Source organism: Luteibacter rhizovicinus DSM 16549 (assembly GCF_001887595.1).
In the GTDB taxonomy this organism is placed as follows: domain Bacteria; phylum Pseudomonadota; class Gammaproteobacteria; order Xanthomonadales; family Rhodanobacteraceae; genus Luteibacter; species Luteibacter rhizovicinus.
In genome coordinates this window covers 114,433-225,095 of the sequence record NZ_CP017480.1, presented here as the reverse complement: position 1 = coordinate 225,095, position 110,663 = coordinate 114,433, and the positions used below count along the sequence as shown (strand labels likewise).

At 65.0% G+C, this 110,663-nt stretch carries 108 protein-coding genes and 1 pseudogene (1 of these 109 running past the window's edge); 57 read left to right on the top strand and 52 right to left on the bottom strand.

The features are described from left to right. Positions 1 to 374 precede the first annotated feature (374 nt). On the top strand, positions 375 to 509 hold the full coding sequence (locus BJI69_RS22985; protein ID WP_280136181.1) for a hypothetical protein: 135 nt from the start codon (positions 375 to 377) through the stop codon (positions 507 to 509). 16 nt (positions 510 to 525) lie between these two features. Here BJI69_RS22985 and BJI69_RS01120 read toward each other — a convergent pair whose 3' ends face one another. The 6 genes from BJI69_RS01120 to BJI69_RS01095 all read right to left on the bottom strand — a co-directional run bounded on the left by BJI69_RS01120 (position 526) and on the right by BJI69_RS01095 (position 5,656). Next, a complete protein-coding gene (locus BJI69_RS01120; RefSeq protein WP_078022954.1) occupies positions 526 to 1,851 on the bottom strand; it encodes a delta-60 repeat domain-containing protein in 1,326 nt (441 codons plus the stop codon). 14 nt (positions 1,852 to 1,865) lie between these two features. Continuing rightward, positions 1,866 to 2,093, bottom strand: a complete 228-nt coding sequence (locus BJI69_RS01115; protein WP_125902954.1) for a S1 domain-containing protein — start codon at positions 2,091 to 2,093, stop codon at positions 1,866 to 1,868. A gap of 85 nt (positions 2,094 to 2,178) precedes the next feature. Next, entirely contained in the window at positions 2,179 to 2,391 is a 213-nt protein-coding gene (locus BJI69_RS01110) for a cold-shock protein (protein ID WP_046966273.1), read from the bottom strand. Between the two features lie 230 nt (positions 2,392 to 2,621). After that, positions 2,622 to 3,878, bottom strand: coding sequence for a hypothetical protein (locus BJI69_RS01105; protein ID WP_162200966.1), 1,257 nt, complete (start codon positions 3,876 to 3,878; stop codon positions 2,622 to 2,624). Between the two features lie 136 nt (positions 3,879 to 4,014). Further along, entirely contained in the window at positions 4,015 to 5,118 is a 1,104-nt protein-coding gene (locus tag BJI69_RS01100) for a Glu/Leu/Phe/Val dehydrogenase dimerization domain-containing protein (RefSeq protein WP_046966271.1), read from the bottom strand. Between the two features lie 193 nt (positions 5,119 to 5,311). Then, on the bottom strand, positions 5,312 to 5,656 hold the full coding sequence (locus BJI69_RS01095; protein WP_071924834.1) for a YXWGXW repeat-containing protein: 345 nt from the start codon (positions 5,654 to 5,656) through the stop codon (positions 5,312 to 5,314). 144 nt (positions 5,657 to 5,800) lie between these two features. On the opposite strand from BJI69_RS01095, the gene BJI69_RS01090 reads away from it, so the two are divergent. Next, positions 5,801 to 6,679 (top strand): alpha/beta hydrolase, encoded by an 879-nt coding sequence (locus BJI69_RS01090; RefSeq protein ID WP_046968913.1) that lies wholly within the window; start codon positions 5,801 to 5,803, stop codon positions 6,677 to 6,679. A 34-nt stretch (positions 6,680 to 6,713) separates the two neighbouring features. Beyond that, positions 6,714 to 7,205 (top strand): DUF2199 domain-containing protein, encoded by a 492-nt coding sequence (locus BJI69_RS01085; RefSeq protein WP_046968914.1) that lies wholly within the window; start codon positions 6,714 to 6,716, stop codon positions 7,203 to 7,205. On the opposite strand, the gene BJI69_RS01080 is transcribed toward BJI69_RS01085, so the two are convergent. Together BJI69_RS01080 and BJI69_RS01075 are read right to left on the bottom strand one after the other, a co-directional pair. Then, the gene (locus BJI69_RS01080; RefSeq protein ID WP_046968915.1) at positions 7,184 to 9,904 is read right to left on the bottom strand and encodes a DUF6493 family protein; all 2,721 of its coding nucleotides are present in this window, start codon (positions 9,902 to 9,904) and stop codon (positions 7,184 to 7,186) included. The genes BJI69_RS01085 and BJI69_RS01080 overlap by 22 nt on opposite strands. Then, positions 9,901 to 11,259 (bottom strand): SWIM zinc finger family protein, encoded by a 1,359-nt coding sequence (locus tag BJI69_RS01075; protein WP_052767309.1) that lies wholly within the window; start codon positions 11,257 to 11,259, stop codon positions 9,901 to 9,903. Before BJI69_RS01075 ends, BJI69_RS01080 begins: the two co-directional genes overlap by 4 nt. Before the next feature lie 153 nt (positions 11,260 to 11,412). Here BJI69_RS01075 and BJI69_RS01070 point away from each other — a divergent pair, with 153 nt between their 5' ends. The 3 genes from BJI69_RS01070 (at position 11,413) to BJI69_RS01060 (ending at position 17,012) form a co-directional block, all read left to right on the top strand. Next, positions 11,413 to 14,865, top strand: coding sequence for a methylmalonyl-CoA mutase family protein (locus BJI69_RS01070; protein ID WP_046968916.1), 3,453 nt, complete (start codon positions 11,413 to 11,415; stop codon positions 14,863 to 14,865). Positions 14,866 to 14,904: 39 nt separating this feature from the next. Continuing rightward, a complete protein-coding gene (locus BJI69_RS01065; RefSeq protein WP_244890707.1) occupies positions 14,905 to 15,813 on the top strand; it encodes an alpha/beta hydrolase in 909 nt (302 codons plus the stop codon). Between the two features lie 86 nt (positions 15,814 to 15,899). Further along, entirely contained in the window at positions 15,900 to 17,012 is a 1,113-nt protein-coding gene (locus tag BJI69_RS01060) for a site-2 protease family protein (RefSeq protein ID WP_125902953.1), read from the top strand. Here BJI69_RS01060 and BJI69_RS01055 read toward each other — a convergent pair. Further along, a complete protein-coding gene (locus tag BJI69_RS01055) occupies positions 17,009 to 17,413 on the bottom strand; it encodes an ExbD/TolR family protein (RefSeq protein WP_071924831.1) in 405 nt (134 codons plus the stop codon). The genes BJI69_RS01060 and BJI69_RS01055 overlap by 4 nt on opposite strands. A 201-nt stretch (positions 17,414 to 17,614) precedes the next feature. Here BJI69_RS01055 and BJI69_RS01050 point away from each other — a divergent pair, with 201 nt between their 5' ends. Then, a complete protein-coding gene (locus BJI69_RS01050) occupies positions 17,615 to 18,442 on the top strand; it encodes a DUF3014 domain-containing protein (protein WP_071924830.1) in 828 nt (275 codons plus the stop codon). Positions 18,443 to 18,561: 119 nt separating this feature from the next. Here BJI69_RS01050 and BJI69_RS01045 read toward each other — a convergent pair whose 3' ends face one another. Further along, positions 18,562 to 19,491 (bottom strand): peptidylprolyl isomerase, encoded by a 930-nt coding sequence (locus BJI69_RS01045; RefSeq protein WP_046978498.1) that lies wholly within the window; start codon positions 19,489 to 19,491, stop codon positions 18,562 to 18,564. Positions 19,492 to 19,594: 103 nt separating this feature from the next. Between BJI69_RS01045 and BJI69_RS01040 the strand changes: the two genes are divergently transcribed. Then, on the top strand, positions 19,595 to 20,293 hold the full coding sequence (locus BJI69_RS01040; RefSeq protein WP_046978497.1) for a GNAT family N-acetyltransferase: 699 nt from the start codon (positions 19,595 to 19,597) through the stop codon (positions 20,291 to 20,293). Positions 20,294 to 20,324: 31 nt separating this feature from the next. Here the strand turns inward: BJI69_RS01040 and BJI69_RS01035 are convergent, their stop codons facing one another. Further along, complete coding sequence (locus BJI69_RS01035; protein WP_046978496.1) at positions 20,325 to 21,749, bottom strand: aldehyde dehydrogenase family protein; 1,425 nt, start codon at positions 21,747 to 21,749, stop codon at positions 20,325 to 20,327. A gap of 90 nt (positions 21,750 to 21,839) precedes the next feature. Here BJI69_RS01035 and BJI69_RS01030 point away from each other — a divergent pair, with 90 nt between their 5' ends. The 3 genes from BJI69_RS01030 (at position 21,840) to BJI69_RS01020 (ending at position 26,942) form a co-directional block, all read left to right on the top strand. Next, entirely contained in the window at positions 21,840 to 22,745 is a 906-nt protein-coding gene (locus BJI69_RS01030; protein ID WP_244890706.1) for a LysR family transcriptional regulator, read from the top strand. Between the two features lie 80 nt (positions 22,746 to 22,825). Next, positions 22,826 to 25,069 carry a DUF5916 domain-containing protein gene (locus BJI69_RS01025; protein ID WP_046978494.1) on the top strand — a complete coding sequence of 748 codons (2,244 nt, stop codon included), beginning with the start codon at positions 22,826 to 22,828 and terminating at the stop codon, positions 25,067 to 25,069. A gap of 55 nt (positions 25,070 to 25,124) precedes the next feature. Continuing rightward, entirely contained in the window at positions 25,125 to 26,942 is a 1,818-nt protein-coding gene (locus BJI69_RS01020) for a glycoside hydrolase family 15 protein (RefSeq protein ID WP_219811409.1), read from the top strand. Between the two features lie 3 nt (positions 26,943 to 26,945). On the opposite strand, the gene BJI69_RS01015 is transcribed toward BJI69_RS01020, so the two are convergent. The 3 genes from BJI69_RS01015 to BJI69_RS01005 form a co-directional block, all read right to left on the bottom strand. Continuing rightward, entirely contained in the window at positions 26,946 to 28,136 is a 1,191-nt protein-coding gene (locus BJI69_RS01015; protein WP_046978492.1) for a DUF1501 domain-containing protein, read from the bottom strand. Between the two features lie 8 nt (positions 28,137 to 28,144). Next, a complete protein-coding gene (locus BJI69_RS01010; protein ID WP_046978491.1) occupies positions 28,145 to 29,653 on the bottom strand; it encodes a DUF1800 domain-containing protein in 1,509 nt (502 codons plus the stop codon). Positions 29,654 to 29,839: 186 nt separating this feature from the next. Further along, entirely contained in the window at positions 29,840 to 30,139 is a 300-nt protein-coding gene (locus BJI69_RS01005) for a hypothetical protein (protein ID WP_046978490.1), read from the bottom strand. A gap of 98 nt (positions 30,140 to 30,237) precedes the next feature. On the opposite strand from BJI69_RS01005, the gene BJI69_RS01000 reads away from it, so the two are divergent. After that, positions 30,238 to 30,834, top strand: a complete 597-nt coding sequence (locus BJI69_RS01000; protein WP_046978489.1) for a class I SAM-dependent DNA methyltransferase — start codon at positions 30,238 to 30,240, stop codon at positions 30,832 to 30,834. A gap of 14 nt (positions 30,835 to 30,848) precedes the next feature. Here BJI69_RS01000 and BJI69_RS00995 read toward each other — a convergent pair whose 3' ends face one another. Continuing rightward, entirely contained in the window at positions 30,849 to 31,631 is a 783-nt protein-coding gene (locus BJI69_RS00995) for a CPBP family intramembrane glutamic endopeptidase (RefSeq protein ID WP_046978488.1), read from the bottom strand. Positions 31,632 to 31,751: 120 nt separating this feature from the next. Between BJI69_RS00995 and BJI69_RS00990 the strand changes: the two genes are divergently transcribed. Beyond that, the gene (locus tag BJI69_RS00990) at positions 31,752 to 33,326 is read left to right on the top strand and encodes a TerC family protein (RefSeq protein WP_046978487.1); all 1,575 of its coding nucleotides are present in this window, start codon (positions 31,752 to 31,754) and stop codon (positions 33,324 to 33,326) included. A gap of 95 nt (positions 33,327 to 33,421) precedes the next feature. Here the strand turns inward: BJI69_RS00990 and BJI69_RS00985 are convergent, their stop codons facing one another. Next, positions 33,422 to 33,844: an MAPEG family protein gene (locus BJI69_RS00985; RefSeq protein WP_046978486.1), complete on the bottom strand. Its 423-nt coding sequence runs from the start codon at positions 33,842 to 33,844 to the stop codon at positions 33,422 to 33,424. A 108-nt stretch (positions 33,845 to 33,952) separates the two neighbouring features. Between BJI69_RS00985 and ypfJ the strand changes: the two genes are divergently transcribed. The 3 genes from ypfJ (at position 33,953) to BJI69_RS22180 (ending at position 35,720) form a co-directional block, all read left to right on the top strand. Then, entirely contained in the window at positions 33,953 to 34,825 is an 873-nt protein-coding gene (ypfJ, locus tag BJI69_RS00980; RefSeq protein ID WP_046978485.1) for a KPN_02809 family neutral zinc metallopeptidase, read from the top strand. Positions 34,826 to 34,900: 75 nt separating this feature from the next. After that, on the top strand, positions 34,901 to 35,188 hold the full coding sequence (locus BJI69_RS00975; protein ID WP_244890705.1) for a YkgJ family cysteine cluster protein: 288 nt from the start codon (positions 34,901 to 34,903) through the stop codon (positions 35,186 to 35,188). Positions 35,189 to 35,324: 136 nt separating this feature from the next. Further along, complete coding sequence (locus tag BJI69_RS22180) at positions 35,325 to 35,720, top strand: hypothetical protein (RefSeq protein WP_125902952.1); 396 nt, start codon at positions 35,325 to 35,327, stop codon at positions 35,718 to 35,720. A gap of 86 nt (positions 35,721 to 35,806) precedes the next feature. Here BJI69_RS22180 and BJI69_RS00970 read toward each other — a convergent pair whose 3' ends face one another. Next, positions 35,807 to 37,687, bottom strand: a complete 1,881-nt coding sequence (locus tag BJI69_RS00970; RefSeq protein ID WP_046978499.1) for a DEAD/DEAH box helicase — start codon at positions 37,685 to 37,687, stop codon at positions 35,807 to 35,809. Between the two features lie 146 nt (positions 37,688 to 37,833). Between BJI69_RS00970 and fghA the strand changes: the two genes are divergently transcribed. Continuing rightward, positions 37,834 to 38,682: an S-formylglutathione hydrolase gene (gene fghA, locus BJI69_RS00965; protein ID WP_046978483.1), complete on the top strand. Its 849-nt coding sequence runs from the start codon at positions 37,834 to 37,836 to the stop codon at positions 38,680 to 38,682. Next, complete coding sequence (gene rimJ / locus BJI69_RS00960; RefSeq protein WP_046978482.1) at positions 38,679 to 39,233, top strand: ribosomal protein S5-alanine N-acetyltransferase; 555 nt, start codon at positions 38,679 to 38,681, stop codon at positions 39,231 to 39,233. Before fghA ends, rimJ begins: the two co-directional genes overlap by 4 nt. A gap of 8 nt (positions 39,234 to 39,241) precedes the next feature. On the opposite strand, the gene BJI69_RS00955 is transcribed toward rimJ, so the two are convergent. The 3 genes from BJI69_RS00955 to BJI69_RS00945 form a co-directional block, all read right to left on the bottom strand. Next, entirely contained in the window at positions 39,242 to 40,690 is a 1,449-nt protein-coding gene (locus BJI69_RS00955) for a DEAD/DEAH box helicase (protein ID WP_071924828.1), read from the bottom strand. Between the two features lie 334 nt (positions 40,691 to 41,024). Next, positions 41,025 to 41,684 carry a class I SAM-dependent methyltransferase gene (locus BJI69_RS00950; RefSeq protein WP_046978478.1) on the bottom strand — a complete coding sequence of 220 codons (660 nt, stop codon included), beginning with the start codon at positions 41,682 to 41,684 and terminating at the stop codon, positions 41,025 to 41,027. Between the two features lie 58 nt (positions 41,685 to 41,742). Further along, a complete protein-coding gene (locus BJI69_RS00945) occupies positions 41,743 to 42,024 on the bottom strand; it encodes a hypothetical protein (protein ID WP_046978477.1) in 282 nt (93 codons plus the stop codon). Between the two features lie 151 nt (positions 42,025 to 42,175). Here BJI69_RS00945 and BJI69_RS00940 point away from each other — a divergent pair, with 151 nt between their 5' ends. From BJI69_RS00940 to BJI69_RS00930, 3 genes are all read left to right on the top strand, one after another. After that, positions 42,176 to 43,411 (top strand): MFS transporter, encoded by a 1,236-nt coding sequence (locus BJI69_RS00940; RefSeq protein WP_046978476.1) that lies wholly within the window; start codon positions 42,176 to 42,178, stop codon positions 43,409 to 43,411. A gap of 53 nt (positions 43,412 to 43,464) precedes the next feature. After that, positions 43,465 to 43,953 carry an FKBP-type peptidyl-prolyl cis-trans isomerase gene (locus tag BJI69_RS00935; protein ID WP_046978475.1) on the top strand — a complete coding sequence of 163 codons (489 nt, stop codon included), beginning with the start codon at positions 43,465 to 43,467 and terminating at the stop codon, positions 43,951 to 43,953. A gap of 190 nt (positions 43,954 to 44,143) precedes the next feature. Then, positions 44,144 to 44,350, top strand: coding sequence for a hypothetical protein (locus BJI69_RS00930; protein ID WP_046978474.1), 207 nt, complete (start codon positions 44,144 to 44,146; stop codon positions 44,348 to 44,350). Between the two features lie 57 nt (positions 44,351 to 44,407). Here BJI69_RS00930 and BJI69_RS00925 read toward each other — a convergent pair whose 3' ends face one another. From BJI69_RS00925 to BJI69_RS00910, 4 genes are all read right to left on the bottom strand, one after another. Continuing rightward, on the bottom strand, positions 44,408 to 45,334 hold the full coding sequence (locus BJI69_RS00925; RefSeq protein ID WP_078022951.1) for an MASE1 domain-containing protein: 927 nt from the start codon (positions 45,332 to 45,334) through the stop codon (positions 44,408 to 44,410). A gap of 142 nt (positions 45,335 to 45,476) precedes the next feature. Then, the gene (locus BJI69_RS00920) at positions 45,477 to 46,184 is read right to left on the bottom strand and encodes a DUF4386 domain-containing protein (RefSeq protein WP_046978480.1); all 708 of its coding nucleotides are present in this window, start codon (positions 46,182 to 46,184) and stop codon (positions 45,477 to 45,479) included. A 141-nt stretch (positions 46,185 to 46,325) separates the two neighbouring features. Further along, positions 46,326 to 46,778 carry an organic hydroperoxide resistance protein gene (locus BJI69_RS00915; protein WP_046978472.1) on the bottom strand — a complete coding sequence of 151 codons (453 nt, stop codon included), beginning with the start codon at positions 46,776 to 46,778 and terminating at the stop codon, positions 46,326 to 46,328. Between the two features lie 129 nt (positions 46,779 to 46,907). Further along, the gene (locus BJI69_RS00910; protein WP_046978471.1) at positions 46,908 to 47,486 is read right to left on the bottom strand and encodes a C40 family peptidase; all 579 of its coding nucleotides are present in this window, start codon (positions 47,484 to 47,486) and stop codon (positions 46,908 to 46,910) included. A gap of 132 nt (positions 47,487 to 47,618) precedes the next feature. Here BJI69_RS00910 and BJI69_RS00905 point away from each other — a divergent pair, with 132 nt between their 5' ends. The 3 genes from BJI69_RS00905 to hutG all read left to right on the top strand — a co-directional run bounded on the left by BJI69_RS00905 (position 47,619) and on the right by hutG (position 51,198). Further along, on the top strand, positions 47,619 to 48,878 hold the full coding sequence (locus BJI69_RS00905) for an NAD(P)/FAD-dependent oxidoreductase (RefSeq protein WP_046978470.1): 1,260 nt from the start codon (positions 47,619 to 47,621) through the stop codon (positions 48,876 to 48,878). Between the two features lie 141 nt (positions 48,879 to 49,019). Beyond that, on the top strand, positions 49,020 to 50,384 hold the full coding sequence (gene gorA / locus BJI69_RS00900; RefSeq protein WP_125902951.1) for a glutathione-disulfide reductase: 1,365 nt from the start codon (positions 49,020 to 49,022) through the stop codon (positions 50,382 to 50,384). Between the two features lie 16 nt (positions 50,385 to 50,400). Beyond that, positions 50,401 to 51,198, top strand: a complete 798-nt coding sequence (gene hutG / locus BJI69_RS00895) for an N-formylglutamate deformylase (protein ID WP_071924826.1) — start codon at positions 50,401 to 50,403, stop codon at positions 51,196 to 51,198. Between the two features lie 97 nt (positions 51,199 to 51,295). Here hutG and BJI69_RS00890 read toward each other — a convergent pair whose 3' ends face one another. The 6 genes from BJI69_RS00890 to asnS are packed head-to-tail and all read right to left on the bottom strand — an operon-like array spanning position 51,296 to position 56,569. Next, positions 51,296 to 51,718: a RidA family protein gene (locus tag BJI69_RS00890; RefSeq protein WP_046981369.1), complete on the bottom strand. Its 423-nt coding sequence runs from the start codon at positions 51,716 to 51,718 to the stop codon at positions 51,296 to 51,298. Continuing rightward, complete coding sequence (locus tag BJI69_RS00885; protein ID WP_046981368.1) at positions 51,708 to 53,159, bottom strand: aldehyde dehydrogenase; 1,452 nt, start codon at positions 53,157 to 53,159, stop codon at positions 51,708 to 51,710. Before BJI69_RS00885 ends, BJI69_RS00890 begins: the two co-directional genes overlap by 11 nt. Before the next feature lie 8 nt (positions 53,160 to 53,167). Then, entirely contained in the window at positions 53,168 to 53,956 is a 789-nt protein-coding gene (locus tag BJI69_RS00880) for an SDR family oxidoreductase (RefSeq protein WP_046981367.1), read from the bottom strand. A gap of 28 nt (positions 53,957 to 53,984) precedes the next feature. After that, positions 53,985 to 54,317: a hypothetical protein gene (locus BJI69_RS00875; protein WP_071924825.1), complete on the bottom strand. Its 333-nt coding sequence runs from the start codon at positions 54,315 to 54,317 to the stop codon at positions 53,985 to 53,987. 6 nt (positions 54,318 to 54,323) lie between these two features. Then, positions 54,324 to 55,151: a MalM family protein gene (locus tag BJI69_RS00870; RefSeq protein WP_046981366.1), complete on the bottom strand. Its 828-nt coding sequence runs from the start codon at positions 55,149 to 55,151 to the stop codon at positions 54,324 to 54,326. A 14-nt stretch (positions 55,152 to 55,165) separates the two neighbouring features. Continuing rightward, positions 55,166 to 56,569, bottom strand: a complete 1,404-nt coding sequence (gene asnS / locus BJI69_RS00865; RefSeq protein WP_071924824.1) for an asparagine--tRNA ligase — start codon at positions 56,567 to 56,569, stop codon at positions 55,166 to 55,168. A gap of 126 nt (positions 56,570 to 56,695) precedes the next feature. Here asnS and BJI69_RS00860 point away from each other — a divergent pair, with 126 nt between their 5' ends. The 6 genes from BJI69_RS00860 to BJI69_RS00835 all read left to right on the top strand — a co-directional run bounded on the left by BJI69_RS00860 (position 56,696) and on the right by BJI69_RS00835 (position 61,626). Beyond that, the gene (locus BJI69_RS00860; protein WP_071924823.1) at positions 56,696 to 57,022 is read left to right on the top strand and encodes a HesB/IscA family protein; all 327 of its coding nucleotides are present in this window, start codon (positions 56,696 to 56,698) and stop codon (positions 57,020 to 57,022) included. 274 nt (positions 57,023 to 57,296) lie between these two features. After that, complete coding sequence (rpsF, locus tag BJI69_RS00855) at positions 57,297 to 57,719, top strand: 30S ribosomal protein S6 (protein ID WP_046981370.1); 423 nt, start codon at positions 57,297 to 57,299, stop codon at positions 57,717 to 57,719. Between the two features lie 15 nt (positions 57,720 to 57,734). Then, positions 57,735 to 57,965 (top strand): 30S ribosomal protein S18, encoded by a 231-nt coding sequence (gene rpsR, locus BJI69_RS00850; RefSeq protein ID WP_029214018.1) that lies wholly within the window; start codon positions 57,735 to 57,737, stop codon positions 57,963 to 57,965. Between the two features lie 110 nt (positions 57,966 to 58,075). Then, positions 58,076 to 58,522: a 50S ribosomal protein L9 gene (rplI, locus tag BJI69_RS00845; RefSeq protein ID WP_046981371.1), complete on the top strand. Its 447-nt coding sequence runs from the start codon at positions 58,076 to 58,078 to the stop codon at positions 58,520 to 58,522. Between the two features lie 194 nt (positions 58,523 to 58,716). Next, positions 58,717 to 60,132 carry a replicative DNA helicase gene (locus tag BJI69_RS00840; protein WP_075019284.1) on the top strand — a complete coding sequence of 472 codons (1,416 nt, stop codon included), beginning with the start codon at positions 58,717 to 58,719 and terminating at the stop codon, positions 60,130 to 60,132. A 45-nt stretch (positions 60,133 to 60,177) separates the two neighbouring features. Then, entirely contained in the window at positions 60,178 to 61,626 is a 1,449-nt protein-coding gene (locus BJI69_RS00835) for a flavin-containing monooxygenase (protein WP_046981372.1), read from the top strand. Positions 61,627 to 61,750: 124 nt separating this feature from the next. Here the strand turns inward: BJI69_RS00835 and BJI69_RS22175 are convergent, their stop codons facing one another. Then, complete coding sequence (locus BJI69_RS22175) at positions 61,751 to 62,134, bottom strand: hypothetical protein (protein WP_125902950.1); 384 nt, start codon at positions 62,132 to 62,134, stop codon at positions 61,751 to 61,753. On the opposite strand from BJI69_RS22175, the gene BJI69_RS00825 reads away from it, so the two are divergent. From BJI69_RS00825 to radA, 5 genes are all read left to right on the top strand, one after another. Continuing rightward, positions 62,133 to 62,906: an SGNH/GDSL hydrolase family protein gene (locus BJI69_RS00825; protein ID WP_046981374.1), complete on the top strand. Its 774-nt coding sequence runs from the start codon at positions 62,133 to 62,135 to the stop codon at positions 62,904 to 62,906. The two genes, BJI69_RS22175 and BJI69_RS00825, sit on opposite strands and share 2 nt — an antisense overlap. Positions 62,907 to 63,065: 159 nt before the next feature. Beyond that, entirely contained in the window at positions 63,066 to 64,034 is a 969-nt protein-coding gene (locus BJI69_RS00820) for a CsgG/HfaB family protein (RefSeq protein WP_071924821.1), read from the top strand. A gap of 401 nt (positions 64,035 to 64,435) precedes the next feature. Beyond that, positions 64,436 to 65,353, top strand: coding sequence for a CsgG/HfaB family protein (locus BJI69_RS00815; protein WP_244890726.1), 918 nt, complete (start codon positions 64,436 to 64,438; stop codon positions 65,351 to 65,353). A gap of 122 nt (positions 65,354 to 65,475) precedes the next feature. Then, positions 65,476 to 66,564, top strand: coding sequence for an alanine racemase (gene alr / locus BJI69_RS00810; RefSeq protein WP_046981439.1), 1,089 nt, complete (start codon positions 65,476 to 65,478; stop codon positions 66,562 to 66,564). 83 nt (positions 66,565 to 66,647) lie between these two features. Next, complete coding sequence (gene radA, locus BJI69_RS00805; protein ID WP_046981440.1) at positions 66,648 to 68,039, top strand: DNA repair protein RadA; 1,392 nt, start codon at positions 66,648 to 66,650, stop codon at positions 68,037 to 68,039. Between the two features lie 92 nt (positions 68,040 to 68,131). Here radA and BJI69_RS00800 read toward each other — a convergent pair whose 3' ends face one another. Next, positions 68,132 to 68,929, bottom strand: coding sequence for a cytochrome C assembly family protein (locus BJI69_RS00800; protein ID WP_046981441.1), 798 nt, complete (start codon positions 68,927 to 68,929; stop codon positions 68,132 to 68,134). 120 nt (positions 68,930 to 69,049) lie between these two features. Here BJI69_RS00800 and ffh point away from each other — a divergent pair, with 120 nt between their 5' ends. The 5 genes from ffh (at position 69,050) to rplS (ending at position 72,519) form a co-directional block, all read left to right on the top strand. Further along, positions 69,050 to 70,441, top strand: coding sequence for a signal recognition particle protein (gene ffh, locus BJI69_RS00795; RefSeq protein ID WP_071924819.1), 1,392 nt, complete (start codon positions 69,050 to 69,052; stop codon positions 70,439 to 70,441). 99 nt (positions 70,442 to 70,540) lie between these two features. Continuing rightward, positions 70,541 to 70,792, top strand: a complete 252-nt coding sequence (gene rpsP / locus BJI69_RS00790; protein WP_046981443.1) for a 30S ribosomal protein S16 — start codon at positions 70,541 to 70,543, stop codon at positions 70,790 to 70,792. Further along, entirely contained in the window at positions 70,792 to 71,307 is a 516-nt protein-coding gene (rimM, locus tag BJI69_RS00785; protein WP_046981444.1) for a ribosome maturation factor RimM, read from the top strand. Before rpsP ends, rimM begins: the two co-directional genes overlap by 1 nt. A gap of 17 nt (positions 71,308 to 71,324) precedes the next feature. Further along, positions 71,325 to 72,107 (top strand): tRNA (guanosine(37)-N1)-methyltransferase TrmD, encoded by a 783-nt coding sequence (gene trmD / locus BJI69_RS00780; protein ID WP_046981445.1) that lies wholly within the window; start codon positions 71,325 to 71,327, stop codon positions 72,105 to 72,107. Positions 72,108 to 72,120: 13 nt separating this feature from the next. Continuing rightward, on the top strand, positions 72,121 to 72,519 hold the full coding sequence (gene rplS, locus BJI69_RS00775) for a 50S ribosomal protein L19 (RefSeq protein WP_046981446.1): 399 nt from the start codon (positions 72,121 to 72,123) through the stop codon (positions 72,517 to 72,519). Positions 72,520 to 72,729: 210 nt separating this feature from the next. Here rplS and BJI69_RS00770 read toward each other — a convergent pair whose 3' ends face one another. Together BJI69_RS00770 and epmB are read right to left on the bottom strand one after the other, a co-directional pair. Then, complete coding sequence (locus BJI69_RS00770; protein ID WP_046981447.1) at positions 72,730 to 74,793, bottom strand: EAL domain-containing response regulator; 2,064 nt, start codon at positions 74,791 to 74,793, stop codon at positions 72,730 to 72,732. Positions 74,794 to 74,891: 98 nt separating this feature from the next. Then, complete coding sequence (epmB, locus tag BJI69_RS00765; protein ID WP_071924818.1) at positions 74,892 to 75,917, bottom strand: EF-P beta-lysylation protein EpmB; 1,026 nt, start codon at positions 75,915 to 75,917, stop codon at positions 74,892 to 74,894. A gap of 87 nt (positions 75,918 to 76,004) precedes the next feature. Here epmB and efp point away from each other — a divergent pair, with 87 nt between their 5' ends. The 6 genes from efp to folE2 all read left to right on the top strand — a co-directional run bounded on the left by efp (position 76,005) and on the right by folE2 (position 81,246). Then, on the top strand, positions 76,005 to 76,583 hold the full coding sequence (efp, locus tag BJI69_RS00760) for an elongation factor P (protein ID WP_046981449.1): 579 nt from the start codon (positions 76,005 to 76,007) through the stop codon (positions 76,581 to 76,583). Between the two features lie 81 nt (positions 76,584 to 76,664). Then, a complete protein-coding gene (locus tag BJI69_RS00755) occupies positions 76,665 to 78,002 on the top strand; it encodes a TRZ/ATZ family hydrolase (RefSeq protein ID WP_071924817.1) in 1,338 nt (445 codons plus the stop codon). Positions 78,003 to 78,004: 2 nt separating this feature from the next. Then, positions 78,005 to 78,712 carry a bifunctional 2-polyprenyl-6-hydroxyphenol methylase/3-demethylubiquinol 3-O-methyltransferase UbiG gene (gene ubiG, locus BJI69_RS00750; protein ID WP_046978937.1) on the top strand — a complete coding sequence of 236 codons (708 nt, stop codon included), beginning with the start codon at positions 78,005 to 78,007 and terminating at the stop codon, positions 78,710 to 78,712. After that, positions 78,709 to 79,389 carry an HAD family hydrolase gene (locus BJI69_RS00745; protein ID WP_046978936.1) on the top strand — a complete coding sequence of 227 codons (681 nt, stop codon included), beginning with the start codon at positions 78,709 to 78,711 and terminating at the stop codon, positions 79,387 to 79,389. Before ubiG ends, BJI69_RS00745 begins: the two co-directional genes overlap by 4 nt. Beyond that, positions 79,386 to 80,222, top strand: a complete 837-nt coding sequence (locus BJI69_RS00740; RefSeq protein ID WP_071924816.1) for a squalene/phytoene synthase family protein — start codon at positions 79,386 to 79,388, stop codon at positions 80,220 to 80,222. Before BJI69_RS00745 ends, BJI69_RS00740 begins: the two co-directional genes overlap by 4 nt. Positions 80,223 to 80,319: 97 nt before the next feature. Then, entirely contained in the window at positions 80,320 to 81,246 is a 927-nt protein-coding gene (gene folE2 / locus BJI69_RS00735) for a GTP cyclohydrolase FolE2 (RefSeq protein ID WP_046978934.1), read from the top strand. Positions 81,247 to 81,376: 130 nt separating this feature from the next. On the opposite strand, the gene BJI69_RS00730 is transcribed toward folE2, so the two are convergent. From BJI69_RS00730 to yidD, 3 genes are read right to left on the bottom strand one after another with little or no spacing between them, the layout of a single operon-like run. Beyond that, positions 81,377 to 82,168 (bottom strand): M23 family metallopeptidase, encoded by a 792-nt coding sequence (locus BJI69_RS00730; RefSeq protein WP_046978933.1) that lies wholly within the window; start codon positions 82,166 to 82,168, stop codon positions 81,377 to 81,379. Further along, on the bottom strand, positions 82,165 to 83,502 hold the full coding sequence (locus BJI69_RS00725; protein WP_046978932.1) for a dihydroorotase: 1,338 nt from the start codon (positions 83,500 to 83,502) through the stop codon (positions 82,165 to 82,167). The genes BJI69_RS00730 and BJI69_RS00725 overlap by 4 nt, the downstream gene beginning before the upstream one ends. Beyond that, positions 83,495 to 83,755 carry a membrane protein insertion efficiency factor YidD gene (gene yidD, locus BJI69_RS00720; RefSeq protein ID WP_071924815.1) on the bottom strand — a complete coding sequence of 87 codons (261 nt, stop codon included), beginning with the start codon at positions 83,753 to 83,755 and terminating at the stop codon, positions 83,495 to 83,497. Before yidD ends, BJI69_RS00725 begins: the two co-directional genes overlap by 8 nt. A gap of 116 nt (positions 83,756 to 83,871) precedes the next feature. Here yidD and dksA point away from each other — a divergent pair, with 116 nt between their 5' ends. Continuing rightward, the gene (gene dksA, locus BJI69_RS23115) at positions 83,872 to 85,011 is read left to right on the top strand and encodes an RNA polymerase-binding protein DksA (RefSeq protein WP_075019283.1); all 1,140 of its coding nucleotides are present in this window, start codon (positions 83,872 to 83,874) and stop codon (positions 85,009 to 85,011) included. A gap of 73 nt (positions 85,012 to 85,084) precedes the next feature. On the opposite strand, the gene BJI69_RS00710 is transcribed toward dksA, so the two are convergent. Both BJI69_RS00710 and cysS read right to left on the bottom strand, forming a co-directional pair. After that, positions 85,085 to 85,519: a SufE family protein gene (locus BJI69_RS00710; RefSeq protein WP_046978930.1), complete on the bottom strand. Its 435-nt coding sequence runs from the start codon at positions 85,517 to 85,519 to the stop codon at positions 85,085 to 85,087. Beyond that, the gene (gene cysS, locus BJI69_RS00705) at positions 85,516 to 86,895 is read right to left on the bottom strand and encodes a cysteine--tRNA ligase (RefSeq protein WP_046978929.1); all 1,380 of its coding nucleotides are present in this window, start codon (positions 86,893 to 86,895) and stop codon (positions 85,516 to 85,518) included. Before cysS ends, BJI69_RS00710 begins: the two co-directional genes overlap by 4 nt. A gap of 201 nt (positions 86,896 to 87,096) precedes the next feature. Between cysS and BJI69_RS00700 the strand changes: the two genes are divergently transcribed. The 10 genes from BJI69_RS00700 to BJI69_RS00655 all read left to right on the top strand — a co-directional run bounded on the left by BJI69_RS00700 (position 87,097) and on the right by BJI69_RS00655 (position 98,135). Beyond that, on the top strand, positions 87,097 to 87,663 hold the full coding sequence (locus tag BJI69_RS00700; protein WP_046978928.1) for a glycine zipper 2TM domain-containing protein: 567 nt from the start codon (positions 87,097 to 87,099) through the stop codon (positions 87,661 to 87,663). A gap of 367 nt (positions 87,664 to 88,030) precedes the next feature. After that, the gene (locus BJI69_RS00695; RefSeq protein WP_046978927.1) at positions 88,031 to 89,065 is read left to right on the top strand and encodes an N-acetylornithine carbamoyltransferase; all 1,035 of its coding nucleotides are present in this window, start codon (positions 88,031 to 88,033) and stop codon (positions 89,063 to 89,065) included. A gap of 49 nt (positions 89,066 to 89,114) precedes the next feature. Continuing rightward, the gene (locus BJI69_RS00690) at positions 89,115 to 90,320 is read left to right on the top strand and encodes an argininosuccinate synthase (protein WP_046978926.1); all 1,206 of its coding nucleotides are present in this window, start codon (positions 89,115 to 89,117) and stop codon (positions 90,318 to 90,320) included. A gap of 8 nt (positions 90,321 to 90,328) precedes the next feature. Next, on the top strand, positions 90,329 to 91,426 hold the full coding sequence (locus tag BJI69_RS00685) for an acetylornithine deacetylase (RefSeq protein WP_046978925.1): 1,098 nt from the start codon (positions 90,329 to 90,331) through the stop codon (positions 91,424 to 91,426). Positions 91,427 to 91,466: 40 nt separating this feature from the next. Continuing rightward, entirely contained in the window at positions 91,467 to 92,732 is a 1,266-nt protein-coding gene (locus BJI69_RS00680) for an acetylglutamate kinase (RefSeq protein ID WP_425477402.1), read from the top strand. A gap of 6 nt (positions 92,733 to 92,738) precedes the next feature. Beyond that, on the top strand, positions 92,739 to 93,686 hold the full coding sequence (argC, locus tag BJI69_RS00675) for an N-acetyl-gamma-glutamyl-phosphate reductase (RefSeq protein WP_046978923.1): 948 nt from the start codon (positions 92,739 to 92,741) through the stop codon (positions 93,684 to 93,686). Positions 93,687 to 93,702: 16 nt separating this feature from the next. Further along, positions 93,703 to 94,998: an argininosuccinate lyase gene (locus tag BJI69_RS00670; RefSeq protein WP_046978922.1), complete on the top strand. Its 1,296-nt coding sequence runs from the start codon at positions 93,703 to 93,705 to the stop codon at positions 94,996 to 94,998. A gap of 138 nt (positions 94,999 to 95,136) precedes the next feature. Next, complete coding sequence (gene proB / locus BJI69_RS00665; RefSeq protein WP_046978921.1) at positions 95,137 to 96,258, top strand: glutamate 5-kinase; 1,122 nt, start codon at positions 95,137 to 95,139, stop codon at positions 96,256 to 96,258. A gap of 11 nt (positions 96,259 to 96,269) precedes the next feature. Continuing rightward, positions 96,270 to 97,532 carry a glutamate-5-semialdehyde dehydrogenase gene (locus tag BJI69_RS00660; protein ID WP_425476868.1) on the top strand — a complete coding sequence of 421 codons (1,263 nt, stop codon included), beginning with the start codon at positions 96,270 to 96,272 and terminating at the stop codon, positions 97,530 to 97,532. Positions 97,533 to 97,568: 36 nt separating this feature from the next. Next, positions 97,569 to 98,135 carry a HEAT repeat domain-containing protein gene (locus BJI69_RS00655; protein ID WP_046967400.1) on the top strand — a complete coding sequence of 189 codons (567 nt, stop codon included), beginning with the start codon at positions 97,569 to 97,571 and terminating at the stop codon, positions 98,133 to 98,135. A gap of 333 nt (positions 98,136 to 98,468) precedes the next feature. Here BJI69_RS00655 and BJI69_RS00650 read toward each other — a convergent pair whose 3' ends face one another. From BJI69_RS00650 to BJI69_RS00590, 13 genes and pseudogenes are all read right to left on the bottom strand, one after another. Then, positions 98,469 to 99,782, bottom strand: a complete 1,314-nt coding sequence (locus BJI69_RS00650; RefSeq protein ID WP_162200979.1) for a TolC family outer membrane protein — start codon at positions 99,780 to 99,782, stop codon at positions 98,469 to 98,471. A gap of 326 nt (positions 99,783 to 100,108) precedes the next feature. Next, complete coding sequence (locus BJI69_RS00645) at positions 100,109 to 100,780, bottom strand: hypothetical protein (RefSeq protein WP_125902949.1); 672 nt, start codon at positions 100,778 to 100,780, stop codon at positions 100,109 to 100,111. A 62-nt stretch (positions 100,781 to 100,842) separates the two neighbouring features. Beyond that, positions 100,843 to 102,123, bottom strand: coding sequence for a kynureninase (gene kynU / locus BJI69_RS00640; RefSeq protein WP_046967397.1), 1,281 nt, complete (start codon positions 102,121 to 102,123; stop codon positions 100,843 to 100,845). A gap of 19 nt (positions 102,124 to 102,142) precedes the next feature. After that, positions 102,143 to 102,643 carry a hypothetical protein gene (locus tag BJI69_RS00635; RefSeq protein ID WP_046967396.1) on the bottom strand — a complete coding sequence of 167 codons (501 nt, stop codon included), beginning with the start codon at positions 102,641 to 102,643 and terminating at the stop codon, positions 102,143 to 102,145. A 97-nt stretch (positions 102,644 to 102,740) separates the two neighbouring features. Next, a complete protein-coding gene (locus BJI69_RS00630) occupies positions 102,741 to 103,766 on the bottom strand; it encodes an amidohydrolase family protein (protein WP_046967395.1) in 1,026 nt (341 codons plus the stop codon). A gap of 93 nt (positions 103,767 to 103,859) precedes the next feature. Continuing rightward, positions 103,860 to 105,929 (bottom strand): FUSC family protein, encoded by a 2,070-nt coding sequence (locus tag BJI69_RS00625; protein ID WP_046967394.1) that lies wholly within the window; start codon positions 105,927 to 105,929, stop codon positions 103,860 to 103,862. A gap of 58 nt (positions 105,930 to 105,987) precedes the next feature. After that, positions 105,988 to 106,554 carry an elongation factor P-like protein EfpL gene (gene efpL, locus BJI69_RS00620; protein WP_046967393.1) on the bottom strand — a complete coding sequence of 189 codons (567 nt, stop codon included), beginning with the start codon at positions 106,552 to 106,554 and terminating at the stop codon, positions 105,988 to 105,990. Between the two features lie 44 nt (positions 106,555 to 106,598). Next, positions 106,599 to 107,366 (bottom strand): SDR family NAD(P)-dependent oxidoreductase, encoded by a 768-nt coding sequence (locus BJI69_RS00615; protein WP_046967392.1) that lies wholly within the window; start codon positions 107,364 to 107,366, stop codon positions 106,599 to 106,601. 203 nt (positions 107,367 to 107,569) lie between these two features. Further along, complete coding sequence (locus BJI69_RS00610; protein WP_046967391.1) at positions 107,570 to 108,139, bottom strand: GNAT family N-acetyltransferase; 570 nt, start codon at positions 108,137 to 108,139, stop codon at positions 107,570 to 107,572. After that, positions 108,136 to 108,438 (bottom strand): GNAT family N-acetyltransferase, encoded by a 303-nt coding sequence (locus BJI69_RS22790; RefSeq protein ID WP_244465253.1) that lies wholly within the window; start codon positions 108,436 to 108,438, stop codon positions 108,136 to 108,138. The genes BJI69_RS00610 and BJI69_RS22790 overlap by 4 nt, the downstream gene beginning before the upstream one ends. Positions 108,439 to 108,621: 183 nt before the next feature. Next, positions 108,622 to 109,107: pseudogene (locus BJI69_RS22785) on the bottom strand (GNAT family N-acetyltransferase); the annotation flags it as partial. A gap of 58 nt (positions 109,108 to 109,165) precedes the next feature. Further along, entirely contained in the window at positions 109,166 to 110,065 is a 900-nt protein-coding gene (locus BJI69_RS00595) for a hydroxymethylglutaryl-CoA lyase (RefSeq protein WP_046967390.1), read from the bottom strand. Between the two features lie 11 nt (positions 110,066 to 110,076). Then, positions 110,077 to 110,663 carry the end of an acetyl/propionyl/methylcrotonyl-CoA carboxylase subunit alpha gene (locus BJI69_RS00590; RefSeq protein ID WP_046967389.1) on the bottom strand. Its footprint extends 1,408 nt past the window's final position, so the window shows 587 of its 1,995 coding nt (coding positions 1,409-1,995); its start codon lies beyond the right edge, outside the window; its stop codon occupies positions 110,077 to 110,079.

The following is a 110,663-nucleotide window of genomic DNA, read 5'->3' as shown; positions in this document are numbered from 1 at the left end:
TCACCCCGGGCAAAAGGGCGGCCACGCCGTCATCGAGGCGACGAAAGTCGGGATCGGAAAGTCTGGTTTGTTGCCGCCGCGAACGGCGTCCCCCTTGACCCAAAAGCTCCGTGTAGGCAAAGCCTTACAAGACAGCCCGGGGTGCCCGAAGTGTAGCAGATTGCCGCAGAGGGGAGGTTTCTTGCGACAGGGGCCTGGCCGGCGGGCGGACAGCGTCCGGACGCCTGGGCCAACGTCCGCGGACACCGGCGCCCGCCATGGCGGTTCGCCGAAAACCCCACAGGAATGCGCCCTGCAGGGGATTTCGTCGGTTGGCACGCCCGATGCAACCGATATCACGACCCCGCTTCATTCATCGTCCAAGGAGAACGACCATGACATTCGAAACCGCCCTGCTGAAGACCTTCTTCGTCGCCGGTGCCCTGACCTGCCTGCTGATGCTCGGTGCCTTCGTCGTTTCGCCGGCGAATCATGTGGCTTCGCCGGCGCTGGTGGCTTCTGCCCGCTGAACGGATTCAGCCTGGATCATTCCGCCGGGTTCTGGTCCCCGACCGTATGCGGGACGCGCATGACAATCGCGTGATTGAGTTCGTCCGCGCCGACGACCTGTCCCGAAAGCAGGATGCCGCGATTGCCCTGTACGGTGAATCCTCGCGAAAGCTCGTTGGCGTCACCGAAGCCCACGTACACAAAGCCGCGATCCCCGAACGATTCGTCCAGTACGCCCGACGCCGTGTACCTTCCGACGAAGAAACCGTGCGCAAAAAAATCGCCACCGATGCCGGATACGACGATCTTTCCTGAAAGATCGAACATGACGTCCAGCAACAAGCAGGTACCGATATGGGTTGGCGTCTGCGCCAACTGTCCTCCGGCGAAGCCTGCATCGGAGTGTCCATCAGCATCGATACCGACGAGGAAGCCGCGCCTGTGCGGGCGTCCGTCGTTTCCCATGGCGACGAACTTTCCCTCCTTCGTCGCCAGGAGCCTGACAAACGACATGACCGAAACGTTGATGTCGTCCACCGGAACGGCGTATTCGCCGTTTTTGCCGAACGCCGCGTCGAGCTTGCCATCCGAAAGATAACGGCGAAGAAGAGCTTCCGACTCTGTGTTCCCGGCGAGCACGAACCTGTCTCCCTGAGGAAGGCCGGATCGCGCGTTTCCATCCGGTCCACCTCGAAAGGGCACGGACAGCAGGCCGGTGCCATGGAACGAAGGATCGAACGCCCCATTCGCGAGCAAGCGAATGACGATCCCGTCGGTGGATCCGAGCTTCTTGTGGACGGCACCTCCCAGAACCAGGATTCGTCCGTCGTCCAGGGGAACGACGTTCACGTCGAGTAGGCTGTACTCGTCGAGGTCGAGTGTCCTGATACCTTCGCCAGCAAATGCCGTGTCGACGGAACCATCGGCGTTGAACCGTGCAATCACCGGTACGTTAGCCAGGTCACCACGAACGAGAATGCTCCCGTTGGGGAGGAGGTAGGGCTCGATGCCGCGAAAGCCCTCGTCCCGCGGGTGGATCGCGAAACCTTCGGATCCAAAGTCGCGGTCGATGTCACCGTCCGGATGGAGTCTGACGATACCCAACTGAGAAGTCGGATCCACCGTACCCAGGGTTTGTCGGCAACTCAGCGCAACGAGGATCGAATCGTCAGGAGCTGTCACGAGGTCGAAGCAAAAATTCTGGCGTATCCAGTGGCTTGGAGAGTGAGAATGCCATTGTCGCCAAAGGTGGGATCGAGCTTGGCACGTTCGGCGAGAGGCAGGCCTTCCAGGGGGCGTTTCATGGTCGTCGTCCTTGTGGTGTAGCCACCAGAACACTCTGGCGGCTGTCGGGTTGGCCATGGCGCGCTACGGACTCAGCCTCGATCGATCAGGCGCACGTTGGTGGCATAGAGCGGTCCGTCGACGCCCTCACCGAGATCGAACGTGACCCGGTCGCCGACCTTGAGCGTCGACCGTGGGAAGGGGAGGTGATGCTGCTCCAGGCGTTCCGCCAGGGCCTCGGCCCTGAAGCGGGCGCGTGGCCAGACACGTACGCTGCTCGCCTCTGCGAGAGTCATTCTGCGGTCCTTGTGGTCTTTCATGATCTGCATCCTCCAACGATCCTGTGATGGATGAGACAGGAGCACGCCAGCCGCCATGCTCCTTATGGGCTCCGCGTCTGCGCGATCAGGCCTTTTGAACCTCCTCGGCCTGCGGTCCCTTCGGGCCTTGGCTGACGACGAACGTGACCTTGTCGCCTTCACTGAGGGACTTGAAACCGTTGGTCTGGATGGACTTGAAGTGAACGAAGACGTCATTCGAGCCGTCTTCTGGCGCGATGAAGCCGAATCCCTTGGCATCGTTGAACCATTTGACCGTTCCGGCAATGCGATCGGACATGACACATTCCTTTTGTGATCCTCGCGACGATCGCGCATCCATGGCGTGCGAGCAGCCGGACGTATCGTCGACACCATCGTACGACGCCCATTCATCGGGTGACCGCTCCGCGGTCGAACAAACGCTGCAGGCTGGAGACAAAAAAAGCCGCCGGATCACGCCAGCGGCTTTTTCGTTGCCCATTACGCGTAGCGATTACTGCCCGCGATACAGTCGTGCGCGGCCCCCGTTCACGCGTGCGGTACACGCATGATGATCGCCCTATTCATCATTGGAGGGGCGGTGTTGACGATCTGCCCCGAAACCAGGATGCCCCGTGTGCCCTGGATGGCGAATCCGAGGGAAAGCTCGCGGGCTTCACCGAAACCGATGTACAGATAACCTCTATCTCCAAATGTTTCGTCCAGGGCGCCGGATGCGGAGTAGCGTCCAAGAACGAATCCCTCGCTGCTGAGGTCAACGTACACGACGACCCTTCCCGAGGTATCCAGTGCAAGTTTTGACATCGTCGATGTGCCAAGACGGGGAGGTGTAAAAAGGACCTTCCCTTCGGCGAAATCGGGATCGGCGTGGCCGTTGGCGTCGAGACCTACGAGGAAACCGGAGTACCGATCGAGATACTGGTCCCCGACACCGATGAGCTTGCCCTCCGGCGTCACGAGAAGGTCATTGAACGCTGCCCAGCTGGTGTTGATATCGCTCGACGGAAGGGCATATTCGCCGGCCACCCCGAAACTCGTGTCGATCTGACCATCCAGATGATATCGGCGTATCAGTGCTTCTGTTTCGGTGCCGCCTGCAAGCAGGTATTTGTCGTCGACCAGTAGGCCTAGGCTTGCATTGGTCGTCGCATCGCCGCGGAATGATAGGGACAGCATGCCGGTCTGATGAAATGAAAGATCGAGCTGCCCATTTTCCAGCAGGCGTATGACGATGCCGTCGGTGGATCCGATGACCTTATGCGTCGCGCGTCCGAACACCAGGATTCGCCCGTCGTCCATGGGAACGACGTCCGCGGCGATCAGTCGATAATCTTTCAGATCGAAGGTTTGCACTCCTCCGTCGGCGAAGGACTCATCCACTGACCCGTCGGCAAGGATTCGCATGAGCATTGGTTTGTAAGCGTCTCCCCCGAGGCAGCGAATCAGCATGTCTCCATTCGGTAGGATCAGGGGAGCGAACGGAGTCATTCGGGCGGCTTTTTCCGGATAGATGGCGTATCCCTGTGTCCCAAAGTCGGGGTCCACTTCGCCATCGGGGCCGATTTTTGCGATGCCGACGCCATCAGGGGCGTGCTGGCCAAATCTGCACGCCAAGGAAATGAAGATGGATCCGTCCGCTGTGGTGGAAAGACCCTTGGCGAAGGTCTGTGTAGCGTCGGGTGCGTGGAGCCAGAGAATGCCGTTGTCGCCAAATGCGGGGTCGAGTTTCGCGCGCTCGAAGCTTGAGATGTCGTCCTGTGTGCTTTTCATGATCTTCCTTTTCATGCAGCCGTCCAAATGGGCGGCAAAAGGCATACTGTCGGGAATCGCCTCACACCTCGATTAGACAAACGTTGTAGTCCCCACGAAAAAGCCGCCGGACTACGCCGGCGGCTTTTTCGTTGCCCATTACGCGTAGCGATTACTGCCCGCGCATACGACCCTGGAAACGCGGCGCGCCGTTGCCCATGTGGGGCAGGCGGATCTTGCCGATCGCGCTGATGCGTTCTTCCGCCATGCGGTCCGCGGCCTTGTAGGTCGGGATGTTGTCGCGGGCGGAGATTTCGAAGATGCGACCGACGTTGTAGTAGATCGTGCGCATCATGCGCATGGCGCGCTCGCGGTTGTAGCCGTCGATTTCCAGCGAGACGTTCATCACGCCGCCGGCGTTGACCGCATAGTCCGGTGCGTAGACCACGCCGCGGCGGGCGAGCTCGTCGCCGATCGCGTCGGTGGCCAGCTGGTTGTTGGCCGCACCGCAGATGATCTTCGCCTTGATGCGATCGATCGTCTGCTCGTTGATCGTGCCACCCAGGGCGCAGGGGCTGTAGACGTCGGCGTCGACGTCATAGATTTCGTCGAGGCCGACGGCTTCGCAGCCGAGTTCGTCGACGCAGCGCTGCACGGCATCCTTGTTGATGTCGGTGACGAACACCTTGGCGCCCTGCTCGCGGAGCAACTTGATGAACTCGCTGCCGACGTGGCCGCAGCCCTGCACGGCATAGCTGTACTTGCCGACGTCTTCGTTACCATGCTTGGCCTGCAGTGCGGCCATCAGGCCCTGCAGTGTGCCGAACGCGGTGAACGGCGAGGGATCGCCCGAACCGCCGTGTACCTGGTGCACGCCGGTGACGTACTCGGTTTCACGGTAGACGTATTCCATGTCGTTGACGTCGATACCGACGTCTTCGGCCGTGATGTAGCGGCCGTTGAGCGAGTTGACGAAGCGGCCGAAGGCACGGAACAGCGCTTCGGACTTGTCCTTGGAGGGATCGCCGATGATGACGGCCTTGCCGCCGCCCAGGTTCAGGCCGGCCACGGCGTTCTTGTACGTCATGCCGCGCGACAGGCGGAGCACGTCGTTGACCGCGTCCTGCTCGGTCTTGTACGGCCACATGCGCAGGCCGCCCAGCGACGGGCCGAGGACCGTGTTGTGGATAGCGATGATGGCCTTCAGGCCGGCGTCTTTGTTATGGCAGAAGACGACTTCTTCGTGGCCCGTGTTGGCGATGGTTTCGAAAATCATCGAACGCAAACTCCAGTTACAAGCGGCAGCAGCACCGCGCTTCGAGGTGAAGGCCCGTGATGGGGATCACGGGTCGGTAATGACCATCCAAAAAAATCGCCCCGGCCGGGTGGCGGGGGCGAGATGTCGTGTCAGCTGCCTAGTTTAAACCGTTGTGGGCGTCCGTGTAGGTGCGGCGCAGCAACGAAGAGTCTTATCGGTGCCAGCGCGGGTCGCGGACCCAGGTCTCACGCTCGATGCGATAGCCGCGGCCGTAGGGGCGCCAGACCGGCGGGCGGTAGACATAGCCCGGACGATAGTTGTTCCAGCGGCCCCCGACCCAGACATAGCGGCCGCCGTACCAGTTCCAATAGCCGGGTGCCCAGACGTAGCCGGAGCGGGGCGGCGGAACGCGCTCGAAGCGGGGCGGCGGGGGGCGGGTGCCGACGGTGACCACTTCGACAACTTCCCGCGCGGCAGCGGGCGGGGTGTAGGTTGCGGCGCCCGCGACCAGGCCGAGGGCGGCCAGGGCAACGAGTTTGTGGGTCAGGGTCGTCATATGAGCTCTCTCCTCGGGACGTCCGCGAATGCGGATTCGTGCGCCAGAACGCGGGTTCCTTACGAGGGGTTGACCGGTCCTCCGGGGTAGTATTCAGCTTCGCGAAAGCTTGCCCATCCCCCTTAGCTCACCGGTCCCCTCCCCATGAAGCCACCCCGCCGTTTTGGCGTGCGTACCGTCGCGACCCTGTTGGGCATCCGCTTCGCTTACCGGTTCGGCAGCCGTCTGGCGCCGACCCGCACGGTGGCCCACGCCGCCCGGGTCTTCCAGACCCCGCTGCCGAGCAGCCGCCAGCGGGCCGCGCACGCGCAGACCACCATGTCGGCGCGCAAGGACCAGGTGAACGTCGCTGGCGAATCCATCGTCACCTATGTCTGGGGCGATCCCTCCACGCAACCCTACGTGTTGCTGGCCCACGGTTGGTCCAGCATGGGCCTGCGCTGGGAAAGCTGGGCGCCGCAGCTCCTTGCGCAGGGCTGGGCCGCGGTTTCCTTCGATCAGCCTGGACACGGGCAGAGTGGAGGCACGCTGTGCACGTTGCCGGACTTCGCCCGCACCGTGGCGGCCGTCGGCCGTCACTACGGCGATGCGGAAGGGGTGATCGCGCACTCGCTGGGCGGCGCCGCCGTCACGCTGGCACTCGGGGACGGCTGGAACGCGAAGCGCGTGGTGCTGATCGCGCCGGCGGCCGACCCGATGGCGGCAACGCGGCGTTTTGCCCGCTTCGTCCGGCTCGCCGACCACCTGCGCGAGCCCCTGCATCGGGTGCTGGCCGCCCGCACCGGGGTGACGATCGAAGCCCTGCACGTGGAGCGGCATGCGCCGCAACGCACCCAGCCCGCCCTGATCATCCATGACGTGTCCGATCGCGACGTGCCGGTCGAGGAGGGTGAGCTGTATGCGCGGCTCTGGCCGGGCGCCGTGCTGTGGAAGACGCGCCGGCTTGGTCATCGCCGCATCGTCGACGATGAAGGTGTCATGACGACGGCGATCGCCTTTCTCGGTGGGGCCGACGTCAGCTGAGCTACCATCGGCCTCTACCTCACGGAGCGGTCCCATGACAGCTACCTGCGCGATCTGTGGAGCGACGCACGAGGAAGACGAGCTGGAACTCAGCTACGGCCGGCCCGATGCCATTTTCGAGATGGGCAACGACGAGCGTTCGCTCGACGTCTACGAAAGCGACGATGCCTGTGTGATCGACGACGAACGCTTTTTCCTGCGCGCCACCCTGCCGCTGCCTGTGCAAGGTCGCAAGGACGATTACCACATCGGCGTCTGGGTCGAGGTCAGCGAAGAACAATTTCATCGCGTCGGCGACCTCTGGGACGATCCCGAGCAGGCTGCCGAGCCCCCCATGTCCGCCACGCTGGCCAATGAAATACGCAGCCACGAAGGCAGTCTCGGCGAGCGGGTGCTCATGCAACTCACCGGGCCGACCACGCGGCCGCAGGTGTTCATCGTGGATTCGCAACTGCCGCTGGGGCACGAGCAGCGCGCGGGCATCACGACGCACCGCGCGAGTACCTACTCTGCGGGGTTGGGGTGAATCAGCGCCTTGCGGATCGACGCCGCCCGGCCCGACAACGTCAATGTGGGCAATAACGCGCGGGTGTCGTCGCCCATCCGTGCACCTGATGCCAGCAGCGTTTCGCGCAGCAGAGCCAGTAACTGGGCGACGTCCCGCGGCGGCTGGCCGGGGCTGGCACCTATCGCTACTTCCAGCAGGCGAATGACCACCGTCGATACACCGGGCGCGGCGCGCGTGGCCAACGCGAGGCTCTTCGCATAACGCGAGGCCCGTACGTGTCCGGTGGCAAGGAGCTCGCGCATGTCCAGGGCCAGTCGCTCTACATCGAGACGCCGGTCCAGAGCCATCTGCACGAGCGCGTCGACGGCCAGAGCCGTCTGCCCGGGTTCCTTGCCGGCCAGTGCGAGGGCGAGTAGCAGGCTGCCCATGGGTCCGGCGTGCACCGTCGGGTCGAGCAGCGGCGCGAGGTAGGCCCGGTTCTGCCAACGGGCCTCGGACCAGTCCAGGTTGTTGCCCAGCTCACGTACGCCTTCGACGAAGAAGGTGTCGAGGCAGGATGGCATCTGCATGGCGGAGTAACGGATCAGCCCTTCGTCGATGCCGCTATAGGCCCAGCGTTGCGACGCGTAGCGGGGCTCGAACGAGAGCGGCCTGTGGCGGAACGCGGCAATCAACAGGGGGTCCGTCTCCGCCGGTCGTCGATCGGCGTCAACGTTGAGGTCGTGGAAGGTATAGGTCCTTCCGTCGTACTCGTGCTGTCGGGTCGACACCTGCCACGACACCCGCGGTGCTCGTGTGGTGTCGGGGCCCAGATCGCCCAGCCTGTCGAGCAGCAGCGGATCGTCCGTACCCGGGTGACGGATACGCGCAGCCGCAGCCAGCAGGGCCACGTCGTGATCGCCCTCGTCCAGATTACCGCCCAGCGCGTAACGAAAGGCCCGACGAAGCGATGAATCTGGCAGTGCGGCGGCTTCCATCCGTACCTCGGACGTCGGGATCGGCACCAGGCGCAGCAACGCGCGCACCGCCTGTCGGCGATCGCAAGGGACGTTGGCCGCGGCGTGCGCCACCATGCGTTGAACGAGCCTGGCCGGGTCGATGACGCCGCCTCGATGCGTCGCCGCGTCGAGTGGCTCCAGTGCGGCACCGTGCTTCGCGGTCGCGACGGTGTCGACCATGCGATCGAGGATGTGGATGTCGACGCTGGCATGCTCGCCGTAGTGATCGACCTGGCGGCGGTACGCCATCACGGGAAGATCCAGCAGGGAAGCGACTAACTGCCCAAGCGCCTCTGCCACGGGTTTGCGCAAGCGTGGAAGGCGTTTTGCGATCGGTGCCAGCCGTGCGCGTGCGATCGCGTCCAGCGGAGCCATCCTTGTCAGCGCGGCAACCACTTCCTCGAAGGCGTCGATGTCCGTGTCGTTTTCAAAGACGTAGGCGATTCGTTCGACGAGGGTGTCCGGGTCGTCGATGCGTGCCAGCTTGCGCGAGGCGTCCAAGGGGCCGGCGACATGCCGTACCTCCTGTGGAGAGGGACTTTCGGGCGTCTCGTCCCGATCCGCGGAGTCACCCGTGAGCATGGCCAGGTTCGCACGATTCGACGCAGCGACGAGGGGCACGAACGCCGAGAGCATCGTGCGGACGTCGGCGTTCACGCCCACCCTGGCCAGCCGTTTGATCGCCTTGGCCTGCACACCGGCATCGGCATGCGCGAGTGCATCGACCAGGAGACGCGCCACGGACGCGGCCATCGTGGGATCGCCGCCCAGCCGTGTATCCATCAGTTTCATCGCCGTCTCGACGTGGCCCTTGGCGGCGGCGTGCATGACCGGACCGAGCGCGTCGAGCAGATCCTGCGTGTCGATCGGCGAAATCGCGTCGATTTTCTCCAGTGCCTTCAGTGCCACGCCAACCGTGGGCGAAATGCGGCTGCGGCAAAGCGCCAGGTAACGCGGCAGGCGAGGCATGAGTTCGTCGGCGTTTGGCGCCAGCCTCTCGTGGAACCGCGAGAACCAGCCTGACCGAAAGAGTGGCCAATCGCGTTCGAGGGCGTCCAGCGCCTTGTCGAGCAATACGTCGCGACCGAAGTGAGTCTGCGCCCACGATGAGGCGAAAAAGATCGACCACGCGTCCCGGCGATACTTGTCGACGGCGGCAAGGCTGGCGTCAGACGTCCCTTCGATTTCCATCACTCGAAGGATCACCTGGTGAAGCGTGGGGTCGCTGCGGACGTACGCTTCCATCGACTGCTTCTTTTGCCAGCCCGCATAGGTGGGTAGATCCATCATCATCAGCGTGTGCGCATCGCTGTCGGGCCTGGTCATCAGCCCTGCCTCGATGTAGGGATTTACATGAGCGATGCCGATCCTCGGCTGGCTCAAGATCGCTTCGCCCAGCCCCTGAAGTGACGGCGGATCGAACGCGCGTGCCAATGCGACGGCATCCTCGGCTCGCAGAAACGCGCCTGCGGCGTCGATGGCGGTGCCGCAGACAAACAGGCCTGCTCCCACCGCGAACCGGCGGTCGAGGTGGGGTTTGTTTTCTTGCCACGAGAGCTGCGGATTGTACTGTTCCTTGAGTTCCCCGGCCCGTTCGCGGAGCTTGGGCACCAGGGCCGCACGGTCCTCACGAGGTATCCCATGCAAGGCGCTGACGACTCCTGCCATATCGCCGCGCTCGAGCGCTTCGTCCAGCGCACGGTCCATCGTGGCGCTCATGCGTGTGCTTCCTGCAGCGCGACCGCCGCCAGCACGTGCTTGCATGGGCCACGATCGCCACCGTGTTTTGCGAACCACGGGCAGGTGCAACGCACTCGCCCGTCGACATCGCGCACGCGGTGCTCCACGCCATCGCTTTTCACGGCGGCGACGAGCGGTGCGCCGCTTTCGATGCGCACCGCCTGGTGGGCGAGAAGATCTTTCGCCGCCGCCAGTCGGGGGTGCCTGTCGTCGATCGCGGAAAGGTCGAATGGCAGGACACGGTGGAAGTGACCTTGCTCGGCGACGTCATAGCCCACGAGTCCCGTGGCGCCGAGTACGCGCAAGGCGTCGACGATGCGATCGCTGGCCAAGCCGGTGGTCGCCGATAACTCGTCGGCACGTAGCAAACGTTGCCAGTTCAGCTGCGCACGTACCTGGTTCAGTACGGCTCCGTTGCCGTCGTTGGTCAGCCGCATCAGGGCATGCAGCGACTGGCCTTCGCCAGAAAAGCCACGCCAGGTTTCAGCACTGAGTGCCAGGGTGACTCGCAGGCCGCGAAAATCCAGAACCCAGGCGCTGGCCTGGTTGGCGGGATCCGCGTACACGGTCAGGCCCTCGGAAAAAGGTATCAGGGCTTCAAGAGCGCGCAGGCGCGTGCTGTCCGTCAGGCGCACGCCATCGTCGAGTTCACGTGTCGTGGTGAACAGGCCTGACGGTCCACGTGCCACCCACATGGGTGTGCGGCTGGTCGACGCTCTCGGCAACGATCGCAGGAAGCGCAGGGCTTCGACTGCCGGCGCACGCAAGCGAGGCACCATGGCCGACTGAAAGGCCTGCACCTCCAGCATGCCCCGGATCCAGCGCTCGGGCAGGGCGACCTTGCGCTCGGTGATCGCTGCGCCCCGGGTCGTGACGCTGAATTCGTCGGCGCCCACCGAAAGCCCCAATCCATGATCGTCGCGCACCCCGGCCAGGGCCGCACGCATGGGCGCGTTGAAATCGACGTTCGTGCTGCCTTTGCCGATCACCTCGCCCTCGTAGCCTTCCGGGCCCAGGTCGACCCGGATATAGGTGCTGCAGCAGGCGGAGAAGCCTTCGAACCGGAGCATGCCGCCGCCGGAGGTGACCACCGGGTCGGACTGCGCGATGCGCATGGCCACCGTGTTGGCTGGGGTGAAGAACCGTGCGCCGACGATCAGGTGCACGGCGGTAAGGGCGTCGGCCACCCGTCGCGGTTGGCGTACCCGCCCTTCGAAGAAGTAAGGCGGCGGGGCGTCGGCCGGGCTGCCCGTCACCAGGGCGAGGTGCGGTCGATCACGCGCGGCGACGGTCGAAACGCCACGGTACCGGTAGACGTGCGGTATCTCGGCCATGCGTGCCACCCCATCCCCTAGCCCAGCGGGCATTAGACCCGATCGGGCGGGCCCTTGGGAGGCCCCTCGCTGCACTGCACCAGAGCCCGCTGGGCCTCCGGCGTTAGAATTGCGGGGTTCCCCATCCGCAGTCGATCTTCCCCCGGAGTTTCCATGAGCTCGCAGCCCAAGCACATCCCCGCCAGCCACACCGACGCGGAGGCGACGCCGTTGCGCTTCGTCACGGCGGCGAGCCTGTTCGACGGGCACGACGCGGCGATCAACATCATGCGTCGCATCATCCAGAGCCAGGGCGCCGAGGTGATCCACCTGGGGCATAACCGCTCGGTGGAAGACGTGGTCCGCGCGGCGCTGCAGGAAGATGCCGATGCCATCGCGCTGTCGTCCTATCAGGGCGGCCATGTGGAATATTTCAAGTACATGGTCGACATGCTGCGCGAGCGTGGCGCCGGCCATATCCGCGTGTTCGGCGGCGGTGGTGGCACGATCACGCCCGAGGAGATTCGTGAGCTGCAGGCGTACGGCGTAGAGCGCATCTACCACCCGAACGATGGCATGAAGCTCGGCCTCACCGAGATGATCGAGGACGTGATGTCGCGCACGCGCGCCGCGGCGAGCCAGCGCGTGGAAGCGGCGCCGGTGACGGCCTCGGTCGAAGACGAAATCTCGATCGGCGCCATGCTGTCGGCGATCGAGGAAGATCTGCTTCCCGAAGCCGAGCTCGCACGCCTGCGCAAGGAATGGCAGCTCGCCGGCAACAAGACACCCGTCCTCGGCCTGACCGGCACCGGCGGCGCGGGCAAGTCCAGCGTCGTCGACGAACTGCTGCTGCGCTTTCTTCACGCGTTCCCGTCGATTCGCATCGCCGTGCTCGCGGTGGATCCGACGCGTCGCCGTAGCGGTGGCGCCCTGCTGGGTGACCGCATCCGCATGAACTCGCTGCGCAGCCCGCGCGTTTACATGCGTTCCATGGCGACGCGTCGCCAGCACGCCGCCACGTCGATCGTGCTGCACGACTGCATCGATTTCCTCAAGTCGCAGGCCTATGACCTGGTGATCGTGGAAACCGCCGGTATTGGCCAGAGCGACTCGGAAATCGTCGACCTCGTCGACTTCCCCGTCTACGTGATGACCAGCGAGTACGGCGCGGCGAGCCAGCTCGAGAAGATCGACATGCTCGACTTCGCCGAGCTCGTCGTCCTCAACAAGTTCGACAAGCGTGGCGCCGAAGATGCGCTGCGCGACGTGCGCAAGCAGTGGAAGCGCAACCGCACCGCCTTCCAGATGGCTGACGAGAACGTGCCGGTCTATCCGACCATCGCCAGCCAGTTCAACGATCCGGGTGTCACCTGGATGTTCGCCAATCTCTGCCGCCTGATGCGCGGCAAGCTTTCCCTGCCGGAAGCGACGTGGACGCCGGATATCGACACCACACTGCGCGAGCCGCGCGCCACGGTCCTGATTCCCGGAAACCGCGTGCGCTACCTTGCTGAGATCGCCGAGCAAGGCCGCGGCGTGAACAGCGGCATTGCCAGGCAGGCGGAGGCGGCGAGCAAGGCCCAGCATTATTACGAGTCGTTGAAGGATATCGGTGACGTGGCGCTGCCGCGCGCATTCGATCTCTACGATCACGATGCGTTGAGCGTCGAGGGTGACCGTTCGTTGTCGACGCTTCGCCAGCGCTACAACGAGGCCGTGCGTGAGCTGACCAGCGAAGCGATCGCCCTGTTGCGCGAGTGGCCGTCGCGCTACGCCTCGGTCACTGACGAGTTCACCGAATACCAGGTGCGCGACAAGGTCATCCGCGTCGAGAATTACCGCACCTCGCTCAGCCACCAGAAGATCCCCAAGGTATCGCCGCCGAAGACGAAGGACTGGGGCGAACTGCTCTCCTTCCTCATGCGCGAGAACCTGCCGGGCTACTACCCGTACACCGGCGGCGTGTTTCCCTATCGCCGCGCCGGCGAGGATCCGACCCGCATGTTCGCGGGCGAAGGCACCCCGGAACGGACCAATCGCCGTTTCCATTACCTCTCGCTGGGCGGCGCCGCGGCGCGCCTGTCGACGGCGTTCGATTCGGTCACGCTGTACGGCGAGGACCCGGCCCCGCGCCCGGACATCTACGGCAAGATCGGTAACTCCGGCGTTTCCATCGCCACGCTCGACGACATGAAGAAGCTGTACTCCGGCTTCGACCTGACGGCACCGTCCACGTCGGTCTCGATGACGATCAATGGCCCGGCGCCGATCATCCTCGCCATGTTCATGAATACGGCGATCGACCAGAACGTCGAGAAGTACCTCAACGAAGAGCCCTCGCGCTGGGACGCCGCCAAGGCGCGTATCGCGCAGCTTTACGCCGACGGCAATCGCCCGACGTATACCGGCGGGTTGCCCGAAGGCAACAACGGCCTCGGTCTCGGCCTGCTCGGCATCTCGGGCGAGGAAGTGGTCGATGCCGAAACCTATGCGCGGATCAAGACCTTCACGCTGGCCAACGTGCGCGGCACCGTGCAGGCGGACATCCTCAAGGAAGACCAGGCGCAGAACACCTGCATCTTCAGCACGGAGTTTGCGCTCCGCATGATGGGCGACATCCAGCAGTACTTCGTCGACCATAAGGTACGCAACTTCTACTCGGTGTCGATCTCCGGGTATCACATTGCCGAAGCGGGTGCGAACCCGATCAGCCAGCTGGCCTTCACGCTGTCGAACGGCTTCACCATCGTTGAGTATTACCTCGCCCGTGGCATGAAGGTGGACGACTTCGCGGCGAACCTGTCGTTCTTCTTCTCCAACGGCATGGATCCGGAATATACCGTGATCGGTCGCGTCGCCCGCCGCATCTGGGCTCGCGCCATGCGCGAGCGCTACGGTGCCAGCGCACGCAGCCAGATGCTGAAGTACCACATCCAGACCTCCGGCCGTTCGCTGCACGCGCAGGAGATCCAGTTCAACGACATCCGCACCACGCTGCAGGCGCTCTACGCACTGTTCGACAACTGCAACAGCCTGCACACCAATGCGTATGACGAAGCGATCACCACGCCGACCGAAGAAAGCGTGCGCCGCGCGGTGGCGATCCAGCTGATCATCAATCGCGAGCTCGGCCTCAACTTCAACGAGAACCCTTGGCAGGGCAGCTACGTGGTCGACGAGCTGACCGATCTTGTCGAGGAAGCTGTGTACAAGGAATTCGAGGCGATAAGCGAGCGCGGTGGCGTGCTCGGCGCGATGGACACGATGTACCAGCGCGGCAAGATCCAGGAAGAATCGATGTACTACGAGCACAAGAAGCACGATGGCTCGCTTCCGCTCATCGGCGTCAACACCTTCCTGCCCAAGGACCACGGTGGCGAGATCTCGACCGAAATCGAACTGATCCGTTCCACGGAAGAAGAGAAGGGCCAGCAGATCGACAACGTGCTGCTCTACGGCCGCGCACGCAACAGCCTGGCCCCGGAAAGCCTGCGCACCCTGCAGAAGACCGCCCGCGAGCGTCGCAACGTGTTCGAGCAGCTGATGGACGCGGTGAAGAACAACTCCCTCGGCCAGATCAGCCACGCCCTCTACGACGTCGGTGGTGAGTACCGCCGCAACATGTAATCGCCTAAGCTCCCTCGATACTTATCGAGGGAGCGATCGATGCCAATCCTGCGCAGGTCTTTCGTAGGAGCCTCTTCTGTAGGAGCTTTTTCTGTGGGAGCCGCTTCAGCGGCGAAGGGTGCTCGCGCTACCGTCATGATTTTCGCCCTGGCCGCCGGCATCCTCACCTTCCCGGCAAGTGCCCAAACCCCACCCCACGACACCTTCACCCTCCCCACGGCATCCCCCGCCGAAACCCGCGTCATCAACGTCTACAAGCCGCCAGGCTACGAGGCGTCCCAGGCCCGTTACCCGGTTCTCTACATGCCGGACGGTGGCATGCAGGAGGACTTCCCCCACGTGGCGGAGGCTGTGGATGCTGGCATTCGCGCCGGTGAGGTCCAGCCGCTGATCCTCGTCGGTATCGAGAACACCGAACGCCGTCGCGATATGACCGGGCCGACGAGTGTCGCATCCGACATGGCGATTGCGCCCCACGTCGGCGGTTCGGCGGCCTTCCGGACCTTCATTGCGAAGCAGCTCATCCCGGAGATCGGCAGGCGCTACCGGGTCGATGGGCACAGGGGCATTATCGGCGAGTCGCTGGCCGGGCTTTTCGCGGTCGAGTGTTTCCTGCTCGAACCGGAACTGTTTGACACGGTGATCGCGATCAGTCCCAGTCTCTGGTGGAATAACGGCGCCTTGCTTGATCAGGCGGCGACCCTGCTCAGGAATCAGCCGAAAGGCTCGCGTCGCCTTTATCTCGCTTCCGCCGACGAAGACAACATCGCGCCGAATGTCGAGAAACTCGCCAACGTGTTGACGGCTGACGCTCCCAAGGGCCTCGACTGGATCTACGTGAGGCGGCCGGACCTGCAGCACGATACGATCTATAAAGCCCTGGAGACGCCGGCATTGCGTCGCGCCTTCCTGCCGAAATTCGTGCAGATCGCGTTGCCGGGAAAGTGAGTCCGGCGGGCGCTACGCTGCGGATCGTTGACGTGGCGTGCATCCGCATACGATGCTTCTGGGACGTGACATGGGGGTGTCGGCACATGGATGGACAAGCTCGCGATGAAACCGTGGAATCATGGTTGCCGTCTCCGGGATGGACGCGTCTTGGCGTTTCGATAGGTTTGACGCTGCGCTGGATGCTTATCCTCGCAGCGTTCGTCATGTGTTTGTTCGCCGCGTCATCGGCCGGCGTCCTGCTTTTTAGCTTGATGATGGTCGTCGTCTTCCCGGTGGCGGTCGCGGCGCACGAGCTCGGACACTACATCGCGGCACGGCGGCATGGCATGACGGTGCTGCTCATGCGGATCGGGGCGGTGGATATCGCCCCATGGGGACGAGGCTGGAAAGTTCGCTGGAAGCGTTATATCCATCCGCTTCCCGCTGGTTATGTCTACGCTCTCCCGGATCCCTCGCGGCCCTACCGGGTACCTATGATCGTCTTCGCGCTCGGCGGTGTGACAGCTACGCTCGTCTTCGCCACGCTTGTCGCATTGGCGGTTCCGTTCATGCCCACGGAGACGGAGAGAGCATTGCTGACGGGGTGTGTTGCCGTTCTTTTCCTGCCCGTCTGCAACCTGTTTCCGGGCCGGGACGGTTACGAGACGGATGGACCGATCGCGTGGCGCTGGTGGAGGCACCCGCCGGGCGAGGCGCTGATGGCGCCGGTGTTCGCCAAGGCGAAGCTGCTCGGAGGCATACCGATCTCGAAGCTGGAGACGCATGACGCCGAAGCGCTGATGGGCGATTCAATCACCGGCGTGTGGTACGCCGTGAAACGGCATCAGCAATGTGGCGAGTGGGGGCAGGTCGTCGAATTCGGCCCCAGGCTTGAAGGACTCGTCCCTGAGCACCGGTTTGCCCGGTCGGCATATGCGGAGACGATCGACCTCATCCGGTCGGAGATAGCCTTCGCCGCCGCCGTTTTGCATGATGATCCGGCGTTGCTGCCGGACGCGGCCGCACTTCATCGCTCCGATTGGGGGAACTCGGTGTTATCGCCGCGATGCGCGGCGTGGTTCGCCTATCGCGCGGGCGACCAAGAGACCTGGCGTGACGCCATGGCCCAGACCATGCGAGTTGCCGGTCGGTCGGTGGACCGCTCGCTGCTTGTCAGCGAGCGGCTGATTGCCGGGCAACTTTACGGGGAAGATTAGTCCCGGTTCACGAAGTCGATCTTCGAGAGCCCGTTGAACTTCGCCTCCGCAAGAACCTTCGCTACATCTTCGTACGCCGCGTCGTCCGATGCACTGATGTGAATGGAAGGCTTGTCACCTTCCCGCGAGCCGAGTAACGCCATCTGCGTCGCGAGTGCGGCGTCGGTCACCAATACGTGATTCCAGAACGTCATGCCATTGGGTTCGATCGTGATGTCGATGGGTTCCATCATCGCCGCAGGCGGTTGCGAGCCTGGCGAAGGCAGGTCCACGCGCGCCTTATGAGCGACGACTGGTGCCGAGATCATGAAAATGATCAGCAGGACCAGGAGAACGTCGACGAGTGGAGTGACATTGATGCCCGAGATCGGGGTAGCGTCTTGCCGTGCAGAGAAAGCCATAGTTCCTCCTACAGACGTTATCGATGGGGTGGTGCCCTGGTGCCGGACCATGGGGGGATGTCCGGCAAACTCAGACTAGGTGCCGACTGGCCCTTTCCGCAAGCGGCGCGGTAGGTGCATGATGTGGGGCTTGAGTCAACCTTGAACCAAACCCGCCGTTCGTAGTCCCATGGGGCTAGGTTTTTGGCAGGAGAAGCTGCGTTGGGCAGTCAGTCGTCGGGTTCGAAGTGGGTTGCGGGTTTGCTGATCGTCGCGATACTTGTCGTCGTCGGCATCTTCATCTTCCGGGAGAAGCAGGCACGTGATGCCGTCACGGCGCCGGCCTTCTCGACTGCACCGGCGGCGTCCGCGTCGTCGACCACGGTGCACGATGCGCCGCTCGTGCAACATCCGATCGATCCGGTCAGTGGATCGACGGCGGCCCTGCCAGCCCTGGACCAGAGTGATGACGATGTGCTGGCGGGCCTCATGGCCCTGACCAGTGACGGTGCATTGAAAACGCTTCTACGCCCCGAGGCGATCGTCTCGCGCATGGTCTCGACCATCGATGCATTGCCGAAGCAGAGCGTCGGCATGAACGTGGTGCCGTTGCGCACGCCGACGGGCCGTTTCCAGGTGGTTTCGGACGATGGCAACTTCGTCGCGTCGAAGAAGAATGTCGAGCGCTACGCGACCTACATGTATGTCGCTGACAGGATGAATGCCAAGGCAGCCGCTGCCTGGTACAAACGCAACTATCCGCTGTTCCAGCAGGCCTATCGCGACCTGGGCACGAATGGCTACTTCAACGACAGGCTGATCGAGGTGATCGATCACTTGCTTGCTGCGCCGGAGCCGAAGGGTAACCAGCAGTTGCTGCCGGAGAAGGTCGGTTACGTTTATGCGAACCAGACACTCGAGCAGTTATCGGTCGGGCAGAAGTTCATGATTCGCATCGGGCCGGAGAATGAGGCGAAGCTGAAGGCGAAGTTGCGCGCGTTGCGAGAAGAGATCGTGGCGGATAAGGCGGCGATGCCGACCGGCGAGTGATTCGCCGTTGCGAGATGGTGTGGTGAGCTTGCTCGCTGGCGCGGGATCGCCGATGAATCGGCTCCTACAAGAGCGTCGAGATCCCCTGTAGGAGCCGATTCATCGGCGATGCTCTCCGATCAGGGTGCGACAGGCTTCGACGGATCGCGCACCGGCACGCTGATGTTGCACAGATCGATCTTCCCCGCCGGACGCGTATAGAAATCGTCCTTGCGATTGCGCTTGGCTTCGATCACCGCCGCAAACGTCTTGCTGTCCGTGCGCAGCACCTGGATGGGCGTGCGCTGCGCTTCGGGAACATCGGCCGCGAGGCGCACGCTCTTGATCGTTACGCGCTGCTCGGGCTTGTCGTAGAAGCCCATCGGTTCGCCACCGCGCGGATACGCGGCGAGGAATTCCATGCCCTTGATGACCTTGCCGGCGACGGCGAGGTTGCGGTCGAGGTTGCGCGGGGCCTGGCCGATGATGGCGTAGAGCGAGCTGCCGTTGCCGGTCTCGGCGCCGACGTCGCGTGCGACGCCCACGGTACCGTAGCAATGCGCGATCCACGCTTCGCCGGCCTTGGCGTCGCGCGCCACGGGGAAGCCTTCGGAGAATCCGACTTCCGGCGCGTAGACGTCGCCGTCCGGAAGCTTGGTGAACGGAATCGCCTTGCCGCCCAGCTTGCGCGTGAATTCCGGTGTCAGGGTCTCCTTGGCGCTACCCAGGCTCTTGGCCTTCTTCTTGTCGTCGCCGTCGGGATCGCCCCACTGGGTAACGAAGTTGTCCTGGACGCGGATGACCTGGCTGCCGTCGAAGTAGTGCTCGCGGATCAGGGTACGGATATTGGCGGCATGTTCCGGCGACCAGTCCTGGGCGAGCTCGATGACGACCTGGCCCTGCGGCAGGTCCATGTAGACGAGGTTCTGCGGGTCCGGGGTGCGCCATTCGGCGGCGGTCGACTTGGCCAGCAGTTCCTTGGCCGTGGGCGTGTGCGCCTTTTTCGCCTCCTCGGCGACGGCGGGCAGGGCGAGGGCGAGGGCGAGAACAAGGCAGGTGCGAGCGAGCATGGGATCCCCGGATTGAGTGCGTACCCGAAGAAAAGTAGCAGAGCCTGTTGTGATGCGCTTGGGTTGACCCCCATGATGTGACATTCGTCATCGGAAGGCAGGCATGGATACCTCCGTACTCGATAATCCGCTGTGGCACTCGCTGACCGGTGAGCACGCAGCGCTGGCCCGTCGATCGGGCGATGCGCTCTGGTATGGCGATGCCTATGCACCCTTTGTGGCGGTGGCGAGCCCGGCTGCCCACGTGGTCGACGATCCGCGCCTGGTGGGCCGGCGTTATTTCCTCGGCGTCGCGCCCGAGGTCCTGCCTGAGCGCTGGATACGCGCGCCAGTCGACGCCGGTCATGCGGTGCCTGACACGCTCCAGCTGGTCCGCGCCCTGGATGCGCCCGATCTGGATACCGAGGAGACGGTCAGCGTGCTTGGCAACGAACACCGCGAGCGCATGCGGGCGCTCACCTCACTGGTCTACCCCGAGTTCTTCCGCGAGCATACGGCCGCCCTGGGTACCTATGTGGGCATACTTCAGGAGAGCCGGCTCATCGCCATGGCCGGGGAACGCATGGCCGTTCCCGGTGCCCGCGAGATCAGCGCCGTCTGCACGCATCCGGAATTCGCCGGGCGAGGTCTCGCCCGGGCACTCCTGGTCGCATTAGTGAACCGGCATCGCGAACACGGACTGGTTTCGTTCCTGCACGTCTCCGCGGGTAACGAAGGCGCGACACGCCTCTACGAAAAGCTTGGCTTCGTCCATCGGGCGACACTGACGCTCACCGCCGTGGATATCGCCAAGTCGCATTGATCGATGGCGGCCTGGCGACTCACCTTCCCGGTCAGGCATCGACCCCAAGCAAGGCTTTCGGCTCGAGGTAAGCCTCGAGACCGAAGCTGCCGTACTCGCGACCGAGACCGGACTGCTTGAACCCGCCGAACGGTGCCTTCGGCTCATGCGTGAGCGTATTGATCAACACACGACCGGCATCGATGCGCGAGGCGACGCGGCGTGCGCGCGCCGTATCGGCGGACAACACGTACGCCTGCAAGCCGTATGGCGTGTCGTTGGCGATTGCGATGGCATCCTCGTCGTCGTCGTACGCGATGATCGACAGCACCGGTCCGAAAATCTCCTCGCGGGCGATGACCATGTCGTTGCGAACGTCGCTGAAGACGGTGGGACGGACCAGCCAGCCACGCGAGTAGCCTTCCGGCCGGCCGATACCACCAGCAATCAGGCGCGCGCCTTCGGCGATACCCTTGCCGATATAGCCTTGTACGCGCTCCCACTGCTTCTGGCTGACCATGGGACCGACCTCCGTGGCGTGGTCGGACGGATCACCCGAGACGACGGCATTCACGGCGGCGACCATGCGCGTTTCGAACTCGGCAAGGCGCGCGCGCGGCACGAGCAGACGCGTTCCGGCGATGCAGGCCTGGCCGCTGTTGGCGAAGCCGGCCATGACGGCCAGCGGTACGGCGGCGTCGAAGTCCGCATCGTCGAGGATGACGACGGGGGATTTTCCGCCGAGTTCCAGCGTGACGCGCTTGAGCGTGTCGGCGGCGGCACGGACGATGCCCTTGCCGACGGTGGTCGAGCCGGTGAAGGAGATCTTGGCGATATCCGGGCTATCGACGATGGCGGCGCCGACCACTTCGCCGCGGCCCGTGACGATGTTGAACACGCCGGCTGGTGCGCCCGCGGCGTGCAGGGCCTCGGTGACGACGCGCGTCTGCAGCGCACTCATTTCGCTCGGCTTGATCACCGCCGTGCAGCCTGCTGCGATGGCGGTGGCCAGCTTGCCGCAGATGAAGCCGGCGTCGCTGTTCCAGGGCGTGATGAGGCCGACCACGCCGACGGCCTGCATGACGACGGTCGCGCTGCCCTTGCGGCGCTCGAACTCGAAGTGCTCGAGCGTCTCGATGGCGTCGAGGAATACGCTCGACGCATGCCCCACCATCCAGCGGCCGCGATTGACCGGCGCACCGTACTCCTCGAGCACGGCGGCGAAGAGGTCGTCGCCACGGGCCTCGACGGCGGCGTGCATGCGGCGGAGCAGGGCGATGCGCTCGGTGACGGTCGTACGGGAGAAGGCCGGGAACGCGCGCTTCGCCGCGGCGATGGCGCGGCGGGCGTCTTCCTGATCGGCGAGACGCACGGTGCCGATGACCTCTTCGGTAGCCGGGTTGAACAGGTCGAAGCGCTCTTCGCCGTGCGGGGTAACGAACGCGCCGTCGATGTAGATCTGGTCGATCGTGTGCATGGGGATTCTCGCGAGAGGGGACGGGAAGGTTCGATGGCAAGAATGGGCGCAAAGGATTAGCCTGATAAGTCGGACAAAGCCGGATGGGGCATGAAGCTGGAACGGACAATGCGATCGGGACTGACGGAATTCGAAGCGGTACTCGCCGTGGCCCGACTGGGCAGCTTTCGGGCGGCGGCCGCCGAGATGGAGATGTCGACCTCGGCCCTGAGCCAGTCGGTCGCGTCACTGGAGGCCCGCCTGGGCACGCGGCTGTTCCACCGGACCACGCGCAGCGTTCGCCTGACCGAGGCGGGGGAACGGTTCGTGGCCGAACTCGCCCCGGCGGTCGCGGGCATTCGCGACGCCGTCGACCGCGCAGGCGAGGAGGCGACCACGCCGAGCGGGACCCTCCGGCTCAACTCGTCCACCGGCGCCGCGCGCTGGCTGATGCTGCCCTTGCTCATCCCGTATCTGGAGCGTTATCCGAACGTCCATCTCGACCTGGTGACGGAGGAACGGATGATCGACATCGTCCGTGAGGGCTTCGATGCCGGCTTCCGGACGGTCGACACGGTGCCGGGGGACATGATCGCCGTGCCCCTGGGGCCGCCTATCCGCTTCGCGGTCGTCGGCTCACCGGCTTACTTCAGGGCGCATGGCCGTCCAAAAACCCCGGCCGACCTGGCCGGTCATCGCTGCATTCGTGCGCGCATGCCGGCAGGGCATATCTACCACTGGGAGTTCGAACGCCACGGCGAAGCCATCAGCATCGACGTCGAGGGGCAACTGACCCTCGGCCAGCCCGATCTCATGCGGGAAGCGGCTCGCGCGGGGCTGGGGCTCACCTACCTGACCGAATTCAACATCGCGGAGGACCTTGCGGCCGGCACGCTGGAGCGGGTGCTGGACGACTGGACCCCGCCCTTCGACCGGCTTTGCCTGTACTACCCCGGTCGACGCCATGTGCCGGCCGCGCTGCGCGCGCTGATCGACCTCATCAGGGAGACCGGCTGAGCGCATGGGCCAAGGGTCATGGCAAACCTTTGCGAAACGGGCGGCATCCTATCCGCAAGATTCCACGTCCCGGATGACTCATGCATCGCCGCTTCGCCTTGTTCGCCACGCTCTGCCTCGCTGCTTTCTCGGCCCACGCCGAGGTGACGATCGACGGCCACATCGACCCGACGGAATGGGCGGGTGCGCAGCACATCACCGATTTTCGTGACACCCAGCCAAAAACCGGTAAACCGGGGAGCCAGCCGACGGAGGCCTGGGTGCTGTCGACCCCGAAGGGCCTGGCCGTCGCGATCCGCGTGACCCAGTCCGCCGACGTGCCACGCTCGACGCAGCAGACCCGTCGCGACGAGGATGCACTCGTCGATCGCATCAACGTGATGGTGGATTTCGACGGCGATGGCCGCGTCGGCTACGACTTCGAAGTGCGCTCGCTCGGTGGCGTCGCCGACGAGGTGATCACCAACGAGTCCGACTTCAGCTACGACTGGGATGGCCGCTGGGACCATGCCGTGACCCAGGATGCGGAAGGCTATTCCGTCGAGATCCTGATTCCCTGGTACATCGCGCCGATGCGCCGGGCCGATGGAGAGAACCGCCACATCGGCCTGTACATCGACCGCGTCATCGCCGCCACCGGCGAGCGCATGGCATGGCCGGCGGTCAGCTTCGACCAGGGCCGCTTCCTGTCCAGTTTCAACAAAGTGTCGTTGCCTGCCTATTCGCAGTCGCTGTTCGCGGTCACGCCCTACCTCGTCGGCCGGGTCGATCGCGCCCACGGTGGCACCTCGTTCCAGGAAGGTGCGGACATCGTGTGGAAGCCGAACGGGCAGACCCAGCTGACCGCCACGATCAATCCCGATTTCGGCCAGGTGGAGAGCGACGACCTCGTCGTGAACTTCTCGCCGGAAGAAACCTTCTTCACCGACAAACGTCCGTTCTTTACCGAGAACCAGGGCATTTTCGATTTCAGCCTGCTCGACGACTACTCCCAGCTCGTCTACACGCGACGCGTTGGCGGCGAGTCGGACGACGGCCACGGCCCGGCGGATATCTCGGCGGCGGTGAAGGTGAACGGCAGTGTCGGCGACACCAGCTACGGCATCCTCACCGCGCAGGAGAAAGGCGACGACGGCCGCACCTTCGGTGCCCTCCGGCTCACCCAGACCGAAGGCACGCAGACCTTCGGCATGCTCGCCACGCGGGTGAATCACCCCTTCCTGGATCGCGATGCCAACGTGCTCGGTTTCGATCACCGCTGGCAGCCGAGCGAGACGTTTACGTTGACCAGCAACATCGTCGGCAGCAAGATCGACCAGCCGCAGGCGAACTCGTCGGGACTCGGCGCGACCAGCATCGCGTTCTGGGAAATGACGCCGGTATGGAGCCAGCAGTGGCTGGGCATGTACTTCGGCCATCGGCTCGACATCGACGACTTCGGTTACCTGCCGCGCAACGACATGGAGTACCTGCACTGGGAAGTGCGTCAACGCGTGACCGACCTGCCAGCGGATTCCGCGTACGCCTCGCATCTCTGGCGCTATCGCATCTCCGCGCAAGACAACACCGAAGGCCGTCGCATCTCCCGTCGCTTCCGCATCCAGCGTGATAGCCGGCGTCGCGATGGTGGTGATGAAGAGTGGCGCCTCGACATGTTCACGGCCGCCTACGACGACCTGCTCACGCGGGGCGGCAATCCCCTGCATACACCGCCGACGGCCAAGTTGACGTACGAGCGCGAAAGCCCGCGCATCGGCCACTGGAGCTGGAAGGACGAAGGCTTCATCGGCGGCAATCAGCTCACCGGTTACCACCGCCTCGCGTACTACTTCAAGTTCACCCCGACGTATTTCATCACCGACGCCTTCAGCATCTTCGCTGGCGCCAGTTACGAATGGGATCCGAACTGGCTGATCTGGCAGGACCGCGGCACGCAGGTCTCAAACCTGGTCGGCGCGTTCGATGGCAGGACGGTCGGTATCGACAGCGGCGTGAACTGGAATTTCGGCAACAAGCAGGAGCTGCGCGTGAAGCTGCAGACGCTGGCCGTCGGTGCGAAGTTGCGCCAGGCCTACGAGATCGATCCGGAAGGCCGTGCCGTGCCCTCCAACGAGCATATCGATGGCCTGGGCGTGGCCAATCTCGGTTTCCAGATCCGCTACCGTTACGAGATCGCGCCGCTGTCCAACCTGTACATCGTCTACAACCGGGGTGGCTACGAGCAGGACACCGAGGATGAGGTCGGCTCGCAGTTCCGTCGTGGCTTCGGCCTGAAGGACATCCAGGAAGGCCTGGTCAAGGTGGCTTATCGACTCGAGTTCTGACCTTCTTCACGCGTGCTGTGGCAACCTCCGCCACCTCCCGTTGTCGGAGAACGGTGTGACCCAGCGCGAAAATCCCGTTCCGGGCCGGACCATCGGCGAGCACGGTATCGTCGGCAATCTCGACACGACTGCCCTGGTGGCAAGCGACGGCACCATCGACTTCATGTGCTGGCCACATATGGATAGTCCGACCGTCTTCGCAGGCCTGCTTGATCCGGACAAGGGCGGCGAGTTCACCATCGAGCCCGAGCTCGACCAGGCGCGTACGATCCAGCTCTACATTCCCGAGACCAATATCCTGATGACCCGATGGATGTCGGAGCAAGGCAGCGTGGAGCTGACCGATTTCATGCCGCATCCCCAGACCGACACCCGGTTGCCCGCGAGCCTTGTTCGCTGTCTTCGCGTGCCTCGTGGCGAAGTGACGATTCGTGTGCGCTGCCGGCCGCGACTGGATTACGCGCGCAAGATTCCGACGACCGAACATTACGGTGAGAGTGTTGTCTTCCACGACGGTCCCACTTCGCTGCGCTTGGGCGCGAGCGTTCCGTTGCACTGCGGCGAAGGCGAGGCGACGGCAGAGTTCGTACTCGGCCAGGGTGATACGGTCTGGTTCGTCCTGTGCGGCGAGGAGCACGACCCGCTCGACGTGGATGAGTGCGTCGCCGCGCTCGAGCACACCGCCGCTGCATGGCGGATCTGGGCGCGGAAATCGAACTACCGCGGTCGCTGGCGCGAGCGTGTGGAGCGCTCGGCCCTGGTGCTGAAGCTGCTCACGTCACATCGCCATGGGTCGATCGCCGCCGCGGCGACATTCGGCTTGCCCGAGGCCACGGGGGCGGAGCGCAACTGGGATTACCGCGCGACGTGGATCCGCGACGCGTCGTTCACGGTGTACGCGTTCATGCGCCTGGGCTACGTCGAGGAGGCGGAGCATTTTCGCAAGTGGTCCGAGAAGCGGATCATGGAGCTAGGCAAGGACGCTGCCCTCAAGATCATGTATGCGCTGGATGGCAGCGAAGCGGCAGAGGAATCCACGCTCGACCACCTCGCCGGCTACGCCGGTTCGCAGCCCGTACGCATCGGCAATGCGGCACGCACGCAGACCCAGCTCGATATCTTCGGCGAACTGATGGATAGCCTGTACCTGGCGAACAAGTACGGCACGGCGATGAGTCACGCCGGCTGGGAGCATGTGCGTCGGTTGGTCGACCATGTGCGCCACCACTGGCGAGATCCCGATGAAGGCATCTGGGAGATTCGCGACGAGCCTCGCCATTTCCTCCACTCGCGCCTGATGTGCTGGGTGGCGCTGGATCGTGCCGTTCGTCTCGCCCATAAGCGCTCCCTGCCAGCCCCCGTGGTGGAGTGGACGCGCGATCGCGACCGCATCGCCGAGGATATCTGGACGCATTTCCGTCATCCGGAACACGGCCACTTCGTGCAGAGCAAGGGCGGCACGGATGTCGATGCCGCTTTGCTGATGATGCCTCTGGTCCGCTTCGTCTCGGCGACCGATCCGGTCTGGCTGAGCACGCTGGATGCCATCCGCGACCAGCTCACCGACGATGGCCTGGTGTTCCGCTATCGCAATGCCGATGGCCTGGAAGGCGGGGATGGTGCGTTCACTACCTGCACGTTCTGGTACGTGGAATGCCTGGCCCGCGCGGGACGCCTGCACGAAGCCCGCGAGATTATGGCGCGCGGGGTGTTGTACTCGAACCACCTCGGGCTGTTCTCCGAAGAGCTGAGCCTGCGTGCCGAGCCTCTCGGCAACTTCCCGCAGGCGCTTACCCATCTCGCTTTCATCAGCGCGGCCTACTACCTCGATCGTCAGCTTTCGAATCCTGGAGGGCAGCTCTGGCAGCCCTAGACGCTAGACGAGCTGCAGATCGCGAGCCTTTGCGTTGGGGAACACCGTAGCCAGGTCCTTATCGGACAGTCCGTAGGTACGACGGAGGAGGCCTCCGAGCACGTCGCGATAGTTGTTCAGCACGGGGTGGTCGCGGTTCTGCAGCAGGCTGCCGGCGTTCACCGCAACTTGCTGCCCGGCGACGCGACCGCCGTTGACCTTGCCGCCAAGCACCCAGTACGTCGTGCCGTGACCATGGTCGGTACCCTTGTTGCCGTTCTCGCGGAAGGTGCGGCCAAACTCGGACACGACGACAACCACGGTGTTGTTCCACTCGGTCTCGCCCAGGCCATCGGCGAAGCTGGCAAGACCCTGCCCGAGGTTGTCCAGGTTGTTGGCCAGCTGGCCCTCGGCACCGCCCTGGTTCACATGAGTGTCCCACCCGCCGACGTCGACGAAACCCAGGCGGAACCGATCGCGCATGAGGGTGGCCATGCGCTGGCCCTGCTGTGCAAAACCCCGCGCGTTCACCGCACCGCGGCTCGCGGCGACCATTTCAGTCTGCAGATCCTGGGCTACCTGCTGGCGCAACTGCAGTCCGTCGGTAGCCGCCGCCTGCAGCGACGTGCCTTCGTACATGCTGGCGAGGATCTTCGACTGGCGGTCATCGAAGACGGCCTTGCTGCCGCCCTTGAGCGAGATGTTCGGGATGTCGCCGGCACCGCGGAAGGACAGCGGCAGCGCATCGGTGAAGGCGATGGGAGGCGAACCGCGCAGCACACCGGAGAGACGCCCCATGAAACCCGAACCGTAGTTGCGCGCGTCTCCTGCCTCGCCAGCCTCGATGTTGTCCTGGGTTTCGAAGTGGCTTCGGGAGAGATCGTCGGTGCCGGAAAACGGAATGAAAGCCAGCTGACGCTTGTCCCACAGCGGGCCCATCGAAGCGGCCAGTGCTGGCGTGAGGCCCCAGTTCGCATCGAGTGCCCGGACCGCTTTCGGATTGCCTGCATCCGGTTTGGCCAGCGCAATGCTCGGCCGCGATTCGTAATAGAAGTCGCTCGAGTACGGCACGAGCATGTTGTTGGCGTCGTAACCGCCGCGCAGGAAAACCAGCAGGAAGCGCGGCGACGACGCGGGTGCGGCAAACACCTTGCCACCCAACATGAGCGCGGGAACGGTCGCGGCAGTGGCGAGCAGGAACTGGCGGCGATCCATGGGCAGCCTCAGCGGTAGTTGAAGTCGGGGGAGGCGAGCAGGAAGGTGTTCCATTCCTGCTGCGACGTGGCCTGGGTGAGCGCGTCGCGCGTCTTCGGCGACAGGTAGGGATCAAGGGTGGCGTAATAGGTCGGCGTGGTCAGTTGCGGGAAGCCGCCGCGGGTATGCGTGCCCGCCTCGTCCAGATCGAACAGGTGGTTGGCGCCACTGCCGATGGCCCGGGCGATTTCGAAACGCTTGGCGATCTGGCCTGAACTGGACCATTCGGAATCCGTAGTCGGCCAGCCGTCCGGCGTGATCCTGCCGAACGGCGCCTGTCCGAGCTGGTTGATCCAGTTGACCAGCGGACGCGGGTTCGACACCGGCTTGCCGTCGTAGGCGAGACGCATGGTCGAGACCAGGAACTGGGTCGGGTCCTTGTAGCGCTTGCCGAGCGACGCGGTGAATGCCTTCGAGGTCAGCATCGTGTCCATCACCGCGGCGATATCGCCATCGGTGTGGTGGAAGGTCTTCGCCATGGCTTTGACCAGTTCCGGTGGTGGATCGTTGGCGACGAAGTACTGCGCCAGCCTCGTGGAGACGAAGGTCGCGCAGGCAGGCTGGCTGACGATGAGGTCGACGGCCTTTTCAACCTCGTCGAATCCGCTGCCCTTGATCGTCTTGCCGAGCAGGACCTTGTCGCCGAAGTCGTGTCGGTTCGGATTGAATTCGAAGACGCCTTCCTGCAGGTAGTACGCCTGCACGTCGGGTTTCATCTTTCGCGGCTGGCCGTCGAAGTTCACCCCGACACCGGTGAGGATGCGCGCCAGGTTCTGCACGTCGTCCTGGCTGTAGCCGCTACCCACGCCGAGCGTGTGCAGTTCCATCAACTCGCGCGCGTAGTTCTCGTTGATCTTGTCGCGCGCGTTCTGCACGTTGTCGAGGTATTCGAGCATGGCCGGGCTTTTCAGCGTAGCCAGCACGAGGTCGCGGAACTTGCCCAGGGCATGCGGCCGGATGGTGTTCTGCGCGTAGTCGGCGACGACCCAGCGCACGCGGCCCTTCTGCTGGAACACGCTGAAATGATTCAGCCAGAACCAGACCATCTGCTCACGCAGCTGGTTCTCGTCGTAGATGGCGTAGAGCAGTTCGGTCGCCTGGGCTTCCTGCGCATACTGGTTGCCCTGTTTCTGCAGGGCCTGTTTCGCCGCCTGTTTGCCATCGCCGTCGGGCATGGCATTAATGTCGCGATATTGATCGCGGACTTGCGCGACCAGCGTCGCCATGGGCGTTTTCGCAACGTCGAAACCGTCGATCTGTGCGCGAACGTCGGCGGGAAGCCCGTCCGCTTTCGGATGCAACTGGCGGTCGAGGAAACGGCGTCGGCCCAGGTCGCGGTAGCTGGCGAGCGTCGCCGAATCGATGCCGAAGGTCACCCGGTCCAGCCAGGCGACGTCGTCCTTCGAGAGCGCCTCGTCGCTTGCCGCAGCGGGCAGGGCGACAAGGGCAAGCAGTACGGCGGTGGCCAACGCTCGCATGAAACCTCCGGTTTCGGTGAGGTGCTCACCTTAAACGGGAGGACGCGCCGAAGGTTTACCGTCAGGTAACCGCAAGAACATGTGGCCTGCTCAGGTAGGAGCCGATTCATCGGCGATCGGGTGCTTGCCCTGACCTTGCCCGCTGCCGCGGGATCGTCGATGAATCGGCTCCTGCACAGAGCGCGCTTACATCTCGATTTCGTCGTCGCCGATGAATTCGATGGCGGCTTCGCGGTTGCCGGCGGTTTCTTCGGCCACCTCGCGTACGCGCTCGCCGACCTTGTTGTTGGGTACTTCGACTTCGACCGTGAAGGTCCGCGAGCCGACATCGTCCGACAATTCGCTCGAGCTGGAATCGTCGCGGACACCCATGCCGAAGTCGTCGATTTCTTCCACGCGTTCGACGCGGTCGATACCGTGGATGGCGTTGATGACGTCGTCGAAGATGTCGCGGTCGCCGGTAATGCGGAGCTGGATGCGGGGCATGGGGTTCTCCTGAAGCCGTGACGTTCGATGCTGCGGCCGGGCATGTATGCCCGAAGTGTAGGCCCGGCTAACATAGGTGTTTTCGGCGGCTGCGTACCATGCCCAAGACCTACGACCAGGCCTATTTCGACAAGTGGTACCGCAGTACGGACCATGCCGTGGGGTCGCCTGCCGAACTCAACCGCAAGGTGGCCATGGTGCTCGCCCAGGCGGAGTTCTACCTCGGCCACCCGGTACGTAACGTCCTCGACATCGGCTGCGGTGAAGCGCCCTGGCGGGCGGTGTTGCGGAAGATGCGGCCGGGTATCGACTATCGCGGGCTCGAGGCCAGCGAATACGCGGTGGCGCGCTACGGTCGCTCGCGAAACATCGGCTATGCCCGTTTTGGCCAGCTGGCCGAGCTGCGCTTCGATACGCGGTTCGACCTGATTGTCTGCACCGACGTGCTGCACTACCTGAAGCCTGCCGAGATCCGCGCCGGGCTGACCGGCATCGGCGAGATGCTCGAAGGCCTGGCCTTTCTCGAGCTGTATACGCGTGAGGACGATCCGGGCGGCGATCGTGAAGGCTTCCTTTCGCGACCGGCACGCTGGTACCGCGCCGCGTTCAACGAGGTGGGCCTGCTTCCGGTGGGGTCGCAGTGTTACGCCGGACCCCGCCTGTCCCGCCACGTGGCCTCGCTGGAAACCTTCTAGTCCTCGGCGGTGGGCTAGGTCGCCATGAACCAGCTGGCCGTCGCCAGCGCGTTATTGGCGGCGTGTGCGACAAAGCCCGGCCAGATCGACCCGCTGCGCACGCGCAGCCAGGCGCAGAACACCCCCACGAGGATCAGGTTGGGCACGGCGTACCAGAGCCAGTCCAGGTCGGGCAGGTGCACCGCGCCGAAGACGATGGCCGAGACCGCGATGGCCCAGCCGTCACCGAGGCGGGTTCGCAGCACCGACAGCAGGGCGCCGCGGAACAACACCTCTTCGACCAGGGGGCCGATCAGGACCACGGCCGGGAGCAAGGCCACCCGCATGCCGACGTGTGCGCGATCGGCGATGTCGGTCACCGTCTGGCTCACATCGTGGCCACCCGCCAGGAACTGGGTGAGCAGGCCGCCGAGCACGGGCGCGAGGATGCCCAGCGCCGTGCCCAGCGCGATGTAGCGCCCCGGGGGCGGGGTGAAGCCGAGCCCGCCGGCGCCGCCGTCGAGCGTTTTTGCCGACCAGCGTCGCACGATCCATGTGACAACCACCGCCGCCGCGCAGATCAGGGTGAGGATCACGACCAGGATCAGGCGGTCGGGCTGGTCCGGCACCGCGTCGGGGAACATCCGAGCGATGAACTGCGAGGTGGCGCCAAAGGCGCCGCCAAAGCCCGCCTGCAGCGCGAAGTAGGCGAGGATGGTCAGGACAGTCTCGAGCAGGCCGGGCGTTCGTGCCGGCAGGGCAGGTGGAGCGGAGACGGTGTCCAGGGGTGGGGAGGTCGGCGAGAGTTCGTGAGGCATGAACCACCGTAGCCGACGGGGTGGGGCTCCGCAACGGCGCTTCTGGCACAGACCGTCATGTGCCCCCTGTATAGTGTTGCGTCCCTTCCGGAGGAAACCGGGCGCCCCCCGCGCCGACCCATGTTCGCTTTCGACTGGCTTGCCGACCCTTCGGCCTGGGCGGGTCTTCTCACGTTAATCGTGCTGGAGATCGTGCTCGGTATCGACAACCTCGTCTTTGTCGCGATCCTCGCCGACAAGCTTCACGCCCGCCAGCGCGATCAGGCGCGGCTCCTGGGCCTCGGCCTGGCGTTGGTCATGCGCCTGTGCCTGCTGGCCGCCATGTCCTGGCTGGTCACGCTCACCCAACCCCTGTTCAACTGGAATGGCTTCGGCCTGTCCTGGCGCGACCTGATCCTCGTGATCGGTGGCGGCTTCCTGCTGTTCAAGGCGACCCTGGAGCTGCACGAGCGGCTCGAAGCCGACGATGGCGCCGACGGCAAGGCCGCGCGCCGCGCCAGTTTCTGGCTGGTCGTGGCGCAGATCGTCATTCTCGATGCCGTGTTCTCGCTGGATTCGGTGATCACCGCCGTCGGCATGGTCGACCATCTCTCGATCATGATGATCGGCGTGGTCATCGCCATGGGCCTGATGATCACCGCGAGCAAGCCGTTGACCGTGTTCGTCAACGCCCGCCCGACGATCGTCATCCTCTGCCTGTCCTTCCTGCTGATGATCGGCTTCAGCCTGATCGCCGAGGGCTTTGGTTTCCATATTCCCAAGGGTTACCTGTACGCCGCGATCGGCTTCTCGATCATGATCGAGGCGTTCAACCAGACCATGCGGCGGAACCGCCGTCGCTCGCTGCTGGTCGGCGGCCGCATCATGCGCGACCGCACCGCGAAGGCCGTGTTGCGCCTGCTGGGCGGCGCACCGGACGACGAGGGCGACAACGGCAAGAACACGCCCGCCACCGAGGCCACCGACACGGGGGTGTTCGGCAAGGACGAGCTGGAAATGGTCCAGGGTGTACTCGACCTTTCCCAGCGTCCGGTCCGCTCGATCATGACCCCGCGCACGGAAATCGTCTGGGTCGATCCGGGCGAGGACCTGCCGACCCTGCTGACCGAGGCGCGCGAGTCGCCCCATCACTGGATGCTGGTCGCCCATGGCGATCTCGACGCCTTGATCGGCGTGGTGTCGTCGCGCGACCTGCTTGCCAGCCTTGCCGATCACGGTCGCCTGGAAACCGAGCGCGTCGTGCGCAAGCCGATCACGGTGCTCGAATCGCTCAGCGTGCTGCGCCTCATCGACGAATTTCGCCGTGCGCCGCTACAGGTGGCCCTGGTGGTCGACGAATACGGCAGCATCCTCGGCCTGGTTACGCCGGCCGATGTGCTTGAGGTGATCGCGGGTGAATTCCCCGACGAGACCAGTGAGGGCGATCCCTCCGCGGTCAGCGAGCCCGATGGTGCCTGGTTGCTCGATGCCAGCCTGGACGTGCGTCGCGTGGAGCACCTGCTCGGTCATCGCCTGCCCGGCGCGAGCGATGGCAACTTCTCCACGCTTGCCGGATTCGTGCTTCAGCAGCTGGGGCGCTTGCCCAGCGCCGGGGACCGTTTCGAGACCGACGGCCTCGAATTCGAGGTCACCGCGATGGAAGGCGCCCGCATCCAGCGCGTTCGCGTCCTGGCCGTAGCGAAAGACGACGACTAACTGTTGGTAGGAGCCGATTTATCGGCGAACCCGCGGCAGCGGGCCAGTCTGTCGCAAGCACCCGATCGCCGATAAATCGGCTCCTACCTTAGACGTCAGGCGGCTTCTTCGGCCGGGGCGGCGTTGTTTTCCATGATCGCCATGCCGATGCCGCCGGCTGCCATGATCATCAGCGCTGCCCAGGCGATCATCGAGACCAGGTAGCCCGGGCCACGACGAGAGGCTTCGCGGGCATAGGCCCAGGCATACCAGGCGCGGCCGAGGAGCCAGATCAGCCCGGCGATCCCGGCCCACAGTGGGTCGGCGTACTGGGCGGCCAGCCACAGGGCGGGGATGAACATCACCGCGTTCTCCAGCGTATTCATCTGCACACGCCAGGCGCGCTCGAACGCCGGGTCGCCGGAGATCGACGGCGCCTTGATCCCGTAGCGATGGCGTGCCCGGCCCACCATCCAGACGGTGGCAAACATCAGGAGCAGGGTGAGCAAGGTGACGACGGCGGGGAGCTGACTGGTCATGAAACCTATCCGGGGAGCGTATTCAGCCGCCGAGTTTAGCGGTTCTGGTCCATGCGATCATGCCGACCGTGTCTCGCTCCGGGGACGCATCCATGGGAGGAGGGCGCCATGCTCTGGCAAAAAGGCCGTAGAAGCGACAACGTGGAAGACGCGGGCGAAGGTGGCGGTGGCGGCGGTCCCTCCTTCGGAGGACGCGGCCTGGGTATCGGCGGCATCATCATCCTGGCCATCCTCGGGATGGTGTTCTACAAGGACCCCACGGCCCTGCTCGGCCAGGGCGAACCGGGCGCCGCACCCCAGCAGCAGACCCGGTCGGCACCACATCAGGCGGCGTCCAACGATCCGCAGGTGGATTTCGTCCGCGCCATCCTGGGCGAGACCGAAGACACCTGGGGCGAGATCTTTGCGGCGAATGGCCAGACGTACGAGCGGCCGAAGCTGGTGCTGTTCCATGGTGGCGTCCGCACGGCCTGTGGCTCGGCCTCATCGGCGGTGGGACCGTTCTACTGCCCCGGCGACCACAAGGTGTACCTGGACCTCGACTTCTTCCAGACCATGCAGCAGCGCTTCCACTCGGCCGGCGATTTCGCTCGCGCGTATGTCATCGCCCATGAGGTGGGCCATCACGTGCAGAACCTCGTCGGCGTCTTCGACAAGGTGAGCGACGCGCGTCGTCGTGGTGCGCGCCTGGAAGGTGCTACGGGACTTTCCGTGCGGCAGGAACTGCAAGCAGACTGCTTCGCCGGCGTATGGGCCAACCGTTCCCAGCAACGCCAGCAATGGCTGCAACCCGGCGACGTCGAGTCGGCGCTCAACGCAGCGACGGCGATCGGCGACGACGCCTTGCAGGAGCAGGCCCAGGGCAGGGTGGTCCCCGACTCGTTCACGCACGGCACCTCGGCGCAGCGCGTGAAGTGGTTCAAGACCGGTCTCGAATCCGGTGACATCGGCAAGTGCAACACTTTCTCCGGTTCGATCTGACCTAAGCGACGTATGACCCATCCCTGTCTTCTCTGTGGCGCTTGCTGCGCAACGTTTCGCGTGGCCTTCCACTGGATGGAAACCGATCTCGCCGGCGGCATCGTGCCGTCGGCGCTGACCGAACACCTGGATCCGCACCGGGTGAACATGCACGGCACGAACGCCTACCAGCCGCGCTGCAAGTCGCTCGTGGGCGAGGTCGGCGTTGCCGCGCATTGCGGCATTTACGAAGTGAGGCCCTCGCCCTGCCATGACCTCCAGCCCGCGTGGGAGAACGGCGAGCCGAGTCCGCAATGTGACAAGGCGCGGGTGAAGCACGGCATGCCGCCGCTCACCCCGGCGGATTTCACACTCTCTTCATAGGCTGAGGGGAATATTTCGCGCGCGGCACACCTTTCCGCCTTATGCGGCCAGAAAGCCGCCTGACCTCCGGCCGCTCGCCTGCCATTAGCGAAGTTTGCCGGCTGGTTCTTACATCGCTGACCCATGGAGGGATCGCATGAAAGTCCATATCGCCACGCTTGCCGGTACGTGCTTGTTGCTCGGATTCACTTCCTTCGCTGCACGGGCGCAGGATCTGAATCCCAGCAATCCTGGCACCAAATACACTGCCTATTTCAACGCCGACGGATCATTGAAGGGTCCGAGTAATCTCGTTTCGTCTCCGGCCCGACATTCGCGCACGGGGCTCTATGAGATTACGTTCTCCGTGACTTTCCCAAGTCCACCGAAGTGCACTTACGACACTGACAAGGCGGCGGGTGCCAGCCCGTCATCGAGTGCTGGGATGTTTGAGTTGACGGCTACGGGAGTCGCAGTGGGTATTTCCGGAGGCTCCTCTATCAGTGGAGGTGCCTTCGATTATCCATTCTGGATTATTTGCCAGCAGAGCTGATTTGCCGGGTCAGATAACGAAAAACCCCGGAGTCGGCATGCATCCGACTTCCGGGGTTTCTTCTTTCGACCAGAGAGCGGCGTTACTCAGTAATCGCGCTTCTTGCGCGGCGGCTTGCCGCCACCGGGAGGACCGCCAGCGCCACCGTGGCCACCGGGGCGGGCGCCCTGGGGACGGAAGCTGCGCTGCGGCGGACGCGAGGCGTTGCCGCTCTGCGGGGCTTCCACGCCATCCCACTCGGCGATCTTCAGCTGCTGCTGGGCAACCCACACCTTCTTCAGGTGGGTGAAGACCTCCGGCGGCATGCCGTCCGGCAGGTCGATCAGGCTGTAGTCGTCACGGATGCTCACGCGACCGATGAACTTGGCCTCGACGCCGCCTTCGTTGGCGATGGCACCGACGATGTTGCCCGGCTTGACGCCGTGCTCGTGACCCACTTCGATGCGGTACGTGCGCTTGCCGGCTTCCGTGGTGTGCGGACGCGGCTGGCGCATGCCTTCACGAACCGGACGACGGTCGTTGAAGTCGCCACCGCTGTCGCGCGGACCACGGTCACGGTCGAAGTCACGCTGCGGACGCTCGCGATCGAACTCGCGCGGCGGACGCTCGGTGTATTCGCGCTTGGCCGGCGGCTCGAGCAACAGCGGCTGGTCGCCCTGGGCGATCTTGGCCAGCGCGGCGGCGATCTCGATCGCAGGAATGTTGTGCTCCTGCTCGAACTTCTCGACCATCTGCTGGAACAGGCCGAGGTCGCCCGTCGCCAGCGTGTCGGTGATCTTCTGGTTGAACTTGTTGATGCGCGTGTCGTTGACCGCTTCGATCGTCGGCAACTGCATCTGTTCGATCGGCTGGCGCGTGGCGCGCTCGATCTGGCGGAGCAGGTTCTTCTCGCGCGGCGTGACGAACAGGATCGCCTCACCACTGCGACCGGCGCGGCCGGTACGACCGATGCGATGCACGTACGACTCGGTGTCGTGCGGGATGTCGTAGTTCAGCACGTGGCTGATGCGCTCGACGTCGAGGCCGCGGGCAGCCACGTCGGTCGCGATGAGAATGTCGAGCTTGCCGGTCTTCAGCTGGTCGATCACGCGCTCACGCTGCGCCTGGGCGATGTCGCCGTTGATGGCAGCCGCGGCAAAACCCCTTGCCTGCAGCTTGCTTGCCAGTTCTTCGGTAGCCTGCTTGGTGCGCGTGAACACGATCATCGCGTCGAAGCTTTCGGCTTCGAGGATGCGGGTCAGTGCGTCGAGCTTGTGCACGCCGCTGACAAACCAGTAACGCTGGCGAATGTTCGCCGCGGTCGTGGTCTTGTTCTTGATCGTGATCTCGATCGGCTCTTTCAGGTAGGTCTGCGCGATGCGACGGATCGGCGCCGGCATGGTCGCGGAGAACAGGGCGACCTGACGCGTCTTCGGCGTGGCCTGCAGCAGCTTCTCGACGTCGTCGATGAAGCCCATGCGAAGCATTTCGTCGGCTTCGTCGAGCACCAGGAAGCGCAGGCCGGACAGATCCAGCGTGCCCTTGTCGAGATGGTCGATGACGCGACCCGGTGTGCCGACGATGACCTGCGCACCGCGCTTGAGGCCCTGCAGCTGCGGGCCGTAGCTCTGGCCGCCGTAGATCGGCAGGACCTGGAAGCCGGGCATGTAGGTGGCGTACTTCTGGAAGGCCTCGGCGACCTGAATGGCGAGCTCGCGGGTGGGCGCGAGAACCAGCGCCTGCGGCTTGCCGGGCTTCAGGTCGATGCGCGAGAGCACCGGCAGCGCGAAGGCAGCGGTCTTGCCGGTGCCGGTCTGCGCCTGGCCGATGACGTCGCGGCCTTCGAGCAGCGGCGGAATGGTGGCGGCCTGGATCGGCGACGGCACTTCGTAGCCGACTTCGGCCAGGACGCGCATGACTTTTTCGTCGAGCGCGAGCGCGCTAAAACCGGGCTGAGCCGGAGCGTTATCTGTATCGGGGGATGACATGGCGACCTCGAAGAGGGGGCGCGGCGGCGGAAGCGGCGCCGGGCAGTAGCGGTATTGTAGCAGCGATGGGCGCCCGGTGAGGCGGGCCATGGCCACTTGTTGCGTCGGCGTTACACTTCCCGGTCAGCTTTCGTAGGGAGAAGGGCATGACGACGATCGAGACGATTTCGGAACAACGCTGCTTCGGCGGCCTTCAGGGGTTTTATTCCCATGCCTCCGAAGCGTGCGGCGGTACGATGCGTTTTGCGGTTTTCATGCCTCCGGCGGCCGAAAACGGGCCTGTTCCTGTCCTGTGGTACCTCGCCGGTCTGACGTGTACCGCTGAAACCTTCACCATCAAGGCAGGCGCGCAACGCGCCGCCGCCGAGCTGGGTATAGCGTTGGTGATGCCCGACACGAGCCCACGCGATACCGGCATCGACGGTGCCACCGGCGACTGGGAATTCGGTGAGGGCGCAGGCTTCTACCTGGACGCCACCGAAGCCCCGTGGGCTTCACGTTTTCGCATGTACAGCTACGTCGTCGACGAACTGCCCCGGGTGGTCTCGGAACGGTTCGCCCTGGACATGAGCCGGCAAGGCATTTTCGGCCATTCCATGGGCGGACACGGTGCGTTGACCATCGCACTGCGTAACCCCGGCCGTTATCGTTCGGTGTCGGCATTCGCACCGATTGTCGCGCCTGCCAACGTTCCCTGGGGCGAGAAGGCGTTCCCGCGATATCTCGGCGACGACCGCAAGGCTTGGGCCCTGCACGACGCCACCCAGCTCGTTCGCGACGGTGCGCGCTTCGACGGTCGTATCCTTATCGACCAGGGTGAAGCCGATGGCTTCCTGACGAACCAGTTGCAGCCCCAGCGTTTCGAGGCCGCGTGTGAAGAAGCGGGTCAGCCGCTCCAGTTGCGCATGCAGCCGGGTTACGACCACAGCTATTACTTCATCCAGAGCTTCGTCGAGGATCACCTGCGTCATCACGCGAAGGCACTCGCGGTATGAGCGAACCGATCCGCATGCGCACACCGCGAACGGTGATTCGCCTGCTGGACGTGGACGAGGCTGACTTGCTTCGCCGTTACCGGGTAGAGAACCGGGAGCATCTCAGGCTGTGGGAGCCCTTGCGCACCGAGTCGCACTACACCGCGGAAGGCTGCCGGCTTGCCATCGAGGCGGGCCTCGAGGCGGCAAGGGCGGATCGCGGATTCCCGTTCGTCGTGCTCACGCCCGACGGTAGCGAAATCATCGCGACGTTCACCCTGGCCAACGTCGTCCGTGGCGTCTTCCAGGCCTGCCATCTTGGCTACGGCATTGCGCGGAAACACGAAGGGCAGGGCCTGATGTACGAGGCCCTGGACGCCGCGGTCCGTTATGCGTTCGGCCCTCTGGACTTCCATCGCGTGATGGCGAATTACATGCCGCGCAATGACCGGAGTGGCCGCCTTCTCGAGCGTTTGGGCTTCGAGAAGGAAGGCTATGCCAAGCGCTACCTGAAGATCGACGGGCTGTGGGAAGACCACGTGCTCACGGCGAAAATCAGGGCGCAGGGCTGAGCGATCGATCAGGCCTTGTTGGTGGCCGGACCGGTGCGCGTACGACGACGCTTGTGGTTGCCGGTGTTCTCGCCGGTGCCCGCAGCCGAATGGCTGTGCGGACGGTGCGAGGACGGACGACCCGCGCTGGAACCGCCGCCGCCCTGGCGAGCTTCGCCGCCAGCGGAGCGGCCCTGGCCGTTACTGGCCGAGCGACCCTGGCCGCCGCCCGAACGACCCTGACCACCGCCGGAGCGGCCCTGGCCCACCTGGTTGCGCGAGGCCTGCGGCTGACGCGGCTGCTGCTTCGGACGCGGCGCACCGGCATCCATGCGCAGCGGCGTGCTCGGCTCGTAGCCCGGGACGTTGATGACTTCGAGATCGGTCTTGAGCAGGCGACCGATGTCGCGCAGCAGGCCCGACTCGTCATGGCTGACCAGCGAGATAGCCTGGCCTTCGGCGCCTGCACGGCCGGTCCGGCCGATGCGATGCACGTAATCCTCGGCCACCATCGGCAGGTCGAAGTTGATCACCACCGGCAGCTGGTCGATGTCGATACCGCGCGCGGCGATGTCGGTGGCGACGAGCACGGTGACACGGCCGGTCTTGAAGTCCGACAGGGCGCGCGTACGTGCGTTCTGGCTCTTGTTGCCGTGGATCGCCGCAGCCTTGATGCCGGCCTGCTCCAGATGGCGGACGAGTTTGTCGGCGCCGTGCTTGGTGCGACCGAAGACGAGCGTCTGACGACGGCTGTCCTGGGAAAGGATGTGCAGCAGCAGGTCACGCTTGCTCGCTGCATCGACCGGGTGAACGCGGTGCGTGACCGTGTTGGCGACGGTGTTGGCCGGCGTGGTCGAGACTTCCTTCGGATCACGCATGAACTGCTGCGCAAGCGCCTTGATTTCCGGCGCGAACGTGGCCGAGAACAGCAGCGTCTGACGCTGGCGCGGCACGGCGGCGAGAATGCGCTTGAGCGCCGGGAGGAAGCCCATGTCGAGCATGCGGTCGGCTTCGTCGAGGACGAGCACGTCGACCTTGGAGAGGTCGACCGAGCGCTGCTGCATGTGGTCGATCAGGCGACCCGGCGTGGCGACGACGACGTCGACGCCGCGGCGCAGCGCCTGCAGCTGGTTGCCCATGCCGACGCCGCCGAAGATGACGGTGCTGGAAAGGCGCACGTACTTACCGTAGTCGCGCAGGTTTTCCTGCACCTGGGCGGCGAGTTCGCGGGTCGGGGTGAGGATCAGCGCGCGGATCGGGCGACGCGTATCGCTACGGTCGTCCTTGGAAAGCAGCTGCAACAGCGGCAGCGCGAACGCGGCCGTCTTGCCGGTACCCGTCTGGGCGGCGGCCATGAGGTCGTTGCCGGCGAGGACAAGAGGAATGGCTGCGGACTGGATCGGAGTCGGCTTTTCATAGCCAGCTTCGGAAAGGGCGCGCAGCAACGCGGGCGCAAGGCCCAGCGAATCGAATGACATGGAGTGAAGCTCCTGCGTGACTCGAGCGTTCCCTGGAACCGCGCTACAAGTCGATGGATTGGCGGCCGCTAACCATGACGAAGACAGCAGGCTGGCCGGTGTCGAGCGCGCTTCCGAGGGTGGGGGAACGGGCGGGAGAATCTCCACGCCGGGGGTCCGCAAGGGAGTCGGAGCGCAAGCACGACCCGCCGAGTATACCTTATTGCGGCGCACAATAGGGAATCGCCGCTGAAGCGGCTCCCACACGTCTGCGCAGGCCCCCTGGGGAAGCCAGGCCCCCTGTGGAAGCCAGGGCCCCTGTGGGAGCCGCTTCAGCGGCGATGCTTTCGCCCCCTCACGCGCGCGAAGCCACCATCAGGTAGCTGTTATACGGGGTCCGCCCGAACAAGGGCCTGAAAGACACCCTGATCCCGCGCGGCTCCAACACCCTGCGAATATCGTCCTCGGTCGGAAAATACTGCGCCCCGCCGGGGATCCAGCCCACCGCCTCGATGAATTTTTCCTCCCACACCGTGGCCCGGTAGCGCCAGGTGCCATCCCGGATCACATTGCGCAGGATCAGCACGCCGTCGTCGGCGAGATGGTCCACGGCGTACGCCAGCAGCTCCGCCTGGCGGTCCTCGGGCAAGTAGTGGAGGACGTCCAGCAGGGCTACGTGGCCGCGCATCGCCTGGGGCGTGGTCGCGTCGACCTGGCTCAGGGCAATACTCGTGCCCAGCCCCGCGCGGTCCGCGGCGGCCCGGCCCATGGCGATCTTCTCGGGGTCGTGGTCGAGGCCGAGGTAGCCATCCAGCGCATCGCAGGCGTGCAGGTAGTGCCCGAGGATGCCCAGGCCGCAGCCGATATCCAGCAGGGGCAGGCGACGCCCGGCAATGGCGGCCGCGGTGGCGGCGTAGACGGGGTCGGTGGCCAGCTTGCCGTGGATGTAGATCCGGTCGCGGCGGCGGCTGAACCGCGAGGCGATGCGTCGCCGGGTGCGGGTGTCGGGGGTCATGAGGTGCTTCCATCCTGGAAAGAGCCGGGCACGTCCATCGTGCCCGGCCGATTCGGAATTACTTCTTGTTGAGCGGATTGTCCTTCGACAGGTAGGCGTTGTATTCCTTTTCGTCGATCTTCCCGTTGTGATCGGCGTCGTTGTCACCGATATGCATACGCAGCTGTTTCAGGCGCTCGTTATCCGCAGGGATGTCCTTGCGGGTGATGTACTTGCCGTCTTTGGAGAGATCCGAGAACGCGGGCGCGTCGCTGGGCGCGGCGGCATCCTGCGCGAGGGCGGTGCCGATGCCGAGGCCGGCAATCAAAGCGAACGAAGCAAGCGAGTACGAAAACTTCATGAGTCCTCCGTCTGTCGTGGATGAGCGTCCGTCATGGGACGACGCCCCCTCAGTGTATCCACGGGTTGTGGGCCCGCCGTCAAGCGGGCGTTGGATTTCCGCGCGCTGTGCTACCGTCGGCGCCGCCTGAATCTGCGTTGAGGAATATCTGATGCCGCTTCCCGCCGCGCTGCGCGAACTCGATTCGACCCAGCGGCATACCGTCATCGCCAGCTTCCTTGGCTGGACCCTCGACGCGTTCGACTACTTCCTGCTCACCTTCGTGATCCTCGCCGTGGCGAAGGAATTCAACGTCTCCAAGCAGGAGGTCACCTATGGTCTGTTCCTGACCCTGGCCGCGCGACCGATCGGCGCGCTGATCTTCGGGCGGCTGGCGGATCGCTACGGGCGCCGCCCCGTGTTGATGTTCGACATCGTGCTGTTCTCGGTGCTGGAGGTGGCCTGCGCGTTCGCGCCGAGCCTCGGCATCCTCCTCGGCCTGCGCTTCCTTTTCGGCATCGCGATGGGCGGCGAGTGGGGTATCGGCGCGTCGCTGGCGATGGAGTCCATCCCCGCAAAATCGCGCGGTTTCGTCTCTGGGCTGCTGCAGAGCGGTTATCCCTGTGGCTTCTTCCTCGCCGCATTGGCCAACTGGCTGCTGGTCGACCATATCGGCTGGCGCGGCCTGTTCATCGTCGGCGCCGCTCCTGCGCTGCTGGTGCTCTACATCCGCCGCAAGGTGCCGGAATCGCCGGTCTGGGAAGGGCGCCGCACCGAGGCCCGCGAGAGCGTGTTCGTGTCGATGCGCGGCAACTGGAAGCGGTTCATCTACATGATGCTGCTGATGGCGGCGTTCAACATGTTCAGCCACGGCTCGCAGGACATGTACCCGACCTTCGTGCAGGAGACGCTGAAGATCCCGGCGGGTTCGGGCACCGCGTTCATGCTTACCGCACTGCTCAACCTCGGTGCACTCTTTGGTGGTCTCACCTTCGGCTCGCTGTCGGAGCGGATCGGCCGGCGCAAGGCGATCATCATCGCCGCCTTGCTGGCGATCCCCGTGATCCCCCTGTGGGCTTACGGTGGCTCCCTGCTTTTCCTGGGCCTGGGTGCCTTCCTCATCCAGGTGATGGTCCAGGGCGCCTGGGGCGTCGTGCCGACGCACCTGAACGAGCTGTCGCCGGACGCGGTGCGCGGCACCTTGCCCGGGTTCGCCTACCAGATGGGCAACCTGCTGGCGGCGATCACGGCCACCGCACAGACCTGGATCGCAGCCCAGCGCGGCGGCGATTTCGCCTTCGCCATGTCGACCTGGATCGCGGCGGTCGCCGTGCTGCTGGCCTTGCTCACCTGGCTGGGTCCCGAGGCCCGCGGCGTCGGTTTCGGCAAGAAGCGCGATGCGGCGTGACGCGGGGGCCGGCGGCCGGTAAAATGCCCGGTTTTCATCCGGTAGAAACGATCATGCAGGCTGGCAAGGACAAGGTCATCTCGTTCCACTACACCCTCACCGTCAATGGTGAGCAGGTCGAAAGCTCGGTGGAGGGTGGCGAGCCGCTCTGGATCCTGCTCGGTCACGGCCAGCTGATCCCGGGCCTGGAAGCCGGTCTGGAAGGCAAGTCCGTCGGCGACACCTTCGACGTCACGATCGAACCGGAGCAGGGTTATGGCCCGCGCCAGGATGGCCTCACGCAGCGCGTGCCCAAGAAGTACTTCCCGCAGCAGGGCAAGGGCCTGAAGGTTGGCACCTCGACCGTCCTGTCGCTGAAGGAAGGCGGTAACCGCGTCGTCGTCGTACAGAAGATCGGTTCCAGCGTGGTGGACGTCGATCTCAATCACCCGATGGCCGGCAAGACCCTGACCTTCAACGTCGACGTGCAGAACGTTCGCGACGCGACGCCCGAAGAAATCGAGCACGGCCATGCGCATCCGAACGGCGACGCCGCTCACTGATCGGCTTGCCCAGCGCAACGAGAAAGGCACCTTCGGGTGCCTTTTTTTTTGCCCGCGCGCCGGAAATGTACATATTCGGCAAAGGCTTGCCGGCCTTGCCGTCTCGGCCCGTCCTTCACTCTGCTGGGTGCGATCATCGCGATGCCTGCGTATCGACGCAGGCCTATCCCATCAGACCAAGGACACTCTCATGAACATCTCCCTGCGCATCGTTTCGCTCGTCGTCGTGTCGTTCGCCGCCGCGTCCGCCTTCTCGACCGACGCACCTTCCGTCATGCATCGCTCGATGCAGAACCACAGCGCCACGGCACAGGCAGCACGGCCGTCGGACGGCGCGCTGCAGATGGTTGCCGTGAAGTGCACCAATCCGCGCGAGTGCAGCGTCGGCGGTGCGTAATTCCGCTGAGCGGCGCGACCCTTCGTGACGTCGGGTCGCGTCGCTACTTTCTTGCGATCAGGAATGGATCGTCGGGTGCGCTACGTGTCGATCCACGGCGGTGGAGGACTTCCTGATGCCGACGATCAGGCTGCCGGAGATGACCAGGGCAACGATGACCTGGGCGCGGATCATCGCCGGATCGAGCAGGGTTGCGGAGGTCGTGGCCAGGGCGACGCTGGCGAGCAGTCCGCCGATCGCCGTGCCCGTCCAGCCGTGACGTGCGGTAAGGGCGATCACCGGTGCGGCGATCGCCAGGCGAAGCAGGTCGAGGGCGAGGCCGGTCGACACCGATGCAGTCGCCGCGAAGAGAATGAAAAGCGGCAAGGCACCCAGGGCGACGTCGCGGGTAAGCCTGCTGGCGAGGAGGCGCTTCCAGGACAGGCTTTCACGGAACCATTCGCTGACCGCCAGGAGGATGGGCGCCAGACTGAGCGCGCCCAGGTAGGCGCCGAGCACGTAGGCCAGCAAGTCGATCAGGCCTTCGGCCCGCCAGGCCTCCCAGCCGTCCGGGTTCACGATCAGCGCGGCGAAGACGGCCGCGTCGGTGCGCACCGCGGTGACCAGGGCGCAGACCAGGGTGGCGAACAGGATCGTATTGGCGTTGAGCTGCCCGTTGGCGTCGTAGAGCGGCATCCTCTCCCGGATGGCTTTGACGAAGGGCATGCACAGCGGGATAAACGGAATGGCGGAGACGGACGCCCATGCCCAGCCGAAATCCTCGCCGTGAAGCAGGGCGTTCTGCATGACCGGCACCGACTCGCCCAGGATGAGGGCGGGCCAGAATCGGTAGGGCACCAGGAGCAGGCAGGCCAGGCGAAGTCCCGCTGTGAGAATCCAGTGGGAATACGAAAAATAGCGGGCCACCTCGTAGCAGGCGGCGTAAGCCGCAGCCACTGCAAGGACTTGTCCCAACGGCACACGCTCCCTGGTCGCTCCTTGCATGCTGCTCGCTCCCCGGCGATTCCTCACACGTCAATGATAGTGCGCAGCGCCGCATCCAGCGGGCTGGCGTCATGCCGCATCATGTGGTCCCGCCGCCCGGATGGGAAGGCCACGGAGGGTCAATTGGCAACGATTGCCGAATTTACATGCTTTTCGGCAGATTCATCAAAATGTTGCGACGTGCGCCGAAAGCGAGCAGCCAGAGCATGAAGGCGATCTCGCCTAGCTGGAGTGGGAAGCAGATCCCGTCGAGGCTGTCCGAGAGTTGCGGCATGACGAAGCCCGCGACGCTCTGGGCGATGTACGCGAGCCCGTTCAGGACCAGCCAGACGGCCAGCATGCGTGGAAGGAAGCCGCACCGCCAGACAAGCAGGGCCAGGGGAATGAGCCATAGGCCCCACAAGGTTTCCGCCGCGGTGATGACTTCCCGATGCACGCGCAGGAAGAGCATGGCGAGCGATTCGCGCTGGGGTTGGGTGAAGGCATCGAGGAAGGGCGCGCCCTTGACCAGGATGAGCGCCGCGGCATCGTTGGCGATGTTGATGAAATGGATCGCCGACGGAAGCAGGCCCCCGAGGATGACCACCAGGCCAGCCAGGGTCGGCCCGGTGGGCTTGAACAAGCGGTAGAGCGCGAGCACGACGAAAATCAGCACGGTCCCGATGAACAGGTCGCCGGCCATGCCCCAGCGAAACAGGGTTTCATGCGCCGCGATGTTGGCGGCGGTCTCGGCCGGATGACCGCTGACGAAAAGCGTGGAGGGGATGTAGATGAGGCGGAGTGGGCCGACCAGGCAGATCAGCAGGTACAGGAATCCGGCAAGGCGAGCCTGCCTGTCGAGCGCTGTCATGGCGATCCCCTCGCGATGGTGGTCCGGCCATGCGAAGGTGCGCCCATCGGACCGCACTGCCGCGTGCCGGAAGTCCTGCCAGGCAACGAAAACGGCGCCCGTGGGCGCCGTTTCGTCGAACCGGTTGGTTGCCGTCGCCGGTTAGGCGACCGTCTTGCCGTTCACCGAAATGTCGACATCGACGTTACCGCGGGTAGCGTGCGAGTACGGGCAGACCTTCTCGTGGGCGGTCTTGACGATCTCAAGCGCGGTGGCGTCTTCAACACCCGGCAGGCTGACTTCGAGCTTCACCTTGATGCCGAAGCCGGAGTCGTTGCGCGGACCGATACCGACCGAGCTGGCGACCGATGCACCGTCGACCTTGACCTTCTGCTGGCCGGCGACGAAGCGGACGGCACCTTCGAAGCAGGCGGCGTAACCGGCAGCGAAGAGCTGTTCCGGGTTGCTGCCGCCGCCGTTGCCGCCCATTTCCTTCGGCAGGCGCAGGTCGAGCTTGATCAGGCCGTCGTCGCTTTCGACGTGGCCTTCGCGGCCACCGGCGACCTTGGCGTGGGCGGTGTAGAGGACTTCTTTGAGGTTCGAGAGGTTGCTCATGATCAATGTCCTTGGCGTTCGTGATGGGGGAGGGCGTCGGCGGTGCCGGGCCACGAGAGATAGTTAAGCACGCAATTAAATCGCACACAATCTAAATCGCAAGGGATGACACTGCTCGTTGCCAACGGTTCAGTTTAGGACGCGGCGGCCATAGACGAAGTTCTGCTTCCAGTACGCACCATCGAGGTCGTCGAGACGTACGGTACCGCCGGAGTTGGGCGCGTGCACGAACCGGCCTTTGCCGACATAGACGCCGACATGGGTCACGTGCCCGCGGCCGAAGAACACGAGGTCACCGCTGGCCAGCTGCGATTCGTCGACCTTGGGCTTGTCCAGCGCGGCCATTTCGCCGGAGGTGCGCGGCAGGCGTACGCCGGTCGAGGTCAGGTAGATGTAGTTGATCAGGCCGCTGCAGTCGAAGCCGCCTTGCGGCGTGTTTCCGCCCCAGCGGTAAGGCGTGCCGACCAGGCCGATGGCGCGGAACAGGACGTCGTTGGCCGCGTCGGCGGGTGGTGCCTCGGCCGGGCGGTTGGACCAGGAAAGGTTCTTCGCCAACGGCACGGCGGAGGCCGGATTGCGTTGCTGCGACGAGGATCGCTTGGGCGGCGCGCTGCCGCAGGCGGCCAGCAGGCTGAGCGCCGAGGCGAGCAGCAGCGGACCGAGAAAGCGGGCGGGGTGGGACGAACGAATTGGAACAGCGGCGAACATCGGGCGTTTCCCCCTGGCGGAGCGGCGCGTCGAGGTTATCAAATCAATAGGTTGCGTGGAATACCTCGCAAACAGCACGAATTCATCTCACGGACAGGCCACCAGGCCGTGGTCGACCGTTAAACTTCGTCGATGGATAGATCCCGAAGCGACGTTCTGATCATGGGCGGAGGCGTGATCGGCCTGGCCTGCGCGCTTTACCTGCTCAAGGCCGGGGCGAGCGTGCGGGTGCTGGAGCAGGGCCTGCCCGGCAACGGTGCCTCCCACGGCAACTGCGGCACGATCACGCCCAGTCACGCCGGCCCGCTGACCATGCCGGGCATGGTCGGCACCGCGCTCCGCTCGCTGCTGCGCCGTGATGCGCCGCTTTACGTCAATCCCCGGCCGGATCCCGCCCGGGCGCGCTGGATGCTCGACTTCGCCCGTCACTGCACCTGGCGCGATTACCACTACGCCGGCGCGGCACGCGGCGCGCTCCTCAATCGTTCGCGCGCCTTGCTTGGCGAGCTCATCGCCGATGAAGGCATGGCGTGTGAATTCGAGGAGGTCGGCGAGCTCTACGTCTATCGCGACGGCCGGACGATGCAGGGCGATCGCCCGCACGTCGAACTGTTGCGCCGGTTGGGCATGGACGTTCGCGTACTGAAGGGCGATGACGTCCTCGCGCTCGAGCCGGCGCTGCGCGATGGCGTGGTGGGTGGCCTCCTGCATCCGGGTGACGCGCGGCTGCGCCCGGACCGTTACGTGGCCGAACTGGCGCGACGCGTCCGTGAACTCGGCGGCGCGATCGAAACCGGTGCGCGCGTGGACGAGTTCGTTTTCGATGGCGAGCGCATCTCCCACGTCCGCACCACGGGTGGCGTGTTCAGCGGGGACCGCGTGGTCATGGCGCTTGGCGCGTGGTCGCCCCTGGTCGGCAAGTTGCTGGATATCCGTCTGCCGATGCAACCGGGCAAGGGTTATTCGCTGACGTGGGATCAGCCACCCGAGCGCGTGCCGACGCATTCGCTCGTGCTACGCGAAGCCGCCGTCTGCGTGACGCCATGGGTGTCGGGCTTCCGACTCGGCAGCACCATGGAGTTTTCCGGCTTCGCCGAAGGGCTCAATCCCATCCGGCTCGACGCGCTTCGTCGGGGGGCGGCAACGTATCTGCACGAACCCGAAGGTCGCGGCGAGATGGTGCCATGGTGGGGCTGGCGCCCGATGAGCGTGGACGAGTTGCCCATCATCGGGCCGAGCACGCGTTGGTCGAACCTCACCTATGCCACGGCCCACGGCATGCTTGGCATCAGCATGTCGGCGGCGACCGGCGAACTGGTCGCGAACCTTCTTGCCGGCCCTGCACCGGTGCTGGATCCCACACCGTATTCCCCATCGCGCTTCGACCTGTAAGAGCCGACGTCTGTGGGAGCCGATTTATCGGCGATGGGTGCTCGCTACACCCTGGCCCGCTGCCGCGGGATCGCCGATGAATCGGCTCCTACAACACCCGGGATTTGCTACGGTGGCGTATTGACCTTGCTGGAGCGACACATGACCGTGGAAGCCTTCGACCTCATCGTGATCGGTGGCGGCTCCGGCGGCCTCGCCGCCGCGATTCGTGCCGCGAAGCACGGTGCGAAGGTCGCGCTGATCGAGCCCGGCGAGCTCGGTGGGACCTGCGTCAACGTCGGCTGTGTCCCGAAGAAAGCCATGTGGTACGCCGCGCAGATGGCCGAAGCGCAGTACATCGCGATGGATTACGGATTTCACGACACGCCCGGCAGTCTCGACTGGCCTCGCTTCATCGAGCGCCGCGAGGAGTACATCGAGCGCATCCACGGTAAATATCAGCAGGCCCTCGACAAGGGGCATGTAACCGTCGTGCGTGACACCGGCCGGTTCATCGCCAAGGGGCGGGTCCGCGCCGGCGAGCGCGAACTCACGGCGCCGCACATCATCATTTCGACGGGATCGAAAGCGAAGCATCTCGCCAAGCCCGGGTTTCACCTGGCCATGGATTCGGATGGCTTCTTCGACCTGCGGGCCTGCCCGAAGCGGGCGGCGATCATCGGTGGCGGCTATATCGCGGTCGAACTGGCCGGCGTGCTCCGCGCATTGGGCTGCGACGTGCACATGTACGTGCGCGGACGCCTGATGGGCGGGTTCGACGAAGAGATGGCGTACGGCTTGGGCGAGGAGATGGAGCAGCACGGCATCCGCATCCACTACGAATGCCAGATCGTCGCCGCGCACGAGGCGGAGGGCGTGATCCTCCTGGACTGCGATCGCGGCGATCACCCCGGTCCGTTTGACGCCCTCATCGTCGCCGTCGGCCGTGAGGCGAACACCGCGTCACTGGATATCGGAGCTATCGGCCTGGCCACCACCGGAACCGACGGTCACATTGCGATCGACGACTGGCAGAACACGAATGTGGAAGGCGTCTACGCCGTTGGCGATGTGACCGAGCGAATGGCGCTGACCCCCGTGGCCGTGGCGGCAGCGCGCAAGCTGGTCGACCGCCTGTTCGGCGGCAAGCCGGAGGCAAAACTCGATTACCAGAACATTCCCAGCGTCGTCTTTTCACATCCGCCGCTGGGGACGATCGGCATGTCGGAGCAGCAGGCCCGTGAGGCCTATGGCGCCGAGGTGCACCTGTACAAGCAGTCGTTCGTGCCGATGCAGCTGGCGCTGGCCCGGCGGCCTATCACCACACGGTTCAAGTTGATCTGCGTGGGCAAGGAGTCGCGGATCGTCGGCATGCAGATGCTCGGCCCGGGTGTCGACGAGATCCTCCAGGGCTTTGCCGTGGCGATCAAGATGGGCGCCTGTAAATCGGACTTCGACGATACCCTGGCTGTCCATCCGACATCGGCCGAAGAGATGGTCCTGATGGGCGATCGTGTCCCCGGATGAGCGCTACACTCTGCCCATGATTCCTTACACCCTTCATCGCGGCACCGCGCCGCTCCTGGTCAGCCTGCCGCACAACGGCAGCGCTATCCCCGATGACATGGCTGCTCGCATGAAGCGTCGGGCGCGGGGCTCGGTGGACACGGACTGGCATGTAGCCGAGCTCTACGACTTTGCGCGCGACATGGGGGCAAGCGTCATCAAGCCCTTCGCGTCCCGCTTCGTGGTCGATCTGAACCGCCCGTCGGACGGACACCTGCTCTATCCCGGCAAGAATGAGACGGGCCTGGTTCCCACGGTGCTGTTCGATGGCCGCGAGATCTACCGCCCCGGCGCCGAGCCCGATGCGGCGGACATCGCCGACCGCGTCGAGCGCTGGTGGAAGCCATACCATCAGGCCCTGGCCGGCGAGCTGGCGCGCCTGAAGGCCGAATTCGGTCGCGTGGTGCTGTGGGAGGGTCACTCGATCCGCAGCGAAGTGCCGATGCTGTTCGAAGGCCGTCTGCCGGATCTCAACCTGGGCACGGCCGACGGAGCCAGCTGCTCGCCCGGCCTGCAGGCGCGCGTGACGGCGGTGCTCGAGCGCCAGGAAGACTACTCGTTCGCCGTGAACGGTCGCTTCAAGGGTGGCTACATCACCCGCCATTACGGCCGTCCGGCCGAAGGCGTGGATGCCATCCAGCTCGAACTCGCCCAGCTCAACTACATGGACGAGGACTCGTTCGAATACCTGCCGAAGAAGGCGGCGCAGGTGCAGATGGTGATCGGGGAGATGCTGCGGGTTTGCCTCGAGGGTGCGCGGGCGCTGACGCCGTAGGAGGGGGGCACCGCAGATCGGCAGGAGCCGATTTATCGGCGATCCCGCGGCAGCGGGCCAGGTTTCGGCAAGCACCCGATCGCCGATGAATCGGCTCCTACCGAGCTAGCGCTGCCACGCACTTCAGCTCGATCGCGATCGGCGTCGGCAGCGCGGTAATGCCCAGTGTCGTGCGACACGCATCCACACCCGCGAACGCCTCGGCATAAAGCCGGTTATACGTCGCGAAGTCGCGCGCCATGTCGGTGAGATACACCGTCACATCGACAAGATCCTCGAAGCGCGCGCCGCTGGCTTCGAGCACCGCGCGTACGTTCGCGAACACCTGCCGGCACTGCGCTTCGATGTCGTAGGAAAGCAGCGTGCCGTCCGCATCGACGACATTCCCCGGCACCGCGTTGGTCGACGGCACACGCGGACCCACGCCGGAAAGAAACAGCAGGTCGCCGACGCGTCGCGCATGCGGGTAAGCGCCGACCGGCGCCGGCGCGCCCTCGGTGCGGATGACGTCATTGCCCATGGTCGATGCAGACATTCCTGGCCTCGGTGAAAAAACGCATGGCTTCGGTGCCGCCTTCGCGGCCGACGCCCGATTGCTTGCTGCCGCCGAACGGCGTGCGCAGGTCACGCAGCATCCAGCAGTTGACCCAGACGATGCCGAAGTCGAGTTTTGCCGAGAGGCGGTGAGCGCGTGACACATCGCGCGTCCACACGGAGGCGGCCAGCCCATACGGGGTGCCATTGGCGATGGCCAGCGCCTCCGCCTCGGTGTCGAAGGGAATGAGGGTGACGACCGGCCCGAAGATTTCTTCCTGGTTCGTTGCTGCCTCGGGGGCGAGTCCCTCGATCACCGTCGGCTGGACGAACCAGCCCTCGGCACAGCGGCCATCGACGAGGACGCGTTCGCCACCCGTGAGCAACGTGCCGCCTTCCTCCCGTGCGCGTTCGATACACGCCGTGACCTTGTCGAAATGCGCTTTCGACACCAGGGCGCCGAGTTGGCTGGCCTCGTCCTGCGGGTCGCCGACATGCAGCCTGCGAACCCGCTCGAGGTAGGCTTCGCGGAAGCGTTCGTAGATGCCTCGCTGGACGAGCAGGCGGGAGCCGCACAGGCAGATTTCTCCCTGGTTGGCGAAGCCCGAGCGAACGATCGTCGCCAGTGCCGCCTCGGAGAAATCGAAGTCGTCGAAGACGATCGCGGGATTCTTGCCGCCGAGTTCGAGCGAGACTTTCTTCAAGCGCGGTGCCGCGGCGCTGGCGATGGCGATGCCCGTGCGCGTGCTACCGGTAAACGAGATGGCCTTGACCGCATCGTGAGTCACGATGGCTTCGCCGACGGCCGGGCCGGTGCCATGCACGATGTTGAGCACGCCCGGCGGAAAGCCTGCCTCGGCGACCAGCGTGCCGAGCAGCCATGCGGTGTAGGGGGTGACTTCGGACGGCTTGGCGACGACGGCATTGCCTGCGGCGAGCGCGGGCGCGATCTTCCAGGTGAACAGGTACAGCGGCAGGTTCCACGGACTGATGCAGCCAACCACGCCGAGCGGCAGGCGCAGCGTGTAGTTGATGGCGCCCTGTTCCATCGCGTGGGACTCGCCGCTCCACTGGCCGGCCGCGGCGGCGAAGAAACGCAGGTTGGCGATGGCGCGCGGGATGTCGAGCGAGCGGGCGAGGGCGAGCGGCTTGCCGCTGTCCTGCGATTCCGCCTCGGCGAAGGTCTCCAGGCGGGATTCGATCAGGTCGGCCAGGCGTTGCAGGCAACGACCGCGCGCCTCGGCCGGGGTTTGCGCCCAGCCGGGTGCCGCCCGGGACGCTGCCGCGACGGCTTCGGCCACGTCGGCCGCGTCGGAATCGGGGCACTGCGCGAACGGCCTGCCGACGGCGGGGTCCACACTGTCGAGGTAGCGACCACCGCGCGGCGCGCGCGACTGGCCATCGATGAGGTTGGCGAGGATCAGCATGGCGCGCCTCAGTTGAGGCTACGCGTGCGACCGCCATCGACGGTGAGGCTCACCCCGTTGACGTAGCCGGCGGCAGGGCTGGCGAGGAAGGCGATGACCGCCGCGACTTCCGCCGGGTCGCCGAAGCGGGCCGCGGGAACGCTGGCGAGCAGGCCTTTCTCGACTTCGTCGCGGCCACGGCCGGCCTTGACGCTGGCCTCGACGAGGGCTTCCAGGCGCGGCGTGCGCGTATAGCCTGGGAGCACGTTGTTGACCGTGATGCCGTCGGGTGCGACTTCAGCCGACAGCGTCTTCGCCCAGCCGGCGACGGCGGCGCGCACGGTATTGGAGACACCGAGATTGGGGATCGGCTCTTTGACCGACGTGGAAATGACATTGACGATGCGCCCGTAGCGCGCCTCGCGCATGCCCGGAAGGCAGGCGCGGGTGATGACCTGTGCCGCGATGAGGTGCTGGCGGAAGGCGACCAGAAAGGCGTCGGGCTCGGCCTGCGAGGCAGGACCGGGAGGCGGCCCGCCGCTGTTGTTGATGAGGATGTGGACCGCATTGAGATGCACCACCCCGGCAATCGACGCAGCCAGGGCCTCGGTGTCGAGCATGTCGACGGCCACGTGGCGGTGTTTCTGTCCGGGATGGGTCGCTGGCAATTCGGCGGCCAGGGCGATGAGCGCATCGGCGGAGCGCGAGAGCAGGGTGACGTTGGCACCCAGTTCGGCCAGTTCGAAGGCGGTGGCCCGGCCGATGCCCTGGGAGGCGCCGCAGACCAGCGCGTGACGACCGGTGAGGCGAAGATCCATGCGTGCTCCCTGGTTGGGTGGTGGCCTGTCAGGCCTGTCTCATCGCCCACCACTGTAGCGCCATCGCGGCGAACCAGCACGGCCATGCGAGCCACGGCGCACGACGCCACCAGCGCTGCCAGCGATTGAGGTCGTCGTCGTTGAACAGGGCCGGCGCATCGGAGCGCAGTACGCGGCGCATGCGCAGCCAGTTGGCCATGCCATTCGGGCGTCCGGTGTCGGCCTCGGTGATCGTCTTCCACTGGTCGGGATAGCGCTGGCGCAGCAGGGACGTGAAACGCCACTGCGCGATGAAGTGGAAGACGAAGGCCGCCACCGCACCGAGCAGTAAAAGGAGGTAGAGAAGGACCGCGGTCTGCATGCTCGATCAGCTGCCGTTTTCTTTCTTGGACGGGTCTTTCTTGTCTTTGCCTTCGCCCAGGATATCGGTGGTGACCACCTGGCGGATCGTGGAGATCACGCCATTACCCGGTTGGGCCTTGTCGCAGACGGCGTTGCCGATCGCCTTCTTGTACGTGTCGTTCTGCATACCGACGAACAGCACGCCATCGGGACCGTGCGGAATCTTGAAGCTGCCCGCAGCGGCCATCTTCACCGGCGCCTCCGCCGAGAAGTTGCTCGGCGACTGCTCCCAGTAGGTCTGGCTCTTCTGCTGCTTGGTCGAGGAATAGACGACCATGTAACGGGCCTTGTCGTCCTCGACCTTGAACTTGCCGAAGGCGCCCGTCGTTTCACTGGTCCAGCCCATGTACTCGCAGAGCTGGATGTCTTCGGCGTGCAAGGGCTGGAAGGCGTCGTCGAGCAGTACCACCGTGGGTGCGAACAGATAGCTCGAGCTCAGCCAGCGCCCATTGAGTTCGGCTTTCATGGCGACGGTGTAGGGCATCTGTGCGCCGGCGGGCAGGCGGAAGGCCAGGAAGTAGCTGCGGTCGCCGTTGAGGTTGGCGACCGGGCTGTCCTTGTCCAGCGAGAAGCGCTGCGGCTGCCAGGGCAGCATGTCCTGGTAGGACAGGTCGGCAAAGCTGCCGCAGCAGGGCGTGGCGTTGTCGAGTGCCTTGCGCGCGAGATCCACCGTGTTCGACGGATTCTCCGGCGGGCGGAAGTTCGGCGGCACGATGGCTTTCATCGTGTGGCAGGCCGCGAGCGTGAGCATCGCGGCGGCGAGGAGCAGGGAACGTACGGGGGAGGAGGGCATAAGGGTCGTGGTTCTTAGAACTCGGCACTCCCTGCCGCGCGGGGATAGGGGATGGCGTCGCGGATATTCGCGAGGCCGCACACGTAGACGAGGAGACGCTCGAAGCCGAGACCGAACCCCGCATGCGGCACGGTGCCGTAGCGGCGCAGGTCGCGATACCAGTTGTAGACCTCTTTATCGAGGCCGAACTGATCCATGCGGCGATCGAGATAGTCCAGGCGCTCTTCGCGCTGGGCGCCGCCGATGATCTCGCCGATGCCCGGGGCAAGGACGTCCATCGCCGCCACGGTTTTACAGTCGTCGTTCAGACGCATGTAGAACGCCTTGATCTCTTCCGGGTAGTTCATGACGACCACGGGTCGGCCGATATGTTCCTCGGCGAGGAAGCGCTCGTGCTCGGTCTGCAAGTCGACGCCCCAGGCCACCGGATGCTCGAACTTCTTGCCGGACTTCTGCAGGATCTCGACCGCCTCGGTGTACTGGATGCGCTCGAACGGCTTGTCGATGAAGGCTTCCAGGCGCGAGATGGCATCCGGCTGGACGCGCTCGGCAAAGAAGGCCATGTCGTCGGCGCGCTCGTCGAGGACCGCCTTGAAAATGCCCTTGAGGAACAGCTCGGCGAGGTCGGCCATGTCGTTGAGGTCGGCGAAGGCGACCTCGGGCTCGACCATCCAGAATTCCGCCAGGTGGCGGGTGGTGTTCGAGTTCTCGGCGCGGAAGGTCGGGCCGAAGGTGTAGACCTTGCTCATCGACAGGGCGTAGGCCTCGACGTTGAGCTGGCCGGACACGGTCAGGAACGCCTCGCGGCCGAAGAAGTCCTTGCGCCAGTCGATACCGCCCTTGTCGTCGCGCGGCAGGTTGGCCAGGTCCAGCGTGGACAGCCGGAACATGTCGCCGGCGCCTTCGGCGTCCGAGGTGGTGATGATCGGCGTGTTGATCCAGAAGAAGCCCTGTTCGGTGAGCAGGCGATGGATCGCCATCATCATCGTGTGGCGGACGCGGGTCACGGCACCGAAGAGGTTCGTACGCGGGCGCAGATGCGCGACCTCGCGAAGAAACTCCATGGAATGCTGCTTGGGCTGGATCGGGTAGGTCAGCGGGTTCTCGACAAAGCCGGTCACCTCGACCTTGGTAGCCTGGATCTCGTAGGCCTGGCCCTTGCCCTGCGAGGGGACCAGCTTGCCCGTGACGATGAGGCCCGCGCCGGCCGAAAGGCGTTTGACGTCGGTCTCATAGTTGGCGAGATCGCCAGTGGCGACGACCTGGATGGGGGCGAAGCAGGAGCCGTCGCTCACGTTCACAAAGGACAGACCGCCCTTGGATTCACGCAAGGTGCGGACCCAGCCGCGTACAGTGACTTCGTGTTCCGCCGCGGTCGTGCCGCCTGCGAGAGCCTGCTTGACGCTTACCACCGTCATCGATTGAAACTCCAGAAAAGGCACCGCACTTTAAAGAGGGCGCATGGGACGCGACCCTGCATGATAATGTAAGGGCCACGTGAACGGCAGCGTTCTCCCGATATACCACGGTAAAAAAACGTCTTCATGAGCATCCAGATCACTCCTGCTGCATCCGACCGCATGCGCGCCTTCCTGGCCAAGGCCCCCGAGGCCGCCGGCGTGCGGTTCTCCGTCAAGCGGATGGGCTGCTCGGGCTTCGGCTACGTGGTGGACCTCGCTGGCGCCATCGCCTCGGACGACGAGGTCATGGATATCGACGGGATCCGCGTGGTGGTCGACCCCAAGAGCCTGCCTCTGGTGGAAGGCACCCTGATCGACTTCCAGCGGCAGGGCCTCAACGCCTCCTTCGTCTTCCACAACCCCAACGCAACGGGTGAATGTGGCTGCGGCGAGAGCTTCACCGTCGCGTAGCGGCGGTGTGTGGGCCATCGGCCCACTGTAGGAGCCGATTCACCGGCGAAAAGCCAACGGAGCGGCGTAGCCCGACGCTGATCGCCGATAAATCGGCTCCTGCCGGCAGCTGCAGCCCCTGGCGATCCGCCCACCAGGGCGTCGACCCTTGCGATAACCCCCCATCTCTCCTTACAATGCGCGGCTGGCTCTCCCTAAAGGGGGGTCTTCTTGCCTCACCGCACGTTGCGGGAGGCTGCCATCCCCGCAAGGGGTGCATCCACAAGGAGTCACCATGCGTCATTATGAAGTCGTGTTCCTGGTCCATCCGGACCAGAGCGAACAGGTGCCCGCCATGATCGAGCGCTACAAAGCGCTGATCGAAGGCGACAACGGCAAGATCCACCGCCTCGAAGACTGGGGCCGCCGTCAGCTGGCTTACCCGATCGCCAACCTCGCCAAAGCTCACTACGTGATGCTGAACATCGAGGTTTCGCAGAATGCCCTGAACGAACTCGAGACGGGCTTCCGCTTCAACGACGCCGTCCTGCGTCACCTCGTGGTTCGCCGCGACGAAGCCGACCTCGAGCCGTCCTTCATCCTCAAGAGCAAGGAAAAGGACGAGCAGAAGGGTTCGCGTCGCCGTGACGACGACGACAGCGGCGACGATCGTCGCGGCGGTCGCGACAACGACAACGATCGCGACAGCGACGACTAATCGGGGATCACAGCCATGTCTAAATTCTTCCGCCGCCGCAAGTTCTGCCGTTTCACCGCCGAAGGCGTCAAAGAGATCGATTACAAGGATCTCAACACCCTCCGTCAGTACGTTACCGAGAACGGCAAGATCGTCCCGAGCCGCATCACGGGCACGAAGGCACGCTACCAGCGCCAGCTGGCGACCGCGATCAAGCGCGCTCGCTTCCTCTCGCTGCTGCCGTACACCGACAACCACGACGTCTGATCATCCTGCGCCCTCCCGTTACCGGTGAGGGCGTTTGGGTTCAGTCATTTCGGACAACCGTCCTGGCTGCACGGGGCCCATTCCGTGCTAACGAAAAGTAAGGAAATACCATGGAACTCATCCTCCTCCAGAAGGTGAAGAACCTCGGCGACCTCGGCGACAAGGTCAGCGTCAAGCCGGGTTACGGCCGTAACTTCCTCCTTCCGACTGGCAAGGCCGCTCGCGCGACCGCCGCCAACCTCGAAGCGTTCGAAGCACGTCGTGCCGAGTACGAAGCCAAGGCCAAGGAGCAGCTCTCCGGTGCCGAGGCCCGTGCCGCCAAGCTCGACGGCGCCGAGGTCACGATCGAAGTCAACGCTTCGCCGGAAGGCAAGCTGTTCGGCTCGGTCACGCCGCGCGACGTTGCCGAAGCCCTGACCGCCAAGGGTCTGGAAGTCGACAAGAGCGAAGTGATCCAGGCCGAAGGCCCGTATCGCGTTGTTGGCGAATACGACGCGGTTGTCGTGCTCCACGCCGACATCCAGCAGACGGTCAAGGTCAAGGTGGTCGGCGCGTAAGCTCCGATCCCCCTGCGATCCTCGGAAGCGGGCGCCGAAAGGCGCCCGTTTTCGTTTGGGGGCTCGTTCCGGCCCGTTTCGCCCACAGGTTATCCACAGACTTATCCTCTCAACGGGTGAGACATCCCCGCGTATCATGGCCGCACGGCCAGGCCGTCCCGGCCAGGGGCGCCGTCAGCAACACGAGGTATTCCATGTCCTTCAATCCCGAGCGCGGTGAGCGCGGAGACCGCAAGCGTCGTCGTGAGCCCACGCCGTTCGACTCGCTGCGTATTCCTCCGAATTCGATCGAGGCCGAGCAAGCGGTGTTGGGCGGTCTCATGCTCTCACCCGATTCGCTGGACAAGGTGGCCGACAAGCTCACCGACGACGATTTCTACCGCAAGGACCATCGCCTCATCTGGCGGGCCATCAACGAGCTCGCCAACAAGGGGATGCCCTGCGACGCGATCACGCTCGGCGAATGGTTCGTCGCCAACGACCTGGCCGAGATGGTCGGTGGCGCCAGCTACCTCATGGAGTTGGCCAACTCCACGCCCAGTGCGGCGAACATTGGCGCCTACGGCGACATCGTTCGCGAGAAGTCCGTGTTGCGCATGCTGATCGACGCCGGCACGTCCATCACCGAGGACGGATTCCGCCCCGAGGGCAAGAGCGTCCAGGAAGTGATGGAGCTGGCCGAGCAGCGTGTGTTCCGCATCGCGGAATCCGGTGCGCGCGGCAAGAAGGACATCGTCTCGGTGCGTGAAGCGGTCGGCGAAGCCTTCCGCATGCTGACCGAGCGCTACGAAAAGCGTGGCCAGCTCACCGGTCTCTCCACCGGCTTCACCGATCTGGATGAACTCACCTCCGGGTTGCAGCCGTCGGATCTCATCATCGTCGCGGCGCGTCCGTCGATGGGTAAGACCGCGTTTGCGTTGAACCTCGCCGAAGCCGCCGCCATGCGCGGCAAGAAGGCCGTCGCGGTGTTCTCGATGGAAATGTCGGCCTCACAGCTGGCCTTCCGTCTGATTTCCTCGCTCGGCCGCGTGCACGCGCAGCACCTGCGTAACGGCGATCTCGCCGAAGAGGACTGGCCGCGTGTCACCTCGGCCATCACCATGCTGTCGGACGCGAAGATCTTCATCGACGATACGCCGGCCATGTCGCCGGTGGAAATGCGCTCGCGTTCGCGACGCCTGCAGCGTGAGCATGGCCTCGGGCTGATCGTGATCGACTACCTGCAGCTGATGCAGGTGCCCGGCAACAGCGAGAACCGCGCGACGGAAATCTCCGAGATCTCTCGTGGCCTGAAGGCCCTGGCGAAGGAACTCAACGTGCCGGTGATTGCCCTGTCGCAGTTGAACCGATCCCTCGAGCAGCGTGCCGACAAGCGTCCGATGATGTCCGATCTTCGCGAATCCGGCGCTATCGAGCAGGATGCCGACGTCATCATGTTCATTTACCGCGACGACTACTACAACAAGGAGTCGCCGGATAAGGGCCTGGCCGAGATCATCATCGGCAAGCAGCGAAACGGCCCGACCGACACCGTGAAACTGGCCTTCCTCGGCCACTACACCAAGTTCGAGAACTGGGCGCCGGATTCCTACGTAGGCACCTTCGACTGACACCCCTGAAAGGCGTACGCTGTTCCCGCACACGCGGGGGTGCGCATGTCCACCGACCACTACGATGTCCTGATCATCGGCGCCGGCCTGTCCGGCATCGGCATGGCGTGCCGACTGGCGATGGCCTGCCCGGAAAAGCGGGTGGGCATCCTCGAACGCCGCCACGCCATCGGCGGCACCTGGGACCTGTTCCGTTACCCCGGCGTGCGATCCGATTCGGACATGTTCACCTTCGGCTACGGCTTCCGGCCATGGAACGAGTTGAAGGTACTGGCGGACGGCCCGTCGATCCGTGAGTACGTCGTAGCCACGGCGCGCGACTACGGCATCGAGGCGAAGATCCGCTTCGGCCTGAGCACGACGCACGCCTCATGGTCTTCCGTAGACGCCCGCTGGACGGTCACCGCTGTCGACGAGCAGGGCGACGAACAGGTGTTCACAGCGGGTTTTCTCGTGGGTTGTACGGGCTACTACGCCTACGACCGCGGTTACATTCCCGCGTTTCCCGACCTCGATCGCTATAAGGGACGCTTCGTCCATCCACAGGTGTGGCCGGACGACCTCGATTGGGAGGCAAAACGCGTGCTCGTCATCGGCAGCGGCGCGACGGCGATCACGCTCGTCCCTGCGCTGGCGCAAAAGGCGGAGCATGTGACCATGCTCCAGCGTTCACCGGGCTACGTTTTTTCCGTTCCTTCGCGCGATGCCTTGTCCGCCGCCTTGCTTCATGTGCTGCCGGCAGGTGTCGTGTATGCGATGGCGCGTCGACGCAACATCGCGCTGCAGCGTTTGCTCTATCGCGCCGCGATGCGCTGGCCAAGGCGCATGCGCGCTTTGCTTCTGGCTGGCGTGCGTCGCCGCCTCGACGGTGCGGCCACCCTCGACGATTTCTCGCCGACGTACGATCCGTGGACCCAGCGACTTTGCGTCGTGCCCGACAACGATCTGTTCGACGTCCTGCGTGAGGGCAAGGCCTCCGTGTGGACCGATACCGTCGCTGGCTTTACGGAGACGGGTGTCCGGTTGTCATCCGGTGCCACCATCGACGCGGATGTCGTCATTTCCGCCACGGGATTTCAGGTGCAGGTCCTCGGTGGAATGACCCTCGATGTCGACGGTATCGCTCGCGATCCCGGCCGCCTGCTGACCTATAAGGGCGTGCTGCTGGACGGTGTGCCGAACGCGGCCGTGCTGTTCGGCTACATCAATGCATCGTGGACGCTGAAGGTGGATCTTGCAGCGCAATATGTCTGTCGCCTGCTGCAACGGATGGACGAACGCATGGCCGTCGTCGCGGTGCCGCGAGCGCCGTCTGGTCAGGCGTTGGACACCTGCATTCTCGACGCACTGACGTCCGGCTACGTGATGCGCGGTGAAGCGGCCTTGCCCAGGCAGGGCCGGGACGCACCGTGGCGTGTGACGCATCGTTATGAAGACGATCGTCGCGTGCTGCTCGATGAGCCGGTCGACGATGCGTGGATGGAGATGTTCTAGATCGCTGGCAGGAGGCGGCGGGCCTTCGCCTGGAGCAAGGCGACCAGGTCGGGATCCACGCCATTCCGGAAGGTTGCACGGCGCGGGTCGTATGACCGACTATCCGCCCGGGGTGATCTTATCGTCAGGGGATGGAACCATGCGTTGTTTCGTACATCACGATGCCGAAGCGGTGGGCGTTTGCAGGTGTTGCTTCAAAGGAGCGTGCGCGGCCTGCGCGATATCCGTGACGAATGGCCTCGCGTGCTCGGCGGTCTGCCGTCCCGTGGCCGAGGACATTGCCCAGCTTCAACTGGTGACCTTGCGGAACCAGGGCATCTATCGTTCTCAGCGACTCATCCAGCCCGCCATGGCAGTCCTCTTCGTAGTGACGGGAGCGTCCATGGTTTACTCGTATCCTTCGTGGTCTCTTGGCTGGATTTTCACGGCCGCCGGTGTCGTCACGGGTCTGGCGCAGGTCGTTTCCTCTCGCCGTCGTCGCACGGCCTGACAGCGAGGTGGTAGCCATGCGTACGAGTCTGTTTCTCGCGGCGATAGGCTTCGCCGGGTCGGCGATCTCGGCCATCTCGGCGACGGAGCAGGCTCGAATCTCGCTGCCCGACAACCCGACCGCCGACCAGCGCGCCGACATCGAGCAGCGCCTGAACGACTGGCCGCTGCTCGCACGATTCGCCGCGGACAACGCAGCCCTTCCGGCGCCCAAGCCGGGCGAGAAGCGTGTCGTCTTTTTCGGCGATTCGATTACCGACTTCTGGGGACGATCGGTGGGCGAGTTCTTCCCGGGGAAGGGTTATATCAATCGCGGCATCAGCGGGCAGACGACACCGCAGATGCTCGTTCGCTTTCGTGCGGATGTGATTGCACTGAAACCGGGTGTCGTCGTGATCCTGGCCGGAACGAACGACATTTCAGGGAATACCGGCGCGTCGACCCTGGCGATGACCGAAGACAATCTTTCCTCTATGGCCGAGCTGGCACGCGTCCATGGCATACGCGTGGTGATCGCCACGCTGCTGCCGGTGAGCGACTATGTCGATGTAACGCAGACGACGCGGCGTCCGCCGGCCCAGATTCTCGCCTTGAATCGCTGGATTCGCGACTATGCGTCACGCGAGCATCTGGTCCTCCTGGATTACTACCCGGCCATGGCCGATGCGAGTGCCGCTCTTGCCAGAACGCTGACTGACGATGGCCTGCATCCGAACGCGCAGGGCTATGCGGTGATGGCGCCGCTTGCGCAGCGTGCGGTGGATGCAGCACTGGCGACACCGTCGCGTTAGATGTCGCTGTCAGACGATGTCGCTGTGCGGAGCATAGGCAACCCTGAGGATCCGCACTGCCAGATTCGTACGGCGTTTTAGGACAATTCCCCGCATACGGACCTCGGTCCTGTCGATAGCATCGTGCGCTCTTTCGAGTGGCACAGGACAGGACCGATCATGAAAATCACCCACAGGCACGCCTCGCTGGCGTCGCTTGCGCTTGGCATCACCGTTTCGTTGTCGGCGTGCACTGCGACGAATCCACTCGTTGCGCGCACGCAGAAGGAGCACGTGGCCAAGGTCGCCGCCATCCCGCATTGCGCGCGCAAGCTGGGCACGCTCTCGGTGATCGAGCCTGAGGGCGACGTGCACTGGTGGACCCAGCAGCAGTTGCCGTCACCGACGAAGCTCATCAAGGTGTTCGTCAACAAGTCCGGTTGCTTCACGCTGCTGGACCGAGGCATGGGCATGAACGCCGCGATGCGCGAGCGCGCGCTGGCGGCGGGTGGCGAGCTTCGCGGCGGCGCCAACCTCGGCAAGGGGCAGGTCAAGGCGGCGGACTACGTCATGGTTCCCGATCTGGTTTCGACCAATGCCAATGCCGGCGGCAGTTCGCTCAGTGCACTCGCAGGCGGTCTCATCGGCGGCGGCGCCGGCGCGCTTGTCGGTGCGATCAACATCAGTTCGAAAACCTCCGATGTCGTGCTTACGGTGACCGACGTTCGTTCGTCCGAGCAGGTGGCGATGACCGAAGGGCACGGTGAGAAGAACGACATCGGCCTGGGCGCCGGCGGCTCATTCTTCGGTAGCCAGGGACTGGGTGGCGCCGGCATCGGCGGTTATGCGAATACCACGGTCGGTCAGGTCATCACCATGGCCTATCTGGATGCCTACACGAAGCTGGTTGGCGAAATGGGCGGCATGCCCGGTAACGCGTCGGCGGCCAATGCTCGTCAGTCCGGCACGGTACGCGTTGCCACGCGCATGTTTCCCACCGCCAACATGAAGGGCAAGGCGGTTCGGTCACTCGATCCCGGCATGACGGTGTATCCCACCGGAGACAAGGTGGGCGCGATCTGGGAAGTGGACGACGAGCATGGCAACCGCGGCTGGTTGTCGTCCGAGCACTTCGATCTGGCGAAGTAAGTGCGGGAGGGCGCCCGGGGCGACGGAATGGGCCATGCCCCGCCCCGTCGCGCCGGGCGTTTTGCTGTCCGGCGGGCGAGGTGGATCATGTCATCATCCCTTGCTACCATTTGGCACGAACGGGTTGCGCTCGCCGAGAGCAGCCCAGTGACGCATCAGGGGATGCGCCACGTTGCCGTGAATCGCCCGGCTCTCAGACAGGGGATGTCTTCATTGCGCCAATCCAGGCTTTACCCATGACCGCCGCGAAGACCCGTCTCTTCGTCGTGTGCGCGTGGGCATGTTCCCGCTCTTCGTCCTGGTCCGGGAAGAGCGGTGTTGTTTCGACTCAACGGATCACTAAGGGGCTTGATGATATGGAAGGCACGAGAACCCGGCGCATCGCCGGTGCAGTAGCGTTGATGACGATGGCGATGGCCTTTCCGGCGGCCCAGGCGCAGGTCAAGAGCGCCCAGACGCTGCGCGACGAGAAAATGACCGAAATCCCGACCTGCGCGAAGCCGCTGGGCACGCTGGCCGTGGAAGAGCCGGAAGGTGGCGTGAGTTGGTGGACCGCGCAGCAGCTGCCGGCGCCGTCGAAGCTGATCAAGGTGTTCGTGAGCAAATCGCATTGCTTCACCCTGGTGGACCGCGGTGCCGGTCTCGACCAGGCGATGAAGGAGCGTGCGCTCGGTGCGAGCGGCGAGCTTCGCGTCCAGTCCAACGTCGGCAAGGGCCAGATCAAGGCGGCCGATTACGTCATGGTTCCCGACCTGATTTCGAAGAACGACGATGCAGCCGGTGGTGGCGTCGGCGGCGTGCTCGGCGGCCTGATGGGCAGCAAGGTTGGCCGCATCGCCAGCAATGTGAGCTTCAAGACGAAGACCGCCGACGTGACGCTGACGATCACCGACGTGCGTTCGAGCGAACAGGTCGCCATGGCCCAGGGCCAGGCCAAGAAGACCGATCTGGGCATCAACGCCTCGGGCGCGCTGTTCGGCAGCTCCGGCGTCGGCGGTGCGGGCGTGGGTGGCTATGCGAACACCGAGATGGGTCAGCTGATCACCATGGCCTATCTGCAGGCCTATAGCGATCTGGTCGGCCAGCTCGGCGGCCTCAACGGCAATGCGTCGGCCAGCAACGCCCAGCAGGCCGTTACCGTGGCCAAGCCGGGTCGCCTGCTCGCGAACGCGAAAGGCACCGGCACCGCCGTGCGGACGCTGGACCCGGGCATGATGCTTTATCCCACCGGTAACAAGGACGGCATGATGTGGGAAGTGCAGGACGAACTGGGTAACAAGGGCTGGGTCTCCTCGACCCTGATCGAGTTGTCCAAGTAACACCTCGGCGAGGGCGGGCACCAACCCGGTGCCCGCGCTCGCCATGACTGCGCCACACGGCTGCCCGGTGGATGCGGATAGACTGAGTGGTCCGTTCTACGAGCGTCACCGCGTCCCAGCCCATGAGTCGTACCACCGTTGCCACCGTCCACCTGGGCGCCTTGCGCCACAACCTCGCCCGCGTCCGTGCCCTGGCGGGGGACGCCAAAGTCATGGCTGTGGTCAAGGCCGACGCCTATGGGCATGGTCTGGAGCGTGTGGCCCGCGCACTCGATGGCGAGGCGGAAGCCTTCGCCGTCGCAGCCATTGCCGACGGCCTGCGTCTTCGCGCCGCCGGTCACCGGCAGCGCATCGTCGTGCTCTCCGGCCCCGATACCCCCTCTGACATCGCGGAAATGCAGCGCCTCCGCCTGGATGCGCTGATCCACCACGACGCCCAGTTGCCCTGGCTTGCCAAGGCCGATCCGCTGCGCGGGCCGTTGCGCGTGTGGATCAAGGTCGATACGGGCATGCATCGACTCGGCTTCGACCCGGTACGTGCGCGTGAAGTCCACGCCGCCTTGCTGGCCATGCCGGCCATCGATCGCGAGCTGGGACTGATGACTCACTTCGCGTCGTCGGAAGAGTTCGAGGGGCGTGAGACCGCCTTGCAGATCGCCCGCTTCCGGGAAGGGACGGCAGGTCTGGCGGGCCCGCGCGCCTTGTCGAATTCCGCGGCGGTATTGGGTTGGCCCGATGCGCGTGGCGACTGGGTCCGCACGGGTGGTCTGCTTTATGGGCTCTCGGTGGTCGAAGGTCGCAGTGGCGCGGACTTCGGGTTTCGTCCTGCGATGACGCTGGCCACTCGCCTCGTGGCGATCAACCGCCTCGTGAAGGGTGAGCGCGTCGGATACAACGGCACGTACGAGTGCCCCGAGGACATGAACGTCGGCGTGGCGGCGATCGGCTACGGCGACGGCTATCCGCGGAGTGCCACACCGGGAACGCCGGTCCTGATCAACGGCCGTGCCGCCCCACTGGTCGGTCGCGTCTCGATGGACCTGATCACGATCGACCTGCGTGGTGTCCCCGATGCGCGCACCGGCGACCGCGTCACACTTTGGGGCGAGGGCCTTCCTGTGGAGACGGTCGCTGCCGCCGCAGGCACGATCTCCTACGACCTCACCTGCGGCATGACCCGTCGCGTACTCTTCGTCGACGACGAAAGTTGATCGCTGCCTTGCTTCCTGCGTATCGCTCCGTGCGACGCGGTCGCGTTATATAGCTCCCTCCCTTTCCGGAAGACCACGACACGATGGCCAAGGCCAAGACCGCCTACGTTTGTACCGAATGCGGTGCCGAGCACAGCAAATGGCAGGGCCAATGCGCCGAATGCGGCGTTTGGAATGTCCTGTCCGCCTTCGTCGTCGAGTCGGCCAAGCCCGCCGCGGTCGTGTCGATCGGCGCGCAGCGCGGCGGCTACGCCGGCGCAGCCGCCGGTGCACCCAGGATCACGGCGCTCACCGACGTCCTGCTGACTGCGGAGGCGCGCACGCACACGGGCATCGGTGAGCTCGATCGCGTGCTCGGCGGTGGCCTCGTCGAGGGTTCGGTCGTCCTGATCGGTGGCGACCCCGGCATCGGCAAGTCCACCTTGCTGCTGCAGATGCTCGGTACGCTGGGCGCGGTGCTTCCCAGCCTGTACGTCACCGGCGAGGAATCCCTTTCCCAGGTGGCTGCCCGCGCCCAACGCCTCGACCTGCCGTTGGCGCCGCTACACGCGCTGGCGGAAACCTGCATCGAACGCATCCTCGAGCAGGCGATGGCCGCGCGACCGCGCGTCCTGGTGATCGACTCCATCCAGACGATCTGGACGGAAATGCTCACCGCGGCGCCGGGTTCGGTCAGCCAGGTGCGCGAGTCGGCGGCGAAGCTCACTCGCTTCGCCAAGGAAACCGGCACGTCCGTCTTCCTGGTCGGTCACGTGACCAAGGATGGCGGCATTGCAGGCCCGCGCGTCCTCGAGCACATGGTCGACGCCGTGCTCTATTTCGAGGGGGAATCCGGCAGCCGCTTCCGTGTGCTGCGCGCCTTCAAGAACCGCTTTGGCGCCGTGAACGAGCTCGGCGTCTTCGCCATGTCCGAGAAAGGCCTGCGTGAAGTGCCGAACCCCTCGGCGATTTTCCTCTCCTCGCACGCGGGCCCCACGCCTGGCAGTGCCGTCATGGTGACGCGTGAAGGTACGCGTCCCCTCCTGGTGGAAGTGCAGGCGCTCGTCGACCAGTCCTCGTTGGGTAATCCCCGTCGCGTCGTGATCGGTCTGGAGCAGAATCGTCTCGCCATGCTGCTCGCCGTGCTGCACCGGCATGGTGGCATCGCCGCCTACGATCAGGATGTCTTCGTCAACGTGGTCGGTGGCATCCGCGTACAGGAAACGGCTTCCGACGTACCGGTGCTGATGGCCGTGCTCTCGAGCCTGCGTGATCGCCCGTTGCCGGAAAAATCCATCGCCTTTGGCGAAGTGGGTCTGTCGGGCGAGATTCGTCCGGTGCCCAACGGCGAGGAGCGTCTCAAGGAAGCGGCTACGCACGGCTTCCGCCGCGCCGTGGTGCCTGCAGCGAATGCGCCGAAGAAAGGCCGCGTCGGCGAGATGGAAGTCATCGGCGTGGAGCGTCTGTCCCAAGCCATCGACGCCTGCCGCGAGTAGGTGAATGTGGGAGCCGCTTCAGCGGCGAAAAGCCAACGGAGCGGTGACGCGGGAGCCATCGCCGCTGAAGCGGCTCCCACAGAACGCAGCGCTTAGCCGGTGCGGTGCAGGATCAACTCCAGCACCAGCTTCGTCCCGAAAAACGCCAGCAACAACACGCCCATGCCGATCAGGGTGAGGTTCACCGCGCGCGTGCCGCGCCAGCCGTAGCGCCAGCGGCCCCAGAGCAGCACGCCGAAGACGATCCAGGCCACGATCGACAGTACCGTCTTGTGCACGAGGTGTTGGCTGAACAGGTTGCCGACGAAGAGCGTGCCGGTCACCAGGGTCAGGGTGAGCAGGACGAAGCCCACCGCGATCAGTCGGAACAACAGCACCTCGGTGAGGGTGAGCGGGGGCAGGGCGCGCAGCCAGTGGCCGAACTTGCTCCGCCGCAACGCCCGCTCCTGGATCGCCAGGAGGATCGCCAGCGCCGCGGCGATCGAGAGAATGCCGAAAGCGAGCACGGCGATCGTCACGTGCAACTCGATCTGCCAGGTCATGGCTTCCGGCGCCGTTCGCGGCGCAATGAAGGCGTCCATGGCGAGGAAGACCGCCGACAGCGGAAAAATCAGGATGCCCAGCCCGGCCACCGGACGGGACAGGTTCACCACCAGGGTGAGGGCGGAGGCGATCCAGGCCACCAGGGACAAGGCGGCGAAGAAATGCAGGTCCAGCGTGCCGCGATGGGCGCTGAGGAGCAGTCCGGCGTGGGCTAGCGCGGCCAGGGTCGCCATCGTCATGCCGACGCGCGCCAACGGTTGACCGCCCGTCATCAGCGGTCGTGCGAGGACGCCTGCAGCGGACAGGTAGAGGGCGACGGCGGCGAGCGCGAGGATGGCGACGATCATGGACGCGGAGTGTGGCATAGCCGCCGGGAAGCGTGAATGCGACACGTTGGCATTACCCGTCGTACGGGCAGGGGCCAAGTCCGGCTATAATCCGTCGTTTACAGCATTCATCGACTCGCCATGTTCGAATCGCTCAGCCAACGCCTCTCCGATACCGTCAACCGCCTGCGTGGTCGCGGCCGGCTGACCGAAGAAAACATCCGCGAGACCCTGCGCGAGGTCCGCATCGCCCTGCTCGAGGCCGACGTGGCCTTGCCGGTGGTGAAGGCGCTGATCGAGCGTGTGAAGGTCCGCGCCGTCGGCCAGGAAGTCCTCAAGAGCCTTTCGCCGGGCCAGGCGCTGGTCAAGGTCGTCAGCGACGAACTGACCACCGTCATGGGCGTGGCCAACACCGAGCTGAACCTCGCGGCCACGCCGCCGGCCATCGTGCTGATGGCGGGTCTGCAGGGTGCGGGTAAGACGACCACGGTCGCCAAGCTCGCCCGCTTCCTCAAGGAGCGGAAGAAGAAGCGCGTCATGGTCGTCAGCTGCGACGTCTACCGTCCGGCGGCGATCGAGCAGCTGCGTACACTGGCCGAGCAGGTCGATGTCGCGTTCTTCCCGTCGGAAGCCGGCCAGAACCCGGTCGACATCGCGAAGGCCGCTATTGCCGCCGCCCGCCGCGAAGTGATGGACGTGCTGCTGGTCGATACGGCCGGTCGCCTGCACATCGACGAAGCCATGATGGACGAGATCAAGGCCTTGCACGCCGCTCTCAATCCCATCGAAACCCTGTTCGTGGTCGACTCGATGACCGGCCAGGACGCGGCCAGCACGGCCAAGGCCTTCTCCGACGCGATTCCGCTCACCGGCGTGGTCCTGACCAAGACGGACGGTGACGCCCGTGGCGGTGCCGCGCTGTCGGTGCGCTACATCACCGGCCGTCCCATCAAGTTCATGGGTGCCGGCGAGAAAACCGACGCCCTCGAGCCGTTCCACCCGGATCGCCTGGCCCAGCGCATTCTCGGCATGGGCGACGTCCTGTCGCTGGTCGAGGAAGTCGAGCGCAAGGTCGACCAGGAAAAAGCCCAGAAGCTGGCCGAAAAGGTCATGAAGGGCAAACGGTTCGATCTCAACGATATGCGAGATCAGCTCGAGCAGATGTCGAACATGGGCGGCCTGGCCGGTCTCATGGACAAGCTGCCGGGCATGGGCAACCTGCCTGACAACGTCAAATCCAAGGTCAACGACAACGAACTGAAGCGCATGGTCGCGATCATCGGGTCGATGACCAAGAAGGAGCGCCGTCACCCGGATCTCCTCAACGGTTCGCGCAAGGCCCGCGTGGCTCGCGGCTCCGGCACCCAGCCGGCCGACGTCAATCGCCTGCTCAAGCAGTTCATGCAGATGGAAAAAATGATGTCCAAGCTGTCGAAGGGCGGCAGCAAGGGCCTCATGCGCCAGATGCGTGGCGCGATGAAAGGCATGGGCGGTATGGGCGGAATGGGCGGCGGTATGCCGCCGATGCGCTGAACCCCTTCCATTTTCTACAACTTTCGCTAAAATGCCGGGTTTACCACGCCCGCATCTAGCGCGCGTCTGCCGGCAACCGGCAATTCTGGAGCTCGTAATATGGTTAAGATTCGTCTTTCGCGCGGTGGCGCCAAGGGCCGTCCGTTTTATCACGTCGTCGTGACCGACCAGCGCAACAAGCGCGACGGTCGTAACATCGAGCGCGTGGGCTACTACAACCCGGTCGCTTCGGGCGCTGATAAGCGTCTCGAGCTCGACGTTGCCAAGGTCCAGGCCTGGATCGCGAAGGGTGCACAGCTGACCGATAAGGTCCGTGCCCTCGTGAAGGAAGCCGGCAAGCTGGCTGCTTGATGTCGACAGGGCTCGGTAAGCGCGTCCGGCTCGGACGCATTGTCGGGCTCTACGGCGTGCAGGGTCAGGTCAAGCTCGAGAGCTGGACCGAACCCCGTATTCAGATCTTCCAATACCAGCCCTGGCTGCTGACCGCGCCGGGCGTGGAGAAGGAGATCGGCGGGATCCGCGGACGCGCGCAAGGTAAGGGCCTCGTGGCCACCCTTCCGGGCATCGAGGATCGCGACAAGGCGACGGCACTGATCGGCTGCGAAATTACCGTTTCGCGTGACGTGCTGCCGCCACCCGCACCGGGCGAGTTCTACTGGACCGATCTCGAGGGTCTCGAGGTTGTCACCACGGAGCACGTCGTCCTGGGACGGGTGAACCATCTCTTTGCTACCGGCGCCAATGACGTCATGGTGGTGAAGGACGGTGAAAGGGAGCGACTTATCCCGTTCGTCCAGGGCCCCTACGTGCACTCCATCGATTTCGATGGCCAGCGCATCGTGGTGGACTGGGACCCCGAGTTCTAGAGCAACGATTCCCAATCATGCGTATCGATGTGGTCTCGTTGTTTCCCGATTTCGTCCGCCAGTCGGCCGCGGTCGGGGTGGTCGGCAGGGCGCAGCACCGCGAGTTGTTGCAGGTGGAAACCTGGAACCCTCGTGACTTCGCTCCCGACAAGCATCGCACCGTGGACGGCCGCCCCTTTGGCGGTGGGCCGGGCATGGTGATGCTGATCGACCCGTTGCGAGCCTCGCTCGCGGCGATTCGTGAAGCGGCACCGGAACCGGTGCACGTGATTTACCTCAGCCCGCAAGGTGCGCGGCTGACACAGGGTAGGGTCGAGGCGCTGGCGAATATGCCGCGAATTGCCCTGATCTGTGGACGTTACGAGGGCGTGGACGAACGCCTGCTGCAGCACGAGGTCGACGAGGAGCTCTCAATCGGCGATTATGTGCTGTCTGGCGGGGAGCTTGCTGCAGCGGTGATCATCGATGCGGTGGGTCGTCTTCAGGACGGTGCGTTGAACGACGCGCAGTCCGCCCAACAGGACTCCTTCTCGGATGGCCTGCTGGATTGCCCGCATTACACCCGTCCCGAGCATCACGATGCCTGGGGCGGCGTGCCGGAGGTGCTGCTTTCCGGCGATCACTCGGCTATTCGCCGGTGGCGTCGCAAACAGTCGCTAGGTCGTACCTGGCTACGCCGGCCGGATTTGCTAACGCAGCGTGCGCTCGATGAGGAATCGAGGGTATTGCTGGATGAATTCCGCCGTGAATATGCACGGCTAAACGGTGCGGCCGATTCCGACCGCCGTAACGAAAATTGATGACAGGTGCGCCATGAACAAACTTCTCCAACAGTTCGAAGCCGAGCAGATCATCCGCCAGCTGCCGGATTTCGGTCCTGGCGACACCGTGGTCGTCAACGTCAAGGTTAAGGAAGGCGCTCGCGAGCGCGTCCAGGCTTTCGAAGGCATCGTCATTGCCAAGCGCAGCCGCGGCCTGCACTCCGCCTTCACCGTGCGCAAGATCTCGCACGGCACCGGTGTCGAGCGCGTGTTCCAGTCCCACAGCCACGCTATCGACTCGGTCGAAGTGAAGCGCAAGGGCAAGGTCCGCGGCGCCAAGCTGTACTACCTCCGTGGTCTGGAAGGTAAGGCTGCCCGCATCAAGGAAGACGTGGCCGCCGCCGCTGCCGCCAAGGTCGCGAAGAAGGCCGCCGCTGCCGCCGCCCAGTAATTCGGGTAGCTACAGCGCAAGAAAAAGCCCGCGAGCGATCGCGGGCTTTTTTATGTCTGGTCTTTGGGCCGAACGCTGCGGACCCTGCTTTCGGTAGGAGCCGATTCATCGGCGATCCCGCGGCAGCGGGCCAGATAGCTCGATGGCAATGGATCGCGCCGCTAAACCGCTTCGTTGGCTTTTCGCCGATGAATCGGCTCCCACATTTCTTTATACGGGCATGTATTCCTCGGCCAGCACTTTCGCCGGCTCCTGCAGGAAGTTGCCCTGGACGAAGTCCACGCCGCAGGCGAACAGCAGCGAGGTGCTCACGGCATCCTCGACCCACTCGGCCACGGTCTGCTTGCCCGAGGCATGGCCTTCCTTGCAGATCTCGGCAATCTTTTTCTGGTTTTCGGGATGCTGCGGCAGGTCGGTCATGAAGCTGCGGTCGATCTTCAGGAAGTCCGCTTCGACGTGGTTGAGCATCTGGAACGAGTTGAGGCCCGAGCCGAACTGCTCGATGGCGAATCCGCCACCCGCCTTGCGCCAGCCGGCCACGAACTCCTGCGTGGGACGCAGGCTGGTCAGCACCTTGGACTCAGGCATCTCGATGACCAGGGTACTGCGACGCAGCTTGGCGGTTTCGAGGCGACGGCACAGCCAGGGCAGCAGGTCCGGATCTTCCAGCGACTGCAGGGTCATCTTCACGAAGTAGGTCGTGGTGAGCCCGTCGTTCTCGCGGTGGGCCAGCGCGTCGATGGCATGGCCCAGCACCCAGCGATCGATGGCCGGGAGCAGGCCGTTGCGCTCGGCCACGGGGAAGAAGTACGAGGGCAGCACATCGCCCTTCGGGCCGCGCATGCGCACGAGGATCTCGTAGAACTCGCCGGCGGCGTCCTGCAGGCTGATGATCTGCTGGTGATACAGGCGCAGGCCATCGGTCGACAGCGCATGGCGAACGAGGTCGAGCCAGTACTGCTCGCGCTCGGCGTCCGCTTTCTCCCGGGCGCTGGGGTCGTGCAGCTCGACGCGGTTGCCGCCCTGGTTCTGGGCGTTGCGCAGGGCGGCACTGGCCTGCTCGAGGACGGCCTCGGTGCTGGCGTTCTTCTCGGCGATCAGGGTGCCGCCAATGGTGATCGTGACATTCAGCGAGCGCGTGCCGGCATCGATGATGTGTTCGGCGATGCTGGTCCGCAGGCGCTCGGTGAGCGCGGCGTGCTCGAGGTCGCCCCGCGGCGCCAGGATGAGGCCGAGTGTGTGGTCGCCCAGCACGCCGGCGACATCCTCCTCGTCGATGGATTCGTTGATCTTCGCAGCGATGGCGGCGAGCAGCTTGTCCGCGTTGCCGATGCCTGCGCTGGCGACCATTTCCTTCCAGTTGTCCGGCTCGAGCAGGAGCATCGCCTGGCCTTCCCGGCCCGCTGCCGCGGCGGCCACGGCCTCGTCGATGTGTTCGAGCGTGCGCGCACGGTTGAACAGGCCGGTGACCGAATCGCGCTGGAGCTGGGCGACCAGGGCCGCATCGACCATCTGCTGGCGGAACACGATCTGCAGGCAGGCTTCGCCCTCGAATGTGGCATGCGCGAAGTCGACCAGCGCCTTGAAGGTGCCGCCGTCGTCGCGGCGCGCCAGCAGTTCCAGTGGCGGTGGCGTCTTCTCGCCCTTGGACAGGCCGCGCAGCACGCCCTTGAAGTCATCGGCATGGGTGCCGGCGATCAGGTCGAGGATCGGCAGGCCCAGGATGTCGTCGAATTCGGCAAAGCCGAAGGCCTCGAGATAGGCCTGGTTGACGCGAACGTGCATGCCTTCGTGGACGTAGGCGATCGCGTCGCGCGAGGAATCGAGCAGGGAATCGCAGCGACGCTCGGTCTCGCGCAGCGAGGTTTCCAGGCGACGCACCTGGCGCCGCGTGGAGAGGGCTTCGAACTCGCGCTGGACCACGGCCAGGACCTGGTCGGAGCGCTTGCGCAGTGCCACGCCACGCGATCCGCTGGCGAACAGGTCCGCCACGCTATCGTCGCTGAGGCTGTTGACCACGGCGATCAGCGCGAGGTCGCGTCCGCTGGAATCCAGCTGGCGGGTCACCGACGCGGCGTCGATGCCCGGCACGCCGGGGTTCATCAACACGAGGTCAGGGACGAGTTCGTCCAGGGCGGCCTGGATTTCCGCCAGGCTGGTCGCCCGGGCGGGGCGCACGGCGATGCCGCCGTTGCGCAGTACGTTGATCAAAAGCTCAGCGTCTTCCACCGAGTCTTCGATGAAGAGAATCCTGATGACGTTGTCGTGTTTCATGCCGTTCCGAAAGCCGCTTTTACCCGCGCGAACCGGACTCCGGTTCGCTCCCCCCTCACGCGGTCCGGCCAGGTCATGCTGGTCGGATGACGCCCATACTAGCGCGCGAATTCGGCAACGGGGCGTTTGGATGGGTCGCCCTGCAATTCACGCACCAGTTTTGGGACGAGGTAGCCAGGAAGCCTGCCGCGAAGCACTTCCATGAGCTCCAGCGCGTGCTCGTCGGATACCTCGAAATGCGCGGCTCCGGCCACCTTGTCCAACTGATGCAGGTAGTAGGGCAGCACGCCGGCGGCGAATGACCGTTCGCACAGCGCAACGAGGGTATCGGCGTCGTCGTTCACTTCCTTGAGCAGGACCGACTGGTTGAGCAGGGTCGCCCCGGCGGCCCGGAGGCGAGCGCACGCGGCGTCTACCGAGGCGTCGAACTCGTTGGCGTGATTGGCATGCAGGACCACCACCTTTTGCAGGGGCAGGGCGGCCAGCCACTCGGTGAAGGCCTCGTCGATCCGCTCGGGCAGGACGACCGGCAGCCGGGTGTGGATGCGCAGCCGGATCACGTGCGGCATGTCGGCCAGCCCGCGGGTGAGCTCCTCGAGCTTGTGCGTGGCCAGGGACAGGGGGTCGCCGCCCGACAGGATCAGTTCGCGGATGCTCGGATCGGCCTTCACATGCGCCAGCGCTTCGCGCCACTGGGCGGCCGCGGCGATCTCCTCGCCATAGGGGAAATGCCGGCGGAAACAGTAGCGGCAGTTCACCGCGCAACTGCCACTGGCGATGAGCAGCGCCCGGCCGTCGTACTTGTGGAGCACACCGTGGCCGGCGCGCGAGGCCATGTCGCCGACCGCGTCCACCGTGAAACCCTCGACGACGGCATGCTCGGCCCGGCGCGGCAGCACCTGCAGAAGCAAGGGGTCGGCGGGGTCGCCACGCCGCATGCGGGCCGCAAAGCCTCGCGGCACACGCAGCGGGAAGCCCGCGTCGTCGGGCGGCAGAAGGTCGGTCCGGTAGGCCAGGCCCACGGCCTCCAGCAGTTCGCCGGCATCCGTGATGGCGTCCCGCCATAGCTCGCGCCAGCCCGTGACGGGCGACGATAGGCGGGAAGTAGGGCTTGCGGTTATCATTGCGGACCTTGGATCGGGCTCTGCAGCCCGTGACAGACCCTATTTTAGCCGCCCAGCGGGGCGGATATAACTCTGGAGCAGATACAGATGGGCATGCTTGGCCTCAACGACGTCAAAACGGGCAAGAAGATCATCCACAACGGCGATCCCTGGATCATCACCGAAGCGGACTTCGTCAAGCCGGGCAAGGGCCAGGCGTTCACCCGCATCCGTATCCGCAACCTCAAGGACGGCCGCACGACCGAGCAGACGCTCAAGTCGAGCGATTCGTACGAGGAAGCCGATGCCGTCGACACCGATGCCCACTTCTCGTACGTCGAGGGCACCGGCAACGATCGCGAGTGGATCTTCATGCAGAGCGAGACCTTCGAGCAGCACCGCGCCAGCCTCGCCGCCATGGGCGATGCCTGGAAGTGGTTGAAGGGCGAGGAAGAGTGCGTCGTCACCCTGTTCAACGGCAACATCATCGCCGTGCAGGCCCCGAAGTTCGTCGAACTCAAGATCACCGAGACCGACCCGGGCGTGCGTGGCGATACCTCGGGCGGCGGCGGCAAGCCGGCCACCCTGGAAACCGGCGCCGTGGTTCGCGTGCCGCTGTTCGTCAACCAGGACGAAGTCATCAAGGTCGATACGCGCACCGGCGAGTACGACAGCCGCGTCAAGTAAGGCGCAGCGTCTGGTGGATCGATCGGCACGGCTGCCCCCAGGGCGCCGTGCCGTTTTTTTTAAAGCGTCCCTGAGGCATCCATGACTTCCAGCCCGACCCCGATCGACCTCCTCATCGAAGCCCGCTGGGTCGTGCCCATCGAGCCTCACGCCGTCGTTCTCGACGACCACGCGGTGGCCGTGCACGACGGCGCGATCCTGGCGATCCTGCCGGCCGACGAAGCGCGCGCCGCTTACGCGCCGAAGGAGCGCGTCGTCCTGCCCGAGCATGCGTTGATCCCCGGTCTGATCAACGCCCACACGCACAACCCGATGACCCTGCTGCGCGGCCTCGCCGACGACCTGCCGCTGATGACCTGGCTGCAGGAACACATCTGGCCGGCCGAAGCACGCGTGATGGGGCCGGACTTCATCCGTGACGGCGTGGAGCTCGCCGTGGCCGAGATGATCCGCGGCGGCACCACCTGCGCCAACGAGAACTATTTCTTCCCCGACGTGATCGCGGCGACCTACAAGCAGATGGGCTTTCGCGCGGTGATCGGTCTGCCGGTGATCGATTTCCCGACGCCTTGGGCGAAGACCTCGGACGAATACTTCAGCCGCGCGCTGGAAGTGCACGAGTCGCTCAAGGCCGAGCCGCTGCTCACGACCGCCTTCGTGCCGCATGCGCCGTACACGGTCTCCGACGAGAACTTCATACGGATCCGCGATCTGGCCAACGAGCTGGACATCCCGATCCACCTGCACACCCACGAGACCGCGCTGGAAGTGCAGCAGGGCAAGGACAAGGACGGCGTACGTCCGTTCGCGCGCCTGCAGAAGCTCGGCATCGTGACCGATCGCCTGCTCGCCGTGCACATGACCCAGCTCAACGATGACGAGATCGCGGCGTGTGCCGCTGCCGGTGTGTCGGTGGCGCACTGCCCGGAATCCAACCTCAAGCTGGCCTCCGGTTTCTGCCCGGCGGAAAAGCTGCGCGCGGCGGGCGTCAACGTCTGCATCGGCACCGACGGCTGCGCCTCCAACAACGATCTGGACATGTTTGGCGAGATGCGTACGGCGGCCTTGCTGGCCAAGGCTGTCGCCGGCGACGCGGCGGCGTTCGATGCCGCATTCGCCCTGCGCGCGGCGACGCTCAATGGTGCGAAGGCCATCGGTCTGGGCGACCGCATCGGCTCCATCGAGCCGGGCAAGCGCGCGGACCTCACCGCCGTGCGTCTCGACGCCCTGGAAACGCAGCCGCTCTATCATGTGGCCTCGCAGCTCGTTTACGCGACGGGACGTCACCAGGTCAGCGATGTGTGGATCGATGGCCAGCGCAAGCTGGTCGACGGGGAACTCGTCGGTATCGACAAGGCGCGCATCCTGTCCAAGGCGAGGGCCTGGCGCGAGATCATCGCCTCCGAGGAGGAAGCGTAACCATGCAAACCAACGCCAATGTCAGCGCGGAAGAAATCGCGCGCTTCGAAAAACTCGCTGCCCGCTGGTGGGATCCCGACGGTGAGTCCCGCCCGCTGCACGATCTCAATCCGGTACGGGCGGCGTATGTCTCCGGTCGCGTGAACCTGCGTGGGGCGAACGTGGTCGACGTCGGCTGCGGTGGCGGTCTTCTCAGTGAAGCGCTCGCTCGCGCCGGCGCGCGGGTGACGGCCATCGATCTCGGCGCCAAGCTCATCGAGATCGCCAAGCTGCACCTGTTCGAATCGAACCTGCAGGTCGACTACCGCGTGCAGTCGTCGACGGAGCTGGCCGAAACCGAGCCGGCGTCGTTCGATGCGGTCTGCTGCATGGAGATGATCGAGCACGTGCCCGATCCGGTCGCCCTCATCGGTGACCTCGCCGCCATGCTCAAACCCGGCGGCCAGCTGTTCCTGTCCACGCTCAACCGCACGCCGGCCGCCTTCGGCGCCGCCATCGTCGGTGCCGAGTACCTGATGCGCCTGCTGCCGCGCGGCACGCACCATTACGCCCAGTTCCTCAAGCCGTCGGAAGTCGCGGCCATGCTGCGCCGCTTCGATCTCGAGATCGAGGACATCAAGGGTCTGGCCTACAACCCGCTGACGCGCAACGCGAGCCTGTCGTCGAACACGGCCGTGAATTACGTGCTGAGTGCGAGGAAGGTCGGGTGAGCAGCCTACCGTTTACGCTGGACGGGGTGTTTTTCGACCTCGACGGCACGCTCCTGGACAGCGCACTCGACTTGCACGGCGCGTTGCTGGAACTCTGCACGGAGCAGGGCATCGCCCCGCCGCCTTACGAGCGTGTGCGTCCGGTGGTCTCGCGCGGTTCGCGCGCGATCATCGCGGCAGCGTTTCCGGACATCGATCCGGAGCGTCTGCTGGCCCTGGTCCCACGCTACCTGGAAATCTACGAAGCAAGCATGGCGCGCCACACCGTGCCGTTCGCGGGCGTGGAAGCCATGCTGGCGGGCCTCGACAGCGCTGGCGTGCGCTGGGGCATCGTGACCAACAAGCCCGGCTTCCTCACCGATGCGCTGTTGCCGCAGGCCGTTCCGCACTGGAAGCCTGCCGCCGTCGTCTCGGGTGACACCCTGTCGGTGAAGAAGCCGGATCCTGCGCCCGTCCTGCACGCCTGCGCGCTTGCCGGCAGCGATCCGCAGCGCTCGGTGTTCGTCGGCGACGATCGTCGCGATATCGAGGCCGGCAACGCGGCGGGCCTGTTCACCGTGGCCGTGCGCTGGGGCTATCTCGATGGCGGCGACCCGGATGCCTGGAACGCCGACCTCGTGCTCGACACCGTGGACGAGCTCGCCGCCCTGTTGGGTGTGAGGGAGATTCCCGCGTGACCGATGGTGCAACCCAGAGTTTCGTCGACAAATGGCTGGCGGTGCAGCCGCAGCAGCGGGTGGCGCTGCCGTTCGTGGACGAGTCCGTACGTGACGCGCACGTGGCGCTTGCCGCGTTCGAGCAGGAATTGATTGCCTCGGCCTATGGTGTGCGCGAGCCCCAGGTCGCCGCGGCGAAACTGCAGTGGTGGGCGGAGGAGTTGTCCGGCGCGGCCGCCAGCGGTGGGCGGCACCCCCTGACCAAGCAACTGTTCGCCGATGAGCGCGCCCGTCGCGTCCCGGCGGACCGCTGGCTGGCGCCGGTGCTTGCCGCCATGGCCCAGCTCGAGCAGGGCACGCCGGCCGATTTCCATGCGCAGGTCACCGCGTCACGCGGCATGCATGGCGCGCTCGCGGCCCTCGAGAACGCCTGGTGGTTCGGCGCCGACGCTCCCGTGGAGGCAGCGTCCCGGATCGCCACGTTGTCGCACCTGGTCTTCGCGCTGTCGCGCCTGGAGCTCGACGCCGAGCGCGAGCGCTTGCCCTTGCCGATGTCGCGCCTGGCCCGTCACGGCCTCTCCCGGGGTCACCTCAAGGAGGACACGCCGGCACGGCGCGAGGCGCTGAAAGCCCAGCTGGCCGAGCTGGCCGCCGGCCTGCGCGAGGCGCTGGCGCTGGGTGAGCCCCTGAGTACGTTCCGTGGCCTGGAAGGCCGCACGGCGCTGTCGACGGCCCGGGCCGCGGCCAAGGCAACCGAACCCTTCCGTGAACTGCACTTACGGCAGTCGCGCAGCGGACCGGCCACGGCCATCCGGGCGTGGCTGGCGGCTCGGCATGCGGGGCGATTCGGCTGAACGGACCGTTTCCACGCGCGGACCATTGAGCCAATCCTCACCACCCCCATTTCGGTCACGGTAAGCCGGAAACGGCACGTCCCCTTAGGATCACCCGATGTATATCCAAGATTCCCCGACCCGCCTGCTGCCCGACGTCGCGTCGCAGGAGCACGCCCTCGCCATCGGCACGCTCGACTGGGTCGGTATGGATGGCATGGAAATGCCGGTGCAGTTCGACGCCGGCGACGGCGACGTCCGTTCGACCGGTGCCCGCGTCGGCGCCTTCGTCAACCTGAACAAGCCGGAAGTCCGCGGCATCCATATGTCGCGCCTGTACCTGCTGGTGTCCGAGGCGCTCTCCGCCGGCCCGCTGACCATCGACGGTGTTCGCGACCTGCTCGGCTCCTTCCTGAGCTCGCACGAAGGCCTGTCGGACCACGCCAAGATCACCATCGGTTTCGAGCATCTGGTCCGCCGCCGCGCACTGCGCAGCGACAACAGTGGCTGGCGTTCGTACCCGATCACGATCTGCGCGACCCTGAGCGGCGGCAAGTTCAACATCGAGATCACCACCGACGTCGTCTATTCGTCCACGTGCCCGGCTTCGGCGGCGCTCTCGCGTCAGCTCATCCAGGACAATTTCGTGAAGACGTTCTCCGCCGACAATGCCCTCGACCGCGACACGATCCTGGCCTGGCTGGGGACGGAGCAGGGCATCATCGCCACGCCGCATGCACAGCGCAGCACGGCGACGATCCGCATGCGTCCGCTGGGTGAAGGCGTCTTCCCGCTGATCGAGATGATCGATAACGTCGAGGCCGCCCTCGGCACGCCGGTGCAGACCGCGGTCAAGCGCGCCGACGAACAGGCGTTCGCCCTCGCCAACGGCAGCAACCTGATGTTCTGCGAGGATGCTGCCCGCCGTATCCAGAAGACCCTCGACGCCGACGAGCGCGTCGCCGACTTCCACGTCCGCGTGGCGCATCACGAAAGCCTGCATCCGCACGACGCGGTGGCGTTCGCCTCGAAGGTCCGTCGATAAAGAAATGTGGGAGCCGCTTCAGCGGCGAATCAGGCAAATGTGGGAGCCGCTTCAGCGGCGAAAAGCCAACGGAGCGGTAAAGCCGGCCCGCCCAATCGCCGATAAATCGGCTCCCACACAAAGCCTTTCCCTACTGGATCCCCGGCAACAGGAGCGGATCCAGTCGCACTCCGAACCAGTTGAAGCCCCAGTGCACGTGCGGCCCGGTGGCGCGGCCCGTCATGCCGGCCAGGCCGATCACCTCACCCTGGCGCACGTGTTCGCCCACCTCTACGTCGATCCGCGACAGGTGCAGGAAATTCGACGACAGACCGAAGCCGTGATCGAGCAGCACCGTGCCGCCGGTGAGGTAGAGGTCGGGCTTGGCGAAGGTGATGATCCCATCCGCCGGTGCCTTCACCGGCGTGCCCTGTGGCACCGCGATGTCCATGCCCGAATGCGGAGCCTTCGGATCGCCGTTGTAGATCCGCTGGTTGCCGAAGCGCCCGCTGATCCGACCGGTCACCGGCCAGATGAAGCCATGCGCGAAGTCCTCGCGTGTGTCGTCGCGATTGCGCGCGGCGACGACTTCGGCCTGCTCGCGCTGGATGCGTGCGGCGATCTCCGGTGGCGGGTTCACCGTTTGTGGCGGCACGCCCTCGACGCGTTCGATCGGCCAATCGCGCGGCGTCACGTTGAGTCGGTGCGTCGCACTACCGACGACCACGTCGATCGGCCCCTGCTCGTCACGCCCTGCACCGAACACGAAGATGCCATCGGAGCCGACGTGGACGGGCTTGCCTGCCACCGTCACCCGCGAACCCGGCGCGGCATGGCCGATCACGAGGCCGCCTTGCGACACGCTGGAAGGCAGGTCGGTCACGGCGGCCAGCGCCGCGACAGGCAAGATCAGTGCGGCGATCGCTCCTACGATTTTCCTCATCGGTCGAAGGTCAGCCGCTGGCCACGGACGCTCTCGTCTACCTTCTTACCGTCCCATACGCGCTGGCCGTTGACGAAGGTCGAGGCAATGCTGCTGGTGAACGTCTCACCTTCAAACGGGGACCAGCCGCACTTGGAGAGCACTTCCTCGCGCACGACGGTGTGCTTGCGCTTCGGGTCGACCAGGACCAGATCGGCCGCATAGCCTTCGCGCAGGAACCCGCGGTTCTCCACATCGAACAACTTGGCCGGCGCATGACATACGGCTTCGACGACGCGCTCCAGGGTCAGCTTGCCCTCGAAAACGCGCTCGAGCGCCGCCTGCAGGGCGTATTGCACGAGGGGCAGGCCGGACGGGGCCTTATCGTACTTCTGCGCCTTCTCCTCGAGCAGGTGAGGGGCGTGATCGGTGGCGAGCACGTCCAGGCGGCCTTCGGCCAGCGCCTTGGTGATGGCGTCGCGGTCCGATTCGTCCTTGATCGCCGGGTTGCACTTGATGAGGAAGCCAAGGCGCTCGTAGTCCGGCGCCGCGAAATGCAGGAAGTGCACGCAGGTTTCCGCCGTGATCTTCTTGCCTTCGATCGGGCCTGGCTCGAACAGGGCCAGCTCGTCAGCGGTGGAGATATGCAGCACGTGTAGGCGGGTGCCGTGCTTCTTTGCCAGCGAGATCGCAAGCTTCGTGGACTTGATGCAGGCCTCACGCGAGCGGATGAGTGGATGCTCACGAGCCGGGATGTCCTCGCCATAAATCTCGTGGGCTTTCGCAAGGTTCACGTCGATCATCGGCGTATCTTCGCAATGCGTGATGATCGGCGTCGGCGCGTCGCGGAAGATGTGGTCGAGCGTTTCCGGGTTGTCGACCAGCATGTTGCCGGTCGATGCGCCCATGAACACCTTGATGCCGGGCGCCGCTTTCGGGTCGAGCGCGCGGATGGCTTCGAGGTTGTCGTTGCTGGCGCCCATGTAAAACGCGTAGTTGACCCGAGACGTTTCGGCGGCCCGCGTGTACTTCGCTTCGAGCGAGTCGCGGTCCAGCGCCGGCGGCTTGGTATTCGGCATTTCCATGAAGCTGGTGATGCCACCTGCGGCGCACGCCGTGGATTCGCTGGCGATGTCGGCCTTCTGCGTGAGGCCGGGTTCGCGGAAGTGCACCTGGTCGTCGATCATCCCGGGAAGCAGCCAGAGCCCCGTTGCGTCGATCACCTCTTCGTCACGCTCCTTTTCCAGACCTTGGGCGATGGTCGCGATTTTTCCATCGCGCAAGCGTACGTCGGCGACGAAACGGCGGCCTTCGTTGACCAGTTCGGCGTTCTTGATGAGCCAGGCGTCAGTCATGAATATGTGCTCCTTGGGCGCCACATCGGCGCAGGACGAAATGATCGGGTACGGGGTCCATGCCACCTTCGCAAAAAGGCTGGCAACGGCACAGGCGCCAGGCACCAAGCACGGAACCGCGCACCGGACCGAAGCGGGCTATGGCAACCCGTGCATAATCGGAACAGGATGGATGGAACCGGCAGCGCGCCCCGAGAAGGGGGCTCAGCCATCGTTTATAGAGGGACAGAAGGAATAGAAGGAGGCGGGTCACTTTTCAGTCCGGGGTCGACCGGCGTCAGCCAGCCGACAGTATCCCAGAAGATAGGTTGCTGGGCTAACGCATCTGGGCTATAACACCCCGCCGCCACGGCCACCGAGGTGAAGGAAATGGCGAAAATCGCTCGTAGTTCCGCAGCTGCCAAGGGCGCCGCCAAGAAGGGCGGAGCCGGTGATGTGAGTAAGGCCAGGACGGCTACGGCCGGGGTGAAGGCAAAGGCGCCGGCGAAGACCGTCGTCGGTGCTGCGGCCAAAGCCGCGACGAAGACCTCAGCCAAGCCCGCTGCCAAGAAGGCCGCGCCCGCGAAGGCCGCGCCTTCAAAGAGTGCTCCCGCGAAACCGGTGGCCAAGGTTGCCGCCAAGAAGGCGCCCGTCAAGGCCGCACCAGCGAAGGTCGCGCCCACGAAGGCCGCACCGGTGAAGGCGGTAGCCAAGGCGGCCGCCAAACCGGCTCCGAAGCCGGCTGCAAAACCCGTGGCGAAGCCTGCAGCGACGGCGCCTGCCAAGAAGGCGGCTCCCGTTGCACCAACGAAAGCGTCGCCCGCCGTGAACGCGGCGGCTGCTAAAAAGACAACGACGGCGTCGGCCAAATCCGCCGCCCCCGCACCCGCGCCGGCGGCGAAGAAAGTCGCCCCGGCTCACGATGCCGCGCCACCCGTCAAGGGTCGTACGGCATCGGCCGTTGCTGCTGTGACACCCCGGACAGCGTCCGCGGTGGGCAGCGCTACCTCATCCAGAAACGAGAAGTCCGCTCAATCCAGCATGAACAGCACAGCTTCCAATACCGCCGATAACGGCATCACGCGCGAAGACGGCCGCTATGCGCTGCCGGCTTCGACTGTCATTGACCTGCCCAAGGGCTACAAGCCCAGCAGTGACGAGGAGTACATGAGTCCTCGCCACCTGGCGTATTTCCGCAACAAGCTCAAGGACTGGCGCGACCAGCTCGTCGAGGAATCCCGCCAGACCATGGACAACCTCCGCGAGGAAGTCCGTGACGTGGGTGACGAGGCCGAGCGCGCCACGCGCGAGACCGAGAACTCGCTCGAACTGCGTACGCGTGATCGCTACCGCAAGCTGATCTCCAAGATCGACAAGGCCCTGCGCCGGATCGAGGAAGGCCGCTACGGTTTCTGCGAAGAGACCGACGAGGAAATCGGTGTGGAGCGTCTCGACGCCCGCCCGATCGCCACGTTGACCCTCGACGCGCAGGAGCGTCGCGAGCACCTGCAGAAGCAGATGGGCGACTGATCGTCCCTACGCTTTCGGCATAAGGAAAGCCCCGCCAGCGATGACGGGGCTTTTTTTGTTCCCGCAGGCTGCGTTAGCTGGCCAGCATGGCCGCAGCGTATGCCTTGGCCTTGGCCAGCATGGCCGCCAGTCCGTTGGAGCGGGTGGGGGAGAGGTGCTTGGCCAGGCCGATTTCCTGGACGAAGGCCGGCTCGGTATCGACGATCTCCCGGGCCGAGCGGCCCGAGTAGACGCGCAGCATCAGGGCGATGAGTCCGGACACGATCGCCGAGTCGCTCGCGGCATCGAAAACCAGCTTCGATGCATCCCCCGACGGAATCAGCCAGACCATCGACTGGCAGCCGTGGACGCGGTTCTCCTCCGTCTTGCGGTCGTCCGGAAACGGCGGCAGCTGGCGGCCGAGGTCGATCAGGTACTGATAGCGCTCGGTCCAGTCGCTGAAGAAGGCGAATTCTTCGGCGATGGCCTTCTGCGCCTCGGAGGCCGTGGCTTCCTGGGGTTCGTTCATGCCTTCACCACACTCCAGCGCGTGCCTTGAGCGCTGTCTTCGATCGCGATGCCCAGGTCCTTGAGCTGGTCGCGAATGGCATCGGAGCGGGCGAAATCCTTCGCGGCGCGGGCGGCGCGGCGCTCTTCGAGCAAGGCCTCGATGGCCGCCGCGTCGATGGCTTCGCCGGGGTTACCCTGACGGAACCAGGCTTCGGGATCTTCACCGAGCAAGCCGAGCAGAGCGGCGCCGCCGAGCAGGGCCGCCTTGGCGGCGACGCGTTCCTCGCCCGTGGCGCGGCGTGCGTTGTCGGCCAGCTGCGATATCTCGGCAAGGGCTTGCGGGGTATTCAGGTCGTCGCAGAGGGCGGCTTCGACGGCTGCCGGCACGGTGGCAGGGCCCGCATCCACCTCGCCCATGTCGCGCAGCACGCCGTACCAACCGTCGAGGGTGCGCACAGCCTGGGTCATGGCCGTATCGGACCAGTCCAGCGGCTGCCGGTAATGCCCGCGCAACAACATCAGTCGAAGGGCTTCCGCGGGGTGCTTGTCCAGGAGCTGGTGTAGCTGCAGCACGTTGCCGAGCGACTTCGACATCTTCCGACCGTCGAAGGTGAGCATGCCGTTGTGCATCCAGTAGCGCGCGAAGGGCTTGCCGCCGTGCGCGCAGACGCTTTGGGCTATCTCGTTCTCGTGATGAGGGAAGGTCAGGTCGACGCCACCGGCGTGGATGTCGATGGTCTCGCCCAGATGAGTCTCGCTCATGGCCGAGCACTCGATGTGCCAGCCGGGTCGGCCGCGGCCCCAGGGGCTGTCCCAGCCGGGCAGGGTCTCGTCCGAGGGCTTCCACAGCACGAAGTCACCGGGGCTCTTCTTGTAGGGCGCGACCTCGACACGCGCCCCGGCAAGCAGCTCGTCCGGATCGCGGCCGGACAGTGCGCCGTAGTCGGGGAAGGACTCGACGTTGAACAGTACGTGGCCCTCGGCCTCGTAAGCGTGGCCGCCAACGATCAGGCGCTCGATCATGCGGATGATCTGGGGGATGTGATCGGTCGCGTACGGCTCGACGTCGGGCGGGGCGACACCCAGGCGCGCCAGGTCCTCGTTATAAGCCTTGGCGAAGCGCTCGGTGATCTGGCCGATCGGTACACCCGCGGCGGCGGCGGCCGCGTTGATCTTGTCGTCCACGTCGGTGACGTTGCGGGCGTAGACCAGTGTCGGGTAATGGCGACGGATCAGGCGCGCCAGTACGTCGAAGACCACGGGCGGTCGGGCATTGCCGATGTGGATGTAGTTGTAGACGGTGGGCCCACAGACGTACATCGTCACCCGCTGCGGATCGAGCGGCTTGAACTCTTCCGTGAGGCGCGACAGGGTGTTGTAGAGCTTGATCGGCATCGGTGATCCGTGGACGGGCGCGGCGGGCGGCCGGTCGGAGATATTAGCAAGCCCGGCCGGGCATGCGTCGTACGCGCGGGGCGGAATTCGGTTGACATGACAATGTGAAGGCTATCGCCGCGGCTCTAAGCGTGGATTCAGCGTGAACTTGATGAAATGGACCCGTAGGCGCTTTGTGCGCCTGGCTGGAGGTTCTCCTAAATGTCTCGCCTGCTCATCCCCGCGATCATCCTCGCGGTTTTCGCTACCGGTGCCAGTGCCCAGGACGGTCGTTATGGCCCGCCTCCGGGTCCGCCGCCCGGTCCGGCCCAGGGGCCGGACGACAACACCCATTTTGGTTGGGCCGATGTCCTGCGCGTCGATCCGGTCTATGGGGTCGCACGCGTGGAGACTCCCCGACAGGAATGCTACGACCAGCCTGTCGTCCGCCAGGAGTCCAGCGGTAACTCCACCGCCGGGACCATCCTTGGCGCCGTCGTCGGCGGCGTGCTCGGCAATACCGTCGGCAAGGGCGACGGCCGCAAGGCCGCCACCGTGGTCGGCGCGGTCGCCGGCGGTGCTGTCGGCAACAACCTCTCCCACCAGGGTGACCGTACCTACCAAGGCACGGAAACCCGTTGCCGCGACGTCAGCTCGGTCTCCGAGCAGCGCCGCATCGCAGGCTACGACGTCGAGTACCGCTACCGCGGTGAGGTCTACGTCTCGCGCCTTAACTACGACCCGGGTGAGCGTCTCCGGGTCCGCGTGAGCGTCGCGCCGGCCGACTGAGTCGGCGCGCTGTTCGATGCATCGGAAGGCCGCGAGCGATCGCGGCCTTTTCTTTGGCTGCAGGCGCCCCTGTTGCGCATCGCACCAATTCTCAGGCATGATCGCGGTTCACCTTTTCCAGACCTTGCCGTGACCCATACCGTCTACACCGCCGTCGTCTTCACCAGCGCCCGTATGGCCGCAGGGATGACGTCGCGTGCTCGTCGACCGTACATCGGACACTCGGCCGGGTAGGCTGTCGCGCGCTTTTCATACGCATCGACTAAAAAACCCGGCCCTGTGCCGGGTTTTTTTGTTTCCGATTCCTGAGCCTCCACCTTCGTCACTTCCTCCACGGCCCCAGGGCCACCGACCGATCTGGACCGCCATGACCGTTCGCCACTTCCTCTCCACCCAGGACTACAGCCGCGCCGAGATCGACGCCCTGCTCGCGCAGGCGGCGGAGTTCAAACGCTCGCCACAAGGCCAGCAGTTGGCCGGCAAGTCGATCGCCCTGATGTTCTTCAACCCGTCCATGCGTACGCGCACCAGCTTCGAGCTGGGCGCCTTCCAGCTCGGCGGCCATGCCATCGTGCTGTCGCCAGGCAAGGACGCGTGGCCGATCGAGTTCGAGATGGGCACGGTGATGGACGGCGATACGGAAGAGCACATCGCCGAGGTGGCCCGGGTGCTGTCGCGCTACGTGGACATCATCGCCGTGCGCGCCTTCCCCAAGTTCGTCGACTGGCAGGTGGATCGCCAGGACAAGGTGCTCGAGTCGTTCGCGAAGTTCGCCACGGTGCCGGTGATCAACCTCGAGACGATCACCCATCCCTGCCAGGAGCTGGCGCATGCGCTGGCACTGCAGGAGCACCTGGGCGACCTGCAGAACAAGAAGTACGTGCTGACCTGGACCTACCATCCGAAGCCGTTGAACACGGCCGTGGCCAACTCGGCGCTGATGATCGCGACGAAGATGGGCATGGATGTGACCCTGCTGTGCCCGACGCCGGAATACATCCTCGACGAACGCTACATGGATTTCGCGAAGCAGAACGCGAAGGACAACGGCGGTTCGCTCCAGGTCTCGCATGACATCGAATCCGCCTACCGCGGTGCCGACGTGATCTATGCGAAGAGCTGGGGCGCGATTCCTTACTTCGGCCGCTGGGACGAAGAGAAGGCCATTCGCGAAGCCAACAAGCACTTCATCGTCGATGAGGCCAAGATGGCCCTGACCAACCACGGCCTCTTCAGCCACTGCCTCCCGCTGCGCCGGAACATCAAGGCGACGGATGCGGTGATGGATTCGCCGGCCTGCATCGCCATCGATGAAGCCGAGAACCGCCTGCACGTGCAGAAGGCGGTGATGGCTTCGCTCATCTCGCAGTCGTCGGGTGGGAAGTCCGGCCTCGGTTTCTGATTCGACCTTTCTTTTTCGTCTATCCGTCCAACGTTCTTTCGGAGCCTTCATGTCCAGCCAAGATATCGTCCTCGCCTTTTCCGGCGGCCTCGACACCAGCTTCTGCGTGCCTTACCTGATGGAGCGCGGCTATGCCGTGCATACCGTGTTCGTCGATACCGGCGGCGTGTCGGCGGAAGAGCGCGAGTACATCGAACAGCGTGCGCACGAACTCGGCGCCGCCTCACATCGCACGGTCGATGCCTCGCAGGCGATCTGGGACAGCTTCGTCACGCCGCTGATCTGGGCGGGTGAGTTCTACCAGGGTCAGTACCCGCTGCTGGTGTCCGACCGCTACCTCATCGTGAAGGCTTCGCTGGAGCGTTGCGACGAGCTCGGCACCAAGTTCTTCGCACACGGTTGCACGGGCATGGGCAACGACCAGGTGCGCTTCGACCTGACCGTGCGCGCACTCGGCGATTACACGATCATCGCGCCGGTGCGCGAGATCCAGCGCGAGCACACCCAGGTGCGCGCGTACGAGCAGAAGTACCTGGAAGACAAGGGCTTCGAAGTCCGCGCCAAGACCAAGCACTACACCATCAACGAGAACGTGCTCGGCGTGACGATCTCCGGCGGCGAGATCGACGCCTGGGAAATTCCGGGCGAGGGCGCGATCGGCTGGTGCGCGCCGCGTTCCGAATGGCCGTCCGAAGCGCTACGCGTGGAGCTCGGCTTCGAAAAGGGCACGGCCGTGACGCTCAACGGCAAGCCGGCCTCGGGCCCGGAGATCCTCGGCTTCCTCAACCGTGAGCTGGCGAAGTACGGCGTGGGTCGCAGCCTGTACACCGGCGACACCAATATCGGCCTGAAGGGCCGCATCGTGTTCGAGGCGCCGGCGCTGACCGCGCTGCTGACCGCCCACCGTGCGCTGGAAGAGACCGTGTTGTCGAAGCAGCAGAACCGCTTCAAGCCGGAAATCGGCCGCAAGTGGACCGAAGTGGCCTATGAAGGCTTCTTCAACGATCCGATCAAGGCCGATCTCGAGGCCTACCTCGTCTCGACGCAGCGCAAGGTCGACGGCAAGGTCATCATCGAGACCCGCGGTGGTTCGGTGTACGCCGTGAAGGTGGAATCGAAGAACCTGCTGCACTCGGCCAAGGCCACCTATGCGCAGGCTGCCGACTGGGGCGTCGCCGAAGCCGAGGGCTTCATCAAGCTCTACGGCATGAGCTCGACGATCTGGGCGGAAGTCGACCGAGCCAACGGGAACTGATCCTGGACATGGACAAGCTTCTCGAGGACACCCTGACCCATCTGCGGGCGCTGGTCGGATACGACACGCGCAATCCGCCACGCGAGATCGGCACCGACGGCATCTTCGATTACCTGCGCGCGAACCTTCCGGGGTTCGACGTGCAGGTGACCGATTTCGGCGCGGGCGCCGTGAATCTGTATGCCGTGCGTGGCAAGCCGAAGTACCTGTTCAATGTCCACATGGACACGGTGCCGGACTCGCCGCACTGGACGGCGAACCCGCATGTATTGCGGGTCACGGAAGACCGGGCGATCGGCCTGGGCGCCTGCGACATCAAGGGCGCGGCGGCGGCACTCCTTGCCGTGGCCAATGCCACGCAGGGCGACATGGCCTTGCTGCTTTCCACGGACGAGGAAGCCAACGACGCGCGTTGCATCGATGGCTTCCTGGCGACGCCGCGCGACTACGAGGCGATCATCGTGGCCGAGCCGACCAAGGGTGAGGCCGTGCTGGCGCATCGTGGCATCCACTCGGTGCAGATGCGGTTCCAGGGCCGGGCAGGGCACGCCTCCGGCGAGCAGAAGCCGTCGGACAGCGCCTTGCACCAAGGTATTCGCTGGGGCGCGGCAGCACTGGATCACGTGCAGAAGCTGTCGCACGAACGCTTCGGTGGCCTCACCGGCTTGCGCTTCAACATCGGCAAGGTCGAAGGCGGCATCAAGGCCAACGTGATCGCGCCGACGGCGGACATCCGCTTCGGCTTCCGCCCGCTGCCTTCGATGGATGCCGACCAGCTGCTGGAAACCTTCCGCACCCTGGTCGAACCGGCGCCGGTGGAATACGGCGAAACCTTCCGTGGCGATTCGCTGCCGGCGGGCGACACCGCGACTGCGGAAAGCCGTCGTCTCGCCGCCCGCGATGTCGCCGACGAGCTCGGCATCCCGGTCGGCAACGCGGTCGACTTCTGGACCGAGGCCGCGTTGTTCTCGAAAGCCGGCTACACCACCTTCGTCTACGGCCCCGGCGACATCGCCCAGGCCCACAGCGCCGACGAGTGGGTCCTCCTGGACCAGCTCGCACACTACGCACAGACCATCCATCGGATCGTGGACAGTGGAATCTAACAAGCACACCCGCAAAACGATCGTGCGCCTGCTGTCCTCGATGGGCAGTGCGCGCGAGATCCAGCAGTACCTCAAGCGCTTCTCGCAGCTGGACGCGGCGCGCTTCGCCGTGGTCAAGGTCGGTGGCGCCGTGTTGCGCGACGACCTGCCGGCGCTCACTTCGTCGCTGTCCTTCCTGCAGCAGGTTGGCCTCACGCCGATCGTGCTGCATGGCGCCGGTCCGCAGCTCGACGAAGAACTGTCGGCCGCCGGCATCGAGAAGAAGACCGTCAACGGCCTGCGCGTGACCTCGCCCGAAGCCCTCGCCATCGTACGGCGTGTGTTCCAGGCGCAGAACCTGCGTCTGGTCGAAGCGCTGCAGGAAGTCGACACACGCGCCACGTCGGTACCGTCCGGCGTGTTCGCGGCCGACTTCCTCGACCATGAAACGCTCGGTCTTGTCGGCAAGGTGCGCGAAATCAACCTCGCACCGATCGAGGCCAGCCTGCGTGCGGGGTCCATTCCCGTCATCGCCAGCCTGGGCGAGACGGATTCGGGGCAGATCCTCAACATCAACGCCGACTTCGCCGCGAACGAGCTGGTGCGCGTTCTGCAGCCGTACAAGATCGTCTTCCTCACCGGTACGGGTGGCCTGCTCGACGGCGACGGTAACGTCATCGATTCGATCAACCTGTCGACCGAGTACGACCAGCTGCTCAAGCAGCCCTGGCTGCACTCGGGCATGCGCCTGAAGATCGAGCAGATCAAGGATCTTCTCGACGATCTGCCGCTGACCTCGTCGGTGTCGATCACGCGCCCCGCCGAGCTGGCGAAAGAGCTCTTCACGCATAAGGGCTCGGGCACCCTGGTGCGTCGCGGCGAACGCGTGCTGCGCTATGAATCGTGGGAAGGAGTCGACAAGGAACGCCTTCGCGAGCTGATCGAGTCGAGTTTTGGCCGTGCCGTGGTACCCGATTACTTCGACCGCACGAATCTCTATCGTCTCTACGTTTCCGAGAACTATCGCGCCGCGATGGTACTCACGCAGGACGAAGGCTTCGCGTATCTCGACAAGTTCGCCGTCCTGGATGAAGCACAGGGCGAAGGCCTCGGGCGCGCGGTCTGGCAGGTGATGCGCGACGAGAACCCGAAGCTGTTCTGGCGCTCGCGCCACGGCAACGTGATCAATCATTTCTATTACGCGGAATCGGACGGTTGCTTCAAGCAGTCGCGCTGGAAGGTGTTCTGGTACGGCCTGGACAACTTCGCGGATATCGAACGCTGCGTGGCGCATTGCGCCACGCGCATCCCCACCTTGCAGGACTGACCGGTCATGGCAACCAAGACCATCGGGATCGTCGGCGCGCGCGGCCATACGGGCGCCGAACTGATCAAGCTCATCGCGAACCATCCGCACCTCGCGCTCGCCTTCGTTTCCTCGCGTGAACTGAACGGCCAGCGCCTGGCCGATCACAGCGATGCTTACACGGGTGAGCTGGCATACAGCAATCTCGACCCGGAAGGCGTCGCGGCGCAGGCGGCGGACGTCGTCATCCTCGCGTTGCCGAACGGCAAGGCGGCACCGTACGTCGAGGCCATCGACAAGGCCGGCGGTTCCACCGTCATCATCGACCTGTCCGCCGACTATCGCTTCGACGAGCGCTGGTACTACGGTCTGCCGGAGCTGTACCGCGATCGTTGGCGCGGCGAAAAGCGCATCAGCAATCCGGGTTGCTACGCCACGGCCATCCAGGTGTCGATCGCACCGATCAAGGATCTGTTGGCGGCACCGCCCGTCTCGTTCGGTGTTTCCGGTTACTCCGGCGCCGGTACCACGCCGTCGGACCGCAACGATCCGGAAAAGCTGCGCGACAACCTCATGCCGTATGCGCTTACCGGGCATATGCACGAGAAGGAAGCGAGCCGCCACCTCGGGTTGCCGGTGGAATTCATGCCGCACGTCGCCCCGCATTTTCGCGGGCTGACCGTGACGACCAACCTGTATCTCGCCAAGCCGGCCAAGCGCGAGGAGATCGTGTTGCGCTTCGAGGCACGTTTCGACAAGGACAAACTCATCCATGTGGTCGATGAAGCGCCGTGGGTCAGCCAGGTAGCGAATCGGCACCACCTGGACATCGGTGGCTTCACGATGTCGGCCGATGGCCGTCGTGTGGTCGTTGTCGCGACACTGGATAACCTGCTCAAGGGCGCCGCCACCCAGGCGATGCAGAACGTCAACCGTGCGCTCGGCTTCGACGAGCTCACCGCCATTCCGCTCTGAGCGAAAGGACCTTACGATGACCCAGCCGCTCTGGCAGAAATCCGATACGCAGGTCGACGCACGCATCATGCGCTTCCTGGCCGGTAACGACGTGGTCCTCGACCGCGAGTTCTTCCTGCACGACATCACCGCGAGCAAGGCGCACGTCGAAGGCCTGGCCAATATCGGCGTGGTCTCCGGCGAAGAACGCGACGCGCTGCTTCGCGAACTCGACGTGCTGGCGGGCGACTTTTCGGCCGGTGTGTTCGTCCTCGACGATCGTTTCGAGGATGGGCACTCCGCCATCGAAGCGCGTCTCACCGAGCGTCTTGGCGATGCGGGTCGGCGCGTGCATACGGGGCGCAGCCGCAACGACCAGATCCTCGTCGCCACGCGCCTGTGGCTGAAGGAAAAGCTGTCGACGCTGGAGACGCTATGCCGCGCGATCGCCGAGGTGTGCCTGCAGCGCGCCGCCGGCGATTCCGTGCCGATGCCCGGTTACACGCATATCCAGCGCGCGGTGGTTTCGTCGACAGGCATGTGGTTTGCCGCGTTCGCGGAGGCCTTCATCGACAACACACTGCGTGCGCGCCAGGCGCTGGCGCTGATCGACGCCAACCCGTTGGGTACGGCGGCCGGCTACGGCGTCAATGTGGCACTGGACCGTGCGCACACAACGGCGGCGCTCGGCTTCGGTCGCATGCAGGTCTCGCCGATTTACGCCCAGCTGTCTCGCGGCAAGTTCGAGATGGCCGCCCTCGATGCCGTCGGCACCGCGCTGCTCGATACGCGCCGACTGGCGTGGGATCTCTCGCTGTTCACCACGGCCGAGTTCGATTTCGTCAGCCTGCCCGGCGAATACACGACGGGCTCGTCCATCATGCCGAACAAGCGCAATCCGGACGTCGTCGAACTGCTGCGGGCCAGCTACGCCAGCGTGGCCGCGGCACGTACGGAGATCGAGCAGTTGCTGTCCTTGCCGTCTGGCTACCAGCGCGACCTGCAGTTCTCCAAGGGCTCGCTGTTCCATGGCTTTTCGATGGGCCTGGGTGCTCTGGAGTTGCTGCCGGATCTTCTCGCCCGTTTCAGCTGGAAGGCGGAAAAGATGCGCGCCGCGATCGAGCCGGCGATGTACGCGACGGACGTGGCGATCGAGGCGGCCGTGGCAGGTGTCCCATTCCGCGACGCCTACCGGGCCGCGGCCGAGACGGCGTCGTCGTCGGGCGACGGACGCACGCCGGAATCGAGCCTGGCGGCGCGTACCTCGCCGGGTGCGGGGAACGACCTTATGCTGGACACGTTGCGTGCAAGATTGTCAGCCCTTGCGGGCTGATCGCCGCTGAAGCGGCTCCTACCGAGCAGGGAAATGCCACATCACGGCACCCTGCTCGGTAGGAGCCGATTCATCGGCGATGCTCTTGTGGGAGCCGCTTCAGCGGCGAATGGATGCGCCACAACGACAGGAAGGATCATGCCAACCGCTTTCGCTCCCCAACCGCTCCCCCGCTGGCACCGCGCCGTCCTCAAGGTCGGCAGTAGCCTGCTGACCACCGCCGAAGGCAGCCTTACGGGCCGCCACGCCGAAGCCCTCGCGACCTTCGTCGCCCGCAGTCGCAGCGCCGGCCGCGAGATCGTCATCGTGTCGTCCGGTGCCGTGGCAGCCGGACGGGGTCTCGCCACGCCGGAACGCGGTGCGGGCCTGACGGGACGCCAGGCACTCGCCGCCCTCGGCCAGACGCGCCTCATCGCCCTCTGGCAGACGTTCTTCGACGCGCCGGTCGCCCAGGTACTGCTTACTCACGACGACCTGCGCAACCGCCGTCGTTACCTCAACGCGCGCACCACGCTGCGCGAGCTGCTCTCGCTCGGTGCGATCCCGGTCATCAACGAAAACGACACCGTTGCGGTCGATGAGCTCAAGCTCGGCGATAACGACAACCTCGCCGCGATCGTGGCGGCACTCGTCGATGCGGACGTTCTCTTCATCGCCTCCGACGTCGCCGGGTTGTACTCCGCGAACCCTCGCACCGATCCCTTCGCGCAGCCCATCGACGATGTCGCTGAAGTCACCGATGCGCACCTGGCCAGCGCCGGGGGCGCTGGCAGCGCGGCGGGCACCGGCGGCATGCGCACGAAGCTCGAAGCGGCGGGCAAGGCCGCGGCGGCGGGCATCGAGACGATCCTGTTCGACGGCCGCGATGTCGCCTGTATCGAGGGGCTGGCGGAGGGCACCCTGACCGGCACCCGCCTGCGTGCACCGCGCACCCGGATGGCTGCCCGCAAGTACTGGCTACGCCACGCACCACCGGCCGGCAAGATCACGGTCGATGCCGGGGCCGTCGACGCCCTGCGTACCCGCGGTGCCTCGCTACTTCCGGGCGGGGTGGTTGCGGCGGAAGGTGACTTTGCCCGCGGCGACGTGGTCGATATCGCTGATGAGAAAGCCCCCTTCGCACGCGGCATCGCCCAGTACTCGGCCGCCGATGTTCGCCGTATCGCCCGCCGGCACACGCGGGATATCGAGATCGCGCTGGGCTACAGTTACGGCGAGAACGTCGTGCACCGCGACGATCTCGTGGCCCTGACGTCATGAACGAGGTCGCGATGCCCATCTCCCTGCGTGACAAGGCGCTGGCCTGCCGGGACGCCTCGGCGGCGATTGCGGGCCTGGATACCGAGGCGAAACGACGCCTCCTGCATGCCATGGCGAACGCCCTTGCCGCTGAAGAAGCCACCGTACTCGCGGCCAACGCCAGGGATATGGATGCCGCTCGAGCCAACGGCACCAGCGACGCCATGCTCGATCGCCTGTGCCTCGATGCCACGCGGATCGCTGGCATCGTCGCGGCGATCCGCGAGGTCGCGACACTGCCGGATCCTGTCGGCATCACGACACGCCGCGAGACGCGCCCCAATGGAATCGTCGTCGAACGCGTGCGCATTCCGCTCGGTGTGATCGCGATGATTTACGAGGCGAGGCCGAACGTCACGGCCGATGCCGCCGCGTTGTGCCTGATGGCGGGAAATGCGGTGATCCTGCGTGGTGGTTCCGATGCGATGCATTCGAACATCGCGATCGCCACGGCGCTGCGTCGCGCACTGAAGTCGAGCGGCCTTCCCGAGGCCGCGCTGACCCTGATCGACGATCCGCGCCGCGAAACCATGATCGAGCTACTCCAGCTCACCGACATCGTGGATCTCGCGATCCCCCGCGGCGGCGAAGGCCTGATCCGCTTCGTCGCGGAGCACGCGCGCGTGCCGGTCATCAAGCACTACAAGGGTGTCTGCCATCTTTACGTGGATCGTGAGGCCGATTTCGATCTCGCGCTACGGCTGCTGGTGGACGGGAAGACCAGTCGGCCGGGCGTGTGCAATGCGCTGGAGACCTTGCTGGTTCATGAGGACATCGCCGCCAAATTCCTGCCGCGAGCCATCGCACGTCTACGTGAACTCGCGGTCGACGTACGTGGCGACGATGCCACTCGCGCGCAGGTCGCCGACGTGACGCCAGCCACGGAAGACGACTACGCCGCCGAATTCCTCGACCTTGTGATCGCGGTACGCGTCGTCGACAACATCGACGAAGCCATCACGCACATCCGTCGCTATGGCTCGGACCATACCGAAGTCATTGCCACGCGTGATGACGCGGCCGCCGGACATTTCATCCGTGCGATCCGCTCGGCCGTGGTAATGGTCAACGCCTCGTCGCGTTTCAGCGACGGCGGTGAGTTGGGGCTAGGTACCGAGATCGGTATTTCGACGACGCGCTTGCACGCCTATGGCCCGATGGGGGCGGAATCGTTGACGGTCGAGCGCTTCGTGGTGCGTGGTGAAGGGCAGGTAAGGCACCCCACCTCGGAGTGAGGCGCTGACGCGCGTGAGGGCCTAAGGAGCGATCAGATGCTGGATACCGACGACGAAACCGGGATGCTTTCGCGCTATTTCGTACGAAAGGGCATGAGCGATTGCAGTACATCGCAATTGATCGACCTCCTTACAGACGACGACCGGATCGTGCGGTCTTCAGCGGGCTTCCTGCTTCATCTATCAGGCGGCAGTAGCACCGACTTCGAGCGCATTGCGGGGCTTGCATCACATGCCGAAGCCTATGTGCGTGAAGTGGCCGCGTATGCGCTCGGTCAGTTCGGTACGCCTGACTACCCCTTTCATGCGCGGAGCATTCCCTTGCTGTCGCGCATGGCGCACGACACGGACGACGAGGTCCGGCTCGCAGCCGTGTCTGCCCTCGGGCACCTCCGCGGAGACGAGGCCTGGGAAGTCATCCTCGACGCAGCTAAGGATTCGTCACCGGACGTCCGCTGGGTCGTGGCGTGGCTACTGGAATTTATGGAAGAGTCTGAGCGTTCCGTGGCCGCACTCGTGGCGCTGGCAGCGGACCCGGATTCGGATGTGCGTGCCGCTGCGCAGGAGAGCCTCGACGAGTTGCGGCGCGAAGGGGATCGCTAGGCCGGCCCAGATACGTTTGAATCCTCTCGATCACGTCGATCATCGCGCACCACGACTCCCATCGAATCTCGGAACGATCCGAGCCTTCGTCTTGCCTTACTATCTGGCCGACGAGCGCTAATTGTTGGACCTACGAGTGCTCAGAGGGTGCCTACGCGTTGCGGTGAGATGAGCGCATGGATCGATGTCGTTTGTGAAAATACGATGCATTTGCGCCGTTTCTGCTCCGTGCGTGGTCGCCAAGTCCTTTCTCTCGATTCAAGTACGATGTGTCTGGATTGCGAAAATGTCGAGCGTCGTTTGGACGGCTCGTTCCGGTCCCGTGGCTATGTCCTATTGGAGGAGCGAATTAATGGCTTTGAGGTCATTTAGTTCTACCGTGCCCGCCGCCTGTTTTAAGAGTAGCTTGTCGAGGATGAATTGGTGGCGAGCTCGAGAGTAATTGCCGAGTGCTACGGACAGGTTCAGCTCCGCTGCTAACACGTCCGCTAAGGTGCGCGTGCCGATCTCCAGACCCGCCTGCGTTGCATCGAGCGCGCCGTCCGATGATTCAGCCGCAGACTTAGTCGATTCGATTTTGCTTATGCCACCAATGACGGATCGATAGCGGTTTTGGATCTCGCGCGCGACCTGGCGACGTGTACTTTCCAGCTCGTCCTGCGCGGCGTCGCGCTGGTGGATTGCTTGTCGCACACCGGATAGCGCCGTATTCCTGCCGAAGATGGGGATTTTTAGCACAAGGCCAACGGTGATCGTGCCGCGACCATTGTCGCCGCGGCCGTTAGCAGCGGCCACTGCGTTATCATTCCGCGGCCAGATGCCTGTCTTCCTATATCCGACAGCTGCATCGATGGTCGGCAGGTGACGAGCGCGAGCCGAGGAAATGCGTTGTTCAGCCGATTCAACCTTGTATTTTAATGCGAGGACGATTGGGCTTTCTTCCGCTGCCTGTGAAACCCAGCTTTCCAGGCCGCTAAGTGAGGGGAGATCCAAGGGAAGCTGGGCTCGCAACTTCTTGAGGGCTTCTGTCGGCTGGCCGGTGATCTGGGTCAGGGCTTCACGCGAATCGGAAAGCTCTTTTTCTGCGTCGATCACCGATGCTGTCGCGGTGCTGCGGCGAGCCCTCGCGTTCTGTATGTCACTGACGGCCGACAATCCGACGTAAGAGCGTTGCTCGGCCCGTTCAAGCTGCTGTGCTACGACTCGCTCGTTCTCTTTTGCAAACGACAGGGCATCATCGTTCATCAACACTCTGAAGTAGGTTGTGGCAACGCGTCCGGCCAGTTGCTGAAGTGCAGCCTCGTAGGCTGCATTCTGAGCGTATGAACTCAACCTTGCAGCCCTCAAGTCGGCGGATTTGGCTAAGGAGAGGATGCTCTGACTGGCCGTGATCGACGCGCTGCGCTTGCGGGTGACGTCCGTGGTTCTTTGATTGCTCGTCTCGCGGGATCTGCCATCTGAAGCTTGCCATCCCTGCGCCATGACGGAGCCATGGGAGACTTGCTCGCTCAGGCTTATCTTGGCGGAGATGCTCGGAAGGAGCGGCGCTCGAGCAAGGGCAATTCCTTCGCTCGCTGAGCGTTTTAGCGAGTTGAAGCGAGAGACGGTTGGATCGTTAGAGCGAGCATGGTTGTAGGCGTCCAGCAAGTCGCTAGCGTAAATGCAAGACGGCATGGCCGCTATTGCAAGTGCCACGGGCATGGGTATCAAACGCATGATTCTGTCTCGCGGTGTTTAGATCGCGGCGCTTCGTCATGGCACGGCCGCACTGGCCGTATGCTGCGCGATCATGTTTCACCGGGGAATTGGAGTTCACCTCGCTTGTGAGTAGGAGATGGCTTTATCCCTCGAGAACGTCCTGTTCCGCTGTTTACCGTGGGATGCGCGCCCTCCGCCTTCGCGGACTCGCGCACTGTTCTACGGCTCATGCCGCGAAGCCATGCGAGTTTCGGTGGCAGAGGCCCGATACGTTTCTATAAACTGAATGACGAAGCAAAGGCGAGTGCGCTCAGGTCAGCTGCGAAAGTCCGCTCCGGATACGCTGGGACACATCGATCATGGGATGCCACGCTCGCTCTATTGCATCGGCGATGCATATCCCTGTCCATTGCTACTGTCTCAAGGCGGCCGCCTTCGTCGGGAAGGAATTCAATCAACACCCGCTCCCCATCGATCCACGCCTGCTCCCCGGCAAGAAACTCAGGATCCTCGAAGCTACCCATGCCCGGCTCAGGCGGCATCGCAAACGCCGTACGCACATCGCGAGGCGCGTTGCGAAGAAGGTCCATGGCTCGCTCGTAAGTGCCGTCCTCATCGTCCAGCGCAAGCTCGACACGATCCATGCGCGAGCCGACGAACAGCTCGATGGTACCGGTGAAAATGGCATGCACCGCAAAGCCGTCGAGGCGGGCACGCGGGTGTTTCATCACCTGGCGTAAGGCCACGATGTAGCGATCCGTCACCTCCGGATGCTCGCGAAGCCACACGCTGCTCACGTCATCGCAAACCGTGACATGCCCGTCCACCTTCGCTTCGACACCGGCGTGCGACAGGCCAGCCGGACGATCGGGCAGGGCGACAGGCAAGCCGCCCGCCTTCAACCCGAACAGGACCCGTCCCGGTGCGACGCGCAGCCAGTGCGTCACCGCCTGCACGACGAACCCTTCGCCACGTTCGCTATACGGCGCCGGGAACAGCTCCTGCACGCTCATGCCTGCGTCCCGCGCCACGCTTCGATCGCTTCCACAGCGCCGAGGCAATCGGCGAACCGGTTGTAAAGCGGCGTCGGCGAAAGACGAATCACATCGGGCTCGCGCCAGTCGCCAATAATGCCCTGCTGCTCGAGGTAACCGAACAAGGCACGACCCGCATCGCGACCGGCACGCACGCGCACGGAAAGCTGCGCGCCCCGCTGCTGCGGATCGTTCGGCGTGACGATGTCGAGCGTATCGTCGAGGCGGCTACGAATGAGCCAGTCGAGGTACGAAGTGAGGCGACGGCTCTTCGCCACGAGGTTGGGCATGCCGGCACGCGTGAAGACATCCAGCGAGGCCCGCAAGGGCGCAAGCGCGAGAATCGGCGGGTTCGACAGCTGCCAGCCGTCTGCTCCGGGCGTAGGAACGAATTGCGGTCCCATCTGGAAACGCGTGGACTTGTCGTGTCCCCACCAGCCGGCGAAACGCGGCACATCGGCGGTTGCGTGGCGTTCGTGCACGAAGCAGCCGGCGACGGCGCCGGGACCGGCATTGAGATATTTGTACGTGCACCACACCGCGAAATCCGCGCCGCTGTCATGCAGTGCCAGCGGCAGGTTGCCGACGGCATGGGCGAGGTCGAAGCCTACGAGGCAGCCTTGCGCGCGTGCCAGCCGCACGATGGCCGCCAGGTCGAAGACCTGCCCGGTGCGGTACTGCACGCCGGGCAAGACGACGAGGGCCACCCGATGGCCGTGCTCCGCGATGGCCTGCTCGATCGCCGCCATCGACAGCGTGCCGCCGGGGCCATCGGGCTGGATCTCGATCAGGTCGGTAGCCGGATCGAAGCCATGAAACCGCACCTGCGATTCCAGGGCATAGCGATCGGTGGGAAACGCACCGGCTTCCATGAGGATGGCCGGGCGCTCGACCGTCGGGCGATAGAAGCTGACCATCATCAGGTGCAGGTTCACCCCGAGCGTATTCATGGCGACCACTTCGTGCGGTTGCGCGCCGACCACGTCGGCCATCGTGTCGCGCACATACTCGTGGTAATGCATCCATGGCGAGCGACCGCGGAAGTGCGCTTCGACGGCGAGCTCCGACCAGTCGGCCAGTTCCGCCTCGACGGCGGCACGGACGCCCTTGGGCTGCAGGCCGAGCGAATTGCCACAGAAGTAGAGGGTCTCCCGCCCGTGATGCGGTGGGATGTGGAATTCGTCGCGGAACGCGCGCAGGGGATCGGCCGCATCCTGGGACTGGGCCCAACCGCGCGTCGCTTCGAAACCGGTCATACGTTGACTACCTTGGGTATCAGGAGGGCATGTGGGCCGCCACCTCGGCGCAACCCTTGTCGAACGAGGCATTCCACTTGGCATCGCCGGTGGGGCGGATGCAGCGGAGCTGGATCGCGTAGCCGCCACTGTAGAAATAACGCTCGTAGTAGTCGAGCTTTACCGTGCCTTCTTTCGCCGTGTAGATGTTTTCGGTGGGCGAGGTGACCTTGCCGGCGACGTATTCCTTCAGGCCTGATGCGTGGCTGCGCAGGTTGCCCGAGAACTGCTGGAAGCCGTTGAGGTTGGGCACCTGCTGCAAGGTGATGGAGACGCGCGCCAGGGTCGCATCCGCCGCGGATGACCCCGGAACCTGGAAGACCTGGGTTTCCGTCACATCGCCCTGTGACTGCATGATCGGCACCCAGTTGTCCGGCACCGGTACGTGGAGGGCGCCGCCCGCCAGGGAGACGTCCGTGGCCGCCGCGAAGGTGCTGGCCAGGAGGAGAGCGAGCGGAAGGGTACGCAGGAGGCGCTTCACGATTGAGGATTCCCCGATAGGCCGCGGCGGCGCGGCGCAACGCGGGCATTCTTGCACAGGGCCCGGCCGGGCATGGCCCGCCACAATGTGCGTTACGTCACGCCACGGCGGACATGGTCTGGAAGCGCGACAGCGGCACGCCCAGCCATTCCAGCGCCGTGCCATGGAAGAGGCGTGCGCGGGAGGCATCGTCGAGCCTGAGGGCCTCGATGCCGCTGCCCGGCTCCTGTTCGCCCAAGGGGAACGGGTAGTCGGTGCCGAGCATGACGCGGTCGGTGCCGGCGACCTCGAGCAGGTAGCGCAGCGCGGCGTCATCGTGCACGCAGGAGTCGAAATACAGCCGCGAGAGGTACTCGCGCGGATTGCGCGCGTTGTCGGTCGCGACCAGGTCCGGTCGCATCCGGAAGCCATGTTCGATACGACCGATCGAATAGGGGAAACTGCCACCGCCGTGGGCGAGCATGATCTTCAGCGAGGGCAGTCGCTCCAGCACGCCACCGAAGATCAGTGCGCAGGCGGCCCGCGCCTGCTCGGCGGGCATGCCGACCAGCCAGGGCAGCCAGTACTTGGGCATCGACTCGCTGCCCATCATGTCCCACGGATGGACCAGCACGGCGGCATCGAGGTCGGCGGCGGCTTCGAAGAACGGGAACAGCTCGGGCGCATCGAGGTTCCATCCGTTGCAATGCGAGCCGATCTGCACGCCCTGCAGGCCGAGCTCGTCGATGCAGCGCTCCATTTCGCGGATGGCCAGCGACGGCGACTGCAGCGGCACCGTGCCGATGCCCGCATAGTGGCGCGGATGCGCCTGGCAGACGGTGGCCATGTCGTCATTGAGATGGGTGTGCAGTTCCAGTGCCTGATGGCCCTTGGCCCAGTACGAGAACATCACCGGCACCGTCGAGACCACCTGCACGCCCACGCCGAAGCGCGCGTAGTCGGCGATACGGTGTTCCGCGTCGAAGGCGGACTCCCAGACTTCGCGGAAGAAGCGGCCGTCCTTGTAGATCCGGTGATGACCGCTGGTGTGCGTCATCACGGGAAAACGGTCGTCGTCGTAGCGGGCCGCGAGATCGGGCCAGTCACGGGGCAGGATGTGCGCGTGGGTGTCGATCTTCAGCATGGGGCCGAGTGTAGCGCCGGCGGCGGTCGGGGGCCTCTCGCGGTGCAGCACACACGAGCAGGTGCGGCACGACACCGGGTCAGCCCGAGGTGATCAGCCCGGGGTGACGGAACGCCGGGTGACCACGTGCGCCACGGTATCCACGTTGTCCGTGAGCCGGTCGGTCAGGCGCCCGATGGCGTCGGCCAGTTCCCGGTCCTTCGTTCGCGCCAGTGCCTGTACCAGCGCCCGTTGGTGCAGGCGCAGATCCGGGGGCACGGTGGCGCCTTCCGCCACCGTCAGGGCTTCGCCTTGCGCACGAAGGGCCCTGGAGGCCTCGCGGATGAACGGGCCGACGTGCGCCCATTCCTCGGGTACCTGGTCGATGTCGATCAGGGCTTCGAGGGTCATTGCCGTACGGGCGAGGCGATTGCCATTGGCGTACAGCGTCTCGGCCAGCTCCTGCAGTACCGCGGGCGTGCCAGGCTCGGCGCGCAGCCGGTCGACCGACGCCTGGGCGTTGGTGCGCGCCGTTCGCGTGGCATTGCGGACCTGATGACGCGTTGTCCGATCGGCCGGTTCGACCAGGGTGTCGAGGTAATCGGCGTACGCACAAAGCATGTCCGACAACGCGATACGCGCGCGGCTGCGCTCCCACGACGGCCAGAGTACGTAGGCCAGCAAGGCCATGGCACTGCCCAGGGCGGTATTGAGCACGCGATCGGACATCGCATTGAAGGGATCGACGCCATCGAACGACAGCAGGACGACGACGGTGCCGGTCAGGGCCGCCACCGCGATGCCGTAGTGCGCGCCCGCGAGATAGCGGAAGGCGACGCAGAGCACACCCATCACCGCGATATGGGCCCAGACGATATCCGGGGTCAGTCGCAGCACGAAGGTCGTCAACATCAGGCCGAGCACGGTGCCGACGACACGCAACAGGCCGAAGTTGAACGTGGCAGCGAAGTCGGGACGCAGCACGATGGCCGCCGTCATCGGCAGCCAGTAACCGTGTGGCAGATGAAAATAACGCGACACCGCGAAGGCCAGCGTAAGCACGACGGCGCAACGCACGGCATGTCGAAACGCCACCGAGTGGGGCGTGATGTTCGCGCGCAGCGTGGCCAGCGGCGACGCGCTTCGCAAGGTATCGGGCAGCGAGGTTTCCGCACGCTGGGCGCGTTCTTCACCGCGACTGCCGGCCCAGTTCGTGTTGCGGACCACGGCGGCGAGCTGGCCCGACAAGGCCTGGATATGGGCGCCGAGTCCCGTGCCGGTCGAGCCGGCGAGCAGGGCCCGCTCGCTTGCCTGGAGCGTCGCCAGGGCGCGTTCGGCGCGCTGCGGTGGCTCGGCCGCGTCCAGCGCGTCGGCGGTGGCGGTGAGCACGCGGGCGGCATCGTTGCGGAACATCTCGCCCATGGTTTCGCGCTTCAGTTCCAGCTCGGCCATCGCGACGAGCTCGAGGCGTATGCGTTCGGCCAGTTCGAGCAGGACGCGGAACGCTTCCATCGCACGTCCGTGCGCATGATGACGGCCGAGCAGGGTGACTTGCAGCGCGTTCATCGCATCGGTGATGCCAGGGGCTTCGCCATCCTTGTGCGGCTTTTGCGCGAGGTCCGCGAGCCCGCGATAGACCAGGGCAAGTGCGGCTCGCTCCGGCCGGTAGCGCTGCAGCGGCCATGCCGCGATGGAGAACGCGGCCAGGAGCATGCCGCCGGCGAAGATGAGTCCACCGCCAGCGAGTGCGCCGTCGATGCTCTTGGGCGTGGCCGCCGTGATCACCAGGAGCAGCATGCTGGTCATGCCTACGCGGGCGATGTCCGCGCCGAACACCACCAGCAGGCCGCCGAAGAAGCCGCACGCGATGCAGGCAACGCACATCGCCAGGACCTGGTCGCCCAGCAGGAAGCCGATCAGTGAAGCGAGTCCGGCCGCGAGTGCGGCGAGGAAGAGCCGATTGAGGCGTTGCTGGTACGGACCGGGCTGGTCCGAGAACATGGTGTCGAGTGCGCCGGCGGCGATACCGATGCCGACTTCCGGGTGTCCGAACGCGATGCCCGCGGTCAGCGGCAGGACGACGGCCGCTGTGTTGCGCAAGGCCACCCGCATGGGCACATCCGGTCGTTTCGTCCGGATCAACGTGTCGACGACGCTGGCGCGAAACGAGTAGGCCTGGCTCATGAGGTGTAAACGGGATGGCGGGACGGAACAGCGCGGGTGCCATTCCGTCCCGCTGCGATCACGAGGCGCGCCCGGCGAATTCGCCGGTGAGCGTATTCACCGTCACTTTTTCCCCGTTGGTGATGTATTCCGGGACCTGCACTTCGATGCCGGTCTGCAGCTTGGCCGGCTTGTTGCGCTTGGTGGCACTGGAACCCTTCAGCTCGGGTGCGGTATCGGTCACGGTCAGCACGACCGAGGTAGGCACCTGCAGGCCGACCGGCGCTTCGTCGATCACCTGCACGTAGTAACCCTCGAGGTCCTCGACGACGTAGCCGGCGTTCTCGCCGACCACATCGGGACCGAGTGTGTACTGCGTGTAATCCTCATCGTCCATGAAGACGAAGTTGTCGCCGTCCATGTACGAGAACTTCGCCTGGCGGCGCTCGAGGCTGACTTCCTTGAGTTCGTCTTCCGCGCGCAGGCTGAGATCGAACTTGCGCTGGCCCGGGATCGAATACAGCGTGAACCGGAAGGTCACGTTGCCGCCGCGCGCCGAGGGCGAGCTGCGTTCGATATCGCGAACCTGGTATACGGTGCCGTCGTGCTCGACGACATTACCTTTCTTCACATCAGATGCTTTCATGGCGTTCGACTTCGATGTCTTGGGAGTGGGGTACGTGGCGTGGATTATTTCGGAGCGAGGCGAACGGCGCCGTCGAGGCGGATCGTTTCGCCATTGAGATAGCGGCTGTTGATGATGAAGGCCACGGTGTCGGCGAATTCTTCCGGTCGGCCCAGACGCGACGGGAAGGGGATCGAAGCGGACAGCGATTCCTGCACGGCCGGCGGCATGCCGTCGACCATGGGAGTCCAGAAGATGCCCGGCGCGATGGTGTTCACGCGGATGCCGAAACGGGCCAGCTCGCGCGCCATCGGCAGGGTCATGCCGACCACGCCGCCCTTCGAGGCGGAGTAGGCGGCCTGGCCGATCTGGCCTTCGTAGGCAGCGACCGAGGCGGTGTTGATGATGACGCCGCGCTCGCCGTCCTCGCCAGCCGCATTGGACTGGATCAGCTGGGCGGCGGCCTTGGCCACGTTGAAGCTGCCGACGAGGTTCACCATGACGGTGCCCGAGAACGTCGACAGCGGCATCGGGCCTTCCTTGCCGAGCACGCGGCCCGCGCCGAGGATGCCGGCGCAGTTGACCACCACGTTGAGGCCACCCATGGCGGCCTGGGCGGCGGCGACGTTGGCCGTCACACCTTCTTCGGAGGTGACGTCGGTGCGCTGGAAGCTCGCGTTCTTGCCGAGCGCGGCGGCAGCGGCATGGCCTTTCTCTTCGTTGACGTCGAAAAGGGCGACCTTCGCGCCCGCGGCGACGAGGCGCTGTGCGACGGCGTGGCCGAGACCGGATGCGCCGCCGGTGATGACGGCCCTGACCTGTTCGAGCTGCATGACTACTCCGCTGGTACGACTGGCAAAGAAGCCAATCTTAGCCGAGGGCCGCCTCGCGCGGCTTGCGGCGCCGCGGCAGCCGCTGCCGATATCCCTGTGGGAGCCGATTCATCGGCGAAAAACCAACGGAGCGGATTAGCCGCAACCCCATCGCCGGCAAAGCCGGCTCCCACATGGAGCAGCCTGGTCGCCGCCGTAGGCCATCAGGCTTTCGCGAGAAGGGCGGCCAATTCGGCGGAATCCGCGAGCCCGGCAAACGGCACGACTGGCTTCGGCGGCGTTTCCGGTTCCGACAGGAACAGGACCCACACCCCTACGTCCCACCACTGGCCCAGTTTGTACCCGGCCTTCGGCCAGATGCCTGCCGGGGTGAAGCCCATGGCGCCGTGCATGGCTACGCTGCTTTCGCCGGGCAAGGTGATCACGCCGACGGCCTGGTTGATGCCCTGCAGGCGCATGGCATCGAGCAAGGCGCCGTAGAGGCGACGCGCAATACCGCGACGACGCGCATTTTCATGCACGTAGATCGATGTCTCGGCCATCCAGTCGTACGCGGCGCGCTCACGGAACCGACCTGCATAGGCATAGGCCAGCACGTCGCCGTGGTCGTCCCAGACCAGCCACGGATGGGTGGCCAGGCGCGTGCGAATGCGTTCGAGCATGACATGCTCGCCCGGCAGGTCGGTTTCGAAGGTGATCGCGCTGGATGCGATGATGGGCGCGTAGATGGCGTGGCAGGCGGCGGCGTCGGCCTCGGTGGCGATGCGGATCAAAGCGGCTTTTCCATGAAGATGCTGGCGGGATGCGCGTGATGATCGCCGAACGGCGGGCATCGGCGATAGCCGGAGCGTTCATAGAGCTCGATCGATTCGGTCTGCGCCGTGCCGGTTTCCAGCTTCACCCGTGTACCACCGTTGGCACGCACCTGCGCCTCGAGCGCCTCGAGCATCTCCTTGCCCAGCCCCATGCCACGGCAGGCCGGTACGACGTACATGTATTTCAACTCCACATAGTCGCCATGGTCGACGCCGGCGCCGCAGGCGAGCGGCGTGCCATCGACGCGTGCGGTCATGAAGGTCACGTGCGGCTGGCGAAGGCTCTCCACGCCCACATGCGGCGGCGGTGGCTGGTGGTACAGGTCGGAGAGATAGCCGTGCAACTGTTCGATCAGCGGCAGCACGTCGTGACGGCTCGGGTCGTCGATCGCGAACACCAGGCTGGGCGGTTCCGGGGCGACGATCAGGTCGCCGTCGTTGAGGTGGCGCAGGAAAAAGCGATCGCAACTGAAGTGGCCGGTACCACCCATCGGCGCGTCGATACGCGCGAAGCCATGGCGCAGGTAAAGCACCTGGGCGGCGTCCATGCCCGTGAGCGTCTCCAGGTAAATGCGCTGGAAGCCCGCGCGGCGTGCGGCGTCGAGGCATCGACGCATCAGTCGCGACGCCGCACCGATGCCCCGTGCCTTGGGCAGGAAATACATCTTGCGTAGTTCGCAGGTGTCGTCGTCGCCGCCTTGCAGCGGGGCGATACCCGCACCGCCGATCGCGTGGCCATCTTTCTCGACGACGAAATAGGCATGACGAGGACGTGCGTAGGCGGCGGACAAGGCGTCGACTTCGGGATCGTGGATCGCGAAGCCGGGACCGTCGGCGCCGAATTCAGGCATGACGTGGCGGATCACGGCGGCCATGTCGGCGTCGTCGCGGGGCTCGATAGGGCGGATCAGGTAATCGGTGCGCATGGGCCGATGCTGCCACGGAACGGCTTCGTTGCGGAATGGCGGCCCGCAGGCCGCCGTCTTATGCCGCGGTGCGCGCCCGGGTGACGCGGCTGGCCGTTTCCTTGCCTAGCTGACCGGCGAGCCACGCCCCGGTCTCGATCAGGCGGTCCAGGTCGACGCCCGTGCTCATGCCCATGCCGTGCAGCATGTACACGACGTCCTCGCTGGCGACATTGCCGGTGGCGCCCTTCGCGTAGGGGCAGCCGCCGGTGCCGGAGACGGCGCTGTCGACCACGCGCACGCCTTCTTCGAGGCACGACAGGATGTTGGCCAGCGCCTGTCCGTAGGTGTCGTGGAAGTGCACCGCGAGCGCGCTCATCGGCACCTCGCTGGCTACGGCGCGCAGCATGTCGCGTGCTTTCGCCGGGGTACCCACGCCGATCGTGTCACCGAGGGATATCTCGTGGCAGCCGAGCTCGTGCAGGCGTCGCGCCACGCGCACCACATCGGCGACGGGTACCTCGCCCTGATAGGGGCAGCCGAGCACGGTGGATACGTAACCGCGCACGGCGACACCATCGGCACGCGCGCGCTCCATCACGGGCACGAAGCGCTCGATGGATTCATCGATGGACGCGTTGATATTGGTGCGATTGAAAGCCTCGGAGGCGGCGGTGAACACGGCGACTTCCGTGGCCCCGACCTCGCGTGCGCGTTCATATCCCTGCAGGTTCGGTACCAGTACCGGGTAAACCACACCGGGCGCCTTACGAATACCGCGGAAGACCTCGGCGGCATCGGCGAGTTGCGGCACCCACTTCGGGCTGACGAAGCTCGTCGCCTCGATAATGGCGAGGCCGGTGGCGGACAGACGGTCGATCAGCTCGATCTTGACCGCAGCCGCGAGCATCGCCTTTTCGTTCTGCAGGCCGTCACGCGGGCCGACTTCGACGATGCGTACATGGTTCGATGCATTCATGGACATTCCGTTCAGGCGGGGTCGGCAAAGCGGACAAGGATCGCGTCGGCATCGACGAAATCGCCTTGCACGGCGGATATCGACTCGATGGTGCCGGCGCGTGGCGCCTTCAAGGCGAGTTCCATCTTCATCGCTTCCATCACCAGGAGCTCCTGGCCTTCCTCGACCACATCGCCGACGGCAGCGCGGACCAGCACGATGCGACCCGGCATCGGCGCGGCCAGGTGGCGTGCGGTCGTCCCCTGCGCACCGGCCCATGCAAAGGCAGGCGCGCGTTCGAAGTTCCAGCGACGGCCGGCTTCGTCATGCACGCGGATACGCATGCCGAGCATACCCAGCGGCAGGCGCCGGGACTGACCGTCGAAACGTGCCGACAGCACATCGGCGGTGAGACGCGCGCCAGCGACCGTGCAGCCGGCGTCGCCGCTACGCAAGGTGTAGTCGCCGCCGTGCCCGTGCGCATCGATCTCGTGGCGGACGTCGCCTTCCATCAGGGCAACGACACGTTTGCCTGCATGGCCGATGCGCCATGCATCGGCGCTCGCCCAGGGCGAATGCGGGTCGGCCGCGGCGCCTTGCTGCGCGAGTTCGTCCGCGA

What these genes read in the sequence shown, in the direction of transcription:
- BJI69_RS22985 (WP_280136181.1), top strand. Translation starts at nt 375, where the DNA reads ATGACATTCGAAACCGCCCTGCTGAAGACCTTCTTCGTCGCCGGTGCC.
- BJI69_RS01120 (WP_078022954.1), bottom strand. Translation starts at nt 1,851, where the DNA reads ATGGCCAACCCGACAGCCGCCAGAGTGTTCTGGTGGCTACACCACAAG.
- BJI69_RS01115 (WP_125902954.1), bottom strand. Translation starts at nt 2,093, where the DNA reads ATGAAAGACCACAAGGACCGCAGAATGACTCTCGCAGAGGCGAGCAGC.
- BJI69_RS01110 (WP_046966273.1), bottom strand. Translation starts at nt 2,391, where the DNA reads ATGTCCGATCGCATTGCCGGAACGGTCAAATGGTTCAACGATGCCAAG.
- BJI69_RS01105 (WP_162200966.1), bottom strand. Translation starts at nt 3,878, where the DNA reads ATGAAAAGGAAGATCATGAAAAGCACACAGGACGACATCTCAAGCTTC.
- BJI69_RS01100 (WP_046966271.1), bottom strand. Translation starts at nt 5,118, where the DNA reads ATGATTTTCGAAACCATCGCCAACACGGGCCACGAAGAAGTCGTCTTC.
- BJI69_RS01095 (WP_071924834.1), bottom strand. Translation starts at nt 5,656, where the DNA reads ATGACGACCCTGACCCACAAACTCGTTGCCCTGGCCGCCCTCGGCCTG.
- BJI69_RS01090 (WP_046968913.1), top strand. Translation starts at nt 5,801, where the DNA reads ATGAAGCCACCCCGCCGTTTTGGCGTGCGTACCGTCGCGACCCTGTTG.
- BJI69_RS01085 (WP_046968914.1), top strand. Translation starts at nt 6,714, where the DNA reads ATGACAGCTACCTGCGCGATCTGTGGAGCGACGCACGAGGAAGACGAG.
- BJI69_RS01080 (WP_046968915.1), bottom strand. Translation starts at nt 9,904, where the DNA reads ATGAGCGCCACGATGGACCGTGCGCTGGACGAAGCGCTCGAGCGCGGC.
- BJI69_RS01075 (WP_052767309.1), bottom strand. Translation starts at nt 11,259, where the DNA reads ATGGCCGAGATACCGCACGTCTACCGGTACCGTGGCGTTTCGACCGTC.
- BJI69_RS01070 (WP_046968916.1), top strand. Translation starts at nt 11,413, where the DNA reads ATGAGCTCGCAGCCCAAGCACATCCCCGCCAGCCACACCGACGCGGAG.
- BJI69_RS01065 (WP_244890707.1), top strand. Translation starts at nt 14,905, where the DNA reads ATGCCAATCCTGCGCAGGTCTTTCGTAGGAGCCTCTTCTGTAGGAGCT.
- BJI69_RS01060 (WP_125902953.1), top strand. Translation starts at nt 15,900, where the DNA reads ATGGATGGACAAGCTCGCGATGAAACCGTGGAATCATGGTTGCCGTCT.
- BJI69_RS01055 (WP_071924831.1), bottom strand. Translation starts at nt 17,413, where the DNA reads ATGGCTTTCTCTGCACGGCAAGACGCTACCCCGATCTCGGGCATCAAT.
- BJI69_RS01045 (WP_046978498.1), bottom strand. Translation starts at nt 19,491, where the DNA reads ATGCTCGCTCGCACCTGCCTTGTTCTCGCCCTCGCCCTCGCCCTGCCC.
- BJI69_RS01040 (WP_046978497.1), top strand. Translation starts at nt 19,595, where the DNA reads ATGGATACCTCCGTACTCGATAATCCGCTGTGGCACTCGCTGACCGGT.
- BJI69_RS01035 (WP_046978496.1), bottom strand. Translation starts at nt 21,749, where the DNA reads ATGCACACGATCGACCAGATCTACATCGACGGCGCGTTCGTTACCCCG.
- BJI69_RS01030 (WP_244890706.1), top strand. Translation starts at nt 21,840, where the DNA reads ATGAAGCTGGAACGGACAATGCGATCGGGACTGACGGAATTCGAAGCG.
- BJI69_RS01025 (WP_046978494.1), top strand. Translation starts at nt 22,826, where the DNA reads ATGCATCGCCGCTTCGCCTTGTTCGCCACGCTCTGCCTCGCTGCTTTC.
- BJI69_RS01015 (WP_046978492.1), bottom strand. Translation starts at nt 28,136, where the DNA reads ATGGATCGCCGCCAGTTCCTGCTCGCCACTGCCGCGACCGTTCCCGCG.
- BJI69_RS01010 (WP_046978491.1), bottom strand. Translation starts at nt 29,653, where the DNA reads ATGCGAGCGTTGGCCACCGCCGTACTGCTTGCCCTTGTCGCCCTGCCC.
- BJI69_RS01005 (WP_046978490.1), bottom strand. Translation starts at nt 30,139, where the DNA reads ATGCCCCGCATCCAGCTCCGCATTACCGGCGACCGCGACATCTTCGAC.
- BJI69_RS01000 (WP_046978489.1), top strand. Translation starts at nt 30,238, where the DNA reads ATGCCCAAGACCTACGACCAGGCCTATTTCGACAAGTGGTACCGCAGT.
- BJI69_RS00995 (WP_046978488.1), bottom strand. Translation starts at nt 31,631, where the DNA reads ATGCCTCACGAACTCTCGCCGACCTCCCCACCCCTGGACACCGTCTCC.
- BJI69_RS00990 (WP_046978487.1), top strand. Translation starts at nt 31,752, where the DNA reads ATGTTCGCTTTCGACTGGCTTGCCGACCCTTCGGCCTGGGCGGGTCTT.
- BJI69_RS00985 (WP_046978486.1), bottom strand. Translation starts at nt 33,844, where the DNA reads ATGACCAGTCAGCTCCCCGCCGTCGTCACCTTGCTCACCCTGCTCCTG.
- ypfJ (WP_046978485.1), top strand. Translation starts at nt 33,953, where the DNA reads ATGCTCTGGCAAAAAGGCCGTAGAAGCGACAACGTGGAAGACGCGGGC.
- BJI69_RS00975 (WP_244890705.1), top strand. Translation starts at nt 34,901, where the DNA reads ATGGAAACCGATCTCGCCGGCGGCATCGTGCCGTCGGCGCTGACCGAA.
- BJI69_RS22180 (WP_125902952.1), top strand. Translation starts at nt 35,325, where the DNA reads ATGAAAGTCCATATCGCCACGCTTGCCGGTACGTGCTTGTTGCTCGGA.
- BJI69_RS00970 (WP_046978499.1), bottom strand. Translation starts at nt 37,687, where the DNA reads ATGTCATCCCCCGATACAGATAACGCTCCGGCTCAGCCCGGTTTTAGC.
- fghA (WP_046978483.1), top strand. Translation starts at nt 37,834, where the DNA reads ATGACGACGATCGAGACGATTTCGGAACAACGCTGCTTCGGCGGCCTT.
- rimJ (WP_046978482.1), top strand. Translation starts at nt 38,679, where the DNA reads ATGAGCGAACCGATCCGCATGCGCACACCGCGAACGGTGATTCGCCTG.
- BJI69_RS00955 (WP_071924828.1), bottom strand. Translation starts at nt 40,690, where the DNA reads ATGTCATTCGATTCGCTGGGCCTTGCGCCCGCGTTGCTGCGCGCCCTT.
- BJI69_RS00950 (WP_046978478.1), bottom strand. Translation starts at nt 41,684, where the DNA reads ATGACCCCCGACACCCGCACCCGGCGACGCATCGCCTCGCGGTTCAGC.
- BJI69_RS00945 (WP_046978477.1), bottom strand. Translation starts at nt 42,024, where the DNA reads ATGAAGTTTTCGTACTCGCTTGCTTCGTTCGCTTTGATTGCCGGCCTC.
- BJI69_RS00940 (WP_046978476.1), top strand. Translation starts at nt 42,176, where the DNA reads ATGCCGCTTCCCGCCGCGCTGCGCGAACTCGATTCGACCCAGCGGCAT.
- BJI69_RS00935 (WP_046978475.1), top strand. Translation starts at nt 43,465, where the DNA reads ATGCAGGCTGGCAAGGACAAGGTCATCTCGTTCCACTACACCCTCACC.
- BJI69_RS00930 (WP_046978474.1), top strand. Translation starts at nt 44,144, where the DNA reads ATGAACATCTCCCTGCGCATCGTTTCGCTCGTCGTCGTGTCGTTCGCC.
- BJI69_RS00925 (WP_078022951.1), bottom strand. Translation starts at nt 45,334, where the DNA reads ATGCAAGGAGCGACCAGGGAGCGTGTGCCGTTGGGACAAGTCCTTGCA.
- BJI69_RS00920 (WP_046978480.1), bottom strand. Translation starts at nt 46,184, where the DNA reads ATGACAGCGCTCGACAGGCAGGCTCGCCTTGCCGGATTCCTGTACCTG.
- BJI69_RS00915 (WP_046978472.1), bottom strand. Translation starts at nt 46,778, where the DNA reads ATGAGCAACCTCTCGAACCTCAAAGAAGTCCTCTACACCGCCCACGCC.
- BJI69_RS00910 (WP_046978471.1), bottom strand. Translation starts at nt 47,486, where the DNA reads ATGTTCGCCGCTGTTCCAATTCGTTCGTCCCACCCCGCCCGCTTTCTC.
- BJI69_RS00905 (WP_046978470.1), top strand. Translation starts at nt 47,619, where the DNA reads ATGGATAGATCCCGAAGCGACGTTCTGATCATGGGCGGAGGCGTGATC.
- gorA (WP_125902951.1), top strand. Translation starts at nt 49,020, where the DNA reads ATGACCGTGGAAGCCTTCGACCTCATCGTGATCGGTGGCGGCTCCGGC.
- hutG (WP_071924826.1), top strand. Translation starts at nt 50,401, where the DNA reads ATGATTCCTTACACCCTTCATCGCGGCACCGCGCCGCTCCTGGTCAGC.
- BJI69_RS00890 (WP_046981369.1), bottom strand. Translation starts at nt 51,718, where the DNA reads ATGGGCAATGACGTCATCCGCACCGAGGGCGCGCCGGCGCCGGTCGGC.
- BJI69_RS00885 (WP_046981368.1), bottom strand. Translation starts at nt 53,159, where the DNA reads ATGCTGATCCTCGCCAACCTCATCGATGGCCAGTCGCGCGCGCCGCGC.
- BJI69_RS00880 (WP_046981367.1), bottom strand. Translation starts at nt 53,956, where the DNA reads ATGGATCTTCGCCTCACCGGTCGTCACGCGCTGGTCTGCGGCGCCTCC.
- BJI69_RS00875 (WP_071924825.1), bottom strand. Translation starts at nt 54,317, where the DNA reads ATGCAGACCGCGGTCCTTCTCTACCTCCTTTTACTGCTCGGTGCGGTG.
- BJI69_RS00870 (WP_046981366.1), bottom strand. Translation starts at nt 55,151, where the DNA reads ATGCCCTCCTCCCCCGTACGTTCCCTGCTCCTCGCCGCCGCGATGCTC.
- asnS (WP_071924824.1), bottom strand. Translation starts at nt 56,569, where the DNA reads ATGACGGTGGTAAGCGTCAAGCAGGCTCTCGCAGGCGGCACGACCGCG.
- BJI69_RS00860 (WP_071924823.1), top strand. Translation starts at nt 56,696, where the DNA reads ATGAGCATCCAGATCACTCCTGCTGCATCCGACCGCATGCGCGCCTTC.
- rpsF (WP_046981370.1), top strand. Translation starts at nt 57,297, where the DNA reads ATGCGTCATTATGAAGTCGTGTTCCTGGTCCATCCGGACCAGAGCGAA.
- rpsR (WP_029214018.1), top strand. Translation starts at nt 57,735, where the DNA reads ATGTCTAAATTCTTCCGCCGCCGCAAGTTCTGCCGTTTCACCGCCGAA.
- rplI (WP_046981371.1), top strand. Translation starts at nt 58,076, where the DNA reads ATGGAACTCATCCTCCTCCAGAAGGTGAAGAACCTCGGCGACCTCGGC.
- BJI69_RS00840 (WP_075019284.1), top strand. Translation starts at nt 58,717, where the DNA reads ATGTCCTTCAATCCCGAGCGCGGTGAGCGCGGAGACCGCAAGCGTCGT.
- BJI69_RS00835 (WP_046981372.1), top strand. Translation starts at nt 60,178, where the DNA reads ATGTCCACCGACCACTACGATGTCCTGATCATCGGCGCCGGCCTGTCC.
- BJI69_RS00825 (WP_046981374.1), top strand. Translation starts at nt 62,133, where the DNA reads ATGCGTACGAGTCTGTTTCTCGCGGCGATAGGCTTCGCCGGGTCGGCG.
- BJI69_RS22175 (WP_125902950.1), bottom strand. Translation starts at nt 62,134, where the DNA reads ATGGCTACCACCTCGCTGTCAGGCCGTGCGACGACGGCGAGAGGAAAC.
- BJI69_RS00820 (WP_071924821.1), top strand. Translation starts at nt 63,066, where the DNA reads ATGAAAATCACCCACAGGCACGCCTCGCTGGCGTCGCTTGCGCTTGGC.
- BJI69_RS00815 (WP_244890726.1), top strand. Translation starts at nt 64,436, where the DNA reads ATGACGATGGCGATGGCCTTTCCGGCGGCCCAGGCGCAGGTCAAGAGC.
- alr (WP_046981439.1), top strand. Translation starts at nt 65,476, where the DNA reads ATGAGTCGTACCACCGTTGCCACCGTCCACCTGGGCGCCTTGCGCCAC.
- radA (WP_046981440.1), top strand. Translation starts at nt 66,648, where the DNA reads ATGGCCAAGGCCAAGACCGCCTACGTTTGTACCGAATGCGGTGCCGAG.
- BJI69_RS00800 (WP_046981441.1), bottom strand. Translation starts at nt 68,929, where the DNA reads ATGATCGTCGCCATCCTCGCGCTCGCCGCCGTCGCCCTCTACCTGTCC.
- ffh (WP_071924819.1), top strand. Translation starts at nt 69,050, where the DNA reads ATGTTCGAATCGCTCAGCCAACGCCTCTCCGATACCGTCAACCGCCTG.
- rpsP (WP_046981443.1), top strand. Translation starts at nt 70,541, where the DNA reads ATGGTTAAGATTCGTCTTTCGCGCGGTGGCGCCAAGGGCCGTCCGTTT.
- rimM (WP_046981444.1), top strand. Translation starts at nt 70,792, where the DNA reads ATGTCGACAGGGCTCGGTAAGCGCGTCCGGCTCGGACGCATTGTCGGG.
- trmD (WP_046981445.1), top strand. Translation starts at nt 71,325, where the DNA reads ATGCGTATCGATGTGGTCTCGTTGTTTCCCGATTTCGTCCGCCAGTCG.
- rplS (WP_046981446.1), top strand. Translation starts at nt 72,121, where the DNA reads ATGAACAAACTTCTCCAACAGTTCGAAGCCGAGCAGATCATCCGCCAG.
- BJI69_RS00770 (WP_046981447.1), bottom strand. Translation starts at nt 74,793, where the DNA reads ATGAAACACGACAACGTCATCAGGATTCTCTTCATCGAAGACTCGGTG.
- epmB (WP_071924818.1), bottom strand. Translation starts at nt 75,917, where the DNA reads ATGATAACCGCAAGCCCTACTTCCCGCCTATCGTCGCCCGTCACGGGC.
- efp (WP_046981449.1), top strand. Translation starts at nt 76,005, where the DNA reads ATGGGCATGCTTGGCCTCAACGACGTCAAAACGGGCAAGAAGATCATC.
- BJI69_RS00755 (WP_071924817.1), top strand. Translation starts at nt 76,665, where the DNA reads ATGACTTCCAGCCCGACCCCGATCGACCTCCTCATCGAAGCCCGCTGG.
- ubiG (WP_046978937.1), top strand. Translation starts at nt 78,005, where the DNA reads ATGCAAACCAACGCCAATGTCAGCGCGGAAGAAATCGCGCGCTTCGAA.
- folE2 (WP_046978934.1), top strand. Translation starts at nt 80,320, where the DNA reads ATGTATATCCAAGATTCCCCGACCCGCCTGCTGCCCGACGTCGCGTCG.
- BJI69_RS00730 (WP_046978933.1), bottom strand. Translation starts at nt 82,168, where the DNA reads ATGAGGAAAATCGTAGGAGCGATCGCCGCACTGATCTTGCCTGTCGCG.
- BJI69_RS00725 (WP_046978932.1), bottom strand. Translation starts at nt 83,502, where the DNA reads ATGACTGACGCCTGGCTCATCAAGAACGCCGAACTGGTCAACGAAGGC.
- dksA (WP_075019283.1), top strand. Translation starts at nt 83,872, where the DNA reads ATGGCGAAAATCGCTCGTAGTTCCGCAGCTGCCAAGGGCGCCGCCAAG.
- BJI69_RS00710 (WP_046978930.1), bottom strand. Translation starts at nt 85,519, where the DNA reads ATGAACGAACCCCAGGAAGCCACGGCCTCCGAGGCGCAGAAGGCCATC.
- cysS (WP_046978929.1), bottom strand. Translation starts at nt 86,895, where the DNA reads ATGCCGATCAAGCTCTACAACACCCTGTCGCGCCTCACGGAAGAGTTC.
- BJI69_RS00700 (WP_046978928.1), top strand. Translation starts at nt 87,097, where the DNA reads ATGTCTCGCCTGCTCATCCCCGCGATCATCCTCGCGGTTTTCGCTACC.
- BJI69_RS00695 (WP_046978927.1), top strand. Translation starts at nt 88,031, where the DNA reads ATGACCGTTCGCCACTTCCTCTCCACCCAGGACTACAGCCGCGCCGAG.
- BJI69_RS00690 (WP_046978926.1), top strand. Translation starts at nt 89,115, where the DNA reads ATGTCCAGCCAAGATATCGTCCTCGCCTTTTCCGGCGGCCTCGACACC.
- BJI69_RS00685 (WP_046978925.1), top strand. Translation starts at nt 90,329, where the DNA reads ATGGACAAGCTTCTCGAGGACACCCTGACCCATCTGCGGGCGCTGGTC.
- BJI69_RS00680 (WP_425477402.1), top strand. Translation starts at nt 91,467, where the DNA reads ATGGGCAGTGCGCGCGAGATCCAGCAGTACCTCAAGCGCTTCTCGCAG.
- argC (WP_046978923.1), top strand. Translation starts at nt 92,739, where the DNA reads ATGGCAACCAAGACCATCGGGATCGTCGGCGCGCGCGGCCATACGGGC.
- BJI69_RS00670 (WP_046978922.1), top strand. Translation starts at nt 93,703, where the DNA reads ATGACCCAGCCGCTCTGGCAGAAATCCGATACGCAGGTCGACGCACGC.
- proB (WP_046978921.1), top strand. Translation starts at nt 95,137, where the DNA reads ATGCCAACCGCTTTCGCTCCCCAACCGCTCCCCCGCTGGCACCGCGCC.
- BJI69_RS00660 (WP_425476868.1), top strand. Translation starts at nt 96,270, where the DNA reads ATGCCCATCTCCCTGCGTGACAAGGCGCTGGCCTGCCGGGACGCCTCG.
- BJI69_RS00655 (WP_046967400.1), top strand. Translation starts at nt 97,569, where the DNA reads ATGCTGGATACCGACGACGAAACCGGGATGCTTTCGCGCTATTTCGTA.
- kynU (WP_046967397.1), bottom strand. Translation starts at nt 102,123, where the DNA reads ATGACCGGTTTCGAAGCGACGCGCGGTTGGGCCCAGTCCCAGGATGCG.
- BJI69_RS00630 (WP_046967395.1), bottom strand. Translation starts at nt 103,766, where the DNA reads ATGCTGAAGATCGACACCCACGCGCACATCCTGCCCCGTGACTGGCCC.
- BJI69_RS00625 (WP_046967394.1), bottom strand. Translation starts at nt 105,929, where the DNA reads ATGAGCCAGGCCTACTCGTTTCGCGCCAGCGTCGTCGACACGTTGATC.
- efpL (WP_046967393.1), bottom strand. Translation starts at nt 106,554, where the DNA reads ATGAAAGCATCTGATGTGAAGAAAGGTAATGTCGTCGAGCACGACGGC.
- BJI69_RS00615 (WP_046967392.1), bottom strand. Translation starts at nt 107,366, where the DNA reads ATGCAGCTCGAACAGGTCAGGGCCGTCATCACCGGCGGCGCATCCGGT.
- BJI69_RS22790 (WP_244465253.1), bottom strand. Translation starts at nt 108,438, where the DNA reads ATGACCGCACGCGTCGATGGCACGCCGCTCGCCTGCGGCGCCGGCGTC.
- BJI69_RS00595 (WP_046967390.1), bottom strand. Translation starts at nt 110,065, where the DNA reads ATGAATGCATCGAACCATGTACGCATCGTCGAAGTCGGCCCGCGTGAC.